109 protein-coding genes and 1 tRNA gene (2 of these 110 cut by a window edge) are annotated in these 112,847 nt (G+C 69.3%); 48 read left to right on the plus strand and 62 right to left on the minus strand.

Annotated elements, in window-relative coordinates; genetic code table 11:
* The 4 genes from ACXJKD_RS07795 to ACXJKD_RS07810 all read right to left on the minus strand — a co-directional run.
* Positions 1-769, minus strand: the 5' portion of a protein-coding gene (locus ACXJKD_RS07795; RefSeq protein WP_457253897.1) for an AAA family ATPase. It extends 122 nt beyond the left edge of the window; 769 of the gene's 891 nt are visible here — the first part of the coding sequence; its start codon is at positions 767-769; its stop codon lies off the left edge, out of view.
* 78 nt (positions 770-847) lie between these two features.
* A complete protein-coding gene (locus ACXJKD_RS07800; protein WP_457253898.1) occupies positions 848-1,417 on the minus strand; it encodes a nucleotidyltransferase family protein in 570 nt (189 codons plus the stop codon).
* Between the two features lie 61 nt (positions 1,418-1,478).
* Positions 1,479-1,751, minus strand: a complete 273-nt coding sequence (locus ACXJKD_RS07805; RefSeq protein ID WP_457253899.1) for a hypothetical protein — start codon at positions 1,749-1,751, stop codon at positions 1,479-1,481.
* Between the two features lie 103 nt (positions 1,752-1,854).
* Entirely contained in the window at positions 1,855-7,380 is a 5,526-nt protein-coding gene (locus tag ACXJKD_RS07810) for an ATP-binding protein (RefSeq protein ID WP_457253900.1), read from the minus strand.
* Between the two features lie 220 nt (positions 7,381-7,600).
* Between ACXJKD_RS07810 and paaA the strand changes: the two genes are divergently transcribed.
* Genes paaA through ACXJKD_RS07845 form a run of 7 tightly spaced genes read left to right on the plus strand, consistent with a single transcriptional unit; the run spans position 7,601 to position 13,716 of the window.
* Positions 7,601-8,599, plus strand: coding sequence for a 1,2-phenylacetyl-CoA epoxidase subunit PaaA (gene paaA, locus ACXJKD_RS07815; RefSeq protein ID WP_457253901.1), 999 nt, complete (start codon positions 7,601-7,603; stop codon positions 8,597-8,599).
* A complete protein-coding gene (gene paaB / locus ACXJKD_RS07820) occupies positions 8,596-8,910 on the plus strand; it encodes a 1,2-phenylacetyl-CoA epoxidase subunit PaaB (protein WP_457253902.1) in 315 nt (104 codons plus the stop codon). Before paaA ends, paaB begins: the two co-directional genes overlap by 4 nt.
* Positions 8,911-8,920: 10 nt before the next feature.
* Positions 8,921-9,928 carry a 1,2-phenylacetyl-CoA epoxidase subunit PaaC gene (paaC, locus tag ACXJKD_RS07825; RefSeq protein ID WP_457253903.1) on the plus strand — a complete coding sequence of 336 codons (1,008 nt, stop codon included), beginning with the start codon at positions 8,921-8,923 and terminating at the stop codon, positions 9,926-9,928.
* Positions 9,929-9,930: 2 nt separating this feature from the next.
* The gene (gene paaD / locus ACXJKD_RS07830) at positions 9,931-10,503 is read left to right on the plus strand and encodes a 1,2-phenylacetyl-CoA epoxidase subunit PaaD (protein WP_457254172.1); all 573 of its coding nucleotides are present in this window, start codon (positions 9,931-9,933) and stop codon (positions 10,501-10,503) included.
* Positions 10,504-11,598, plus strand: coding sequence for a 1,2-phenylacetyl-CoA epoxidase subunit PaaE (gene paaE, locus ACXJKD_RS07835; RefSeq protein ID WP_457253904.1), 1,095 nt, complete (start codon positions 10,504-10,506; stop codon positions 11,596-11,598).
* Positions 11,599-11,624: 26 nt separating this feature from the next.
* The gene (locus ACXJKD_RS07840) at positions 11,625-12,803 is read left to right on the plus strand and encodes a thiolase family protein (RefSeq protein WP_457253905.1); all 1,179 of its coding nucleotides are present in this window, start codon (positions 11,625-11,627) and stop codon (positions 12,801-12,803) included.
* 55 nt (positions 12,804-12,858) lie between these two features.
* Entirely contained in the window at positions 12,859-13,716 is an 858-nt protein-coding gene (locus ACXJKD_RS07845) for a 3-hydroxyacyl-CoA dehydrogenase family protein (RefSeq protein ID WP_457253906.1), read from the plus strand.
* Here the strand turns inward: ACXJKD_RS07845 and ACXJKD_RS07850 are convergent.
* Positions 13,704-14,339 (minus strand): TetR/AcrR family transcriptional regulator, encoded by a 636-nt coding sequence (locus ACXJKD_RS07850; RefSeq protein WP_457253907.1) that lies wholly within the window; start codon positions 14,337-14,339, stop codon positions 13,704-13,706. The two genes, ACXJKD_RS07845 and ACXJKD_RS07850, sit on opposite strands and share 13 nt — an antisense overlap.
* A gap of 87 nt (positions 14,340-14,426) precedes the next feature.
* Here ACXJKD_RS07850 and ACXJKD_RS07855 point away from each other — a divergent pair, with 87 nt between their 5' ends.
* Complete coding sequence (locus ACXJKD_RS07855) at positions 14,427-14,918, plus strand: SRPBCC family protein (protein ID WP_457253908.1); 492 nt, start codon at positions 14,427-14,429, stop codon at positions 14,916-14,918.
* On the opposite strand, the gene ACXJKD_RS07860 is transcribed toward ACXJKD_RS07855, so the two are convergent.
* The 3 genes from ACXJKD_RS07860 to ACXJKD_RS07870 all read right to left on the minus strand — a co-directional run bounded on the left by ACXJKD_RS07860 (position 14,904) and on the right by ACXJKD_RS07870 (position 17,877).
* The gene (locus ACXJKD_RS07860; RefSeq protein WP_457253909.1) at positions 14,904-15,887 is read right to left on the minus strand and encodes an NAD(P)H-binding protein; all 984 of its coding nucleotides are present in this window, start codon (positions 15,885-15,887) and stop codon (positions 14,904-14,906) included. The genes ACXJKD_RS07855 and ACXJKD_RS07860 overlap by 15 nt on opposite strands.
* Before the next feature lie 56 nt (positions 15,888-15,943).
* Entirely contained in the window at positions 15,944-16,357 is a 414-nt protein-coding gene (locus ACXJKD_RS07865) for a hypothetical protein (RefSeq protein WP_457253910.1), read from the minus strand.
* A gap of 179 nt (positions 16,358-16,536) precedes the next feature.
* Positions 16,537-17,877 carry an Ig-like domain-containing protein gene (locus ACXJKD_RS07870; protein ID WP_457253911.1) on the minus strand — a complete coding sequence of 447 codons (1,341 nt, stop codon included), beginning with the start codon at positions 17,875-17,877 and terminating at the stop codon, positions 16,537-16,539.
* Positions 17,878-18,295: 418 nt separating this feature from the next.
* Between ACXJKD_RS07870 and ACXJKD_RS07875 the strand changes: the two genes are divergently transcribed.
* From ACXJKD_RS07875 to ACXJKD_RS07885, 3 genes are read left to right on the plus strand one after another with little or no spacing between them, the layout of a single operon-like run.
* On the plus strand, positions 18,296-18,856 hold the full coding sequence (locus tag ACXJKD_RS07875; RefSeq protein WP_457253912.1) for a hypothetical protein: 561 nt from the start codon (positions 18,296-18,298) through the stop codon (positions 18,854-18,856).
* Complete coding sequence (locus tag ACXJKD_RS07880; protein ID WP_457253913.1) at positions 18,853-20,457, plus strand: sigma-70 family RNA polymerase sigma factor; 1,605 nt, start codon at positions 18,853-18,855, stop codon at positions 20,455-20,457. The genes ACXJKD_RS07875 and ACXJKD_RS07880 overlap by 4 nt, the downstream gene beginning before the upstream one ends.
* Positions 20,458-20,462: 5 nt before the next feature.
* Positions 20,463-20,885 (plus strand): TSUP family transporter, encoded by a 423-nt coding sequence (locus ACXJKD_RS07885; protein ID WP_457253914.1) that lies wholly within the window; start codon positions 20,463-20,465, stop codon positions 20,883-20,885.
* Positions 20,886-20,929: 44 nt separating this feature from the next.
* Here the strand turns inward: ACXJKD_RS07885 and ACXJKD_RS07890 are convergent, their stop codons facing one another.
* Entirely contained in the window at positions 20,930-22,099 is a 1,170-nt protein-coding gene (locus tag ACXJKD_RS07890; protein ID WP_457253915.1) for an alpha/beta hydrolase family protein, read from the minus strand.
* A gap of 24 nt (positions 22,100-22,123) precedes the next feature.
* Here ACXJKD_RS07890 and ACXJKD_RS07895 point away from each other — a divergent pair, with 24 nt between their 5' ends.
* The 4 genes from ACXJKD_RS07895 (at position 22,124) to ACXJKD_RS07910 (ending at position 25,279) form a co-directional block, all read left to right on the plus strand.
* On the plus strand, positions 22,124-23,407 hold the full coding sequence (locus tag ACXJKD_RS07895) for a sugar phosphate isomerase (protein WP_457253916.1): 1,284 nt from the start codon (positions 22,124-22,126) through the stop codon (positions 23,405-23,407).
* 3 nt (positions 23,408-23,410) lie between these two features.
* Positions 23,411-23,818 carry a C-glycoside deglycosidase beta subunit domain-containing protein gene (locus tag ACXJKD_RS07900; RefSeq protein ID WP_457253917.1) on the plus strand — a complete coding sequence of 136 codons (408 nt, stop codon included), beginning with the start codon at positions 23,411-23,413 and terminating at the stop codon, positions 23,816-23,818.
* 113 nt (positions 23,819-23,931) lie between these two features.
* Positions 23,932-24,861 (plus strand): restriction endonuclease subunit R, encoded by a 930-nt coding sequence (locus ACXJKD_RS07905; RefSeq protein WP_457253918.1) that lies wholly within the window; start codon positions 23,932-23,934, stop codon positions 24,859-24,861.
* A 100-nt stretch (positions 24,862-24,961) separates the two neighbouring features.
* A complete protein-coding gene (locus ACXJKD_RS07910; protein ID WP_457253919.1) occupies positions 24,962-25,279 on the plus strand; it encodes a hypothetical protein in 318 nt (105 codons plus the stop codon).
* An 8-nt stretch (positions 25,280-25,287) separates the two neighbouring features.
* On the opposite strand, the gene ACXJKD_RS07915 is transcribed toward ACXJKD_RS07910, so the two are convergent.
* The 6 genes from ACXJKD_RS07915 to ACXJKD_RS07940 all read right to left on the minus strand — a co-directional run bounded on the left by ACXJKD_RS07915 (position 25,288) and on the right by ACXJKD_RS07940 (position 31,390).
* Positions 25,288-26,202 carry a fumarylacetoacetate hydrolase family protein gene (locus tag ACXJKD_RS07915; RefSeq protein ID WP_457253920.1) on the minus strand — a complete coding sequence of 305 codons (915 nt, stop codon included), beginning with the start codon at positions 26,200-26,202 and terminating at the stop codon, positions 25,288-25,290.
* Between the two features lie 3 nt (positions 26,203-26,205).
* Positions 26,206-27,156 (minus strand): VOC family protein, encoded by a 951-nt coding sequence (locus ACXJKD_RS07920; protein WP_457253921.1) that lies wholly within the window; start codon positions 27,154-27,156, stop codon positions 26,206-26,208.
* Positions 27,153-28,253, minus strand: a complete 1,101-nt coding sequence (locus ACXJKD_RS07925; protein ID WP_457253922.1) for a fumarylacetoacetate hydrolase family protein — start codon at positions 28,251-28,253, stop codon at positions 27,153-27,155. Before ACXJKD_RS07925 ends, ACXJKD_RS07920 begins: the two co-directional genes overlap by 4 nt.
* 90 nt (positions 28,254-28,343) lie before the next feature.
* On the minus strand, positions 28,344-29,507 hold the full coding sequence (locus ACXJKD_RS07930) for an FAD-dependent monooxygenase (protein ID WP_457253923.1): 1,164 nt from the start codon (positions 29,505-29,507) through the stop codon (positions 28,344-28,346).
* Positions 29,508-29,602: 95 nt separating this feature from the next.
* The gene (locus tag ACXJKD_RS07935) at positions 29,603-30,445 is read right to left on the minus strand and encodes a carbohydrate ABC transporter permease (protein WP_457253924.1); all 843 of its coding nucleotides are present in this window, start codon (positions 30,443-30,445) and stop codon (positions 29,603-29,605) included.
* Between the two features lie 9 nt (positions 30,446-30,454).
* Positions 30,455-31,390, minus strand: coding sequence for a carbohydrate ABC transporter permease (locus ACXJKD_RS07940; RefSeq protein ID WP_457253925.1), 936 nt, complete (start codon positions 31,388-31,390; stop codon positions 30,455-30,457).
* Positions 31,391-31,655: 265 nt separating this feature from the next.
* Here ACXJKD_RS07940 and ACXJKD_RS07945 point away from each other — a divergent pair, with 265 nt between their 5' ends.
* The 3 genes from ACXJKD_RS07945 to ACXJKD_RS07955 all read left to right on the plus strand — a co-directional run bounded on the left by ACXJKD_RS07945 (position 31,656) and on the right by ACXJKD_RS07955 (position 34,079).
* A complete protein-coding gene (locus tag ACXJKD_RS07945; protein ID WP_457253926.1) occupies positions 31,656-32,642 on the plus strand; it encodes a sugar phosphate isomerase/epimerase family protein in 987 nt (328 codons plus the stop codon).
* Between the two features lie 18 nt (positions 32,643-32,660).
* Positions 32,661-33,047 (plus strand): C-glycoside deglycosidase beta subunit domain-containing protein, encoded by a 387-nt coding sequence (locus ACXJKD_RS07950; protein WP_457253927.1) that lies wholly within the window; start codon positions 32,661-32,663, stop codon positions 33,045-33,047.
* Between the two features lie 126 nt (positions 33,048-33,173).
* The gene (locus ACXJKD_RS07955; RefSeq protein WP_457253928.1) at positions 33,174-34,079 is read left to right on the plus strand and encodes a LysR family transcriptional regulator; all 906 of its coding nucleotides are present in this window, start codon (positions 33,174-33,176) and stop codon (positions 34,077-34,079) included.
* Between the two features lie 67 nt (positions 34,080-34,146).
* Here ACXJKD_RS07955 and ACXJKD_RS07960 read toward each other — a convergent pair whose 3' ends face one another.
* The 17 genes from ACXJKD_RS07960 to ACXJKD_RS08040 form a co-directional block, all read right to left on the minus strand.
* Positions 34,147-35,433 (minus strand): ABC transporter substrate-binding protein, encoded by a 1,287-nt coding sequence (locus ACXJKD_RS07960; protein WP_457253929.1) that lies wholly within the window; start codon positions 35,431-35,433, stop codon positions 34,147-34,149.
* A 209-nt stretch (positions 35,434-35,642) separates the two neighbouring features.
* The gene (locus tag ACXJKD_RS07965; protein WP_457253930.1) at positions 35,643-36,638 is read right to left on the minus strand and encodes a sugar phosphate isomerase/epimerase family protein; all 996 of its coding nucleotides are present in this window, start codon (positions 36,636-36,638) and stop codon (positions 35,643-35,645) included.
* Positions 36,635-37,030, minus strand: a complete 396-nt coding sequence (locus tag ACXJKD_RS07970; RefSeq protein ID WP_457253932.1) for a C-glycoside deglycosidase beta subunit domain-containing protein — start codon at positions 37,028-37,030, stop codon at positions 36,635-36,637. The genes ACXJKD_RS07965 and ACXJKD_RS07970 overlap by 4 nt, the downstream gene beginning before the upstream one ends.
* Before the next feature lie 28 nt (positions 37,031-37,058).
* Positions 37,059-37,832 carry a TIM barrel protein gene (locus tag ACXJKD_RS07975; RefSeq protein ID WP_457253933.1) on the minus strand — a complete coding sequence of 258 codons (774 nt, stop codon included), beginning with the start codon at positions 37,830-37,832 and terminating at the stop codon, positions 37,059-37,061.
* A 74-nt stretch (positions 37,833-37,906) separates the two neighbouring features.
* On the minus strand, positions 37,907-38,896 hold the full coding sequence (locus tag ACXJKD_RS07980; RefSeq protein ID WP_457253934.1) for a sugar phosphate isomerase/epimerase family protein: 990 nt from the start codon (positions 38,894-38,896) through the stop codon (positions 37,907-37,909).
* On the minus strand, positions 38,893-39,744 hold the full coding sequence (locus ACXJKD_RS07985; RefSeq protein ID WP_457253935.1) for a sugar phosphate isomerase/epimerase family protein: 852 nt from the start codon (positions 39,742-39,744) through the stop codon (positions 38,893-38,895). Before ACXJKD_RS07985 ends, ACXJKD_RS07980 begins: the two co-directional genes overlap by 4 nt.
* A 107-nt stretch (positions 39,745-39,851) precedes the next feature.
* Entirely contained in the window at positions 39,852-40,655 is an 804-nt protein-coding gene (locus ACXJKD_RS07990; protein WP_457253936.1) for a TIM barrel protein, read from the minus strand.
* Entirely contained in the window at positions 40,652-41,431 is a 780-nt protein-coding gene (locus ACXJKD_RS07995; RefSeq protein ID WP_457253937.1) for a nuclear transport factor 2 family protein, read from the minus strand. The genes ACXJKD_RS07990 and ACXJKD_RS07995 overlap by 4 nt, the downstream gene beginning before the upstream one ends.
* Positions 41,428-42,975 carry a GMC oxidoreductase gene (locus tag ACXJKD_RS08000; RefSeq protein WP_457253938.1) on the minus strand — a complete coding sequence of 516 codons (1,548 nt, stop codon included), beginning with the start codon at positions 42,973-42,975 and terminating at the stop codon, positions 41,428-41,430. The genes ACXJKD_RS07995 and ACXJKD_RS08000 overlap by 4 nt, the downstream gene beginning before the upstream one ends.
* Positions 42,972-43,169 (minus strand): hypothetical protein, encoded by a 198-nt coding sequence (locus ACXJKD_RS08005; protein WP_457253939.1) that lies wholly within the window; start codon positions 43,167-43,169, stop codon positions 42,972-42,974. Before ACXJKD_RS08005 ends, ACXJKD_RS08000 begins: the two co-directional genes overlap by 4 nt.
* Before the next feature lie 2 nt (positions 43,170-43,171).
* Entirely contained in the window at positions 43,172-44,179 is a 1,008-nt protein-coding gene (locus ACXJKD_RS08010; protein ID WP_457253940.1) for a sugar phosphate isomerase/epimerase family protein, read from the minus strand.
* A 17-nt stretch (positions 44,180-44,196) separates the two neighbouring features.
* Positions 44,197-45,378 (minus strand): Gfo/Idh/MocA family protein, encoded by a 1,182-nt coding sequence (locus ACXJKD_RS08015; RefSeq protein WP_457253941.1) that lies wholly within the window; start codon positions 45,376-45,378, stop codon positions 44,197-44,199.
* Entirely contained in the window at positions 45,375-46,892 is a 1,518-nt protein-coding gene (locus ACXJKD_RS08020) for a GMC family oxidoreductase (RefSeq protein ID WP_457253942.1), read from the minus strand. The genes ACXJKD_RS08015 and ACXJKD_RS08020 overlap by 4 nt, the downstream gene beginning before the upstream one ends.
* A gap of 24 nt (positions 46,893-46,916) precedes the next feature.
* Positions 46,917-47,831, minus strand: a complete 915-nt coding sequence (locus ACXJKD_RS08025) for a redoxin family protein (RefSeq protein ID WP_457253943.1) — start codon at positions 47,829-47,831, stop codon at positions 46,917-46,919.
* 121 nt (positions 47,832-47,952) lie between these two features.
* Positions 47,953-48,594, minus strand: coding sequence for a TetR/AcrR family transcriptional regulator (locus ACXJKD_RS08030; protein WP_457253944.1), 642 nt, complete (start codon positions 48,592-48,594; stop codon positions 47,953-47,955).
* Positions 48,595-48,603: 9 nt separating this feature from the next.
* The gene (locus ACXJKD_RS08035) at positions 48,604-49,713 is read right to left on the minus strand and encodes a sugar phosphate isomerase/epimerase family protein (RefSeq protein WP_457253945.1); all 1,110 of its coding nucleotides are present in this window, start codon (positions 49,711-49,713) and stop codon (positions 48,604-48,606) included.
* Positions 49,706-50,194 (minus strand): C-glycoside deglycosidase beta subunit domain-containing protein, encoded by a 489-nt coding sequence (locus ACXJKD_RS08040; RefSeq protein ID WP_457253946.1) that lies wholly within the window; start codon positions 50,192-50,194, stop codon positions 49,706-49,708. Before ACXJKD_RS08040 ends, ACXJKD_RS08035 begins: the two co-directional genes overlap by 8 nt.
* Before the next feature lie 83 nt (positions 50,195-50,277).
* Between ACXJKD_RS08040 and ACXJKD_RS08045 the strand changes: the two genes are divergently transcribed.
* From ACXJKD_RS08045 to ACXJKD_RS08060, 4 genes are all read left to right on the plus strand, one after another.
* Positions 50,278-51,768 carry an MDR family MFS transporter gene (locus ACXJKD_RS08045; protein ID WP_457253947.1) on the plus strand — a complete coding sequence of 497 codons (1,491 nt, stop codon included), beginning with the start codon at positions 50,278-50,280 and terminating at the stop codon, positions 51,766-51,768.
* Between the two features lie 133 nt (positions 51,769-51,901).
* The gene (gene xylA / locus ACXJKD_RS08050) at positions 51,902-53,080 is read left to right on the plus strand and encodes a xylose isomerase (protein ID WP_457253948.1); all 1,179 of its coding nucleotides are present in this window, start codon (positions 51,902-51,904) and stop codon (positions 53,078-53,080) included.
* Between the two features lie 3 nt (positions 53,081-53,083).
* Complete coding sequence (locus ACXJKD_RS08055; RefSeq protein WP_457253949.1) at positions 53,084-54,568, plus strand: xylulokinase; 1,485 nt, start codon at positions 53,084-53,086, stop codon at positions 54,566-54,568.
* 177 nt (positions 54,569-54,745) lie between these two features.
* A complete protein-coding gene (locus tag ACXJKD_RS08060; RefSeq protein ID WP_457253951.1) occupies positions 54,746-55,993 on the plus strand; it encodes an FAD-binding protein in 1,248 nt (415 codons plus the stop codon).
* Positions 55,994-56,046: 53 nt separating this feature from the next.
* Here the strand turns inward: ACXJKD_RS08060 and ACXJKD_RS08065 are convergent, their stop codons facing one another.
* From ACXJKD_RS08065 to ACXJKD_RS08080, 4 genes are read right to left on the minus strand one after another with little or no spacing between them, the layout of a single operon-like run.
* Complete coding sequence (locus ACXJKD_RS08065) at positions 56,047-56,856, minus strand: SDR family NAD(P)-dependent oxidoreductase (RefSeq protein WP_457253952.1); 810 nt, start codon at positions 56,854-56,856, stop codon at positions 56,047-56,049.
* On the minus strand, positions 56,853-57,830 hold the full coding sequence (locus ACXJKD_RS08070; protein WP_457253953.1) for a cyclase family protein: 978 nt from the start codon (positions 57,828-57,830) through the stop codon (positions 56,853-56,855). Before ACXJKD_RS08070 ends, ACXJKD_RS08065 begins: the two co-directional genes overlap by 4 nt.
* A 36-nt stretch (positions 57,831-57,866) precedes the next feature.
* On the minus strand, positions 57,867-58,646 hold the full coding sequence (locus ACXJKD_RS08075) for an SDR family oxidoreductase (protein ID WP_457253954.1): 780 nt from the start codon (positions 58,644-58,646) through the stop codon (positions 57,867-57,869).
* Positions 58,643-59,680, minus strand: a complete 1,038-nt coding sequence (locus ACXJKD_RS08080; protein ID WP_457253955.1) for a Gfo/Idh/MocA family protein — start codon at positions 59,678-59,680, stop codon at positions 58,643-58,645. The genes ACXJKD_RS08075 and ACXJKD_RS08080 overlap by 4 nt, the downstream gene beginning before the upstream one ends.
* Positions 59,681-59,995: 315 nt before the next feature.
* On the opposite strand from ACXJKD_RS08080, the gene ACXJKD_RS08085 reads away from it, so the two are divergent.
* The 4 genes from ACXJKD_RS08085 to ACXJKD_RS08100 all read left to right on the plus strand — a co-directional run bounded on the left by ACXJKD_RS08085 (position 59,996) and on the right by ACXJKD_RS08100 (position 63,340).
* The gene (locus ACXJKD_RS08085) at positions 59,996-60,991 is read left to right on the plus strand and encodes an NADP-dependent oxidoreductase (protein ID WP_457253956.1); all 996 of its coding nucleotides are present in this window, start codon (positions 59,996-59,998) and stop codon (positions 60,989-60,991) included.
* An 87-nt stretch (positions 60,992-61,078) separates the two neighbouring features.
* Positions 61,079-61,945: an alpha/beta fold hydrolase gene (locus tag ACXJKD_RS08090; RefSeq protein ID WP_457253957.1), complete on the plus strand. Its 867-nt coding sequence runs from the start codon at positions 61,079-61,081 to the stop codon at positions 61,943-61,945.
* A complete protein-coding gene (locus tag ACXJKD_RS08095; RefSeq protein ID WP_457253958.1) occupies positions 61,945-62,679 on the plus strand; it encodes an SDR family oxidoreductase in 735 nt (244 codons plus the stop codon). Before ACXJKD_RS08090 ends, ACXJKD_RS08095 begins: the two co-directional genes overlap by 1 nt.
* Before the next feature lie 58 nt (positions 62,680-62,737).
* Complete coding sequence (locus tag ACXJKD_RS08100) at positions 62,738-63,340, plus strand: TetR/AcrR family transcriptional regulator (RefSeq protein ID WP_457253959.1); 603 nt, start codon at positions 62,738-62,740, stop codon at positions 63,338-63,340.
* Positions 63,341-63,965: 625 nt separating this feature from the next.
* Here ACXJKD_RS08100 and ACXJKD_RS08105 read toward each other — a convergent pair.
* Positions 63,966-65,030: a LacI family DNA-binding transcriptional regulator gene (locus tag ACXJKD_RS08105; RefSeq protein WP_457253960.1), complete on the minus strand. Its 1,065-nt coding sequence runs from the start codon at positions 65,028-65,030 to the stop codon at positions 63,966-63,968.
* 173 nt (positions 65,031-65,203) lie between these two features.
* On the opposite strand from ACXJKD_RS08105, the gene ACXJKD_RS08110 reads away from it, so the two are divergent.
* From ACXJKD_RS08110 to ACXJKD_RS08130, 5 genes are all read left to right on the plus strand, one after another.
* Positions 65,204-66,454: an extracellular solute-binding protein gene (locus ACXJKD_RS08110; protein ID WP_457253961.1), complete on the plus strand. Its 1,251-nt coding sequence runs from the start codon at positions 65,204-65,206 to the stop codon at positions 66,452-66,454.
* Between the two features lie 64 nt (positions 66,455-66,518).
* Complete coding sequence (locus ACXJKD_RS08115) at positions 66,519-67,451, plus strand: carbohydrate ABC transporter permease (RefSeq protein WP_457253962.1); 933 nt, start codon at positions 66,519-66,521, stop codon at positions 67,449-67,451.
* The gene (locus tag ACXJKD_RS08120) at positions 67,451-68,374 is read left to right on the plus strand and encodes a carbohydrate ABC transporter permease (protein WP_457253963.1); all 924 of its coding nucleotides are present in this window, start codon (positions 67,451-67,453) and stop codon (positions 68,372-68,374) included. The genes ACXJKD_RS08115 and ACXJKD_RS08120 overlap by 1 nt, the downstream gene beginning before the upstream one ends.
* Positions 68,371-69,645: a glycoside hydrolase family 32 protein gene (locus tag ACXJKD_RS08125; RefSeq protein ID WP_457253964.1), complete on the plus strand. Its 1,275-nt coding sequence runs from the start codon at positions 68,371-68,373 to the stop codon at positions 69,643-69,645. The genes ACXJKD_RS08120 and ACXJKD_RS08125 overlap by 4 nt, the downstream gene beginning before the upstream one ends.
* 182 nt (positions 69,646-69,827) lie before the next feature.
* Positions 69,828-72,362: a GH32 C-terminal domain-containing protein gene (locus ACXJKD_RS08130; protein WP_457253965.1), complete on the plus strand. Its 2,535-nt coding sequence runs from the start codon at positions 69,828-69,830 to the stop codon at positions 72,360-72,362.
* A gap of 127 nt (positions 72,363-72,489) precedes the next feature.
* On the opposite strand, the gene ACXJKD_RS08135 is transcribed toward ACXJKD_RS08130, so the two are convergent.
* A tRNA-Tyr gene (locus tag ACXJKD_RS08135) sits at positions 72,490-72,570 on the minus strand.
* Positions 72,571-72,671: 101 nt separating this feature from the next.
* Here ACXJKD_RS08135 and ACXJKD_RS08140 point away from each other — a divergent pair.
* Positions 72,672-73,172, plus strand: coding sequence for a YajQ family cyclic di-GMP-binding protein (locus ACXJKD_RS08140; RefSeq protein ID WP_457253966.1), 501 nt, complete (start codon positions 72,672-72,674; stop codon positions 73,170-73,172).
* 117 nt (positions 73,173-73,289) lie between these two features.
* Here ACXJKD_RS08140 and ACXJKD_RS08145 read toward each other — a convergent pair whose 3' ends face one another.
* The 15 genes from ACXJKD_RS08145 to ACXJKD_RS08215 all read right to left on the minus strand — a co-directional run bounded on the left by ACXJKD_RS08145 (position 73,290) and on the right by ACXJKD_RS08215 (position 89,805).
* Entirely contained in the window at positions 73,290-75,458 is a 2,169-nt protein-coding gene (locus ACXJKD_RS08145) for a carboxypeptidase regulatory-like domain-containing protein (RefSeq protein WP_457253967.1), read from the minus strand.
* 226 nt (positions 75,459-75,684) lie between these two features.
* On the minus strand, positions 75,685-76,662 hold the full coding sequence (locus ACXJKD_RS08150; protein WP_457253968.1) for a serine/threonine-protein kinase: 978 nt from the start codon (positions 76,660-76,662) through the stop codon (positions 75,685-75,687).
* A 211-nt stretch (positions 76,663-76,873) separates the two neighbouring features.
* Positions 76,874-79,345, minus strand: coding sequence for an aminopeptidase N (gene pepN, locus ACXJKD_RS08155; RefSeq protein ID WP_457253969.1), 2,472 nt, complete (start codon positions 79,343-79,345; stop codon positions 76,874-76,876).
* 94 nt (positions 79,346-79,439) lie between these two features.
* Positions 79,440-79,643 carry a cold-shock protein gene (locus ACXJKD_RS08160; RefSeq protein ID WP_056924211.1) on the minus strand — a complete coding sequence of 68 codons (204 nt, stop codon included), beginning with the start codon at positions 79,641-79,643 and terminating at the stop codon, positions 79,440-79,442.
* Between the two features lie 229 nt (positions 79,644-79,872).
* Positions 79,873-80,760, minus strand: coding sequence for a zinc metalloprotease HtpX (gene htpX, locus ACXJKD_RS08165; protein WP_457253970.1), 888 nt, complete (start codon positions 80,758-80,760; stop codon positions 79,873-79,875).
* Positions 80,761-80,820: 60 nt separating this feature from the next.
* Positions 80,821-82,326 carry an NADH-quinone oxidoreductase subunit N gene (locus ACXJKD_RS08170; protein ID WP_457253971.1) on the minus strand — a complete coding sequence of 502 codons (1,506 nt, stop codon included), beginning with the start codon at positions 82,324-82,326 and terminating at the stop codon, positions 80,821-80,823.
* Positions 82,323-83,798 (minus strand): complex I subunit 4 family protein, encoded by a 1,476-nt coding sequence (locus tag ACXJKD_RS08175; protein ID WP_457253972.1) that lies wholly within the window; start codon positions 83,796-83,798, stop codon positions 82,323-82,325. The genes ACXJKD_RS08170 and ACXJKD_RS08175 overlap by 4 nt, the downstream gene beginning before the upstream one ends.
* Positions 83,792-85,666 (minus strand): NADH-quinone oxidoreductase subunit 5 family protein, encoded by a 1,875-nt coding sequence (locus tag ACXJKD_RS08180; RefSeq protein WP_457253973.1) that lies wholly within the window; start codon positions 85,664-85,666, stop codon positions 83,792-83,794. Before ACXJKD_RS08180 ends, ACXJKD_RS08175 begins: the two co-directional genes overlap by 7 nt.
* Positions 85,663-86,055, minus strand: coding sequence for an NADH-quinone oxidoreductase subunit NuoK (gene nuoK, locus ACXJKD_RS08185; protein ID WP_457253974.1), 393 nt, complete (start codon positions 86,053-86,055; stop codon positions 85,663-85,665). Before nuoK ends, ACXJKD_RS08180 begins: the two co-directional genes overlap by 4 nt.
* On the minus strand, positions 86,052-86,600 hold the full coding sequence (locus ACXJKD_RS08190; RefSeq protein ID WP_457253975.1) for an NADH-quinone oxidoreductase subunit J family protein: 549 nt from the start codon (positions 86,598-86,600) through the stop codon (positions 86,052-86,054). Before ACXJKD_RS08190 ends, nuoK begins: the two co-directional genes overlap by 4 nt.
* The gene (locus ACXJKD_RS08195; RefSeq protein ID WP_457253976.1) at positions 86,597-87,337 is read right to left on the minus strand and encodes a 4Fe-4S binding protein; all 741 of its coding nucleotides are present in this window, start codon (positions 87,335-87,337) and stop codon (positions 86,597-86,599) included. The genes ACXJKD_RS08190 and ACXJKD_RS08195 overlap by 4 nt, the downstream gene beginning before the upstream one ends.
* Positions 87,334-88,293: an NADH-quinone oxidoreductase subunit NuoH gene (gene nuoH / locus ACXJKD_RS08200; protein ID WP_457253977.1), complete on the minus strand. Its 960-nt coding sequence runs from the start codon at positions 88,291-88,293 to the stop codon at positions 87,334-87,336. The genes ACXJKD_RS08195 and nuoH overlap by 4 nt, the downstream gene beginning before the upstream one ends.
* Entirely contained in the window at positions 88,290-88,820 is a 531-nt protein-coding gene (locus tag ACXJKD_RS08205; protein WP_457253978.1) for an NADH-quinone oxidoreductase subunit C, read from the minus strand. Before ACXJKD_RS08205 ends, nuoH begins: the two co-directional genes overlap by 4 nt.
* Positions 88,817-89,449 carry an NADH-quinone oxidoreductase subunit B gene (locus ACXJKD_RS08210; protein WP_457253979.1) on the minus strand — a complete coding sequence of 211 codons (633 nt, stop codon included), beginning with the start codon at positions 89,447-89,449 and terminating at the stop codon, positions 88,817-88,819. The genes ACXJKD_RS08205 and ACXJKD_RS08210 overlap by 4 nt, the downstream gene beginning before the upstream one ends.
* The gene (locus tag ACXJKD_RS08215) at positions 89,449-89,805 is read right to left on the minus strand and encodes an NADH-quinone oxidoreductase subunit A (RefSeq protein ID WP_457253980.1); all 357 of its coding nucleotides are present in this window, start codon (positions 89,803-89,805) and stop codon (positions 89,449-89,451) included. The genes ACXJKD_RS08210 and ACXJKD_RS08215 overlap by 1 nt, the downstream gene beginning before the upstream one ends.
* Before the next feature lie 71 nt (positions 89,806-89,876).
* Here ACXJKD_RS08215 and ACXJKD_RS08220 point away from each other — a divergent pair, with 71 nt between their 5' ends.
* The 3 genes from ACXJKD_RS08220 to ACXJKD_RS08230 all read left to right on the plus strand — a co-directional run bounded on the left by ACXJKD_RS08220 (position 89,877) and on the right by ACXJKD_RS08230 (position 92,029).
* Positions 89,877-90,524 carry an LON peptidase substrate-binding domain-containing protein gene (locus ACXJKD_RS08220; protein ID WP_457253981.1) on the plus strand — a complete coding sequence of 216 codons (648 nt, stop codon included), beginning with the start codon at positions 89,877-89,879 and terminating at the stop codon, positions 90,522-90,524.
* 78 nt (positions 90,525-90,602) lie between these two features.
* A complete protein-coding gene (locus tag ACXJKD_RS08225) occupies positions 90,603-91,106 on the plus strand; it encodes a DinB family protein (protein ID WP_457253982.1) in 504 nt (167 codons plus the stop codon).
* 2 nt (positions 91,107-91,108) lie between these two features.
* A complete protein-coding gene (locus tag ACXJKD_RS08230; RefSeq protein WP_457253983.1) occupies positions 91,109-92,029 on the plus strand; it encodes a DUF1932 domain-containing protein in 921 nt (306 codons plus the stop codon).
* Here the strand turns inward: ACXJKD_RS08230 and ACXJKD_RS08235 are convergent.
* Positions 92,026-92,583, minus strand: a complete 558-nt coding sequence (locus tag ACXJKD_RS08235) for a GNAT family N-acetyltransferase (RefSeq protein ID WP_457253984.1) — start codon at positions 92,581-92,583, stop codon at positions 92,026-92,028. The two genes, ACXJKD_RS08230 and ACXJKD_RS08235, sit on opposite strands and share 4 nt — an antisense overlap.
* Positions 92,584-92,739: 156 nt before the next feature.
* Positions 92,740-93,723: a glycosyl hydrolase gene (locus ACXJKD_RS08240; RefSeq protein ID WP_457253985.1), complete on the minus strand. Its 984-nt coding sequence runs from the start codon at positions 93,721-93,723 to the stop codon at positions 92,740-92,742.
* 102 nt (positions 93,724-93,825) lie between these two features.
* On the opposite strand from ACXJKD_RS08240, the gene ACXJKD_RS08245 reads away from it, so the two are divergent.
* On the plus strand, positions 93,826-94,242 hold the full coding sequence (locus ACXJKD_RS08245; protein WP_457253986.1) for a cupin domain-containing protein: 417 nt from the start codon (positions 93,826-93,828) through the stop codon (positions 94,240-94,242).
* 46 nt (positions 94,243-94,288) lie between these two features.
* On the opposite strand, the gene ACXJKD_RS08250 is transcribed toward ACXJKD_RS08245, so the two are convergent.
* Entirely contained in the window at positions 94,289-94,597 is a 309-nt protein-coding gene (locus tag ACXJKD_RS08250; RefSeq protein ID WP_457253988.1) for a DUF2087 domain-containing protein, read from the minus strand.
* A gap of 105 nt (positions 94,598-94,702) precedes the next feature.
* Between ACXJKD_RS08250 and ACXJKD_RS08255 the strand changes: the two genes are divergently transcribed.
* Both ACXJKD_RS08255 and ACXJKD_RS08260 read left to right on the plus strand, forming a co-directional pair.
* Positions 94,703-96,130: an HNH endonuclease signature motif containing protein gene (locus tag ACXJKD_RS08255; protein WP_457253989.1), complete on the plus strand. Its 1,428-nt coding sequence runs from the start codon at positions 94,703-94,705 to the stop codon at positions 96,128-96,130.
* A 148-nt stretch (positions 96,131-96,278) separates the two neighbouring features.
* Positions 96,279-96,788, plus strand: a complete 510-nt coding sequence (locus ACXJKD_RS08260) for a putative immunity protein (protein ID WP_457253990.1) — start codon at positions 96,279-96,281, stop codon at positions 96,786-96,788.
* Between the two features lie 9 nt (positions 96,789-96,797).
* Here the strand turns inward: ACXJKD_RS08260 and ACXJKD_RS08265 are convergent, their stop codons facing one another.
* Entirely contained in the window at positions 96,798-97,586 is a 789-nt protein-coding gene (locus tag ACXJKD_RS08265) for a hypothetical protein (RefSeq protein ID WP_457253991.1), read from the minus strand.
* Positions 97,587-97,709: 123 nt separating this feature from the next.
* Here ACXJKD_RS08265 and ACXJKD_RS08270 point away from each other — a divergent pair, with 123 nt between their 5' ends.
* From ACXJKD_RS08270 to rarD, 10 genes are all read left to right on the plus strand, one after another.
* Positions 97,710-98,012 carry an urease subunit gamma gene (locus ACXJKD_RS08270; RefSeq protein ID WP_457253992.1) on the plus strand — a complete coding sequence of 101 codons (303 nt, stop codon included), beginning with the start codon at positions 97,710-97,712 and terminating at the stop codon, positions 98,010-98,012.
* A gap of 14 nt (positions 98,013-98,026) precedes the next feature.
* Positions 98,027-98,380 carry an urease subunit beta gene (gene ureB, locus ACXJKD_RS08275; RefSeq protein WP_457253993.1) on the plus strand — a complete coding sequence of 118 codons (354 nt, stop codon included), beginning with the start codon at positions 98,027-98,029 and terminating at the stop codon, positions 98,378-98,380.
* Positions 98,373-100,082: an urease subunit alpha gene (locus tag ACXJKD_RS08280; protein WP_457253994.1), complete on the plus strand. Its 1,710-nt coding sequence runs from the start codon at positions 98,373-98,375 to the stop codon at positions 100,080-100,082. Before ureB ends, ACXJKD_RS08280 begins: the two co-directional genes overlap by 8 nt.
* A gap of 24 nt (positions 100,083-100,106) precedes the next feature.
* Complete coding sequence (locus ACXJKD_RS08285) at positions 100,107-100,775, plus strand: urease accessory protein UreF (RefSeq protein ID WP_457253995.1); 669 nt, start codon at positions 100,107-100,109, stop codon at positions 100,773-100,775.
* Positions 100,768-101,532 carry an urease accessory protein UreG gene (gene ureG / locus ACXJKD_RS08290; protein WP_457253996.1) on the plus strand — a complete coding sequence of 255 codons (765 nt, stop codon included), beginning with the start codon at positions 100,768-100,770 and terminating at the stop codon, positions 101,530-101,532. The genes ACXJKD_RS08285 and ureG overlap by 8 nt, the downstream gene beginning before the upstream one ends.
* Positions 101,516-102,253, plus strand: a complete 738-nt coding sequence (locus tag ACXJKD_RS08295) for an urease accessory protein UreD (protein ID WP_457253997.1) — start codon at positions 101,516-101,518, stop codon at positions 102,251-102,253. Before ureG ends, ACXJKD_RS08295 begins: the two co-directional genes overlap by 17 nt.
* Positions 102,254-102,320: 67 nt before the next feature.
* Positions 102,321-102,569 carry an SCO4226 family nickel-binding protein gene (locus tag ACXJKD_RS08300; protein WP_056924295.1) on the plus strand — a complete coding sequence of 83 codons (249 nt, stop codon included), beginning with the start codon at positions 102,321-102,323 and terminating at the stop codon, positions 102,567-102,569.
* Between the two features lie 215 nt (positions 102,570-102,784).
* Positions 102,785-104,728, plus strand: coding sequence for a 2-oxoacid:acceptor oxidoreductase subunit alpha (locus ACXJKD_RS08305; protein ID WP_457253998.1), 1,944 nt, complete (start codon positions 102,785-102,787; stop codon positions 104,726-104,728).
* Positions 104,725-105,822: a 2-oxoacid:ferredoxin oxidoreductase subunit beta gene (locus ACXJKD_RS08310; protein WP_457253999.1), complete on the plus strand. Its 1,098-nt coding sequence runs from the start codon at positions 104,725-104,727 to the stop codon at positions 105,820-105,822. Before ACXJKD_RS08305 ends, ACXJKD_RS08310 begins: the two co-directional genes overlap by 4 nt.
* Positions 105,823-105,846: 24 nt before the next feature.
* The gene (gene rarD, locus ACXJKD_RS08315; protein ID WP_457254000.1) at positions 105,847-106,767 is read left to right on the plus strand and encodes an EamA family transporter RarD; all 921 of its coding nucleotides are present in this window, start codon (positions 105,847-105,849) and stop codon (positions 106,765-106,767) included.
* A gap of 58 nt (positions 106,768-106,825) precedes the next feature.
* On the opposite strand, the gene ACXJKD_RS08320 is transcribed toward rarD, so the two are convergent.
* The 5 genes from ACXJKD_RS08320 to ACXJKD_RS08340 all read right to left on the minus strand — a co-directional run.
* Positions 106,826-109,135: a glycoside hydrolase family 31 protein gene (locus ACXJKD_RS08320; protein ID WP_457254001.1), complete on the minus strand. Its 2,310-nt coding sequence runs from the start codon at positions 109,133-109,135 to the stop codon at positions 106,826-106,828.
* The gene (locus ACXJKD_RS08325) at positions 109,132-110,283 is read right to left on the minus strand and encodes a glycoside hydrolase family 15 protein (protein WP_457254002.1); all 1,152 of its coding nucleotides are present in this window, start codon (positions 110,281-110,283) and stop codon (positions 109,132-109,134) included. The genes ACXJKD_RS08320 and ACXJKD_RS08325 overlap by 4 nt, the downstream gene beginning before the upstream one ends.
* A gap of 101 nt (positions 110,284-110,384) precedes the next feature.
* Positions 110,385-111,650: an ABC transporter substrate-binding protein gene (locus ACXJKD_RS08330; RefSeq protein WP_457254003.1), complete on the minus strand. Its 1,266-nt coding sequence runs from the start codon at positions 111,648-111,650 to the stop codon at positions 110,385-110,387.
* A gap of 107 nt (positions 111,651-111,757) precedes the next feature.
* Positions 111,758-112,645 carry a carbohydrate ABC transporter permease gene (locus ACXJKD_RS08335; RefSeq protein ID WP_457254004.1) on the minus strand — a complete coding sequence of 296 codons (888 nt, stop codon included), beginning with the start codon at positions 112,643-112,645 and terminating at the stop codon, positions 111,758-111,760.
* A protein-coding gene (locus tag ACXJKD_RS08340; RefSeq protein WP_457254005.1) for a carbohydrate ABC transporter permease crosses the window boundary here: on the minus strand, positions 112,638-112,847 show its end. It continues 672 nt past the right edge of the window; only the last 210 of its 882 coding nucleotides appear in the window; its start codon lies beyond the right edge, outside the window; it ends in the stop codon at positions 112,638-112,640. The genes ACXJKD_RS08335 and ACXJKD_RS08340 overlap by 8 nt, the downstream gene beginning before the upstream one ends.

Below are 112,847 nucleotides of genomic sequence, written 5' to 3' on the forward strand. Positions count from 1 at the left end.
CGAGCGCGCGGGCCCAGTCGAGCGTCTCGGCTACACCGGGTGGCTTGATGAGGTCGTGCTCGTTGCGCAGGCGTTGCACCGTCGAGACGACTTGGGCAGCAAGGGATTCGGAGACGTGCGGCGCCCTGGACCGGACGATCTGGAGCTCGCGTTCGAGGCTGGGGTGGTCGATCCAGTGGTAGAGGCACCGGCGCTTGAGCGCGTCGTGGAGCTCGCGGGTGCGGTTGGAGGTCAGCACCACGATCGGAGGCGTCGCCGCCGTGACCGTGCCCAGCTCGGGGATGGTCACCTGCCAGGTCGAGAGCACCTCGAGCAGGAACGCCTCGAACTCGTCGTCGGCGCGGTCGATCTCGTCGACGAGCAGGACGACCGGCGACTCGCGCAGCGCCCGCAGCACCGGACGGGCGAGCAGGAAGCGCTGGTCGAACAGCTGGTCCTCCACGTCCGCGAGGTCCCGGCCGTCGGACGCCACCGCCTCCACGGCGCGCAGGTGCAGGATCTGCCGAGGGAAGTCCCAGTCGTAGAGGGCCTGGGTCGCGTCGATGCCCTCGTAGCACTGGAGCCGGATGAGGGGCAGGTCGAGGGCCGCGGCGATGGCTTCGGCGAGCGCGGTCTTGCCGGTGCCGGGCTCCCCTTCGAGCAACAGGGGCCGCTCCAGCCGGAGCGCGAGCCAGGCAACCGTGGCGAGGGCGTCGTCGGCGAGGTAACCCGTGTCGGCAAGCCCCTGCGTCAGTGCCCCCGCGGACGAGAACGTCTCGCGTGGCTCCATGTCCACAGCATCACTCATCGGGACGACTAATTGAAGGGGCAAGATCTCGGTGCGGCGTCGAACGGTTGTCCGTTGCGCTCAGAGGCCCGCGGGGGTGTCGACGTCGCGTCCCGTGGCAAGGTCACCGCACTCGACCACAACATGGTCGTGGGTGGCGAGGTAGTCGCGAGCGCCCCTGTCCCCGGCGGCGACCTCGATGACGCCTTGCCAGTGGTCGCGTCCCATGACGACTGGGTGCCCCGGCACGCCTTGGTATGCCGCGCGCGCCAGCACCGCGGGTCCGGCACCCGCCGCCGTCACCCGCTCCACGACGGCCGCGTCGACGTCGGGCAGGTCGACGAGCAGGATGCACGCGACCTCTGCGTCGGTGGACTGGAGCGCGCCAACACCGGCGCGCAGCGAGGCGCTCTGTCCCTGCGCCCAGTCCGGGGCCTCGACGACGAGGTCGGCTCCCGCCGCCCTCGCCAGCTCCTTGGCCCGCGACGACTCGGCGCCGACCACGACGATGACGGGCGAGCAGCCGCCGTCACGCAGCACCCGCACACCGCGCTCGACGAACGACCCACCGGCAGGGTCGTCGACCAGCGCCTTCGGGGTGCCCATGCGTCGGCCTCCCCCGGCGGCGAGGAGCAGCCCGGCTGGTTTCACCGGGACACCCTCCCACGCGCTGCCCGAGGCTGGGGATGAGGCGGGTCGGGGGACCGTCGGGTCAGGCGGGCGGCTCGGCCCGGTGCGCGTCCTCCACGTAGCGGTGGCCGTTGGACAGCGCCACGGACACGGCATCGAGCCAGCGCGGTGGCTGCTCGCCGATCCCTCTCGCGGCCAGCGCCGCCGTCAGGTCGGCGCGCAGGTCAGCGGGGTCGCGCCCCTCCGCGTCACGCCCGAGGCCGTCGATGACGTCCTGGATGACGGACTGGACGACCCGGTGGCGGTCGACATCGTCGTCGTCCATCTCCGCCAGGTTGCGGTCCTGCTCGCTCATGGTTCCTCCTCCGGTCGGGGTCTCGGTCGCCCTTGTCCTACCCGCACCGCCGTCAGCCATGCACCGCCGTCAGCCTGGCGCCGTCGTCAGCCTGGCGCCGCAGTCAGCTCCGGCGGGCCAGGCCGGCTTCGATGGCCGCGATGATCCTCGGCCGCAGCTCGTGCGGGTCGATCACGGCGTCGACCGAGCCGACGCTGACGGCCCGGTGGATGCTGTGCACGCTGTCGAACTCGGACGCGACCTCACCGAGCTTCTCGCTGCGCACTGCGGTGCGCAGGTCGGCCAGCTCGGTCGCGATCAGCGCCCGCTCGGCACCAGTGGCCTCGCCCAGGCGGGACTCGGCCTCCGTGACCCTCGGGTCGGCAGCGGTGCGCGCGTCGACGTCGCGGGAGAACACGACCGCGGCGGCCGGGGCGCCACCGATCACCGAGGCGAACGACCCCTCGACGGCGAGCACCGTCATCTCGGGGTTGAGGGCCTTGGAGAACACCACGAACGCGCCACCGTGGTAGCGGCTGACGACACAGAAGACGATCGGGCCGTTGAAGTTGACGATGGCCCGGCCGATCTCGGCGCCGTACTCGAGCTGCAGGCTGCGCATCGACTCCGGGGACCCGTCGAAGCCGGACAGGTTGGCCAGCACCACGAGGGGCCGGTTGCCACTGGCGGCGTTGATCGCGCGGGCGGCCTTCTTCGACGACCGCGGGAAGAGGGTGCCGGCCGTGTAGGTGTCCGGGCCGTCGGTGGGCGGGAACCCGCGCCGCGCGACGGTCTTCGACTCGATCCCGAGCAGGCAGACCGGGATGCCGCCGAGATGGGCGTCCTGGACCACCGCGGTCTCGGCGTCGGCCATGCCGGCCCAGCGCTCGAGGGTGGGGTGGTCCTGGTCGGCGACCGCCGCCATGAGGATGCGGATGTCGAACGCCTTCTTGCGGTCGGGGTTCGTGGCGGGCGAGAAGATGTCGCCGACTGTCGTGAACCCCGAGTCAGGGATGACGTGCGGGTATGCCGTGACGTCGCGGTCTGCGGCGTCCGTGGTCGTCGCGCGGCGCGGGCCGGGCTCACCCGGGTGGACGTAGGTGTGGTCGTAGTGCGCCATCAGCACGTCACGCGCGCCGGCGAGGTCGGGTGCCCAGTACTGCGCCTGCCCGTTCGGGCCCATCACGCGGTCGTAGCCCCCGATCCCGAAGTTGTCCTCGGCGGAGACGCCACCGGAGAAGTCCAGCGACTGCTTGCCGGTCAGCACCATCGCGCTGTCCGGTGTCATGACGAGGATTCCCTTGGTGTGCATGAGCATCGTGGCCTCGGCGTTCCAGTAGGGCTGGGCGCCGACGTTGATCCCTGCCACCACGATGTTGATCTCACCGCCGGACTGGGTGAACTCGATGATCCGCTTGAGGGCCTTCGCGACCCAGTCCATGTTCTCGGTGCCCGAGTCCATCGAGATCCGCGCACCGGCGGACAGCGCGAACCACTCGACCGGCACGTGCATCTTCTCGGCCAGGTCGAGGGCGGCGATGATCCGCGTGCACTCGGCCTCGGACACGGCACCGAGGGCCTTGAGCGGGTCGCCGCACAGAAGCACCCGCGTCATGCCCTCGGGGTAGCGCTCGGTGGGCGTCGTGATGAGCCCGGCGATGATCCCGGCCTTGTTGAGGCCGTAGGGACGGTCGACGGGAGCCAGTGTGCCCGTGTCGTCAAGGTCGTACTCGGTCGCGGTGCCACCCGGCCCGGCGATCATGGCCTGCAGCTCGTAGGGGTAGACGACGCCCCGACGCCGGGCCCGGACGACCTTCTGTGCGTAGTCGTCGAGCGGCTTCAGCCGGGTGGTCGGGGGCTCCTCCACCGACGTGACGACGCCGGAGCCGGGCTGGAAGTGGAACCGGGCGGCCAGGGGCGCGATGGCCCCGTCCGGCCCGGCGATCCGGCCCTGCACGAGCACCTCCTCGATGCCCGCGCCCGCGGTGAGCGGTGCGATCTTGGCCTGGAGGGCCGTCAGCTGGTCGAGGTCGGCCTCGATCGGGGGCCAGATGTGCACCCACACGTGGTTCATGTCGAGCCGGGCGCCCGCTGCTCCGCGCGCCGCGCGGGCCCGGCGGATGGCCTCGAGGCAGTTGGCGATGGCCCGCTCCGCGTGCGGCAGGGCGGTGACCCGGCCGCGCTCGTCGCGGACGACGACGAGCTGGCGCACCTGGGCGAGCGCCACGAGGCGCTGGTCCGCCTCGTTGCCGGGTGCGGTGCAGAGGTAGAGCAGCACGTCCTCGGGGGCGTCGAGACGGGTGACCTCGAAGTCGCGCAGCCGCCAGAGGTTGAGCCGCCGCCCGACCATGGGGTGCACACCTCGCACCAGCCGGTCCTCGACCATGCCGCCGGCCCCGTCCGGGCGGAAGGTGAAGTAGGCCACCGGCCGACCGCCGCCCGGGCAGACGGCGATCGCGACGCGACGGAGTCGGTGCGCAAACGGCATGGCGGCGAGCAGCTCGCCGAGCCGCGCCGAGGCGTCTTCGGGCGACGAGGGCTCGTCGGGCCAGGACAGGTAGAGGTCGACGACCCCTTCCGAGCCCTCTGTCGCCTCCTCGAGCTGACCCGAGACCGCCTGCTCGAGCTCACCGCCGGGGACGAGCTCGTCGACCCGGCCGACACTGGTCACGAGGTGCGTCGCGCGCCCGTCGAGCGTGTAGTCGGCCACCGCGAAGGGACGGGCACCGACCGCGAGCTCCCGCAGGCCGGTGAGGTCGTGCTCGCGGTAGTGCCGCTTGATGAGGACGGCGAGCATCGGCTCGCGCTGCGGCACACCGCCCTCGAGGCGTTCGGCGAGGAACTGCACGATCTGCTCGGGGATCGCGGCCAGCGCGTCGATGCGGCGGGCGCGGTCCTCGCCACCCGGCATACCCTCCAGGGCGGTGAGCTCGTCACTCACGCCACCGAGGACGCTCGCGCGGTCGGCGTCGACCAACGGCTGGTCGAACCAGCGGAACCGCACGCTCCGGGCGAGGTCGCCGACGACGGGGAAGCGCAGCTGGGTGGCGACCACGAGGCGGTCGAGGACCTCGCGGGCGGCGGCGTCCAGCGGCGGCTCGGGGCACGGCTCGACCATCCAGCGCTGCAGCAGGGAGGTGGCCAGCGCGACGTCGGGGGCCGAGCGCTGCTGCGACAGGAAGACCCGGAACACCGCCTGCTCGAGCTCCGGGGTGCGGTCGAGGCTGTCGAGGTCGTAGTGGCGCAGGACGTTGGCGAGCTTGCTGCGGAACTGCTCGGGCAGCGCGCCACGGTCGGGGTCGAGGCTCTGGAGGTAGGTGTGGAAGTGCTCGCGGGGGCTGTGCACCCGGTGCTCGACGTGGGCTTCCTCCCCCGCCGGACGGTTGCGGCTCAGCTCGGCGAAGTCGGCGAACACCTCGAGGACATCCACCTCGGCGCGGATCTGCGAGACGCCCTGGGCAGTCAGCTCGTCGCGGGCGGACAGGTAGCTCGTGAGGGTGCTGCCCTCGTCGCGCTGGTCGAGGTCGTAGCCGAGCAGCATCGCCGCGAGCGCGTCGCGAGCGTGGTCGGCCGTGGCGGCCGCTCCGTCACCCGACCGGGCGCCCTCGGGGAGGTCGAGGTCGATCGGCTCGTCGTCGACCCCCTCCGCCGCGGCTTCGTCGGCGTCGCCCACAGGCTCGAGCCGCACCAACGGGGTGCCGGTCTCGACCTGGCTGCCCGCGGAGACCAGCAGCTCCTTGACCCGACCGGCGAAGGGAGCCGGCAGGACGGTCTCCATCTTCATCGACTCGAGCACGAGGACCGGCGCGCCCGCGGCGACCTCCGCGCCGACCGCGACAGGGGTCGCGACGACGAGAGCCGGTGCGGGAGAACGCAGCACACCACCCTCGTCGCGGCTCACGCGGTGGGTCACCCCGTCGACCTCGACGAGCTGGATCGGCCCGTGGGTGGCCGTGATGAGTCGGTGCGTGCGGCCGGCGATGGTGATCCGGCTCGTGTACTCGTCGAGGCGGTCGAGGTCTGCGTCGACGGTCTGTTCGGTCGCCCCTGCGGCGATCAGCACGCGGAACCGGTGCGGCCCGATCCGCCACACCGTGACCTTGTATGCCGTGCCGCGGAGCTTGAGGTCGATGGCGCGACCGGTGCGGTGCTGCACCTGGGGTCGGCCGCCTCGGGAGGTCTCGAGCAGGCGGGTGCGCTCGAGCGCCTCCTCGTCCTCGTAGCCCTCGATGCCTGCCGCGACGAGCGCCACACCCGAGTGGCGGTGGGACACCAGTCGACCCTCGGCGCGGACGCGGTCGATCCAGCCGGTGTCGGCGCTGCCGTCGATGACCTCGGGCTGGTCGAGCAGGTCGAGGATGAAGCTCTTGTTGGTGGCCCCACCCTCGATCACCACGGTCGTCTCGCCCATCGCGCGGCGCAGGCGGGCCAGCGCCTCGTCGCGGTCGCGCCCGACGGCGATGATCTTGGCGATCATCGAGTCGAAGTCGGCGGGGATCGAGTCGCCCTCGCCCACGCCGGTGTCGACCCGGATCCCGGGACCAGACGGCAGGTTGAGGAGGCTGATGCGTCCGGGCGACGGCGCGAAGTCGCGGTCGGGGTCCTCGGCGTTGAGCCGTGCCTCGACGGCGTGCCCCTCCTCGGTGGGCCGCTCCCCCTCGAGGCGACCGCCGCCGGCCACGTGGATCTGCAGCTTGACCAGGTCGGTGTCGGTGGTGACCTCGGTGATGGGGTGCTCGACCTGGAGGCGGGTGTTGACCTCCAGGAACGCGAAGAACTTCTCGCCCGGGTGGTAGAGGAACTCGACGGTGCCGGCACCGGCATACCCGACCGCGACGGCGAGCCGCTCGGCACTGGCCTTGACCTCGGCCACCTGCTCCGGCGCGAGGACGGGTGAGGCGGACTCCTCGATGACCTTCTGGTTGCGCCGCTGGATGGAGCAGTCGCGCACGCCGATGGCCCACGCCGTGCCCTGTCCGTCAGCGATGACCTGCACCTCGACGTGCCGGGCACCGGTCACCAGCCGCTCGAGGAAGACGACACCGGAGCCGAAGGCACGCTGCGCCTCGTCACGGGTGCGCTCGTAGGCGTCGGTGAGGTCGGCGTCGCTGGCGACCATGCGGATGCCGCGGCCACCGCCGCCGGCGGTCGCCTTCAGCATCAGCGGGTAGCCGATGCGCGCCGCCGCGGTCTTGGCGTCCTCGAGGGTGTCGACGCCGCCACCGCTCCACGGCGCCACGGGGACCCCGACCTCCTCGGCGATGATCTTGGACCCGATCTTGTCGCCCAGCTTGCGCATGGCCTCGGGGCTGGGGCCGATGAAGGTGACCCCGATCCGGGCGCAGACCTCGGCGAAGTTCGGGTCCTCGGCGACGAACCCCCAACCGACCCAGGCGGCGTCCGCACCCGTCTCGCGCAGGGCCTTCTCGAGCACGGCGTAGTCGAGGTAGGGACGGTTCGCCGCCGGACCCAGGTTGTACGCGTGGTCGGCCTCGCGGACGAACATGGCCCGCTTCTCGCCCTCGGTGTGCAGCGCGACGGTCTCGATGCGGTGCCCGTCCGCCCCCGCCTGCGCGTTGAGGTCGCGCACCGCATGGATGAGCCGCATGGCGGCCTCGCCGCGATTGACGATGGCGATGCGCGAGAACATCCGGTGGGCCTCCCAGCGACGACGGACAGCGGAACGCTGCCGAGCCTGCCACCGATCACGGGTGACTCGCGAGTAATGCCACCCCCGACTGGCGCCGCAGGCGCTCGTCCGCGACGCGGCATACCGTGGATGGCACCTGCGTGCTTGCCAACATCCGACGGCACCTGCGACACTATTACAGACCGTTCGGTCAGTTAATCACCTCACCGCGGAGGGTTGCATGACGGACACCACCACGGCCCCGCCCGGGACCGACGAGGGCGACCTGCTGGCCGGGTTCGAGGCCACCATCGCCCGCAACGACCGCATCGAACCCCGCGACTGGATGCCCGACGGCTACCGCAAGACGCTGGTGCGCCAGGTCGCCCAGCACGCGCACTCCGAGATCATCGGCATGCAGCCGGAGGGCAACTGGATCGGGCGGGCCCCGTCGCTGCGCCGCAAGGCGATCCTGCTGGCCAAGGTGCAGGACGAAGCCGGCCACGGGCTCTACCTCTACTCCGCGTGCGAGACCCTCGGGGTCAGCCGCGGCCAGCTCACCGAGATGCTCATCGAGGGCCGCCAGAAGTACTCCTCGATCTTCAACTACCCGACCCTCTCCTACACCGACGTCGGCACCATCGGCTGGCTCGTCGACGGAGCGGCGATCTGCAACCAGGTGCCGTTGTGCCGCACCTCGTTCGGGCCCTACGGCCGCGCGATGATCCGCATCTGCAAGGAGGAGTCCTTCCACCAGCGGCAGGGCTACGAGCTGCTGATGACGATGATGCGGGGCACCGACGAGCAGCGCGCGATGGTGCAGGAGTCGGTCAACCGGTTCTGGTGGCCGGCGCTGATGATGTTCGGCCCGCCCGACGACGAGTCCCCGAACTCGGCCCAGTCGATGGCGTGGGGCATCAAGCGCAACACCAACGACGACCTGCGCCAGCGGTTCGTCGACATGTCCGTGCCCCAGGCCGAGGCACTCGGCGTCACGTTCCCCGACCCCGACCTGCGGTGGAACGAGGAGCGCCAGGCGCACGACTTCGGCCAGCCCGACTGGGACGAGTTCATGCAGGTCGTCAAGGGCAACGGTCCGTGCAACACCCAGCGCATCGCGCACCGCCGTGCCGCGCACGAGGACGGCGCGTGGGTGCGCGAGGCCGCGACCGCGTATGCCGCGCAGCAGCTGTCGTTGGAGGCCTCGCCCTCCGACGTCGACGGGAAGGGCACCGCATGAGCGACCAGACATCACCCGATGAGCGGGTGCGCGCCGAGTGGCCGCTCTACGAGGTGTTCGTCCGCGGCAAGCGCGGGCTCAACCACGTGCACGTCGGTTCGCTGCACGCCGCGGATGACGACATGGCGCTGCGCCATGCCCGCGACGTCTACACCCGCCGCAACGAGGGCGTCAGCATCTGGGTGGTGCAGTCCAAGGACATCGCGGCGTCGAGCCCGGACGAGAAGGACCCGATGTTCGCCCCGAGCGGGGACAAGGTCTACCGGCACCCCACGTTCTACGAGATCCCCGACAACGTCCCCCACATGTGAGCTGCTGACCATGCCTGAATCACCGCAGCCCGACGGGCTCGACGCGATCCAGTCGGTCGCCGACGACGTCGCCCACCAGCCGTCGCACCCTGCCCCCGACCCCAACGACGCCCACGGCTCCGTCTATGACGGGCTTCTGGGTGGCGACCCCTCGCACTGGGCCTTCGGCACGGACTTCGAGGACCCGCTGGCCGGCGTCGACACGACGATCCCCGACGGGGTCGACGCGAGCGACCTCGGCACCTACTGCCTGATGCTGGCCGACGACGCCCTGGTGGCGTCGCAACGGCTCTCGGAGTGGACCAGCCGCGCGCCCGACCTCGAGGACGACATCGCGCTGTCCAACATCGCGCTCGACCTCCTCGGCCAGGCCCGGCTGCTGCTCGCCCGAGCCGCGGCGGCCGACCCGTCGCTGGTCCCGGCGCTGCCCGAGGGCTCCCCGGTGCCGCCCGAGGACGCCCTCGCGTTCTTCCGCGGTGACGGCGACTTCCGCAACGTGCGGCTCGTCGAGCTCGACAACGGCGACTTCGCGGTGACCATCGTCAAGCTGCTGCTCTTCTCCAGCGCACGGATCGCGGTCTTCGAGAAGCTCGTCGACAGCCGCGACCACGTGCTCTCCGCCGTGGCCGCCAAGGGCGTCAAGGAGCTGACCTACCACCGCGACTACGCAGGGCGCTGGTTCCTCACCCTGGCTCGTGGCACCGACGAGTCGCGGCGTCGCATCGAGGCCGCCCTGGCGAAGGTCTGGCCGCTCCAGGCCGAGCAGTTCGCGACCCACGAGGTCGAGGCCCGCGTCGCCCGGGCCGGGGTCGGGGTCGACCCCGCGACGGTCGCCGACGCGGTCGCGGTCGTCCTCGCCCAGGTCTTCGCCCTCAGTGGTGTGGAGCAGCCGACGGTCGCACCGATGGCCGCAGTCCAGGGTCGCCAGGGTCGCGACGGCATGCACACCGAGGCGCTCAGCCGGATCCTCGGCGAGCTGCAGGTCGTGGCCCGCGCGCACCCGATGGGTCAGTGGTGACCATGGCCCCGGCGACCCAGACCTCCCGCCGGTGCGAGGTGGACCCGCCGGGTTCGCCCGGCGTGGCCACCTCGCACGGGGAGCTGCGCGAGCGGGCGTGTGCCGTGGCTCGGCGCGTCACCGACCCGGAGATGCCGATGCTCACGCTCGAGGACCTCGGCGTCCTGCGCGAGGTGGCAGTCGGACCGTCGGGGTCCGTCACCGTGACGATCACGCCGACCTACTCCGGCTGCCCCGCCATGGCAACGATGCGCGACGACCTCGTGCGCACCCTCGGCGAGGTAGGCCTGCAGGCCACCGTCCGGGTCAGCCTCAGCCCGGCCTGGTCGAGCGACTGGATCACTGACGCGGGTCGGGCCGCACTGCGCGCGCACGGGCTGTCCGCGCCCGGACCGGCACCACGCCGCGCCGGTCCGGTACCCCTCGCCCTCCATCCGCGGCGTCGCGAGATCGACTGTCCCCGTTGTGGTTCGAGTGATGTCGAGCTCACGTCCGAGTTCGGGGCGACGTCGTGCAAGGCCCTCTACCGCTGCACGAGCTGCCTCGAGCCGTTCGAGCACGTCAAGGAGATCTGAGTGTCAACCGGCTCGCTGCTGCTCCCGAAGACGACCCGGACCGCCCCGGTCTTCCACACGCTCACCGTGCACTCGGTCGAGCAGCTGACTGACGACGCCGTCGCGGTGAGCTTCGACGTCCCGGCCGAGCTCGCCGCGGCATACGACTTCGCTGCGGGACAGTCACTGACGCTCCGGCGGCGCATCGACGGCCAGGAGCACCGCCGCACGTACTCGATCTGCGCCGCGGTCGGTGAGCGACCGCGCATCGGCGTCCGCGAGATCCCGGACGGTCTCTTCTCGCACTGGCTGGTCCACGACGTCACGCCGGGCACGGAGATCGAGGTGCAGACGCCGTCAGGCAGCTTCCGCGCCGATCCCGCGACCGGTGGTCGGCACCTGTGCGTCGCGGCCGGCTCGGGCATCACGCCGATGCTGTCCATCGCCACCACGATGCTCAGCAACCCCGACGCCGAGGTGACGCTGATCTACGGCAACCGCACCACGGGGTCGGTGATGTTCGCCGAGGAGCTGGCCGACCTCAAGAACCGCCACGGGTCGCGCCTGCAGCTGATCCACGTGCTGTCGCGGGAGCCCCGCGACGTAGAGCTCTTCTCCGGACGGATCGACGCCGAGCGACTGCGTCGGCTGCTCGACCTGCTCGTGCCCGTGCAGGACGTCGACGACGTGTGGCTGTGCGGGCCGTTCGCCATGATCGGCGCAGCCCGTGAGGTGCTGGCGGAGGTCGGGGTGGCCGAGGAGCGCATCCACTTCGAGCTCTTCTACGTCGACGAGCCGCCGCCGGAGCTGCACCGCGCCGACGCTGTGGTCGAGGGCGAGACCAGCGACGTCACCGTCGTGCTCGACGGGTCGAGCTCCACCGCCCCCATGCCGCGCGGCCAGTCGATCCTCGACGCAGCGCAGGCGACGCGCACCGACCTGCCGTTCGCCTGCAAGGGCGGGGTCTGCGGCACCTGCCGAGCCCTCGTCCGCGACGGCGAGGTCGACATGCGCCGCAACTACGCGCTCGAGAAGGGTGAGGTCGAGCAGGGCTTCGTCCTCACCTGTCAGTCCTACCCCGTCAGCGACACCGTCACAGTCGACTTCGACGCCTGACCTTCCCCGAGATCGAGGAGACGAACGTGACCGAGGCCTTCATCGTCGACGGTGTCCGCACCCCCATCGGCCGGTATGCCGGTGGGCTGGCTTCGGTGCGCCCCGACGACCTCGCCGCGCTCGTCGTGCGCGAGGTGGTGGCCCGGTCCGGCATCGACCCCGAGCTGGTCGACGAGGTGGTCCTCGGCGCGGCCAACCAGGCCGGCGAGGACAACCGCAACGTCGCCCGGATGGCCCTGCTGCTGGCCGGGCTCCCCCAGTCGGTGCCCGGCTTCACCGTGAACCGGCTCTGCGCCTCAGGCCTGACCGCCATCGCCACCGCTCGCCAGATGATCGCGGCCGGCGACGCCGATGTCGTGATCGCCGGTGGGGTCGAGTCCATGACGCGCGCCCCGTGGGTGACCGAGAAGCCGACCAAGGCGTTCGCCCGACCGGGGGCGACCTTCGACACCTCGATCGGGTGGCGGTTCGCGAACCCACGGTTCGACGCCGACACCACACTGACCATGCCGCAGACCGCGGAACGCGTTGCGCAGCACTGGCACCTGACGCGCGACGAGCTCGACGCCTTCGCCCTGCGCTCGCACGAACGCGCCCTCGACGCGATCAAGAACGGCCGGTTCGAGGCGGAGACGGTCGCCGTGCCGCTGCGGGACGGCGAGTTCGCGGTCGACGAGGGGCCGCGCGCGGACACCAGCCTCGAACGCCTGGCCGCGCTGCGACCCCTGCACGGACCCGACGGGGTCATCACGGCCGGCAACTCCAGCGCCCTCAACGACGGCGCGGCCGCCGTCGTCGTCGCGAGCGAACGGTTCATCGAGGCGCACGGCCTCACCCCGCGGGCCCGGGTCGTCGCGGCCGCCAGCGCCGGCGTGGCCCCGGAGGTCATGGGGATCGGCCCCGTCCCTGCGACGCGCAAGGCCCTGGCCCGGGTCGGGTGGAGCGTCGACGACCTCGACGCCGTGGAGCTCAACGAGGCCTTCGCGTCCCAGTCGATCGCCTGCATCCGCGACCTGGGGCTCGACCCCGACCTCGTCAACGCCGACGGCGGCGCGATCGCCCTCGGCCACCCCCTCGGGTGCTCCGGCACCCGCATCGTCGTGACCCTCCTCGGACGGCTCGAGCGGGCTGGTGCGCACCGCGGTCTCGCGACGATGTGCGTCGGGGTCGGCCAGGGCAGCGCCCTGCTCCTCGAACGCCCTTGACCCGCAACCGTTTCCAGCCATTCACGCTCTTCCGGATTTCCAGAACGGAGCATCCATGACCGACTCCACTGCCCTGCCCGAGCGCGTCCTCGTCTACGGAGGAGGGCGGATGGGCGCCGGCATCGCGCACGCCTTTGTCGCGGCCGGGTCTTCGGTCCGGGTCATCGAGACCGACACATCGTCCGCGCGAGCCGCAGTCGAGCGGGTGGGAAGCAGCCTGCGCAAGGCAGTCGACAAGGGAGCGCTGACCGAGGACCTCGAGGTCGTCCTGCAACGCGTCACGGTGAGCACTGGACCGTACCCTGACTACGGGGACGTCGAGCTGGCCATCGAGGCCGTCCCGGAGGACCTCGAGCTCAAGCAGTCGGTGTTCCAGCGGCTCGAGCAGGCGCTGCCACACGCCGTGCTGGCCACCAACACCAGCTCGCTGTCGATCGACGCCATCGCCTCCGGGCTGAGCGCCCCCGAACGGTTCATCGGTCTGCACTTCTTCAACCCGGTGCCCACCAGCGACCTCGTCGAGATCGTGCTGGGCACGCAGACGTCCGCGGGCCTCGCCGAGGACGCCCGTGGCTGGGTCTCCGCCCTGGGCAAGACCGCCATCGTCGTCAAGGACTCCCCAGGGTTCGCGAGCAGTCGCTTGGGCGTGGCCATCGCCCTGGAGGCGATGCGCATGGTGCAGGAGGGCGTCGCGTCCGCGGCGGACATCGACACCGCGATGACCCTCGGCTACCGCCACCCGGTGGGACCACTGCGCACCACCGACATCGTGGGCCTCGACGTCCGCCTCGCCATCGCGGAGCACCTCGCGCGCGAGCTGGGTCCGCGGTTCGAACCGCCGCAGCTGTTGCGCGACAAGGTGGCCGCCGGCGAGCTGGGTCGCAAGACCGGACGGGGTTTCTACGACTGGTGAGGCCGGTCCAGCGCCAACCCGTCGAAGACGATGGTCGTGATCGCCTCGGAGAGCTGCTCGCCGTCGACCCCACCACCGGCGCGGTGCCACTCGACGAGTGAGTTGACCATGCCGAAGAGCAACCGGCTCACCAGGGCCGGGGGCACGTCGGTGCGCAGCGACCCCTCGTCGATGGCCTCCTTGACGAGCGCGGCGAGCCGCGCGTCGATGTCGCGACGTCGCCGCAGGGCGGCTCGCTCCACCTCGCTGTTGCCGCGCACCCGCAGGAGCAGCGTGACCGCCGGCTGGTGCTCGACCAGCACCTCGACGCTGCGGTGCACCGCCTGCCGCAGCCGTTCGTATGCCGTGTGGCCGGCAGCGTCGTGGCTCGCCTCCTCGATGACGCGGGTGAGCCCGTCGAGGGCCTCGTCGAGGGCCAGCGAGAGCAGGTGGGTCTTGCTCGGCACGTGGTGGTAGATCGCCGACTTGCTGAACCCGAGCTCCCGGGCCAGGTCACCCATGCTCGTGCCGTCGTACCCCTGCTCGTTGAAGAGCTCGATGGCCCTGCGCAGCACGGTCTCCTGGTCGTACCCCGGACGCCCGCGCCGCGGTGAACCCGAGGTCGCAGGTGCTGGTTCGCTCACGTCGGCCAGACTCTCACAGCGATCCCCGGTGGGGCGCTGTCCAGGGGGCGCCGCGCGGGCTGGTCGGCCATGGACGAGACTCGAGCCATGACGATCTTCTCGGCAGCCAAGCGCTCAACCGCCGTGGTGCCGCACCCCCGCGACTCGGTCTGGGATGTCCTGAGTGACGCGACGCTGGTCGGCAAGCTGACCCCGATGGTGCGGTCGATCGAGGACCACGGCAGCACCTGGCTCTGGAAGCTCGCACCGATCGAGGTGCTCGGCAAGAGCATCGGGCTCTCGTTCACCGAGCGCATGGAGTTCACGCCCAAGGAGCGGATCGTCTACACCCACGCGCCGAAGGGTGACGAGCGCGCCGGGGTCGAGGGCATCTACCAGCTGGCCGACAGCGGCGCCGGGACCCGCCTGACGATCGAGCTCGGGGTCGACGTCGACCTGCCGTTCCCGCGGCTCGCCAAGCCCGCGGTCCAGGCCTCGATGCAGGCTGTCATCGCGGCCATGGGAGTCGGGTTCGCGCGCAACCTCGAACGCGAGCTGGCTCGTCGCGAGCGCAGCCAGCAGAGGTCAGGGAGCCACTGATCCGGTCCAGGCTGCGTCGGAGCTGAGCGGGCCGATGACGTCGCGCTCGGAGTCCGGGACCGACGCGTCCGGGACGGCGAGCGCCCGGTCGAGCGCCTCGGCGACCGGCGTGAGGGCATGGCCCGGCGGCATCAGCTGGACCACGAAGTCCTGTCGGCCGCACACCATGTCGTGGTGCAGGCTCTCGACCAGCGACTGCACGGTGGAGGCCGGTGCGCGGGTGAGCGCGGGGGCGAGACGCGACACCAGGGCGGTCGGCAGGCCCGGCACGCTCACCTGCACCCTGCGCAGCCCGGCGCGGTCCGCGTAGAGCCGCAGCAACGCGGCATAGGGCATCCGCTCCCCGCTGCCGAGGTCGAAGTGCCGGCTCACGGCTGGGGCGGTCAGGGCGCCGACCAGCGCGGTGACCACGTCCGTGATGGCGACCGGCTCGACCCGGCTGTCCATCCAGCGGGGCAGCACCTGGACGGGCAGCCGCTCGCTCAGCTGGCGCATGATCTCGAACGAGGTCGACCCGCTGCCCACCACCATCGCCGCGCGCAGGGCCAGGGTCGGGATGCCGGAGTCGGTGAGCACCTGTTCGACCTCGAGCCGCGACCTCAGGTGGGCAGACAGGTCGTCGTCCGGGACGTCAGGGACCAGACCGCCGAGGTAGACGATGCGGCCCAGGCCGGCCCGGACCGCGGCGTGGGCGGCGTTGTAGGCGCCCTCGCGGTCGCTGGTCGCGAAGTCGTCACCACCGAGTCCGTGGACGAGGTAGTAGAGCGCCTCGGCGCCGGTCACGGCCAACCGCGCCGTGGGGCGGTCGAGGACGTCGACCTCGACCACGTCGACCTGCTCGGCCCACCAGAACCGCCCGGCCGACGCCGCTCTGGTGAAGGTGGCCGTCACGTCGTGGCCGGCCGCGAGCAGGGCCGGCACCAGGCGACTTCCGACGTAGCCACCCGCGCCCATGACGACGACTCGCACCAACGACTCCCGGGGTTCGGCCGTGGCCGCTGGCAGCACCCACGAATGGGTCGAACCTACCTCGCGGGTTCGGCGGCCTCCTCGTGGGCCGGGGGCGCCGGGACCTGCGCCGCGGCGGCGGGCGACCACACGACGGACCGCAGGGCGAGCATGCGCGCCTGCGTGACCTTGCCCCGCACGGCAGCCACCTCCTCCGGACCGGCCGGCCCGACCCTCTCGGTGTGCCGCCAGCCCGGGCCGCTGACCGTCACGCTGAGCGTCACCCCGAGAGCCACGGTGTCGGGTGCGCCAGCGCCGGGCAGGGCACGCCGCCAGCCGCGACCCCGAGGCGCGGTCTCCTCCCTGATGGCCCAGGTGACGGCATTCACCGGGGCACTGCCGGCCGGGGTCAGCACGGTGCGATGGCTCGCCGAGATCTCACCGATCGCGAGGACGAGCCGTTCCGTCCCCTGACCTCGAGGTGTGTCCATGGTCGTGCCTTCTTCCGGGGCGGGGCCGGGTCGTCGCCCAGCCGTGGTCGGGGCGCCAACCCGGCGCCTGCCGTCAAGGAGTCCGCGGGCCCGTTCCCATGACGCGCGACCGGGTGGCGCGCCACCCGGTCGCCGGCTCGTCGGTCGCGTCCGACGCGGTCGAGCCGGTCCGCGCCCACCTAGTGCCGTCGACGGCGGCGTGCGAGTCCGGAGAGGACAGCGCCCGACCCGAGCAGCAGGGAGCCGACCGCCACCAGCTCGAGGACATCGATGCCGGTGAACGCGAGCGACGAGTCGTCCGGGGTGACCAGCGCTCCCGCGGCACCGCCCCCACCGGTGGTCACGACGTCGTGGTCGGTGCTGGCGGGCGACGTGATCGTGCCGGACGCCGTGGCCGTTGTGCTCGACGCCGTCGTCGCGGTGGTCGAGGTCGCGGTGGTCGAGCCCGTCGTCGTCGTGGTCGCGGTGGTCGAGCCCGTCGTCGTCGTGGTCGCGGTGGTCGAGCTCGTCGTCGTCGTGGTCGCCGATCCGGTGCCATCGCCTCCGGCGTCGCTGCGGCGGACCTCGTCGTGGACCGGAGTGTCCTGACCGTTCACGCTGACCACGGCCCCGTTGGTGTAGGTCGTGGCCGTGGGGTCCACCACGGTGGCCAGCACCCGGAGCTCGGTGTACTCCCCGGCAGGGACCTGGGACCAGGTGACGGAAACCCCTTGCGGGGTGCAGGAGATCTTCGGCACGTAGGTGCCGTCGTCGCGGGGGTCGGTCACGTCTCCTGCGGCGTCGAGGACGGTGCCGATGGTCACGGCGACGGTGGCGCAGTCGAGAGCCAGACCGGGGCCGGGCGTGTCCGCGATGGTGACGTCACTGCTGTCGGAGGTGGTGGCCGGGGCCCGGACCGCCGACCGGGTCGTGGTCTGGGCAGCGTCGCTCCACCACATGTACTTGCTCGGCACGGTGCGGTCCTCGGTGCAGGGCCCGGCACACGGTCCCACGGTGGGGAGGTCGACCCTGACGACCTCGTCGCCCACCTGGAAGTCCAGGTCGACGGTCTCGTCGGTCGTCTCCGCGACGTACTGGGTCGAGAAGTGACAGCTGCCGTGGACGTCGACGTGGGTGAGCACGTAGTCGGTCAGCGTGAACACGACGTGGCCGCTGGCGTCGGCATGGGCCGAGGCCACGGGGAGCCCGTCCCGCCCGGCGAGGACGAAGTCCGTCGCGCCGAACCACCGCAGCTCCGATGGCAGGTCGAGGCTGAAGGTGTCACCGGGCGCCGAGCCGTCGGGCACGGCCCAGGTGCAGGCGAAGTCCACCGTGTCCCACTGCGCCGTGCCGGTCGCCGTGGTCGTGATGGAGGTGATGGCCCCGTCGATGGTGGCGGCCCGTGCCGTCCGGGCACTCAGCAGGGTCGCACAGGCCAGGACCACAGCGCACGCGGCCAGTGCCGCGAGCCACCTGGTGGCCTGCAGACGTCGTACGAGAGTGGCCCCTCGGGCCTGGTGTCCAGCGTGAAAGTTCGTCATGTCCCACCCCAAAAGCATCGGTCGTCGAATGGCACGCTCGCGCGGCCCCTTTTGATGCGAGACGCGTATCTCCCCGTTGCGTGACGCGGTCGGTCGCGCAATGACACCTGGCGGGGGCCGGCGCCGTTGGCGCGTCACTGTTCGGCGCCGTCGCCGTCTCTGGTTCGGGGACGAGACGAGGGGCCTGTGGGGGCCCTGGCTACAGATCACGGACATCGTCGAGCCCCGCACGCGGCAGGTCTGCGTCACCAAAGGCGTCGCCGTTCGTCCTCCAGTTGAAGCCGCGTCCTCCAGTTGGAGCCGCGTCCTCCAGCTGAAGGCGTGACCGGGGGGCCGGCGCTGGCCGACCTGACCCGTGCGCCCCTCGTCCAGTCGACCACCGTCCAGTCGACCACCGACCGAAGAGGGGGACCTCCGAATGACCTCGACCGGCAGCGACTTTCCCGAACCCAGTGACTGCCCCGAGCCGGATCGGGCCGGCGCGATCGGCCGGTGGCCGTTCGGCCTGGAGGCCGAGGAGGTCGAACGACCTCACGTCGTCGTGACACTCGACACCCGCACCGGTGGAGCGACCTTCTCCGGCCCCTACCGCACGGCCATCGGTGCCCTGTGCGCGGCGGATGTCGAGTACCAGGTGGACCGGGACCAGGGCGGAAGGGGCGAGCGCACCTTCCACGTGGCCACGCTGCACACCCCGGTCGGCTGCGACGACGCCGACCTGCCCTGCGACGAAGGCGACCGGCCCTTCGACGAGGCCGACACGGGCGTCGCCGGGGCTCGTCCCGACGCGCGGCCCCTGGCGCAGGTCCTCTCGGTGCTGGCGACAGTGGCGGAGCGCACCATCCGGCGCCGCCCACGGCTCACGGTCGGCACCGTCGCCGTCACCGCGGCAGCCGCTGCGTCCGGGGTGAGTGACGGCTGGCCGCGGCGTGGGCGCGCGGCGCGCTACCGCCACCTCCTCGGACGCGAGGCCCGGTGAGCGCAGACCCGCTGGCCACCGACCTCGACCTCGTCGAGCAGGCGCGCGATGGGTCGCAGGAAGCCATCGTCGAGCTGTGGGTGCGTCACTACCCGGCCGCCCTCGCGGCAGCGCGCCGGACGTCCCGGCAACCCCGCGACGCGGAGGAGCTCGCCTCCGACGCCTTCTCCAACATGTTGGGCGCCTTCGCCTCCGGTGGGGGCCCCACCGGTTCGGTCCGCGCCTACCTGCTCACCTCCGTGCGCAACCTCGCGGCCACCCGCTCGCGCCGCGCATCCTCCTCCGAGGTCCTCACCGACGACGTCGCCAGCTTCGAGGACGGCTCGCGCGGCCCCGCCGACCCGATGTCCCGGCAGACCGAGATCTCGATGATGCGCCAGGCCTTCGCGGCTCTGCCACGTCGCTGGCAGGTGATCCTCTGGCGCACGGCGGTCGACCGTGACCGCAACATCGAGATCGGTCAGGACCTCGGGATCTCCCCGAACGCCGTCGCTGCCCTCGCCAAGCGGGCCAGGCGAGGGCTGCGGCAGGCCTATCTCCAGACCCACCTGAGCACCAACGGCCTGGAGCCCGGCTGCGAGCCCTTCGTGCGCCGGCTGCCCATGCTCGCCGTCGATGGGTCCGTCGCCGCCGACGACCTGGCCCACCACCTGACGACCTGCGTCACCTGCCCCGGACGACTCGCCGAGCTGCAGCGCGTGGAGCAGCAGCTCGGATCGATGCTGGGGCCAGCGGTGCTGCTGACCGCGCCGGGGTTCCTGACCCATGCGTTGGCGGGTGCGGCCGGCGCCACCGCCGCCGGAGGGGTCGGCGCGGGCGCGGGAGGGGTCGGCGCATCCGCCGCGGGTGCGGGAGGGGTCGGCGCGTCCGCCGCGAGCGGGTCGGGGGCGAGCGCCACCACCTCGTCCCTGGTCGCCAAGCTGAGTGCCGGCAAGGTCGTCGCCACCGCCATGGGCGCCGCTGCGGCGGTGTCGGCTGCCTTGCTGATCCCGCCCGACGACCCGCCACCCAAACCACCCTCGGCTCAGGGGATCTCGACCACGACGCCACCGGCTCCGCCACAGGAGCCCCCGAGCCCGTCCCCGACCGAGACGGCGACACCGACCACGCCCCGCGAGACCGCGGGGACGCGGACCTCCACCCCTCCGCCACCCGCGAAGACCTCCGCGAGCGCGCCGCGACCGTCCGCCTCGTCACCTCGCACCCCCGCACCGTCGTCCACTCCGACGACACCGAGGGCAACGCCGTCGACGACGGTTGCCACGAGGCCACTGCGGGTCTGGATGGGGATCTCGGGCCCCGCCGACGCGACGACGATCGAGGTGGACGCCCACGCGCAGGGCACCACCGGTGCCGTGCGGCTCCTCCTGAGGGTGCCGTCCGGCGTCGTCCTCCGCAGCGCGTCCGGCGACTGGAGCTCGTGCGACCAGGACGGCGACCTGATCTCGTGCACGGCCACGTCGACGTCAGGGCGCTGGGTGGGCACCATCGTCACGGAGTGGGGCGACGACGCGTCCGGCACGGTCACCGCCGAGGTCGACGCGACCTACCGCAACGGAGGTTGGGTCAACGCCTCGGCCTCGGCCACCTGGCCGCCCTAGCGGCAATGCTGTTTGTTCTCGGGCTGCTTCAGCTGATGATCCAGCGCGCCGAACGGGAGATAGCAACCCACGCCTCGTCCGGGTGGGCCAGCCTGTCGACCGGTCTGGCTGCGGGTTTCACGACGATGACCGCGAACGCTGCAGGAACGGTGATGACGCTCTACCTGGTGGCGAGAGGGGTCGACAAGCGACGCTTGTTGGGCACCAACGCCGTGCTCTTCCTCGGGATCACCTGTGCAAGGTGCCGCTCAGCGCCGGTCTTGGCCTGCTTTCCGGGCAACCCTGGTGCGGTCCTCGTGCTTGCTCCGGCGGTTCTGCTCGGCACCTGGGTCGGGCTTCGGACCGCCCGGCGCCTGAGTCAAGCCCACGTTGACCGGGCCGTGCTCGTGGCAACCCTTGTTTCAGCAACCGTGTTGATGGTGGCGTAGCCCCGACTGACGACAAGGCGCGGTCAGCACGATGCGCCCCCTCGTCAGCTCTGCGAGTCACAGTCCAGCGTTTCGAGGGTGTCCTGGATCCAGTCGGCCGTATAGGCGCCGACGTGGGGGAGGTGGTCCAAACCGATGTGCTCCGTCGCGCCTTCATCCGGGGTGAATACACGGAGTGTGCGTGACGCCGCACTGGTGGCCTGGTCGTAGGAGCGATACGCCAGCTCGACGGGGATCTGTCGATCGTTCTCCCCGTGGGTGATCAACAGGTGGCAGCGGATCCGTTCGACCACGCCCTCGAGGGTGACTCCTTCTGCGTAGTCGATGAACGTCGGGATGTCCGAGTGTCCCCAGACCCACAGCACGTGCTCCCAGTAGTGGGGCACGGGGTTCTCCCCTTCGCGCTCCAGCCGGCGCTTCTGTACGCCACCCCAGTTGTGGTTGGCCCCCCAGGCCACGGCGAAGGCCAGGCGGTCCTCGAAGGCTGCGGCCCTCGGAACGTAGTACCCACCCAAGGACCAGCCGACGAGTCCGATTCGGTCCGAGCGCACGTCGGCGCGGGCATCAAGGTAGTCGACGCACGCAGCAGCCCACCCCTCGGTTTCGATGCGCGCCGTGAGGCCTTGGAGGCGCAGCGCTTCCCCTGATCCAGGACAGTCCACCTGGAGTACCGAAATACCTCGGGCAGCCATCTCGGAGGGCCACCCAGAGCAGTACATGTGTTCCTTGGTCGAGTCCAGCCCGTTCCACATGATCACCGTGGGCACCGGTGAACCGTCGGTGCTGGCCTTGGTGAAGTATGCCGGCAGTGTGGTCCCCTCGAACGGCACCTCCACGCGTGTGGTGGCGGGGTCGACCAGCTCGAAGGAGCGCTCCATCACCTCGAGGAGGTGCTTGTAGGTGGGGATGCGATCTGGGGACGAGTTCGACAGCATTCGCTCGGCCTGGCACAGGTATGCCGCCGAGCGGAAGTATTTCTGGCCGGCCGTACGCTCGTGCCCGGCTGCCTCGGCCGCCTTCGCCTGTGACTCGAGCTGGTCGGCCACATCACGCCATGACGCCATGAACTGCTGGGTCCCGACGTCCGCACCCTTATCGGCCAGGTCGCGGATGGGACGGCACGCGCGGTCCACCTCGTCGATCATCCCGCCAGAGTTGAGCGTGGCGACGACGCCGAGGTTCCAGATGTAGTTTCCAGGGAAGTACTCGAACACGGGTGTCCTCGGCTAGGTCGGTCGATGTCTTACGCCGACTCTGCCGGTGCCACGCGGCTGCGCAAACCCTGCATTGCTGATGCCGCGCATCCACGAAGCGACTGGCCCGCAACCCTTCGGTGTTTGGTGCTCACGCGATGGCTCGAACCGGAACCAATTGTTGCTGATGGCCGGCATCGGCGACTGGTGGTTCCCGAGGGGGCGGACCTCGGCTTGGCTGAGGACATGACCGAGATCCTGACCTCCTCCCAGTCAGCCATCAGCAACTCCAACGTGGCCGGCACGGGCATTTCGCTTGGCATCACGCTGTATTCATTGACCTCAGAGTGGGCCGCAGGTCAGTACACGTTTGAGTCTCTCCTCGAGGAGGTCTCACGCAAGGGGCTCGGCCCCGGCGTTGAGTTCAACGCCGCGCAGATGCTGCGCACGTACCCAGATGTCGACGAGGAGTTCGTCACGCTCTGGCACTCCACGATGGAACGCCTTGAGCTCGAACCCAGCGCCATGGGCACCAACCTCGACATGGGACGACGCCCAGACCGCGATATGACGCCGGACGAGGAGTACGACTTCCTGGCCATCCAGCTCAAGAGCGCGCATCGCCTCGGTTTCAACCGCGTGGTGATCCGAAACGCAGGTCGAGAGCTCCTGCGGCGACTGCTCCCCCTCGCTGAGAAGTACGACCAGCGACTGGGGTATGAGCTCCACGCCCCCGCAGGCCCCAACGACCCCAAGATCCTGGCCATCCGAGAGACCTACGAGGAGCTCGGTTCGGACAGGCTCGGCTTCACTGCCGACTTCAGCTCGACCATGCACAGCTTGTCCCCCACCCTGTTCAGGACCCTGCGCACGATGGGTCTCCAGGACGAGCACCTTCAGGCCATGCAGGAGTTCTGGCGGGCGCCGCTTCCGATGCACGAGCGAAACGAGGCCTTCGAGGAGTACCTGCGGTCGCAGGGCGTCGACCCCAAGAGCCTAGGTCCGTTCTCTCGGCTCGCATTCAACATGCACGGCTTGGTGGCACCGGAAGAGTGGCAGGACATCATGCCGATCATCTTCCACGTGCACACCAAGTTCTTCGACATCGACGAACACGGCAATGAGCCCGCGATGGATCTCCCGCGAATCATCAAGCAGTTCGTCGACGGCGGCTTCAAGGGCTACCTCTCGAGCGAATGGGAGGGCCACGCGTTCGCCGACCTCGGCGAGTCGGACCCCATCGACCTGGTCACGAAGCAGCACCACCTGATCCGGCGGTCGATCGAACAGGCCGTCGCCGACCGCAACACCAACGAAACCCCGAGGTGAACCGTGGCCACTCACAACACTCTCTTCCAGCCCAAGGACGTCAGCCTGCGCCCAGGCGGCCTCGCGATCTCGGTACAGCTTCCGTGGTACCGCAGCCTGTGGCTGTCCGCCGTCAAGGACGTCGCCGTTCGAGTCGACGGGCAGGAAGTTCCCCGAGAGGACCTTCAGTTCGTCCTTCGCGACAAGGCCTACCGGGTCGAGGAACTCCCCGATCAGTGGGACACCCTGTGGTTCTTGCAGGACCGCGTCGATGTGGTGATTCCCTGGGAGCCGACAACTGGGCCCTTCTCCCTCGAGCTCACTCTGGAGCTGCGACTCCTCTACATGCAGATTGCGCCCGGTCGCTACGTCCCCAACCGGGTCGTGGTCGAGAAGACGATCGATCCGGCAGCTCTCACGTCGGCGGCCTGAGGAACCCAGTGCCACCTCGTGCGGGCGACTGGGTTCTCTCTGCCAGCTCCTTCAACTGGACCCGGGACATTCTTCGTGCCTCCCAGTCCCCGTTGGACATTGTCGCGGGGGTCGTGGCCCCACACGTCTGCCCGGTCCTGGAGATCGAGGCCGGCCAGTGCTTCCGGTCATTCCCGTCGATGGAGCCGGACGAGGTGCACCGGATGCGGGACTCCGTGGAAGCCGCCGGCGCCCGGATCAGCATCGTGGGGGTCGGTCTCGACGACTGGGTGACGCCGACGCATCGACGCAGCGAGCGCGAACGGGCCGCGTTCCTGACGCCTCAGCTCCGGGCGGCGAAGCAGCTCGGAGCCGTCGGCGTCCGGCTCCCGTTTGGTCAGCCTGACCGCTCGCTCCTCAGCGAGCTGCTCCCCCTCCTGCACGAGCTGGATCTGGTGCTGTACCAGGAGATCCAAGGAACGCAGGGTCCCGGCACGGCCGGCTACGACGAGGCCATGGAGGCCCTCGAGGGGTTGGGCGATCCGCGGCTCAGCATCGTCCTCGATTCCAGCATGGTGACACCGCAGCTACCGGTCAGCTATCTGGAGGCCCTGAGTCAGGCAGGCGTACCTGTCGGGTTGCTCGACCGAGTCACCGCCGACTGGGGGAACCCCGCAACCATGGCCGCGATCCGGAACTGCCTCGACGCGGGACAGGTGCCACCCACCGCGATGGCGCTCTACATGACCATGGTCTTCCGCTTCGGCACCTGGACAGTCGCGGAGCTCGAACCCTTCCTGCCCCACGTCGGCGCTGTCCAGCTGAAGTTCTGGGACCTGGACGACGCCGACGGCAGGGTGACGCGTCCCATTGCCGAGCTCGGCGTCGCCCTGGACCGGCACGGTTTCTCCGGCACGTTGTGCAGTGAGTGGGGTGGGCACGACTGGTGGGACGGACCCGGAGGCGCAACCGAGATGACCCTGAAACACCTGGACMTCGKCGCCGAKGTCCTGGACCTACCCACGCCAGCACCAGGACATCGTCCGCACCAGGAGCGGGTCTGAGATGGGTTGGGAGCTTCGCGAAGACGCACTCGGCGTCGACCCCAGCGGGTTCGCGCTGCGAGTCGGCCTTCCCTGGATGAGGTCTCTTCCGGTGTCCTGTGTGCTGCAGCTCGCCGTGACGATCGCCGCGCAGCCCCTGAGGGTTGAGGACTTGCAGGTTCGCATCGGAGGGCAGGACCAAGACCTGGTCGACCTGACACGCTCGGACCAGTGGTGGTTCCTCCAGGACCGACTCGTGATCACCGGGCCGGTGGAGGTACAGCGCGGGCACGAGTACGACGTCGAGGTCTCGATGGAGCTCCTGCTGCCGTACCTGAGCGCGGGCCCGGGGAAGGCTGCGGTGCTCCCATTCCATCTGCGCAGACGACTCCGGGTGGGCGACGGCACACACCCGGGCACATTCCGCGACGTTTCCTGAAGGGCGTTCTAGGCTGTCTGTGCGACGCTGCCCACGAGGACGCCAAGGCGTTCGACGTCGATACGAACCTCATCGGCGGGCTCAAGCGGAGGCGGGTCCTGGCGGCCGCGGCGGCCCCACAGCTCCGCGAGGCAACCACCACCACCCGTGGTCCCGGAGGCCAAGAGGTCGCCGGGTACGACCAGCGAGTCGCGTGAGGCGTAGGCGACCATCTGGGCGAAGGTCCAGTTCATGTTCGACAGCCGGTCGTGCCCTACCGGTATGCCGTTAACCGTGACGCTGCAGTCGAGGTCCAGGAACCCGTCCACCGTGTGCAGGTCGTCGACCTCATCGGCGGTGACGACCCACGGCCCGATGGAGGTTGCGAAGTCCTTGCCCTTGGCCGGCCCGAGTCCGACCTTCATCTCCCGGGACTGGATGTCGCGCGCAGACCAGTCGTTCATGATCGTGTATCCGAAGATCGACTCATGCGCCTGCTTCTCGTCCAGATCGGTCCCTCCTCGGCCAAGGACGCACGCCACCTCCAGCTCGAAGTCCAAGGCCTTGCACTCCTTCGGCCTGGGGATGGCTGCACCGGGCCCATACAGAGCGTGCGGGTTCGTGAAGTAGAACGTCGGCGCGTCGTACCACGCGTCCGGGACCCCCGATGCGCCGTCGACGCTCTTGCGAACGCCCTCCACGTGGGCCTCGAAGGTGACGAAGTCCCGGATGCTCGGTGGGCGATAGGGGAGCTGCAGGGTCACCGCGTCGAGGCGCACGCCAGCCCCGCGCCGCGCCTCGGCACCGATCGCCAACGCGGGCTCCAGCCCTCCGGCAATGAGGGCGGTCATGGACGCGCCGTCAGGGAGGGGGAACACCATGTCTTCGTCGACGACCGCCCCCACGGTCGCCCCGTGCGGCAGCCGGACACTGGCCAGTTTCATGCGTCAGACCGGCGGGGGGACGAAGACGCCACGGTCGGGATCGTTGAACGACTCTCGGGCGATCAGCTCGCTCATCGGGTCAGCGGTGCCCCACTGGTCCTGGTTCTTCGGGTCTGAGATGTCGTAGACGCTGGGGTGCCACTCATCCGTCTCCAGTCTCTCGAGCTCAGTGGTGTATTCCATGGTGTTGCCACTGGGATCCAGGAAGTAGGAGAACGTGTTGTTCCCGGCGAGGTGGCGACCCGGACCCCAGACCTTCTTGATGCCTGCTCGCATGACACGGCCTGTGCCACGCATGTACTCGTCCAGGCCTCGCATCTCGAAGGAGACATGGTGGACGGAGGTGTGCGGACCGCGAGCGATCGCCAGCGAGTGGTGCCAGTCGTTGCACCGCATGAAGTGCATCATCTCCCCCATGCGGGGACTCGACAGGCTGTCACTGTGCTTGAAGCCGAGATGCGTTTCGTACCAGGACTTGGTGGCTTCGATGTCATTGCTGTTGACGACGAAGTGGGAGAGGCGGACGGGAATGGCCTCGCCTTCCTCGATCGCCCGGTGCTGCCGCGTCTCGACGTCGGTCGAGATCTCGACCGTACGGCCGTCCCCGTCGAAGAAGCGAAACCCGTACCCCGAGCCAGCGGTCTGCAGTTCGCCCGGCTCACCCACCAGCTGGACGCCCCCGGACCCGAGCTTCGCGGCGAGCGCGTCAACGGCCTCACGGGACTCGGCCCCGAACGCCATCAGATCCAGGCGCTTGTCCGTTGAACGGCGAAGCCGCACGACGTACTGCTCGGGCGAGCCTTCGGCAGCCAGGTACGAGAGGTCCCCATCGCTGCCGACCTCGCTGAGGCCCCACGTGTCGCGGTAGAAGGCGCGCTGGGTGTCGTAGTCCGGCACCGCCAGGTCGACGTGGCGGAGGTGGGTGATGCCGAACTCGTTGACGTTTCCGCTCATGGCTGGGGATCCTTCTCGATCGTTGCGGGACGGGGGGTGGCGCTCGCGGGCCGGCGTGGCTTGGACGCCGGCGAAAGGCCGGCGAGATCGGCTGCTCGGGCAGCCTGACGCGGGACTCGGAGGTCTCGGGGGACCCGACGCCGTACGCCTTGGACAGGAGGAACCGACCCGTATCGGCGAACGACACGGTTCTGGATGCTGCCTATGCCTTCAATGGTCATCTCGACGACGTCGCCGATCCTCAATGCGGGCGGTTCGATGTGGCCCGCCCTGGCCCAGGCCTCGGCCAAGGATCCAGAGAAGCAGGTGCCGGACGTCAGCACCTCTCCCGTCTTGACCCAGGACGCTCGAGAAGCGTGGGAGACCAGTTGTTCGAATGTCCAGCTCATGTGCCCGGACACGTCCGCCCCCACCCGCTTTCCGTTGACGCTGACCGACATGGCGAGGTCCAGGAAACCCTCATCGTCTACGTGACGCTCGAGCTCGTCCGCCGTGACCACCCAGGGGCCCACAGTGGTCGCGAAGTCCTTTCCCTTGCTGGGGCCAAAGTTCACCTGCATCTCGGATCTCTGTACGTCCCGAGCCGACCAGTCGTTGACCACGCAGTAGCCCCCGATTGCGCTTCGCGCTCTGTCGGGCGTTTCGTTACGGACGTCGCGGCACACGATGGCGCCGAGCGACAAGCCGAAGTCCAGGAGCTCGGTCCCGGGCGGATATGGGACATCGTCGTATGGCCCAACCACTGAGTGGGGTGCCATGAACTGGAAGACCGGTGCGGCATACCACTCTTCGGGGACCCCAGGTGTTCCCAGGGCGAGCTGCATGCCCTCGACGTGTGACTCGAAGGTCAGGAAGCCTCGCATGGCGGTCGGGTAGACCGGCGGCAGCAGCACGACCTCATCAGGGCGCAACCCGTCAGCCTGGGCGGCCTCATCGGCAGCCGACTCGCGCTCCTCCAGGTCGGCAGCCAACAGGGGAACGAGCTCCACCCCTTCGGGGAACGGATGAAGCCACCACTGTCGACCGTCGCCGACGACGAGCCCGACGCGACGAGTCGTCTCGGCGTCCTCGACATATCTAAACGCAGCAAGTTTCACGGCTTCGGCTCTTCATGTCGTGCCTCGGTTCCACCACGGTGCGGACGGGTTCGGAAGCAGTTTGTCGTTGGGGTTGTGCGCGTTTCATCGTCAAGCAGGGCTGCTGAGCAAGTGGGCGACCTGCGCCATCAGGCCGGGCACATCACCGCGCTCATGGTTCAAGAGCCACTGGGACAGTTGCAGAGACGCCTCCACGATCGTTCTCGCGCGAGGCAGTCGACGCTCGACGAACTGGTTCCAGAGCTCATCCGTGACGGCCTCAGAAGCCAGCAGTAGCTCGGCCAGTACGGCCGCGTCCTCGAGCGCCTGGGCGGCGCCTTGCGCGAGCGTGGGAGGGCACGTGTGCACCGCATCCCCGATGAGGACGACGCGCCCCCGGTTCCAGGGAGCGTCCAGGACATGGGTCTCGAATGCCGTGTAGTTGACCCGAGACGGATCAGTCATTCCGGCGCGGATGTCGTCCCACGGGCCGTGGTACGCCTCGGACAGCCCGCGCATCACCTCAAGGGACTCCTCAGCGGTCAAACCCGAGCGGTCCTGCCAGTCCTCCACCAGGTAGGCGTACAGCGTCCCTTCACCCGTGGGGCAGTAGCCGGCGATGTAGCACGGGCCTCCGTAGACGAGGTCGGTCCGGGTCACTGAGGGGGGTCGCGGAGCAAAGACCCGCCAGATACCCATCCCCGTGCCTCGGGGCTCCAGCTCGATCCCGAGTGCCTTGCGAGTGGCCGACCGGACGCCATCGGCCCCCACGACGACGTCGTACCTTTCGGCTGACCCGTCCGAGAACGTGACGTTCACGCCAGCTCCGTCGTCCACCAGCTCGGTGAAGGTCGCGCCGAAGCGAACGTTGACCCCCACGTCGGTTGCCCTGTCTACCAAGATCTTCGCGAGCTCGGGCCGGTACATGCCGACGGTTGCCGGAAGGTCGGGTCCCCCGGTGCGAACATCCTCTAGCTCCGCGACCAGGGTGCCGTTCGGATCCGGTGCCCGGAGGCCCAGGGTGTCGAACGCGTAGCCGTGCTTGCCGACCTCGTCCCACACGCCGAGTTCGCGCAGCACGCGAAGGGCGTTGCCTTGGAGGGTGATGCCGGACCCGAGAGCGCTGACGTCTGGCTTGACGTCCACCAGGTCGACCGACACGCCCCCCTCCGCAAGGAGGATGGAGACTGCCGTTCCGGCAGCGCCTGCTCCGATGACCAGCACGTTGGAAACGGCAGGCATGTTCTTCTCCTTCGTAAGGGTGTGGGCTCGCAAACCAGCCTCGGGCCGATCAGAACTTGGAGGAAGAGGATGGTTGCGATGCGGGTCATTCGTCCCACTGATCGAGGGTCACTCGCTGGGCGCGTCGATCAGCTCTTGATGCCGCCGCTGAAGCCCTGGATGAACTTCTTCTGGGCGAACACGTAGAAGATCAGGATCGGAACCATGGAGATCAGCACGACGGCGAAGATGAGGTTCCACTGGGAGACCAGTGAGCCGACGAAGTTGTACATGACAACCGGCAGGGTCTGTGCGTCGGACCCGTTGAGGAAGATCAACGGCGTGAAGAAGTCGTTCCACACGATCAGACCAGCCAGGATCGCAACGGTCCCGGTGGCAGGTCCCATCAGGGGGAAGACCACCTTGGTGAAGACCTGGAAGGAAGATGCGCCGTCGAGCATCGCGGATTCCTCATAGTCCCTGGGTAGCTCACGGAAGAACCCGGCATACAGGAAGACCGCAAGCGGGAGCAGAACCCCCCAGTAGATGAGGATCATCCCGATCCGTGAACCAACAAGGCCGACCTGTTGCGCGCCGACGTACAGCGGCAACACCCCGAGCTGGGTCGGCAGGACGATGGCCACCAGGAAGAGGTAGAAGGCTCGCCTGCTCCAGCGGCTCGTACTCCGGATGAGGACGTAGGCAGTGATCGACCCCAGGCCCACCAGGCCGGCGATGCTTCCCGCGGTGATGATCAGGCTGCTGAGAAGTCCCTTGAGAATCTGGCCAGATGCGGTGCTGGAGGGCGACAGCAGAGTTCGGAAGTTCTCCAGCGTCGGAGACTTGGGGGGTGCGATCGCAGCCGAGGTGAGGATCTCCTCGCCGGGCTTCAAGGACGTCGTGACCAGGATCCAGAACGGCATCAGCAACGCCAGGGCAGCCAGCACGACCACGATCTCAAGGAGCAGCGTGCGTTTGGTGTACCGGAACATGTCTGCTGCTCACGCCCTCTCACGAGTGGCGAACTGCTGCAGGACCGAGAACACGAGGATCAGCAGACTGAGCAGGAGCGCAAGTGCAGCCCCGAAGCCGAACTTCCCGAAGGCAAACGTCTGCTTGTAGACCTGGGTTGCCAAGGTCTCCGTCGCCCCGGCAGGCCCGCCGCCGGTGAGGGCCATGACCTGGTCGAAGACACGCAGGCCCTGGATCAGGGTGAGGGTCGTCGCGATGCCGACAGCCGGCCGGATCGTGGGCAGCACGACGTGCCGTAGACGCTGCCAACGGGTGGCACCATCGAGCGCTGCCGCCTCCTCTATCTCGATCGGCACCGTTGCCAGACCGGCCAGGTACACGACCATGACGAACCCGATGTTCTGCCAGATCATCACGGTCAGGATCGCGCCCTTGGCAAGGAGTGGCTCCGCGAGCCATTGGTGCTGCAACGAGGTGAGGCCGATGGACCCGAGCAGCTGGTTGAGAGGGCCGTCGAACGCAAAGATGAACCCCCACACGTACGAGACCGAGATGGGCGCCAGGACGACCGGCATGAAGAGCAGGGTTCGGAGGAGGTAGCGGGTCTTGAGGTTGCGGTTGAGGGCCAGCGCAAAGGCCAGACCGAGCACATTTGAGATGACGAGGAACCCGAAGGCGAAGATCAGCGTGTTGGCCAGCGACGAAAGGAGCTCGGTCCGCTGGAAGATCTCGCGGAAGTTGTCGAGACCGATGAAGTTGAACGACCCGACGCCCGACCAGTCGGTGAAAGCGAAGAACGCCCCGCTGAGGGTGGTGAGGTAGATCGTCGCGATCAGCAGACCCACCCCGGGGGCGGCCCACCACCAGCGGCCGAACGTCAGGCCCTGGTTGCCTTGCCTCTGACGGGTTTGCCTGCGGGACGGCTTGGGCGCCGTCCGTGCAGGGGTGCTGGTGGACATCGTCATGCTCTCGGAACTCCTCGACGGAAGGTCAGCTCGGCGCGGCATCTGCCGGCGCCGCCGTACGGGAATGAAGGTGCGACTCGATTCACTGTGACCCAGCCACTGTGTTCCGGAAAGGCCAGACCTGCGATCTAGCACATCACCACGGCTGATACGAGGACCGGCATCCGCTGCACTGATGCCGTTGATCGGCCGTCCGGCCTTCCCTCCGGTGCCCGGGGGCGGCACAGTCGGGGCGTTCGCAGCCGGTGAAACAAGGAGGAGCTCGATGCCCACCACGATCAAGCGGGGCGTCAGCCTGTACAGCTACCAGGAGGAGTTCTTCCTGAGGCAGATGTCGCTCCAGGACTGCGTGGCTCACGTCGCCGCGGTCGGCGGAACGGGCGTCGAGATCATCCCGGAACAGTCGATCGTCGGTTACCCGCGGCTCAGCCCGGAGTTCCTGGAGCAGTGGCATGGCTGGCTGGAACGCTACCGAGTCGAGACGAGCGCGACCGACCTGTTCCTCGACACCAAGCGCGTCGCCGGCCAGTGGCTCTCACACGAGGAGCAGGTCGCTTCGGTGCGCCAGGACGTCGACATCGCCGTCGCCCTCGGAGCCCCAGTCATCCGCGCGATCATCAACACCCCGCCGGAGGTGATGCGCGACGCGGCCTCGTACGCCGCGGACCATGGGGTCCGGCTCCTGCTCGAGGTTCACGCGCCGTTCCACTATGAGCACCCGTGGATCCTGGAGCACCTCGAGGTGATGCATGCTGAAGGAGGTCAGGCCCTCGGCCTGATGCCGGACATGGGGACGTTCGTCGAGCGGTTCCCCCGAGTCGTCTCTGAGCGCGCGCTCCGCGACGGAGCGCGACCAGACCTCGTCCAGTACATCGTCGACCTCTACGACAACCACGGCGACACCCACGCGTTGATGGACATCGTTCACTACCGGGGCGGCGGTCCGGTGGAGATGGGTCTGGCCCGGCAGGCCACCCACTTCATCTTCCGCGACCCGCGAGAGCTGCTTCCCCACATGCCGCTCATCGGTCACATCCAGGCGAAGTTCTACGAGATGACCGACGACGCCACCGAGTACAGCATCCCCTACGACCGGATCATCCCGGTGCTTGTCGAGGGCGCCTACGACGGCTACCTGTCCAGCGAGTACGAAGGCAACCGCCACATCCAGGATGCCTTTGAGGTCGACAGCCGCGAGCAGGTTCGACGGCAGCACGCGATGTTTGCGCAGCTGCTCGGCGAGAACGACTGACACCAGGAGGTAGGCACCATGTTCGACAAGTACATCATCTGCGAGGACAGCCTTCGCCCCACCAAGACACCCCAGCCGGGTGCCCAGGTCGAGGTTCGCCTCCCCTACTACCGCGGGCTGGGCCTGTCGATGGTTGAGGCGGTGGACGTGAGCGTGGACGGAGAAGCAGTCGACCCCCAGGTCACCACCTTGACTGTCCACGGCCAGACCTACCCGTTCGCCGACCTGGGGGCGGTCCTGGACGACCGCTGGGAGATGGGCGAGCGCGCCACCGTTGCCTTCCCGCTCGACCGGCCTCTCGCGTCCGGAGTTCACGACATCGACGTGGCAATCCGCCTGCGCATCTCGTACATGCCTGTCCCCGGCGGGGGACGTGACCGCAAGCGCCTCACCCTGCAGGACTGAGCCGGCGGGGCGCGTACCGCGCCGGACATGCTCGTCGCCGGTGTTCGGTGCGCACGGCCAGATGCTGCCTGTACCGTGCGACTTGTGAACGTCGACTGCGGCCAAGCAAACTTGGAGTGTTGACCCTTGCCACGCAACGTCGATCTCAACCTGCTCCCGGCCCTGCAGGCCATCCTGGAAGAACAAAGCGTCACCCGGGGAGCGGCCCGGCTGGGTCTCAGCCAGCCGGCCATGAGCGCCAGTCTGGGAAAGCTGCGTCGTCACTTCCGTGACGAACTGCTGACCCGCAACGGCAACGTCTACGAGCTGACCCCTCTGGCTCAGCAGCTGATCGAGCCGACCCACACGGCGATTCGTGCCGTGGGTCGCCTCTTCGCGAACGAAGGCGAGTTCGACCCGGCCACGGCCGATCGCGAGTTCACCGTCGTCATGTCCGACTATGCGACGGAGGCCTTGGCGCCGACCGTCTCCCGCTTGCTGCGTGCGGCCTCGCCTGCTTCCCGGTTGCACATCAACTCGATCACTCCTCAGATCGTCGACACGGCGCCTGACTCCATGCGCACCCGTGACCTGATCGTCATGCCACACGGTTTCCTCACGGGCCTTTCGCATCGTGATCTCTATGAGGATGACTGGGTCTGCATCGTCTCCGCCGACGACGAGTCCGCCTCGAGGCAGTTGACGATGGACGACCTGGCCAACCGCCCCTGGGCGGTCACGTTTCACCAGCGCACCGCCTTCACGACCTCGGTCCAACAGCTCAGGATGCAGGGCGTCGAGCCGAACGTGGAGGTGGTGACGGAGAACTACCTGACTCTCGGCAGTCTCGTGGCCGGCACCAACCGGATCGCCGTGGTGCAGGAACGACTCGGTCGGATCCTGGAGCGCAAGGGCGAGGTACGGGTCCTGCCGCCACCTTTCGCCGCGGACCCGCTCGTGGAGACCATGTGGTGGCACCCGACCTACGACAACGACGCGGCGCACAAGTGGTTCCGCGATCTCTTCATCACTGCCGGCATCGAAATCACCTGAACAGCAACGAGCCGGTGGGACAGGTCACTGTCCCACCGGCTCGGTTGGTTGCTGCCAGCGGTTCGCCTCAGCCCCAGGCCTTGTCGAGGTCCTTCAGGACGTCGTCCACGGACTTCTGTCCCGTGAGCAGGCCGGTCACTCCGGACCCGAGCGCGTCGTAGACCTCGCCGTTGGGCCAGTCGAGCTGCGGGTAGTTGGCGATGTGCTTGGCGTCGAGGATGCTCTTGATCCCGTCGTACTGGGGCAGGACGGCCGACGTGTCGATGTCGCCCACCGGAAGGTCACCAGCAGCCTCTGCGGCTGTCTTGGCCTGGGCGGGCTGCGTCATCCACGCGAGGAAGTCCTTGACCAGCTTGGGGCTCTTCGTCTTGGCGTTTCCGGCGACAGCATCCGGCGTGCCGGCCATCAGGTAGGTGTCGACCCCCGCGCCGGGCATCGGGAGGACCACCAGCTTCACGGCTCCGTGGGTAGAGTCCATGATGTCCTTCGCGGCACCACCGGGGGCAGCAAAGCCAAACACTTTCCCCTGACCCATGCCGTTGGTCAGCGCGTCGAACCCGGCACCAGCAGCACCGTCCTGGAAGCACTTCTGGTCGTACAGCTTCTTGACGGTCTCGAGGGCAGTGCGCCAGCCGTCGCTGGTGGCGAATTTGACCTGGCCGGCCTTTCGCTTGTTGTTCCACTCAGGGTCGACGCCGTAGACCGTCGACGCCGCAACTGCCGTGGTGAAGATGCCGGTGTTGGGCGACATGGCGCCGGCGACGGCGAGCAGCGCCTTGCCCTTGTCACGTGCCTTGCCGCACTGTGCGATCAGGTCGTCCATCGTCGAGGTCCCGGTCAGCACGACGCCGGCCTCCTTGGCGGCCACGTCGTTGTAGATGAGCCCGGCCGGCGCCAGGTAGACCGGGACCGCATACGTCTTGCCATCGAAGACGAAGAGGCTCTTGGCGTTCTCCGGGATGAACTTCGAGTCGATGTTGGCCGAGATGTCCAGGAGCTTGTTGGCCTTCTTCAGCGGCTCGACGGAGGCGGTCTGACCACTGCCGGCGTTGATGAAGAAGACGTCCGGTCCGCTTCCGGCCGTGAGCTGCGTGGTGAGCGTCTGGTTGTACGACGCGAGGTTGATCGGGTTCGTCTTGATCGTGACGCCCTTGTGCGAAGCGACGTACTGCTCCGCGAGGGTCTGGTAGACGCTCTTGGCGTTGGGGTTGGCGATCTGGTACGAGAAGGTGATCGACTGTGGTTCAGCTGCATTGGCGGACGAGCCGTTCGAGGAGCTGCAGCCAGCCACGAAGGCCCCGAGGAGGACCGGGAGCGCGGCGGCGATGACGCGTCGTGAGTTCGGAGGTGTCATGAGGGTCTTCCTGGCTAGCTGTCAGCCGCTTCGATGCGGCCAGACATGTGGGTGGTTGTGGCCACTGTCACAGAACAGGGGCGGCGCTGGGAACTCCGGACTTGCGATCATCCACATCACTGACACTGATGTCGCTATCGATTTCAAAGCGAAGCGAATCGCGTTGTCCTACAAAGGTTTTCAAATCAACACGACATCCGGCGACGCACCTACGAGCCACCCATCATGCGACGACACATGGCGTGGTGCCGGGCGACCATGTCGAAGGCGTCCTGGTCCTCCAGGTCGAGGTACGCGTGCCCCTCCCACTCACTCGACATCGTGATCTCACGGTCAGCTTCGGCGAAGACGTCGAGGATTGCCTGGTAGTCGATCGACGGCGATGTGAGGTCGTCATCCACGTCGTAGAACTTGCCATGGACGTGCCTGACCTGAGGCAGTACCTCCCGCCAGTCCTGAAGGTTCTCTCGCCCGAACATCGTGAAGACGAGCCTCGCCTGCCCCACGGGCAGTTCGGGCTCCCCAAGCCCCTTTGCCTCCTCGGCAAAGGCGCCGTACCGCTGGAATGGCGGCCCCGGGGACTCCCACGCGCGGACCAGGGCGTCGACACCTTCGTCTGACAGACCTGCTCCACGAAGCTTGTCGAGCATGCCTGGCGGGATGGCGCGCATGCACGAGCTGAAGTCGGGCACGAATCCAAGATGCTCCGAGCCGATCCGGTCGTACGCCTCACGCGTGGCCAAGACCTTCGGGGTGTTCGGTCCCTCGGGCGCGTGCACCTCCATGCCCAGATGGACATTCGCCTTGGCAGCGATGGGTTCGAGCCGTTCGAGGACCTGTGGGGTGAGACCTACCTGCGTCCGGACGACGGGGGACCCGAGCTCTCCGGCGAGCTCGATCTGCGGCCGCATGTACTCGACACTCTCGTCGGTGTCCATCCAGGCCGAGCCACGACGCGCCACATCGGCATTCGACGCCAAGGAGGTGGGCCTCAGCTGGTTGCGATCGAGGGCGTCCCTGAGCGCCTTCAGGTCAGCCTTGTCGACCTTGCCGGGAAAGCCACGCAGGCTCTGGAAACCGATCAGCTCCAAGCCTGGACCCAGTCCGCGCCTGCCCACCTCGTCGACCAGCTCCGGCAGGGTGAAGCGCCCCGCCAGCCACTCGTTGGTCATCGAGTAGAGGGTGACTCCGAGAACGATGCTCATTGGACCACGACCTTTCGCCCGACACGGGTTCGCTGCACGAGCGCAGTCTGCGGGCCGATGACGATGTACGGGATACGGGTGGCGAGGGTTATCTCGACGTCGAGCGTCTCGCCGGCGACGCCAGACCGGTTGCCGACCAGGACCTGCAAGGCGTCCTGGACGAACCACTGCTCGTCCACGAGCTCTGCGAGCTCGTCGAGGGTGAGGTCCCGACCGTCATGGCGGATCCTCAGATCCGCCCGGTCGACGTCGTCATCCCCGAGCCGCAGGGTGATGTCCTCGAGACAGGACAACGGGAGGGATCGGTACCACGGGAGATGGACATCGACCTGAACGCCGTCAGGGGTGGCCCGGACGGCATCGGGTCGGAGCACACTGGCTTCGAGCGTCATGCGTACCTCCTTGATGGGGCTGGCGTCGTCACGCGTCTGCAGCGATGGACTTGATGTGCCTGACCGATTCCTCGGAGGGCACGGTCGGGAAGTACTCGAGCCCGATGGGTCCGCCATATCCGGAGCTACGGAGCACGGCCAGCTGCGCCGCCCAGTCGAGACTGCCGCTTCCCGGTTCGCCACGGCCCGGGGAGTCCGCGATCTGCACGTAGTCGATGAGGCCTGCGGCGTTGGCCAGCTCGGTCGCCGGGTCTTCTCCCTCGGTGATCGAGTGGTACATGTCGTAGAGGATCCCGAAGGAGTCGGAACCCACACCGCGAGCGACGATGACGGCGTCCGCCGTTCGGTCCGTGAGCGCGCCCGGGTGGTCGACGCGCGTGTTCACCGGCTCGAGGATCAGCTTCACGCCTGAGTCCTTGGTCCGTTCGACGGCCTGGGAGAAGACCTCGACGAGGCGGGCCAGGTTCTGCACCCGCTTCTGGCCCGGGAACCCCACCCCCGACCCGAGGACGATCCGGGGGCACCCGAGCGCGCGGGCGTGCTCGACTCCCCTGTCCAGCCCTTCGAAGAACGCGTCAAGCGTCTCCCAGGGCAACGCGAAGTTCGTGCGCGGCTCGGCGAGCACCGAGGTGAGGCTGAGGCCGGTCTCGGTCAGCGCCTTGCCGAGCGCATCGACGTCGACGGTGGACGTGCCCCACATCTCCACGGCGTCGAAGCCGGCTGCCGCCGCGGCGCGCACCCGGTCAGGGTGCTCACCCGCTTCGGTGAAGAGCAGTTCGATGTTAGGAGACAGCTGGTACATGGTTGAGCCTTTCGTTGGACGCGCGGACGCGCGACGTGTCAGTGGCGGCACGGCTGGGTATGCCGTCGGGTCGCTCAGGCATCGGCGGCTCGCTTCCCCTCGACCATCGGCCGCAGCTCACGCTGCACGAGGTACCCGGCCAGCAGGGTGCTGGCGGCAGGGTGCGGGCTCTGGTCACTCTCGACCACGACCCAGCCCGAGTACCCGGTGTGGATCAGGGCTCGCGTGACTGCCGCGAAGTCGACCAGACCACCGTCGGCCCCGGGCTCGGCGAACCATCGCGGAACCTCGCGTTCGCCACCTCGCACCCGGACCGTCCAGTGCGCGTGGGGCGCCAGGTACTCCTCGTCCTCGTCGACAGCCAGGGCGTCCTTGAACTGCACGTGGACGACACGCCCCTGGTGCTTCTCGATGACCGCGATGGGATCCAGGCCCGCGACGGTGAGCTCGCCGGTGTCGACGACGAGCCCGACGAGCTCGGCGTCGGTGAGCTCCAGCAGCCTGTCGAGCGCATCTCCCCGACGGAGGGCGGACAGGAAGTCGACGTGCAGCGCCGTCCGTATGCCGTGCCTCGCCGTGGCGGCGCCGACCGCTTCCCAGCAGTGCGCCAGCCGGGTGAGCGCGGCGTCGTCGAGAGGGTCGGTGTCGCCGGCGCCCGGGACGGGCCGCACCAGCAGGATCGATCCGCCGAGCTCGGCCAACGCCTCTGCGAACCACTCCGCTCGTTCGACGATGACGGGAACGTCCGCGTCGACGAGGGGTGACAAAGGGCCGGTCAGGTGCTCCATAGAGCGTTCCTGCGGATCCCAGTACCAGCTGGAGACGGCGTCGATGGCACAGTCGTCCAGGAAGTCCCGGAGACCAGCCACGGACCCGAAGTTGGCAGTGAGCTGCTGGGGGTTGCCCAGCGGTTCCCAGCGCCCGGTGCCGGCGGTGAGCTCGACCCCTTCGAAGCCGGCGATGGAGATGGTCTTGAGAGCGCGCTCGTGCTCCTCGCGGCGGACGAAGTCGTCGAACTGCGGCTTCCACTGGTTGATGGCGTAGGCCCACCTGATCCCACTCATGAGTAGATCCGTTCCAGGACATTGCGTGCGTACCAGCGGGAGACGGCGGTGCTCTCGGAGTAGTCGCCGCCTTGCTTGTTGGCCTTGTCGTGCTCGACCGAGATCCAGCCCTCGTACTCGTTGTCCCTGACTGCAGTCATCATCGACTCGAAGTCCACCAGGCCCTGCGGCGTGCCCATCTCGTAGAACCACTTCGACGTCGTCGGCGCCATGATCTCGGAGTCCGGCCGGTGTCGATGGTCGTCGCCCACCGCAACGTGGTGGGTGTCCTTGAAGTGGAAGCCGCTGACCCGGTGTGCGTGCCTGTTGTAGAGGGCGACCGGGTCGACGCCGGCAATGCAGTGCTGGGCGGTGTCGACGAAGAGGGAGACGTGTTGCGGGTCCGTGTACGAGTAGAAGGTGTCGATGTCCGACTCGCTCTGGATCCCGCAGAAGAACTCGTGGTGGCAGGTGAGGCGCACACCGTGGCTGGCGGTGATCTCGCCGACCTTGTTCCACAGCTCCGCAGTGGTCTTCAGCTTGTCCTCGGTGATCGGCTCCATGTCGTAGTACAGCGTTGCGGGCATGACGATGATGTTGTCGAGCTGGATCTCCGACCAGCGCCCCATCGTGACGCGGAAGTCCTCGAGGATGTGCTCGTGTGTCTCCGCCAGGTGGGGAGCGTAGTTGCGGGTGTCGTAGTCAGCCGCGTGGAAGGTGTTGACGATGCGCTCGAGGCCGTGGTCCTGGACCATCTCCTGGTACTTCGCGGGACCGCCGTAGTCGCCATACATCTGCCAGATGCGGAAGTCGAACGTGTCGATCGCGTCGAAGCCGGTTGCCTTGACCTGCTTGAGGAACGCAGACATGGTCTTTGCCGAATGCCACTGGTCCACCGGTCCGGACGGACCGTTGCTGCGCCAGTGGTCCATGTAGCTCCACTTGATGCGTCGCCCGCCCGCGCCATCCTGTTGCGTCATCGCGCTGGGACCTGTTCGCCTTCGGCTACCTGTCGCAGGTAGCTGAGCGCATCGGCCGTCGACGCGATGGTCGGGTAGCACTCGACTCCGACCGCGCCGGCATACCCGACCTGGTCGAGCAGCGCGAAGGCAGCCGGCCAGTCGATGGCGCCGCTTCCCGGCTCCCCCCTACCGGGGGCATCCGCGATCTGCACGTGGGCGACCACGTCGATGACCTCAGGAAGCACGACGTTCGGGTCCTCGCCTTCGACGACCGAGTGGTAGAGGTCGTAGAGGACACGGGCATGCGGCGAGTCGACCCCACGGACGACGGCCACGGAGTCGGACGTCATGCTGGTCAGCACGCCCGGGTGGTCCATCCGGGTGTTGACGGCCTCCACGAGGAGCGTGACGTCGGCATCGGCCGCGATCTCTGCAGCGCGGGCGACGGCCTCCGTCATGATCCCGATCTGGACGGGTCGCTTGAGGTAGGGAACGGCAGGGCCCGACCCCACGACGACGTGCGGACAATTGAGCCTGACCGCGTCCGCGACAGTGCGTCGGACGTCGTCGAGGAAGCCCTCGTGGGTGTCCTCGAGGACGAGCCGAGTGGTCCGCGGGTCGACGAGCACCGTCCACAGCTGGACCCCGGTCTCGTCCAGGGCAGCCTCCAGGGCGTCGAGGTCCTTGTCGTGGGTCCAGAAGATCTCGGCCTTGGTGAACCCGGCCCGGGATGCAGCCCGCACCCTGGAGGCAAGGTCTTCTCCGGCCTCGTGGAACATGTACTCCAGGTTGACCGAGAGGGAGTCGAGGCGGTTCACCGGAACGTGTCCTCGAACGTGCCGTACGGGCGTGGCGGCTCCGGGTCGAGCTTCTGGGCGGTGTCGTTCGCGTACGGCTCGTACTTCTGCGTCACGATCGGGCCGTCGACCGCGGGGAGGAAGACCGGCTTGCCGTCGTCCCCGAACCAGGCGAGCTGCGAGTCGTGGCTGTGCTGGTTGTCCTTCGCGAAGCTGATCCAGTCGCGGTTGAACGGCGCTCTCGCCACCTCGTAGCAACGGAAGTGCCAGATCCGCCACTCGCCGTCCTGCTTGATGAAGTCGACGCCGTACTTGCACCACACCCAGTGGGCCCAGACTGGCTTACCGTCGACCTCGCCGCCGGAGAACACGTACGGCGGGGCTTCCTTGGCGATCTCGGGGTCCATCAGCCCGGACTCCAGGCCGGCCATGATCCAGATGCCCTTGGCGGTGGTGCCGTCGGAGGAGACCTCGACCACGGGGGTGGTCGTGTAGTGGAACAAGAGCTTGCCGACCGGCCGTGGACGTCCGCGGTGGTAGGCCGTGACCGACTCGTACGTCGAGTACTCCCCGACATTGTTGTAGCGGGACCGGATCCCTTCGGTCCCCGGTTTGGCCCAGAGCTCGTCGATGATCCGCTCGTCCTCGTACGCATTGTGGAAGTGCATGTAGCGGTTGAACACGTTCTCCACCGCACCGCGGTCAGCAGCGCGCACGGCTTCGAGCTCGGCGCCCCCCACTCGGGCCTCCAGCTCCGTCAGGCGCTGGAGCAGGGTGGTGTCGTCAATGGTGGTCATCGTGCCTCTTCCCTCTGTGCTGGGGTTTGGGTGCTTGCGAGCCGATCGGCCAGGGCGTCGGCTCCGCGCACGGCGAGCGCGACGCTGGTCAGCGTCGGGTTGCAGGAGTTCGCGGTCGGAATCAGGCCGTTGCCCGCCAGGACGAGCCCGGGCACGCCCCAGACCCGCGAATCGGGGTCACAAACGCTGGTGCCGTCGTCGTGCGCCCCCATGCGAACCGTGCCCATGTAGTGCAGGGAGCTTCCTGGTGGCATCACGACGGGCATCCCGTCGATGAAGGTTCCCAAGGCGCCTGCCGCGCGGGCGAGGAACTCCCGCGCGTGGTCGAGTTCCGCCTCTTCGCGTTGAGTGACCTCGTAGGCGATCCTGATACCCGGCAGCTGGAACTCGTCGGGCTCATCGTCGACGAACAGAAGTCGGTCCTCTGCCCGCGGCCATTTCCGGACCCCCCAGCCCATGCCGACATAGCCTCCTGAGTTGCCGGTGAACGGGCTGTCCGGCGGGAGCGGAATGGGGCAGACCGGGCTGTAGATGAGTTGTGCGTGGAAGGGGTGGAGCTCCTGGTCAAAGCGAATCCCCACCACCACTCGAACCGGGTCCACCGGAACAGCAGTTTCACCGACCGGCGGGAGCAGCCCTTCCTTGACGGCCACGACACCGAAGATGAGCGGGTGCTCGGTCAGGTACCGACCGAGGGCCTCGGGCCTGATCCCCGACGCCCACAGCAACTGAGGGGTGCGCAGCGCGTCGGCGGCAACGACGACCTCGTCGGCCCGTTCCTCGGATTCCGCTCCGGTGGCGAGGTCGCGCAGGATGGCGCCCACGACCGCACCGTCCTCAACAACGAGGCGTACGGCAAGGGTCCCTGTCCGGAGTTCGAAGCGATCCCTTTTCGCACCTGGTGTTGCGAGCTCCCCCAGCACCACATCCGTGCCAGACCAGCGCATCGAACCGTCGGCGCGAGGGTCGCCGGCAACGGGCAGCGGTTGGACGAGCAGACCGTCGTCGGCGAACTCGCCCGTGACCAGGTCCAGGAGTGCTGTGGCCTGCGGCGCACCGCTGAAGGCCTCGTGGGTGGTGTGCAGGAGACGCTCCGCCTCGTCGAGCAGGCCGTCCAGCTCCCCTTCGAGGAAGTCGATGCGCTCGGTGCCTACCGGCCGTGGGGTTGCGCACGTCCAGTGGGCCCCTTGACCTCCCACACACGTCGCAGCCGCAGCAGCCGGCATACCTGCGCTGCCTCCAGCCGCGCGACCAACCAGGTGTGTCCCCTGCCGAGCGGTGACCGTGCCCTCCATTCCGCCCGTCGGGATACCGGCCATCCCCGCGCGACCGGATGCAGGCCCTTGCGAAGCAAGCTTGGCTGCCGTCTGCTCCGCCTTGTCCGCAATGTTGCGCACGTTCATGCCGAGGGGCTCGGTCAGGGCCGGACCGGCCTCGACCATCAACACCGAGACCGACTCGTTTCGCTCCAGCAGACGACGGGCGTACACCGCTCCCGTCGGTCCCGATCCGATGACGATGACCTTGCGCTGGCCGCTGCTCATGCGGGAATCTCCCCCGCGCCCGCCAGCCAGTGGCGGAGCTCCTTGCGATCACGGCGGATGGAGCTGACGATGTTGCCGATGACGACTCCGAGCGCGGCAGGTCCCGCGGACGGGCCGGCGTTGACGAGCAGCGAGGTGAGCTGGCGCTCGTCGAACTCTGCGGTCAGGACTGCCTGCCGGATGGTGGAGATCATGGTCACTCCCCCGACGAGAAGGCTGCGTCGAACGAGGCTGAGGGCGCGTCGAAGGCGAGTCGGCGCACAAATTCCAGCGCCTCGGGAGCACCGACGAGGCGATCCATCCCTGCGTCCTCCCACTCGACGGAGATGGGTCCGTCGTAGCCGATGGTGTTGAGCATCCGGAAGCACTGCTCCCACGGCACGTCACCGTGACCCGTGGACACGAAGTCCCAGCCGCGACGGGGGTCTGCCCAAGGGAGGTGGGACCCGAGACGTCCGTTGCGGCCGTTGCCCACCAGGCGCTTGGCGTCCTTGCAGTCGACGTGGTAGATCCGGTCCTTGAAGTCCCACAGGAAGCCCACCGGGTCGAGGTCCTGCCAGACGAAGTGGCTCGGGTCCCAGTTGAGACCGAATGCCTCACGGTGGCCGATGGCCTCGAGGGTGCGGACCGTCGTCCAGTAGTCGTAGGCGATCTCCGAGGGGTGCACCTCGTGCGCAAACCGGACCCCACACTCGTCGAAGACGTCGAGGATCGGGTTCCACCGGTCGGCGAAGTCCTGGTAGCCGGCGTCCACCATCTCGGCCGACGCGGGCGGGAACATCGCGACGTACTTCCAGATCGCCGAACCGGTGAACCCGATGACAGTGGAGACCCCCAGCCGCTGAGCCGCGCGGGCCGTCATCTTCATCTCCTCGGCAGCGCGCTGTCGCACACCCTCGGCGTCACCATCGCCCCAGACCCGGGACGAGAGAATGCCCTGGTGCCGGGCGTCGATCGGGTCGTCGCACACGGCTTGCCCTGTGAGGTGGTTGGAGATCGCAAACACCTTGAGGTTGTACTTGGCCAGGAGGTCGAGCTTGGCCTGGACGTAGTCGTCGTCGTCTGCGGCCCTCCAAGGGTCGAGGTGGTCCCCCCAGCAGGCGATCTCGAGGCCGTCGTAGCCCCATTCGGAGGCTAGGCGCGCGACCTCTTCGAAGGGCAGGTCGGCCCACTGGCCGGTGAAGAGGGTGACGGGGCGAGGCATGGTGGTTCCTTCCGATCTCAGGCGGGGACGGTCTGCCAGGTCCGCGAGGCGGAGCTGGTCTCGACGGCGTCGAGGACACGCTGCACTTGGAGGCCCTCGTCGAACGAGGGTGTGGGGTCACTCCCTGCGGCGATGGCGGACACCAGGTCGACGACCTGGTGGCTGAAGCCGTGCTCATAGCCGAGGCCGTGCCCCGGTGGCCACCAGGCCGCGAGGTAGGGATGGTCCGGCTCGGTGGCGAGGATCCGGCGGAAGCCGGCGGTGTCGGACGGCTCGCCCGCATCGAAGAACTCCAGGACGTTCATGTCCTCGAAGTCGAAGGCGAGACTTCCCTTGGACCCGTTGACCTCGATCCGCAGGGCGTTCTTGCGCCCGTAGGCGAAGCGGGTGGCTTCGAACACGCCCATGGCGCCGTTGGAGAACGTGGCCAGGAAGCTCGCTGCGTCGTCGACGGTCACCGGTCCGCGCTCCGTCGATGCGGTGCCGGACAGTCCGGCGTGCTCGCTCGCGACCGGGCGCTCGGCCACGAAGGTTCGAAGGTTTCCCGAGACCTCGACGACCGTGTCGCCGGTCAGGTACTGCGCCAGGTCGAGCGCGTGAGCGCCGATGTCACCAAGCGCTCCGGAACCGGCCTTCTCCTTGTCCAGTCGCCAGGACAACGGGGCCTCCGGGTCGGCGATCCAGTCCTGCAGGTACTGGGCTCGCACGTGACGAACCTCGCCGATGCGTCCCTGCTCGACGAGCCGCTTGGCCAGGGCGATCGCCGGCACCCGGCGGTAGGTGAAGCCGACCATGGACCGCACTCCGCGCTCGCGAGCCTCGCGCGCCGAGACGGCCATCCGCTCGGCCTCGTCGACGGAGTTGGCCATCGGCTTCTCGCACAGCACGTGCTTGCCGGCCCGCAGCGCGGCGATGGCGATCTCCGCGTGGGTGTCGCCCGGCGTGCAGATGTCGACCAGATCGATGTCGTCGCGGTCAAGGACGCGTCGCCAGTCGGTCTCGGTCGACGACCAGCCCATCCTCTCGGCGGCCGCGCTGAGCCGGCCCTCGTCGCGACCGACGAGCACGGTCATCTCAGGGGCGAGGGGGAGATCGAACACACGGGGGGCCGTTCGCCACGCCTGGGAATGGGCAGCGCCCATGAAGGCGTATCCCACCATGGCCACGCGCAGTGCTGGCCGATCCTGGTTGTCGGTCATTGCAGTTGGCCTTCCTGCTTCGGGTAGGTCGTCGCGATGTCGCGTGCGCCGGCCACGGCCAGGGCAACGGACGTCAGCGTCGGGTTGCATGCGGTGGACGTGGGGATGACACCGTTGCCGGCGACCCTCAGACCCTCGACACCCCAGACTCTCGACAATGAGTCGCACACCGAGGTGCCGTCATCGGCCAAGCCCATCCGCACGGTGCCCTGGTAGTGGAGGGACGCCCCCGCCGGCAGGGTGATCGGTTCGGCGTCGAGAGGGTCGCCAAGGGCCGCCGCCGCTCGCTTGACCGTCTCGCGCGCACGGTCCAGAGCCGCGCGGTCGCCGTCCGTCAGCGTGTAGTGGACCCTGATCGCCGGCATCCCGTACGCGTCGGTCCGGTCGTCGTCGAACTCGAGGCGATCGGTCTCCTGGAGCTCCTTGGCACAGAACCAGCCGAGGCCGACGATACTGCCCGGCTCCACAGCGTCATCGGTGGCCAGGGGCACCGGCGACGCGTCCAGCTGCATGACCTGGCCGTGGAAGGGTTCAGCGTCGGTGAACGGAACCCAGCTCACCCCGCTCTGGCGGGCGATCGAGGGCTTCCCGGGCTCCGCGCCCTGCTCACCCCGACCCGCGCCGACGTCACGCAGCCGTGCCGCGAAGATGACCTGGGACTGGTCGTTCAGGTAGCGACCCAGCGCGCGGGGGCGGATTCCCGACGCCCACAGGAGCTGTGGGGTTCGGACCGCATCAGCGGCCACGACGACCTGACCGGCCGCCACGTAGTGTTCGGCATCGTCCTGGAGGTCGCGGACCACGACACCTGACACGAAACCGTCCTCCAGCCGAAGCACACGAACCTGCGCTTCGGGGAAGAGGCTGTGTCGCGGGTTGGACCGCGTGGCGTCGCCGTAGACAACGTCGGATCCCGACCAGGTCACCCGGCCGTCACCGTGGGTCTGCACCGCCAATGGCATGGGCTGGACCTTGCGACCCGTCGGGCGCGAATCGTCGAAGACGCTGCCAAGCCGTGCTCGCACTTCGTTGGCGAAGGGAGCGCCGTCGAAGGCGTGGGCGGACACTCCGAGGAGGCGCTCTGCTTCATCGAGGAGCTCGTCGAGGTTGTCGATGAACCCGATGACCTCACTGTCGCCGGGCCTCGGGCACGCTGCGGTCCAGTGCGCCCCCATCCCCCCGACATTGCTCGACATCGCCAACGAAGGTATGCCGTGCTCGCCCGGCTGTTGGAAGCCGTCGGGAAGCAGATAGGTGCCGGCTCGACGAAGCCGCCGGTCCTCGGCGTCCGGGTCGACCAGGCCTTCTGAGCGACGCTGCGCGGCCGTCCTTTCCTCGGCGTCGACGATGTTCTTGACATGGAGCCCGGGCGTGTCCGCCAGAAGGGGTCCCACTTCGAAGGTGACGAGATCGAGGTCCGGACGCAGTTCGCTCAGGACGCGCGCGTAGGCCGCACCGGACGGCCCGCTTCCGACGATGGCGATGTCGACGCGTGAGGGGAAGTTCCGCGACATTGAGGACTCCTCGGGGATGTGGTCTCAGGCGCCAGCGTTGCCGCTGGAGGCCTTGCGGAAGTCGCGCCAGCCGGGCAGGTCCCACGGTCGGGCGAGCGCTTCGCGAAGCTGTGCGACGAGGTCGTCCTTGGCCGGGAGCGGGGAGACGCGGCCATCTGATCGCTGGTAGGTCCGGCAGGCGAGGGCCGACGGAGCATCGACGGCGAACAGATCGGTGCCGCCCACCTGGAACGTGGGAGACCCGGGAAAGGATCGGCTGGTTGCCTGTTCGGGAGAGGTGACCTGGACCCGCTCCAGGCGGACGTCGGTGCGACCGATCTCGGCGAGGCACTCGGTCAGGAGGATCTCGGCGGCGCCGTGACTGGGACAGCCGTCGTACCAGAGCAGGTCGACGCGCCACTTGACCGAGCAGCCCGCCGGCGAGGTGGAGGGTCGCTGGACAGGCTCGCTGGCCAGCACGTTCTCGAGGGCATCCCGCACGAACTGGGCATTCTGGGTCGGGTCATCGTGGTCTGCGTCGGGCGCGCCGTGGTAGCGGATGAGCCCATCGCTGTCGACGACGAACACCTCGGGCGTTGCCGTGGCGCCGAAGGAAGCCGTGACCGACTGCTGCACGTCCTTGAGGTAGACGCCGGTGACCTCGCCGGCCTCGATGCGGTGGCGCATACCCTCGATGGAGTCCTTGGGCTGGAGCTGGTCGTCGTTGCTCACGACCTGGACGACCTGAACTCCGCGGGTCCCGTAGTCGGCACCGACCTGCTGGATGCGGTCGTGCCACGCGAGGGCGTAGGGACACCCGTTCGAGGTGAAGACGACAACGGTGGCCACGTTGGCGGAGTACTTCGTGCTGACCGTGGTGCCATCGACGTCCGGGAGGGTGATGTCCGGAGCATCGTCTCCGACCGTCCTGCGGCGAACGTTCGTGGTCGTGTCGGGCACCGTGTCTCCTCTCGACGTCCCACCGCTGTGGCGGGCGCTGCGGAGAGTCTTCATCGTGCGGAACTAAAACAACAGTTCTAGTTCATGATGCCGTGCATCGTCATCAGCGATGCCCGGCAGGTCAGACCGGTGCGAGATATGCGGCGACCATCTCGACGAGCACTGCGAGCAGTTCGTCCCAGGGCTGGTCCATCGCAGCCTCAGGGTCGCTCCCCAGGCCCAGCTGGCGGGCGAGGACGCTGTAGACCACCGTGCAGGACCACGTGACCGCGGCCTGTGGATCCGGGCGAGTGATGCCACCATCGGCCGACAGGAGGGTGCTGGCGAAGGCCGACACCATCTCTTCGTGCGCCCTCTTGCCGCCCGCGGCGATCACTGGGTCCCGGTGGGCGAGCCGCATGAACGGAGCCAGCTCCTCGGCATGCCGGCGCAACAGCTCCGCGAGGGCACGCACGGCGCGCCCCACCAGATCCACCAGGGACTCGTGGGGCGCGACCTCCAGACTCAGTGCCTGACGGGTCTCGATCGCCAGACGATCCATGAGGCGCACATGCGCAACACGGATGAGATCCTCCTTGCTGGCGACCCGCGCGTAGATGGACCCGGTTGAGACCCCTGAGCGCGCTGCCACCTCGGCGACCGTGATGGCACCTGAGCGTCGCTCGACCATCAGGGACATGGCGGCCTCGACCGCGCGGTCGAAGGACTGACGGCTGCGCTCTTGCTTCGGCTGCTTGACCAGCTCGCTGCTCGGGGGCGTCATGCGCAGAGCCTACGAAACGGCCCGGCGCACCGACCCATGGTGAGCCGCCAGTTGCTGACGAGCCTCCGCGGCCGACGTGATCATGCGCGACCCCGCGAGCTCGGCCGCCGATCGCTGGACAGCCTGCTCACCCGCCACGATCGGGAACGCGTCGTCCCAGTAGTTCCAGTGCCATCCTTCGTACTCCGTCGAGACGGCGCCCTTGTACCCGGCGTTGACGAGGAGCGTGATGAGGTCACGGACGGGAACGGACGGCTCCTCACCGTTCTCGTCGATGCCGAAGAACTTGCCGTGGACGTGACGGATCCAGGGCAGGATCTCGTGCCACGAGTCCACCCTGGCCGGTCCGAACAGACCGGTCCCGTTGATCGCAAGGTCGACGCCGAGCTCCGGCCGGCCGTGACGTGCCGCCAGCCCGATGAAGGAACCGAACCGCTCACCGTGCTCGGCGTCGGTGTTCGGCGGACCCTGTCGGTAGTAGTCGCGCCACAGCGAGACCGCGGCCGAGATGAGGTCCTCGCTCGCACCACGTCGCCGGTATGCCTCGATCGCAGACGGCGCGAAGTCGGAGACGGTGGAACCCCAGTCGGCCACGAAGCCAAGCAGGGGCGACCCCAGCTTCTCGTACCGATCGCGAAGGGCCAGGACCAGCTCGTGCTGCCCGTGGTGGTGAGCGTGGACCTCGATCGCCAGCGTCACCCCGTACCGCTCGGCGATGGGGAGCAGCGCCTCCATCGAGTCCGGTGTCAAAGAGATCTGGACGCGCGCCAACGGGAAACCGAGCTTCGCCGCGGACTCGATCTGGCGACGCATGTACTCCACCAGCTCGGCGTCCGTCATCAGGCGGTCGCGCCGGATGCCGACGTCCGTGTTGATGGCCAGGGAGGTCTGGACCAGCCCAGCATCACTCACCACGCCACGGAACCACTCGGCATACTCGTCGGTCACGTCCGGGAAGCCGCGGAAAGCCGAGAAGCCGATGATCTCCAAGCCGGGCCCGTACCCGTCGGCGGACACCCGGCGGATGAGGCCTTCGAGATCGTACTGCCGCGCGTGGAACGCGCGCGTGAAGCTGTAGAGGGTCACGCCCTGGATCGGGGTGCCGAGGCCGTCAGACATGTGCAGCAACCTCCATGGTCTTGCGGCCGTGCTCCTCGATGAGCAGCACGCCGTGGGCGGTCACGATGTAGGGGATGTAGAGGTGGAGGTCGACCTCGACTTCGTGCGTCTGGCCGTCTTCGACTGCGAGGTCCCCCGACAGGACGGCGGAGTCGGTGGTGAACCACCACTCATCGACCGTGTCCGCGAGTTGGTCCAGTCGGAATTCCCTACCATTCATGTTCCACAGCAGGCTGTCCTTGGGTGCGACGTGGCCGTCAATGCGCAGCTCGACGTCAGCGATGCATGACGCGGGCAACGCCCGGTACCAAGGGATGCGAACCTCAACGGAGGCGCGCCGTCCTTCCGCCCTGAGGGTCCCCTCCTCCAGAATCCGGTCGGCGATCATCAACACTCCCTTGCTAGGTCGTCCGTTCCAAGACAGCGTCATTGAAGCGGTGATCTGACGATCGACGAAGGCGTGAATGCCGATGCGAGACATCACCAGAAGCGATGCCCACCTTCAACTATTCGAAGGACGTGAGGCCGGCTTCCGCCCGCCGAGGTCGGATACGATGAAGACGGATGCCGGGGTGGCAATCGCACGGCTGCGACCGCCCGTCGGGCCCGTCATTGGCGGGCTACGCGCACATCGCCGCGTCCTACTCAGGCAGGACTGCCCCCGTGCCCAGTGCCACTCTGTTTGCTCCCGCATACCCATCCACGCGACACCGCCGTCTCCAAGCTGCGCTCCTTGTCGTCACGTTGCTCACGGCCATGGACCAGACGATCGTCGCGACCGCACTGCCCGCCATAGTTCGCGATGTCGGCGGCCGCTCCGCGATGGGTTGGGTCTTTGCCAGCTACACGCTGGCGATGACCATCTCCATGCCCGTCTATGGGCGTCTGGGCGACCTGCGTGGCCGCCGATCGGTCTTCCTCCTGTGCCTTGCCGGATTCGTCATCTCATCCGTCGCCTGCGGGCTCGCAAGCACCATGCTGCAGCTCGTTGCACTCCGCGCGATTCAAGGGCTGGCCGGGGGTGGCGTCCTCGTCCTTTCCCAGGCCGTTGTCGCGGACGCTGTGCCAGCTCGTCACCGCGGCCAGTTCATGGCCCCGGTGGGACTCGTATTCGCGACCGCCAGCGTGGTGGCTCCCCTTGTCGGAGGCGTCCTCACCGACACCGTGGGATGGCGGTGGGTGTTCTGGGTGAACCTGCCCCTTGGGGTCATGGCGCTTGCGATGGCGTTCAAGTCCGTCCCCCGGACCGAGTCCCCAAGCCCCAGTGGAAAGCTGGACGTTCCAGGGGCCATCGTCTACGCGGTCGCCGTGACAGCGCTCGTCTCCCTGACCGGCACGGTCGGACAGGGCGGCCCTTGGGGGAAGCCTGCTGCTGGCGCGGCCCTTCTGGTTGTGACGGTGTTGGCGACCGGCGTCTTCGTGAGGCGGATGCTCCGTCACGTGGACCCGCTCATTCCCGTGGGCGTGTTGAAGGATCGCACGATCACCGTCAGCACATGGTTGGGCTTGACGATCGGGGTCGCCGTCTTTGCGCTCGTCGGCTACCTCCCGACCATCGTCCAGACTGTCCTGGCCGTCCCTGCCACAGCTTCCGGAGCCCTCCTCTTGGCACTCATCGTCGGAATGATGGCCTCGATCTTCGGGACGTCCGCCTTGATCTCTCGGACCGGGAAGTATCGGCGACTGCCCGTCCTTGGGTGCGCGGTCGGTGCGGGCGCGATGACTGCACTGTCGGGTCTGGACGCGTCCTGGAGCGTGCTGCACACCGCTGCGTGGGTGTCCGTGCTTGGCATGGGCACCGGCTGCTACATGCAGCTCGTCACCACGATGGCGCAGGACGCGGCGCCCAGAGAGCACGTGGGATCCGCAACGTCCACCGTCTCACTCGGGCGTGAACTCGGAGTCACCATCGGGGCCGCCTCGATAGGGGGTGCGCTTGCCACTCAGTCCGATGAGGGCGGGCTGTTCCTCGCGCTTGCGGGAGTCCTCGCCCTTGGCGCGGTGGTGTCGCTCTTTCTGCCGCACCGTGAGTTCGTCACCGAGCCCTCACCCTGATCCCGGCATCGCTCGCGCCGATGGTCTCCATCACGAACTAGAACTGTCATTCCGATTTGGGATGGGCGATGCTGGCAACCGCTCGCGACACCCGTTTGCGACGCGACAGTCCCCTTCCGGAAGTGAGTGCACCGTGGATCGTCAGCCTCAGCCTGAAGACAGATTCTCGTTCGGTCTCTGGACCGTCGGCTGGACCGGCGCCGACCCCTTCGGAACGGCCAGCCGCCCCGCGCTGGACCCGTGGGAGTATGCCGAGAAGCTCGCCGAGATCGGCGCCTGGGGCATCACCTTCCACGACAACGACGTCTTTGCCTTCGACGCCGACGACGCAACCAAACAGGACCGCCTTGGCCGATTGAAGGCCGCCACGGATGCCTCCGGGTTGGTCATCGAGATGGTCACCACCAACACCTTCTCGCACCCGGTCTTCAAGGATGGCGGACTGACGTCAAACGACCGGTCGGTCCGGCGGTTCGGGCTGCGCAAGGTTCTCGGCGCCGTTGACATCGCCGCCGAGATGGGTGCCACGACCTTCGTCATGTGGGGCGGCCGCGAGGGCGCCGAGTACGACGGATCCAAGGACCTGTACTCGGCCTTGGACCGTTACAAGGAGGGTCTGGACACCGTTGCGGCATACATCAAGGACAAGGACTACGACCTGCGAATCGCGCTCGAACCCAAGCCGAACGAGCCCCGTGGAGACATCTTCCTGCCTACGGTCGGGCACGCTCTGGCGCTGATCGCGGAACTCGAGCATGGTGACATCGTGGGCGTGAACCCGGAGACGGGTCACGAGCAGATGGCCAACCTCAACTACACGCACCAGCTCGCCCAGGCGCTCTGGAGCGACAAGCTGTTCCACATCGACCTGAACGGTCAGCGCGGCCTGAAGTACGACCAGGATCTCGTCTTCGGGCACGGCGATCTGTTGTCCGCCTTCTTTACCGTTGACCTGCTTGAGAACGGCTTCGTCGGCAGGCCAGACGCCCCGCGCTTTGATGGGCCAAGACACTTCGACTACAAGCCGTCTCGCACCGAGCACCTCACCGGAGTGTGGGAGTCCGCCAAGGCGTGCATGTCCACCTACCTGCACCTGGCCGAGAAGGCGAAGTCATTTCGCGCGGACCCACGGGTCACGGAGGCGCTCGAGTACTCCGGTGTCACGTCACTGGCCACGCCTACCCTCGACCCGAACGAGTCGGTCACCGACTTCCTCGCCGGGGATGACGGCTTCGACGTGGAGGAGGCAGCGGAGCGCGACTACGGCTTCGTCCGGCTCAACCAGCTCGCCATCGAGCACCTGGTTGGCTGACGGGTGACCCTCGTCGCGGGCATTGACTCATCAACCCAGTCGTGCAAAGTCGTGATCCGGGACGCCGAGTCTGGGCAGCTGGAGCGCCGCGGTAGCGCCCAACATCCTCCAGGCACGGAGGTCGACCCTGAGGCCTGGTGGGAGGCCCTCAAGACCGCGATCGAGACTGCCGGCGGCCTGTCGGACGTCGCTGCGATCTCCGTCGCAGGTCAGCAACACGGCATGGTGTGTCTGGACGCGCAGGGTCACGTGATCCGTCCCGCTCTGTTGTGGAACGACACACGCTCTGCGTCGGCCGCCTCGGACCTGATTCGCGAGCTCGGCGAGGGTGAGGAGACCCTCGGTGCCACGAGATGGGCAGAGGCCGTCGGAACAGTCCCGGTCGCTTCGCTCACCGTGACCAAGCTGCGGTGGCTCGCCGACCACGAGCCCGACAACGCCGCCGCAACAGCCGCCGTAGCCCTTCCGCACGACTGGCTGACCTGGCGGCTCACCGGCGCCGAGTCCCTCGACACCCTGGTAACCGACCGCTCCGACGCCTCCGGCACCGGCTATTTCGACGCCGTCTCAGGGACCTACCGGCGGGACCTACTGGCTTTGGCCCTTCGTCGCGACGAGTCGGCGTTAGCCACCATCCGACTTCCGCGCGTCCTGGGACCCCACGACCCAGCGGGCCAAGGATCAGCGGACCTGGGGCTCTCACATCTGGTCGTAGGCCCCGGATGCGGCGACAACGCCGGCGCTGCACTGGGTCTGGGCTTGGGGGCCGGGGACACGCTGGTATCGCTCGGCACCTCGGGCGTCGTCGCCTCGGTCTCAGACACCCCGACAGCCGACCGGACCGGAACCGTTGCGGGGTTCGCGGACGCGACGGGCCGGTTCCTCCCCCTCGCCTGCACCCTCAACGGCGCCCGGGTCCTCGATGCAACCGCGCAGCTGCTCGGCGTCGACCACGAGGCCCTTGCGCAGCTTGCGCTCGGCGCACCTCCGGGGTCAGGAGGACTCGTCCTCGTTCCCTACCTCGAGGGCGAGAGGACACCGAACCTGCCCTTGGCCACCGGTGAACTGCATGGAGTCACTCTGGAGGGTCTGACTGCCGCCAACCTGTCTCTGGCCTCCTTCGAGGGCCTCGCGGGGCTCCTCGGAGCCGCGATGGCCGGGATGCGGGATCAGGGCGTCACCATCAATACCGTGACACTCGTCGGCGGTGGCGCACGGTCAGAGGCATTCCGCGTCGTCGGGTCAAGGACCTGGGGGCTACCGGTGATCGTGCCGGATGTCGGAGAGGACGTCGCCGACGGAGCCGCCCGCCAAGCGGCATGGGTCTTGCTGGGCAGCCCCGAGCCACCGTCATGGCACTTCCGCACGACGACCGAGTACACACCTGAGGCCCAGCCCGACGTGCAAGCCGCCTACGACAGGGCCGCTGGTCGAGTTGCACGAGCGAGCGTGGCGACCGTCGTTCACCTGGCCGGCGATCCCGCGTAAGCCCCCCCACGCCACCGCCACGCCACCGCCACGCCACCGCCACGCCACCGCCACGCCACCGCCACGCCACCGCCACGCCACCGCCACGCCACCGCCACGCCACCGCCACGCCACCGCCACGCCACCGCCACGCCACCGTACGAACGTCACCGCGAGTTTGAAGGAAGAAGGTCTGTTGTGGCGTCCGCCATCGGCACCAATTGGGCTGGCAACTACTCCTACACCGCCGTCGCATTGGCGAGGCCATCAAGTGTCGACGAGTTGCAAGAACTTGTCGCGGGGTCACCACGAATACGAGCGCTCGGCTCTCGTCACTCGTTTACCGACCTCACCGACACCGTCGGGATCCTCGTGGACCTGGCAGGGCTGCCGCACGACATCCGGATCGACGAGGAGTCGTGGTCGGTCTCTGTCTCGGCAGGAACGCGCTACGGCGACCTGGCGACGGCACTGGAGGCCAGCGGACACGCCTTGGCCAACATGGCATCCCTTCCCCACATCTCTGTCGGCGGGGCCGTGGCAACCGGGACGCACGGCTCCGGCGACCGGAACCAGTCTCTCGCCGGGGCCGTACGTGCCCTCGAGATTCTCGGAGCGAACGGCTGCGTGCGGCGCCTCGACCGGGCCGACCCCGACTTCAACGGATCCGTCGTGGCCTTGGGGGCGCTTGGCATTGTCACGCGCCTGGTCCTGGACATCGAGCCCAGCTACCTCGTCCATCAAGCCGTGCGGCTCGGTCTGAGCTGGTCAACCATCGAAGACCGTTTCGAAGACCTCACAGGGGCCGGGTACAGCGTCAGCATCTTCACCTACTTTGGTGACGAGACCGAGAACCAACTGTGGGTCAAGGCCCGGGGCGAACAGTTGACAGCCTCAGAACCCTTTGGCACGACCGCCGCACAAGCTCTCACCCACATGCTCCCTGGAGGCGCAACCGAAGCGCTCACGGACCAAGGGGGCGTCGCAGGTCCGTGGCTGCACCGACTGCCACACTTCCGCCTCGACTTCACCCCAAGCCGAGGTGACGAGCTCCAAAGTGAGTACTTTCTGCCGCGAGAGCATGCGCTTCCCGGGCTCGCCGCCCTGCGCCGCCTCTCCCCCAATTTCCGACACCTCCTGCAGGTGGCCGAGGTGCGCACCGTCGCCTCGGATTCCCTGTGGCTGAGTGGCGCCTACGAACGCGAGACTGTCGCCTTCCACTTCACCTGGGTGAAGGACGAGCCAGCCGTCCGTGCTGCCCTCCGAGAGATCGAAGCCGCCCTGGTACCTCTGGATGCTCGGCCGCACTGGGGGAAGCTCTTCGAGCTCGACCGGTCCCATGTGTCTGCGGCCTTCCCACGGTCTGAGAACTTCAGCAGGCTGATGAACCAAACCGATCCGGACCGGAAGTTCGGCAACCGTTTCATCCACCGCTACCTCCGCTGAATCCCGTTGGAGGAGAAGTCGAGATCGCTATCAGTCGCCCACCTTCGCCAAGCTCACATACTTGCTGCGGGTGGGGCCGAGGTCCACTGACCCGGTAGCACGGCCGACCAGCCCCCGTCGACCACGAGGTTCGCCCCCGTGACGTAGGACGCCTCATCGGAGGCGAGGAACAGCGCACACTGCACTACCTCCCGAGGGCTTCCGACTCGGCCCAGTGGGATGTGCCGGGCGATGTCCCGCATGGGATGGCCGGGCGCGAGCAGGTCCGCTTGCGTGGCTGGAGTGGCGACCATGCCGGGGCTCACGCAGTTCACTCGTATGCCGTGCGGAGCACCTTCGGCGGCGAGCTGCTTGGTCAGAGCCACGATGCCACCCTTGGTGACGGTGTGGGCCACCCGGGTATTCGTCATTGACCCACTGATCCCGGCGGTGGAACCGACGAGCACGATCGCCCCTGAGGGCGAGACCTTGAGGTGTTTCCACGCGGTTCTGATCGGCAGGAACGCCACATCCAGCTCGTGAGCCAGCACGAAGTGCCACTCCTCGATAGTGACCTGCTCGACGGGGCTGAAGCGCGTTGCTCCCGCGTTGGCATACACGACGTCGATACCGCCATATCGCTCCGCGGCTTCGTCCACGCACGCGCGCACGCTCGCCTCGTCGGTGAGGTCCACAGGGTGCGTGCTGGTCATCACTCCTCCAGTGGCGCGGACCAGCTCGACAGTCTCAGCCGCGGCGTCTGCCTGGAGGTCGCAGCCCACCACGATGGCGCCCTCGGCCGCGAAGAGCAGCGCTGCTTCGCGGCCCTGACCACCAGCCGTGCCCGTGATCAGGGCGACCTTGCCCTCCAGTCGCCGTGTCACTTGACCGCGACTGGATTCACCGGTGCGCCAACGGCACCCGTGAACGGGATGGGCGCTGCCGTGAGCCAGAACTCGTAGACCCCGTCCGTGACGCAGTCCTCGCTGAGAGCCTCGAGATCCCACATCTCACCGAGGAAAAGCCCGATGTGTGGGATCGCCACCTGGTGCAGCGGCTGGAACGCGTCGTCGAACTCGTTGGGCCGCACCTCCAGGCCCCAGGTGTCCGTGGCGATGGCCGCGATTTCGGACCGGTGTAGCCAGTCGAGCGTGGTGAAAGACAGACCCGGCGAGTCCCCCCCGGCGTAGTCCTTCCAACCTTCGCGTCTGGCGCGCGTGAGCCGTCCCGTGCGGACCACGACGACGTCTCCACGACCGACGATGGAGCTGGGCCCCTGCGCGACGATCGTGGCCTCGAGGTGCTGCTCGGTGATCGCGAACCCGTCGGGCAGCTCACCGTCGGTCCCGAACTGACGAGCGACGTCGAGGAGCACCCCGCGCCCGGCGACGACGTCCGCCACCGTCTCGATGCCCGTGACGCTGTCGCCGAGGCTTGTCACCACCTGGTCGGCCGGACGCCCGTTCCAGGCCTTGCCGTGGTCGAAGATGTGGCCCAACCCATCCCATTGGGTCGAGCACTGGAGCGGCATCGTCACCACATCGTCCGCACCGCCAAGACCGTGGGGGAAACCCTGTACGCCCGCCACAGCGTCGGAACCAGTGTCGAGCATGACGTGGATCGGGTTGGTCCGCCTGCGCCACCCCTTCTGTGGCCCGTCCATGTCGAAGGACTGCGACAGCGAGAAGCTTCGACCGGTGACGACGAGGGCGGCGGCCGAGCGTCGCTTCTCCTGGCTCAGGAAGTTCATGGTGCCGCGAACGTCGTCGGGCCCCCACCGCCCCCAGTTCGAGACCCGCTTCGCTGCTGCCGCGATCGCGCCTGCAGGGTCGGTCGCGTCAAGCTCGTCAGGCGTCATGGTTGTGTCCATTCGTAGTGCGGTGGTGGCGCGGGCCTAGGTTCCCGCGCGCATGGGCGGGAGGTACTGGGGCCGCAGGATGTCGGAGACTGCCTTTGCCCCGCCGTGGGAGCTGGTGCCACCGTCCACGGGGATCTCGGCTCCGCTCACGTACGAGGCGGCGTCGCCGAGCAGGAACGTCACGACGCTCGCGATCTCGTTGCTGGCCCCCGCTCGGCCCAGTGGCGCGGCGTCGACAGAGGCGGCTCGGAACTCCGCCGGCGCCGACGCCGTCATCGGGGTGTCGATGAATCCGGGGTGGACGATGTTGACGCGGATTCCCAGCGGACCGAGTTCCAGGCACGCCGCATGGGTCAGCCCGCGGAGCGCCCACTTGCTGGCCGTGTACGCGACGGCGTAGTGGCCCTGGAGTGCGGCGAGCGAGCCGATGTTGACGATCGACGCGCCGGGACGCATGAGGGGAACGAGAGTCTTGATCCCGAGCAGCGGGCCAACGACATTGACGTCCTGTACCTCGACGAAGTCATCCCGTGTGGCGTCACCGACTCGCGCACGCCAGGTCGTCCCTGCGCAGTTCACCAGGCCGTGGATCGTCTGACCGGTGTCTGAGAGCTCTGCGGCCAAGGTGTCCCATTGCGACTCGTCGCGAACGTCGAGCGCGCGCACGCCATCCGTTGAGCGCTGGTCGACTGCGATGACGGTCGCGCCGGCGGCTGTTGCGCCCGCCGCCACGGCTGCGCCGATCCCAGAGGCCGCTCCGGTGACGACCACGGTGCGGCCCGAGAGGGAGAGCTGTGCCCATGGCGTCGGCGTCATGACCCGTGTCGGCCCAACGCGCCGAGCTGACCACCCTCGCTGGCGCGCTCACTCACCACCCGAAGTTGGGCTCGAACCCTCTCCAGGATTCGAAGAACTTCAACCGTGTGGGAGACCGGATGGATGGGATGCTCGAGGTCGCCCCGGAGGATGGCCTCGGATGCGGCGCGGAACATCGGGACGTAGCCGGCACCCTCCTGTTCGAAGGTGAGTTCCTCCACTGTCGGTGGGGCCGGAGGCTGTCCCGTCACCACGCGAAGGGAGCGTGGAGCGAAGAGCGGCTCGCCCAGGGTGATGCTTCCTCGCGTTCCGCCGATCCAACCGCCCGGGGGAATGAAGGTGGTGAGCGAGTTCGTCAGCTGTGCAAGCGCACCAGAGGTGTACATCAAGGTGTACGCCTCTTGTTCGTCGACACCGTCGTCGCGGATCTCTCCCACCGCGATCACCTGGTCCGGGGTTCCCAGGACAGCGTGCGCGACGGCGATCGTGTACACGCCCAGGTCGTACAGGGCGCCCCCGCCGAGCTCCGCGACCCAGTACCTGGCCGGGCCATCCGGGGGGACTGGGAATCCGGCACCGGCTTGAATCAGTCGCGGTACCCCGATCTTGCCCGACCGCAAGAGTTCGGTCACGGCTCGAAACGCCGGGGTGAACTTCATCCACATGGCCTCCATGAGAAATGCGCCGTTCTCGCGCGAGAGACGTTGCAGCTCCTCGGCTTCAGCGGAGGTCATCGTCAGGGGCTTTTCACACACCACGTGCGTACCCGTCCGCAAGGCGCGTGCGGCGTAGTCGAAGTGCAGCCCGTGTGGGATGCCGATGTACACCGCATCCACCTGCCCGGATGCGCAGAACTCGTCGAAGTCGGTGGACGCGAACGGGATCGCGTGCTCGGAGGCGAAACTCTCGGCCCGGTCCTTGTCACGCGAGCAGATGCCGACAAGCTCGACGTTGTCGCACAGCTGCAGATCRCCAACCGTTCGCCGCGCTATCCCGCCAGTCCCGACGATGCCCCAACGCACCCTCGCGCTCATCCTGCTCACTTCCTTCGTGTTTGCACTCAGGGCACAGTGGCCCGCGCAAACTTGAGTGACGGTTCATCCGCCTCGCGACAACAACATTGAATCCCTGATCGTCCGGCGAACGAACGCCTGAATGCCAATGCGAGGCATCACCCAGACCGATGCGTAGTCACCCACGACCGCGCCCACCCCTCGACTGCTCAGTTCGCCATGGGTGCGCCATTCCCAGTCACCGCGGCTGCCCTCGGGGGGTCACTTGACAGATTGTCTGAGTAGACTCATTATTGAGTGACCTCATAATGAGGCAGGGTAGGAAGGACAAGCGACATGCGAGCGTTCGTTGTGAAGCAGTACAAGGGACCGTTGGAGGAAGCGGACGTTCCCGAGCCGGTGGTCGGAGAGCAGGACGTGCTCGTCCAGGTCCAGGCTGCCGGGCTCAACCTGCTCGACGAGAAGATCCGGACTGGCGAGTTCAAGCAGATCCTCCGGTACGAGCTGCCGCAGATCCTCGGCAACGACGTCGCGGGAACGGTGATCGGCGTCGGCGCGATGGTGCACGGATTCAAGCTTGGCGACAAGGTCTACGCCCGGCCCGCCAAGGATCGCATCGGAACGTTCGCAGAGCGTATCGCGATTGCCGAAGCCGACCTGGCGCTCAAGCCCGCGTCCGTCAGCCTCGAGGAAGCGGCCTCCCTGCCGCTAGTGGCGTTGACCGCATGGCAGGCGCTCGTCGAACGGGGCAACCTCCAGCCGGGTCAACGGGTTCTCATCCACGGGGGCGCCGGCGGAGTCGGAACGATCGCAATCCAACTCGCCAAGCACCTCGGCGCCATGGTCGCCACCACGTCCAGCAGGAGCGACGCCGACTTCCTGTGCGCACTCGGGGCGGATGTGGTCATCGACTACCGCAGCCAGGACTTCGAACAGCTCCTTGACGGGTACGACCTCGTGCTGGACACCGTCGGTGGAGAGACTCTGCAGAAGTCGCTGCATGTGTTGCGACCAGGGGGCAAAGTGATCGGGATCGCCGGGCCGCCAGACTCGGCGTTCGCCCGCGAGCTCGGCGCGAACCCGCTCCTCCGGCTTGTGATGACCGCCCTCAGCAGCGGCGTACGCCGCCAAGCCCGCCACCTCGGCGTGACGTACGAGTTCCTGTTCATGCGCGCCAGCGGTGACCAGCTCCGCCAGATCACAGACCTGGTGGACGCCGGCGCGGTGCGCCCCGTCGTCGGCCGGGTCTTCGACTTCGACCACACCGTGCAGGCGGTGCAGTCCCTCGGGAAGGGCCGCATCCGCGGCAAGGCCCTCATCAGCCACGCCTGACAAACCCTGCGCGCACCACGAACAACCCCCAACCAGCAACCCCCAACCAGAAACCCGCATCCACAAACCAGAAAGCACGAGAACATCATGAGCACGAACCCGCAAGGACAGGACAACGTCATCACGGCCTACAAGGACGCGCCGACCCAAACCGTCCACGCCGGCGGCGTGACCTACGCCTACCGCGAGCTGGGCCCGAAAGGCGGGACCCCCGTCGTCTTCTTCGTCCACCTCGCTGCGAACCTCGACAACTGGGACCCCCGGATCGTCGACCCCATCGCCGCCGAGCACCATGTGATCACCTTCGACAACCGCGGCGTCGGAGCATCCAGCGGCGCCGTTCCCGACAGCATCGAGGCGATGGCCGACGACGCGGTGACCTTCATCGAGGCTCTCGGCTTCGACCAGGTCGACATCTTCTCCTTCTCCCTCGGGGGCATGGTTGCCCAAGCACTCGTGGTCAAGCACCCCGGGCTGGTCCGCAAACTCGTCCTCACCGGCACCGGTCCTGCTGGCGGCAAGGACATGGACAAGGTTGCCGGCGTCACCTACTACGACATCCTGCGGGCGACCCTGACCCGGTCGGACCCCAAGGAGTTCCTCTTCTTCAACCGCAACGCCACAGGCAAGGCTGCTGCCCTCGCGTTCGTGGAGCGCCTCAAGGAGCGGGCCGCGGACCGCGACGCGCCGGTGTCGGTGAGGGCGCTCCAAACACAGCTCAAGGCGATCAAGAAGTGGGGACGCTCGATCCCCGGCGACCTGTCGAGGATCACCCAGCCGACCCTGATCGCCAACGGCGACAACGACCGGATGGTGCCTTCGGTGCTCTCCGAAGACCTGCACCGCCGCATCAAGGGGTCCGAGCTGGTCATCTACCCCGACTCCGGCCACGGCGGCATCTTCCAGTTCCACGACGCGTTCGCTCCGGCCGCCGTCGACTTCCTCGCCCGCTGATGCCTTCCCTCAAAGGTGGAGTGGTCCTGGTCACGGGGGCCAACGGCGGCATCGGAACCCACTTCGTCCACCAAGCTCTCGCGCGCGGCGCGGCCAAGGTCTACGCCACCGCCCGTACTCCTCGCACGTGGGGCGACGAGCGCATCGTCCCCCTCATCCTCGACATCACCGACGCCGCGTCCATCGAGGCGGCCGTGGCCGCCGCGCCAGACGTGACAGCGCTCATCAACAACGCCGGCGCCAACCCGCCAAGCGCCAGCCTGCTACAGGTGACCGAGGCGGACATCCGGGCAAACATGGAAACCAACTTCTTCGGACCCGTCCTCCTCGCCCGTGCCTTCGCGCCTACGCTCGCCGCACAGACCCAGTCCGTTCTCGTGGACGTGCACTCGGTGGCCAGCTGGTACGCGTTCGGCGGCATCTACAGCGCCGCGAAGGCCGCGCTCTGGTCAGCGACCAACTCACTGCGGCTCGAGCTCGCACCCGAGGGCGTCCACGTGACGGGTGTGCACATGGGCTACGTCGAGACCCGCATGGCCGCGCACGCGGATGGCCCCAAGATGCAACCGGCGGAACTCGTGACCAAGGTCTACGACGGTGTCGAGGCCGGCGACTACGAGGTCATCGCCGATGACCTGACCGTCCACGTCAAGGCGGCTCTCAGCGGTCCGGTCGAGGCCCTCTATCCGGAGCTCCGAGACACCAGGGCTCCCTTCTACGCCGTGGAAGAATGAGCGCCGAGCATCCGAGCCCACACAGCAGGAACCCACACCGCAGAGAAGGGCGGCAGTCATGCCACTCACCTCCCCACCAGTCGGACGGCGCGAGCGGAACAAACAGCAGAAGCTCGACCGCATCACCGCCGCCGCCCGAGAGCTCTTCGCAGAGCGCGGCGTGGACGAGGTCACCGCACAGGAGATCGCCGACAAGGCCGACATCGGTGCGGGCACGTTGTTCCTCTACGCCAAGAACAAGGGCGAGCTCCTCCTCCTCGTGCAGAACTCCTCCTACGCTGACGCCCTCGCCCGGGGCAGGACCGCCGCCGAGAGCATCCCCGACGTCCTCGACGCGGTGATGGCAGTGGTCCGACCCGTCGTGGAATGCAACCGCAAGCAGGTCGACAACGGGCGGACGTACCTGCGCGAGATCGTTTTCGGCGACCCCGAAGAGCCCCACCACCGCGACGCGCTCACCCTGACGGTGCAGACCGAAAAGGCGATCGCCGACGTACTGGCGCGAGACGAGCGCATCCCCTCCCGCGACGTCGCGAAACTCGCCCACATCGTCTCCGCGATCATGTTCGTCAGCATGGCTGCGACGATCAACATCGCAAACCCGGTCGCCGACGTCGTCCAGGAGATAAGAGACCACGTCCGAGTTCTCCTACCCGGGTGACCTAACCGCCGCTCTGCGACAGGGTCGCTTCAGGTCGCGTACTACGGCCCAGGAGCGGGTCCGGTCACCCGCCCCGACTTCGCCGCCGGGAGTGTTGGGTTCAGTCCGCAGCCGCGGTACGCGCCACGTGGCCCATCGGAAGCGGGACGGTGCGAGACTCCACCGCGATTGCATACCCCCACCCGACGGGTCCGTGCAGGTCACCGGCTCAGGAGTCCGACTTCACGGCGTTCGGCACCTACATTCCCAGCGCATTTCCCGCGGGACAGAACCGGCGCAGCGTTTCCGCAGGTCACCGGCCTGACGATGTACCCGCAAATCTTCCTGCCCCAGATACCCCTAGCGGGTATGGACAGAGAGCCCCTGACCTGCGTTTCCGCAGGTCAGGGCCTCTCGTGCACTGGGTGGCAGGTGAAGGATTCGAACCTTCGAAGCTTTCGCGATGGATTTGCAGACCGACGTATGCCGCCCGCTCACCGGCGGCTCCTTGGCGCACCAACGCATTTCGCCGCGATTTCCCCACAGACACTGACGCCAGACGTCGTCTTTCGAGCACACCGGGACCGCCCGACGCCCCGATCGGCGCGTGTAGCACTCCGCCAGTAGTGACGCAGGGCCACGATATTCACGCCGGGAGTCGGGCAGCTCCGACAGCGGTCACGGAGGCGCGGCGCACGAGAGGGCACTCCAGTCGGGCGACCTCACCGGTGCCGTTGGGCTGCCAGGAGGCGGACGAGGTGTCGTGGCCGAGCAACGTTTGGATTGCCAGCTTTCCCATCTCGGCATGAGGCAGCCGCATCGTCGTCAGGGGCGGATCGAGTTCTGAGGCGATGAACTCTTGGTCGTCGAAGCCGATCACTGAGATGTCGTGGGGGATCGAAAGCCCTCGCTGTCGCGCGGCGCGGTAGAAGCCCATCGCGACCTGGTCGTTGAAGCAGAACACCCCGGTCGGGCGCACATCGTCAGGGAGGTCGAGCAGTTCGCCGCCGCGCACGCCGCCGCTGACCCTCGGCAAGACACCAAGGCGCAGACGCGGGTCCGGTCTGATTCCGGCCTCTTCGAGAGCTTGCCGGTAGCCGTCGTAGCGAAGGCCGGACGCAACCAGCCCGGTGTCACCCTCGAGGTAGGCAATTCGCCTGTGTCCGTGCGCAAGAAGCTCCCGTGTCGCGTCGTACGCAGCGGACGTCTCGGAGGGAACGATCGAGCGAAAGGATCCGCTGGTTGCGCGGCAGTTGAGGAAGATCGTCGTCTCGGGAAGTCCCGGGAGGGGTTCGACCTCCTGGTGGAACATGTGTGCGACCACCAGTGAGGACACCTGATGTTGCAGCAAGGAGTCGAGCGCGCGTTCCATGTCGGCGTCGTTGGGTGAGCGACCGATGTTCACGGTGATGAGCAGATAGCCGCTGCGCGCAGCCTCGGTCTGCGCGGCCGCCAACATCGCCACAGCGAACGGGGTGGTGGTCACCTCATCGGACAGAAAACCGATCGCCTGGCTGCTTCGTTGTCGCAGCCCTCGGGCCATCTCGTTGGGCCGGTAGCCGAGCTCGTCGGCCGCCTTCTGCACGCGCTCTCGTGTTCCTTCCGGGACTCGGACACCGTCTCGCTTCCCATTGAGCACCACCGAAACCGTCGTGATCGAGACGCCGGCGCGCACGGCAACGTCCTTCAAGGTGGGGCGAGAGGGCGGCACAGGATTCTCCTCAGCAACGTCGGAAACTGGGCCCAGGTTGGGTATTGACAGTGAAGAAACGTTGTATCACTATTGCGGAAACGTTTCTTCACTCACCGCGACAGTACCTCACCCCAGGGAGAACCACCGTGAATCGAGACATGCGACGCAGGGTTGTGAGTGCTGGCGCGCTCTTGGCAACCACTGCTCTGATGATGACGGGCTGCGCGAAGGCCACCACCAACGCCAGCGGCGGAGACGGGGGCACCCTGACCCTGTGGACCCACGCGGGTGGCGCCCCCAAGGAGATCGCGCTCCTCAAGACGGCCATCGCCGACTACAACTCGAGCCAGCAGAAGTACAAGGTCGAGCTCAAGTCGTTCCCGCAAGAGGCGTACAACGGCGCAGTCACTGCTGCCGCCACGTCGAAGAAGCTCCCCTGCATCCTCGACATCGACGCGCCGAACGTGCCGGCGTGGGCGAAGGCCGGCTTCCTGGCCCCGCTCGACCTGCCGGCGGACCTGGTCGCCAAGAACCTCGACAGCACCAAGGGCATCTACAACGACAAGCTCTACTCGATCGGCTACTTCGAGGCGGCACTGGCGATCTTCGCCCACAAGGACGCCCTGGTTCAGGCTGGCGTGCGCATCCCCACCGTGAAGCAGCCGTGGACCGCCGCTGAGTTCGCCGACGCATTGCCGAAGATCAAGGCGACCGGCAAGTTCAAGACCACGTTCGACCTCGGTACCGGTGACTCGGGAACCGAGTGGTGGACCTACGGCTATTCGCCCTTCCTGCAGAGCTTCGGCGGCGACCTCATCGATCGCTCCAGCTACAAGACCGCGCAGGGCGCGATCAACGGCGACGCTGCCAAGAAGTGGGCCGCGTGGTTCCGCGGTCTGGTGGACCAGGGCTACACCCCTGCCAAGTCCGGGGTCGATGCGTTTGCCGACTTCTCCAACGGCAAGTCGGCGATGGTGTGGACCGGTATCTGGAACTCCACGGGTCTCGACAAGGTCAAGGACGGCGTCGCGCTGCCGCCCCCGGACTTCGGCAAGGGGCCCAAGATCGGCGGCGGTTCCTGGCAGTGGGGCGTGAGCTCCAACTGCGCGAACAAGGCCGCTGCCATGGACTACCTCGCGTACTCGCTCAAGCCGAAGTACCTCTCGAAGATCGTGACCGACTCCGGCAACGTCCCGGCAACGGACGAGGCGGCCCAGCTGTCGCCAGGGTGGCAGGAAGGAGGCCCGAAGCGCTTCTTCCTCGACGAGTCTGCGGCCTTCGCCGAGCTTCGTCCCCCGACGCCGGGCTACCCGTTCCTGACCACGACCTTCGCCAAGGCGGCGCAGGACATCATCGCTGGTGGTAACGCCAACGCCATCCTCGACAAGGCGGCTGCCGACATCGACGCCGACCTGAAGGCGAACGACTACTACGGCAACTGACCTCGATGGGACGGGCGGCAACCACAGCTGCCCGCCCCATCGGCCCCCTCACCCTGGAGTTCTGATGACCACCACAGTCGCCCCGCGCACCACGTCACGTACGAGGACCCGGCCACCATCCAAGGCGCACACGCACTCCTGGGTCGGATTAAGCTTCACTGTCCCGGCCATCGTCATGCTGCTCGTGTTCTTCTTCGTGCCGCTGATCCTGTGCTTCGTGCTCGCCTTCACCAACGCCCGGCTCATCTCCGGTGAGCCCACCAGGATCACGGGGCTGGACAACTTCCAACGACTCTTCTCCGACCCTCTGTTCTGGAAGTCACTGCGCAACACGGCCTACTTCGCGGTGGTCGTCGTGCCGCTGCAGTCCGCCCTGGCACTGCTGCTCGCGATCCTGGTGAACGGTCAAGGACGGGCCAAGAACTTCTTCCGCACCCTGTACTTCGTGCCTGTGGTGACATCGATCGTCGTCGTGTCGATCCTGTGGCGCTTCATGTACGCGAGCGACGGCCTCATCAACAGCATGCTGCAGCTGGTGACATTCAACGCGCTGCAGGGCACCGACTGGCTGAGCAACACCTCGACCGCCATGCCGGCGGTCATCCTGATGTCGATCTGGCAGGCCGTCGGATTCCACATGGTGATCTGGCTTGCCGGCCTACAGACCATCCCGATGGACCTGTACGAAGCGGCCTCGCTCGACGGTGCCGGCCGGTGGGACCAGTTCCGCTTCGTCACCTGGCCGGGCCTCAAGAACACCCGCACGTTCATTCTCGTCACCATCACCATTGCTGCGCTCAGCCTCTTCGCCCAGGTCCAGGTCATGACCAGCGGTGGCCCGCTCGACTCGACCTCGACCGTCGTCTACCAAGCTGTCCGCGCCGGCTACACGCAGCAGGCCACCGGCTACGCATCCGCGATCTCGCTGGTCTTCTTCGCACTGGTGTTGACCGTCTCGCTCATCCAACAGTTCGTCACCCGAGACAAGGACGCCTGATGACCACGCTTACTCACAGGGCCGCCTCCCGCCGAGCCTCGAAGCCGCCCCGCAAGATCACCCGAGGCACGGTCGGCCTGAACCTCGCTCGCCTCGTTCTCGGACTGTTCTTCGCATTCCCGATCGTCTTCATGCTGGTGTCCTCGCTCAAGCCGGACGAGCAGATCTTCGGCGATCTCGGCTCCCTCAAGGCGTTCCTCCCCGTCGGACACCTGTCTCTCGACAACTACCGCACGACCCTGGACACGGTCCCGGCCGTTCGGTTCCTGCTGAACTCGATCGTGGTCTCGGGAGTGACGGTTGCCCTCGGGTTGTTCATCAACAGCCTGGCTGCCTTCGGCTTGTCGCGGCTGCAGTGGAAGGGCCGCAAGATCGTGCTCGCCCTGGTGCTCGCAACCCTGGTCGTGCCGTTCGAGACCTTCGCGCTGCCCCTGCTTTGGTGGGTCAACCACCTGCCCTGGCTCACGCACGACGGCTTCACCCTGCTGTGGACCGAGGGCTGGCTGGATACCTACCGAGTGCAGATCCTGCCATTCGTTGCCAACGCGTTCTCGATCTACCTCTTCTACTCCTACTTCCAGAGCATCCCCAAGGAGCTCGACGAGGCAGCCATCGTTGACGGGGCCGGATGGTTCCGCATCTACCGCAGCATCATCATGCCGCTCTCCGGACCCGCTATCGCCACGGTCTCGATCCTGACGTTCCTCCCCGCCTGGAACTCCTACCTGTGGCCCCTCATGGTGGTGCAGACCGAGGAACTGCGGCCCGTCATGCTCGGTGTCAGCTACTTCTTCCAGCTCAACGTCGAGTGGGGCCCGATGATGGCCTACTCCAGCATGATCACGATCCCCGTCCTCGCGCTCTTCCTGGCCTTCCAGCGAAACTTCATCGGCAGCATTGCCGCGAGCGGCGTGAAGGGATGACCTCGACAGCGCCCCGGGCGACCGAAACCCGGCCGATCGTCCACTTCACCCCACCGGCGGGGTGGATGAACGACCCCCACGGGATCTACTGGCTCGACGGTGTCTACCACCTGTACTTCCAGCATGTGCCGGACGCGGTGGAGTGGCAGACCGGGATTTCCTGGGGGCATGCCACCAGTAAGGATCTCGTCCACTGGCGCCCAGCGGCCCCAGTCCTTGCACCCGGCGAGGGCGACGAGGGCATCTGGTCAGGCAGCGCCGTGATCGATGACGACGGCCGGCCGGTGCTCTTCTACACCTCGGCCGGCGGCGAGGACGTGGACCTCGGAAGGATCCGCTCCGCGCGGCTGTCACAGGCCGGCGATCAGTGGGTCAAGGGTCCGGTCCTGGTTGAGGCTGTGGACACAGCGACGCGCGTGTTTCGGGACCCGACAGTGTTCCGCGACGGCGACCACTGGACCATGGTCGTTGGCAGCGGCCGGTCCGACGGCACCGCGTGTGCCGAGGTGTTCTCGTCCTCGGACCTCGAGAGCTGGACGCCCGTCGGGATCCTGGCTTCGCGAAGCACCCGTTCACAGCACCCCTGGACGGGCGCTGCATGGGAGTGCCCGCAGGTGATCAGCGGCGCCAGTGATGCACCCGACTTGCTCGTGGTGTCGATCTGGGACGACCACACGCCGCACGACGTGGCAGCGGCGACCGGGACCTACGCCGACGGCCGGTTCGCCGCGCGTCACTGGCGTTTGCTCTCGGCCGGTGCTGGGCACTTCGCGGCCTCGGCGTTCACGGACACCGAGGGACGGTCCTGCTTGATCTTCTGGATACGAGGCATCACCGACCCCGGTCGGTGGGCCGGTGCCTTGAGCCTGCCGTACGTCGTCACGACAGACGGCGACGACGTCCGTCTGGAGCCGCACCCTGCGGTCGCGGCGGCGCGCCTCCCCCCTGACGCCGGCCACGTCGGCGCCGGCCGAGCCATCGACGTGGAATGGCGGCCCCGCCAGGAGGACAGGCTGCAACTGGTCACGCCCGAAGGCGAGGTGCAGGCATCGGTCCACGTCGAAGGGTGGACTGTCACGGTCGCCGTTCGCGACGCCGCCTCGGTCACGGTCAGCCACCACAGCGAGTGCCTGCGGATCATTGCCGACGCCCAGGTCCTCGAGGTCGTCGCCGACGGCGGCCTGGTCGGATTGCCCCTTCCGGCCTCCGAGACTGGACTCCAGCCGCACACTGGCGATCCGGGCCGCGTCGCCTGGTGGCACCTCAGTTGACTTCCCCACGAAGCCCGGCATCGCGGTGGCAAGTTTGCCGAAATGCGGTCCATCCGACTCGGCCTGATATAGGCCCCTGACGCATCTGCATGCGTCCCACGATGCGACACCACCTTCTTGACCTACTCGACGGTCACCGTCACTATCGCTAATGACAACGTTGTCATACCGGAGGTTCGTCCATGTCTGTCAGCACTCGTTCCCCTTTGCGCCGGCCGCTCGCCGTCGTCCTGCTGGTCCTCGCGGTCCTTGCCGCACTCGGCGTGGCGCCCGCGGCGGCGGACACACCGCAACACCGCCCCGCCTACCACTTCAGCCCCTCGAAGAACTGGATCAACGACCCCAATGGGCTCGTCTTCTCCAAGGGCGTCTACCACCTCTTCTTCCAGCACAACCCGCTCGGCAACGTCTGGGGCAACATGTCCTGGGGGCACGCGACGAGCACCGACCTCGTCCACTGGAAAGAGCAACCGGTCGCCATCCCGTTCGACGCCAACGAGGGAGTGTTCTCCGGCTCGGTCGTCATCGACAAGACCAACAGTTCCGGCTTCGGCACGGTGACGGACCCCCCACTCGTGGCGATGTACACCAGCGCCTACACGGCCGCCAGTGGCCGCGATGGCATCCAGGCACAGTCATTGGCGTACTCGACCGACGACGGTCAGACGTGGACCAAGTACTCGGGCAACCCGGTCATCGACATCGGATCGCGCGAGTTCCGCGACCCCAAGGTCTTCTGGTACGAGGCCGCCAGGGAGTGGCGGATGGTGTCGGTGATCGCCGACGAGCACAAGGTCCTGATCTGGCGCTCTGCCGACCTCAAGCACTGGACGCGGCTCTCCGAGTTCGGCCCCCGCGACGCCATCGGCGGCGCGTGGGAGTGCCCGGACCTCTTCCCGCTGGCAGTCGACGGCGACCCGGGGAACGTCAAGTGGGTCATGATCGTCAGCCTCAACCCCGGCGGGGTCGCGGGCGGCTCGGGCACCCAGTACTTCGTCGGTGACTTCGACGGTACGACCTTCACGCCGGACGGGCCCGCGAGCTACCAGCCTCCCACCGGGACGCTGCTGCAGGGATTCGAGAACGGGTATGCCGGGTGGACCCCGACCGGGACCGCCTTCGGGTCTGAGCCGGTATCCGGTTCGCTGCCGGGCCAGCAGCCCGTCACCGGTTACGTGGGCGAGCACCTCGTCAACAGCTTCATCGACTTCGACGGCGCCCAGGGCGAGCTGACCTCCCCGGCGTTCACCATCGACCAGAGGTACCTCAACTTCCTCATCGGCGGTGGCCACCACGACGCGGTCGCCGGCGCGACCCAGGGCGACCCTGGCGGTGAGGTCTTCACCGACTTCGAGGACCTCGACCCGGTGACGCACCTGCCCGCCGGGTGGAGTGCTACAGGGGACTTCGTCGGCTACGGCGCGACCAGCTCGGGACTGCCCTACCACCAGGGTGACAAGGTGCTCGACACGTGCGTCGTGCCCGACAAGTGCGACCTCGCCGTGGGCACCTTCGTGTCGCCCGAGTTCACCGTGACCAAGGGTTACGTCAACCTCCTCATCGCAGGCGGCACGCACCCGGTCGGGACGAGTGGCCCGACCGTCGTCGAGCTCGTCTCGGGCGGAGCGGTCGTCGGGTCGGTGACCGGAAACAACTCCGGTGAGATGGACTGGCGCCACATCGACGCCCGGGCAGTGGTGGGCAAGCAGGCCCGGATCGTGATCCGGGACGACCACAGTGGCGGCGACTGGGGACACCTCATGGTGGACGACATCCGGTTGTCCGACTCGGCAGCCGGCCCGCGCGACACCCAGACCACCGTCAACCTCGTCGTCGGCGGCGAGGTCGTGCGGTCCAGCACGGGATCGGACAGCGAGGCCCTCGACTGGGCCTCGTGGGACCTCAATGACCTGCAGGGCAGGACCGCGCAGATCACGGTGGTCGACCACAGCTCCGGTGGGTGGGGCCACATCCTCGCCGACCAGTTCATGCTCGCATCGGCACCGGCCAAGAGCGGGACCGAGCGTGCCAGCTGGGTCGACTTCGGACGCGACAACTACGCCGGCGTCACCTTCAACGGGCTGCCCGACAACCAGCGCACCACCATCAGCTGGATGAACAACTGGCAGTATGCCGGCGACGTGCCCACCGACCCGTGGCGGGGCCAGATGACGATGCCCCGCAGGCTGTCCCTGGTCACGACCGAGGCGGGACCGCGCCTCCGCCAGACCCCGGTCCCCGGAATCGATGCGGTCACCGTGAACAGTGACAAGCAGCAGGCCAAGGAGCGTTCGGTCGCGGCCGGGGTGACGCCGACCGGGCTCGCCGCGACCGTGGCACGGGTCGAGGTCCGCGTCGCCCTGGGCTCGGCGTCCGAGGCCGGCGTCGTGCTGAGGCGCAGCGCCGACGGCGCCGTGGGCACCAGGATCGGGGTCCGTCGCGACGGCACGCTGGTCGTCGACCGGACCCGCAGCGGCAACGTCGCGTTCAACCCCCTCTTCCCGAGCATCGAGGAGGCGCCCGTGACGGTGCGCGACGGTGAGGTGACCTTCACGGCATACCTCGACCGCAGCTCAGTCGAGGTGCTGGCCGAGAGCGGTCAGGTCTCTGTCACCGACCTCATCTACCCGCCGACGGCGGCGACGGGTGTCGCCGCCTACGCGGTGGGCGGGACTGCCAAGACGGTCGACATCAAGGTGACACCCATCCGTCCCTGACCGGGCCGAAGGCGGCCGGTGCAGCTCCAGGAGCTGCACCGGCCAGTTACAGCCGGACATCGTCGGGGGCAAGGCAAAGGGCCCCTAGCCAGCATTCCGCTGGTCAGGGGCCCTCCTGTGCACTGGGTGGCAGGTGAAGGATTCGAACCTTCGAAGCTTTCGCGATGGATTTACAGTCCACTCCCATTGGCCGCTCGGGCAACCTGCCTTGGTGCGCGTGGAAGGATAGCAAGGACAACCACGAATGCCGAAACCGGTATCCACCCCACCGGGTGACTGCCGGCTGACGCCCAGGAAGGACACGCCACCATGGCCGACAGCTCGTTCGACATCGTCAGCAAGATCGACCACCAGGAGGTCGCCAACGCCCTCAACAGCGCAGCGCGCGAGGTGGCCACCCGCTACGACTTCAAGAACGTCGGCGCGTCCATCGAGGCCAGCGGCGAGGACAAGGTCGTCATCAAGGCGAACACGGAGGAGCGTGCCAACGCCGTCCTCGACGTGTTCCAGACCTGGCTGGTCAAGCGCAAGGTCTCGCTCAAGCACCTCGACGTGCCGGAGCGCGGCCCGCAGCTGTCCGGCAAGGAGTACCGCCTCGAGGTCGGGCTGCAGGAAGGCATCTCGCAGGAGAACGCCAAGAAGGTCGGCAAGATCATCCGTGACGAGGGCCCCAAGTCGGTGAAGTCGCAGATCCAGGGTGACGAGCTGCGCGTGACCAGCAAGTCGCGCGACGACCTCCAGGCCGTGCAGGCGCTCCTGAAGAGCAAGGACGACTTCGACTTCGCGATCCAGTTCACCAACTACCGCTGACCCGACCGGAGCCCGGCGGGGCACACAGGGCCCACAAACACGGAAGACACGCCAGACACATAGGTATGCCGCCGTCCCCGGCCGGGGACGGCGGCATACCTCGCTCTCGGGGGCCGGTCAGGGCAGTTGGATGGTGATCTCGCGGTGTTCGCCCACGGCGAGGTGCACGCGGCTGGCGTCGCCCTGGTCGGTGGCCGAGTCGTACCAGTAGACCCGGCCCTCACCCTCGTCGGTGTACTCCGTGAGCTTGAGGGTGAAGTCGCCGGTCGGCAGGGCCGAGGTCCGGAACGTGTTGTCCCCGTAGACGTCGAAGTCACCGATCGGGCTGCCGTCGCTGGCGAACACCTGCCCCACGAGGTAGGTCGTCACTGGGTTGCCGGCTGCGTCCACGACCGACCCGCTGATCCCCGAGGCCGGGGCCATCTGGGCGTCGAACCGGGTCGTCTTCAGCGACTTGACCTTGAACGTCGTGGCGGTCGCCGCGGTCGTCGCGTCGCCGGACCACTCCGGGGCCAGCTCGCCCCAGTAGTCGTTCAGGTAGACGAACGCCTTGTACGTGCCGGCGGGGACGCCGTGGACGGTGTACCTGCCCTGCTCGTCGGTCCGGGCCGTCCAGCGACCCTCACCCGGGCCGGCCCGGCCGGGGAAGCCGCCCCCGACCCTGACCCAGGCATCGGCGACCGGTTGGCCGTCGGGCCCGGTGACCACGCCGGAGACCGTGCCCCCGACCGCCACGTGGACGGCGCGCACCGAGTTCGTCGCGCCGGCCGTCACCGAGATCAGGTCTGCGGTGGCCTGCGAGGTGGCCTTGTAGGCCCAGGTCTCGGTGTACATCCGCGGGTCGGTGTAGACGTCGATCGAGATGGCGAACTGGCCGGCCGGCAGCCCGCGGACCGTCCAGCGGCCGTCCGCCCCGCTGCACTCGGAGACCGAGCCCTGGACGTACCCGCCGGCATGGCCGAGGTAGGCGTTCGGGCAGGCACCCGCGATGGGCGCGCCCGACTTGGCGTCCACGGCCAGTCCGGTGATGACGGCAGCCGTGGCCAGCGACGCGTTGACGGTCGTCGGCGCACTCCGCGCCACCGAGAACTGCGCAGCGGCCCCGATGGTGGACGTGTTGCCACTGAACTCACCGACGTAGCGGCCCTGCGGGTCGGTGAACTCGGCGATGTAGCGACCTGCCTCCGAGACGTCGATGGAGTAGGTGCCGTCTGCCCCGGTGCATCCCTGGCCGACCGACTGCCTGTCGTCGAGGTTGTCGGTGGGGATGAGCACGTCGACGCAGGCACCCTCGATCGGTGCGCCGGTCGCGTCGCTGGTCAGCGTGCCCTGCACCGTTGCGGCAGCGAGGAACTGGTCATCCGCCTGGAGGGTTTCGCCGGCCCCCAGGACGAAGTGGTGGGCCGTCTCTACGTTGACCTGTCCGAAGGCGTACTGCCTGGTGGGCCAGGACTCGAAGCCCACGACGTACTCCCCCGGCGCGACCAGGGCGGTCCAGTGACCGGTCTCGTCGGTGTTGGCGAAGGTGACGACCCGGGGGCTCTCACCGGTCGTCTCGATCGAGACGCTCGCCCACTCGGCCGGCTGGCCGTCGGCGCGGGTGAGCGTGCCCTGGAGGTGCCCACCCAGGGCGAGGGAGACGTCGAGGGTGCCGGGTGCGGTCACCAGCGCGGCGTCCTCGAAGCTCTGGGCGTCCTGGGCCCACTCGCCCACGTGCGCGTCGTCGTAGACCGATGCCTCGACCTTGTAGCCGGCGCCGTCGACCAGTCGCCCGACGCTCCAGGTGCCGTCCTCAGCTGCGCAGGCCGAGTCGACGAACGTCTGGTCCTGCGTGTAGACGCTGACACACCCCTGCAACGGCTCACCCGTGTCGTCCGCCGTGAGCCTGCCGGTGAGGGTCGCGTCGCCGATCTCCCGCGCGTAGTCGAGCGCGAAGTCGAGGTGACCGGGCGCGTTGACGACTCCCGCGTCCTCGAAGGTGGCGCCGCCGCCACTCCACTGTCCCTTGTAGAGCGAGTCGAACGCGGAGGCCTCGACCTTGTAGTCGACCCCCGTCTCGACCCCCTCGGCCGTCCACTGCCCGGCGTCGTCGGTGCAGCCCGAGGCGACGTAGACGTACCCGAGGTCGTAGACGCTCACGCAGCCCTGCACCGGCTCGCCGGTGGCGGCCGCGGTGAGGGTGCCCGTGATGGTCGATGGTTCTGCCTGTGCATTTGCGGCAAGGACCCCGGTGGCCAGCGCAGCCGCCAGCACGATCCCCCCGACCCGCCCGATAGCTGCGCGCATGTGCCGCCTGCCTTCTGCCCGGTGTGATTGATGAACCGGGCGGAACGTAGCAGGGGTGCGAGGGCACTCGGGGCAATCCTGACCCACTCCTTACCCGCCGCCGCAAGACCTGCCGGGAGTTCTGCCGGTTTGCGCCCGCAACGGGCCGCACGGACGGGTATGCCGCCGTCCCCCAGTCGGGGACGGCGGCATACCTGTCTGCGGTGGTCGCCGAGAAGGCGGTGCGTCAGGCGCTGCCGGGCTGAACCGCGTCCGTCCCGGTCTCCATCGCCATCGTCGGCCCACCCAGGTCGGGGAAGCGGATGACCGAACCGTCGGTGTCGGGTGAGTCGTCGTCGACCCAGCTGTCGAGGGCACTGGCCAGACCCAGCGCGAGTCCGGCCATCTCGTGCTCGCCGATGCCCACGCGGGCCGCGACCTCGCGGGCGTTCGCGGGGCGGTGCGCGGAGTCCTTCGAGAGGCAGTCCGTGATGAGGGCGGCCAGGTCCTCGGGGACGCCGTCAGGCAACGGCGGCGGCGCTTCGGTGAGGTGGCTCAGGGCCGTCGCGATCGGGGTGCCCCGGTCGAACGGCTTGCGACCCGAGAGCATCTCGTGCGCGACGACACCCAGCGAGTAGAGGTCGCTCGCGCCGGTCGCCACCTCGCCCATGGCTTGTTCCGGGCTGATGTAGTCGGGGGTGCCCAGCATCTCGCCCGCTCGCGTGTGACCGGCGGCGTCGAGGGCGCGGGCGATCCCGAAGTCGGTGAGCTTCACCAGGCCATCGGGCCGGACGAGGATGTTGGCCGGCTTGATGTCACGGTGGATCACGCGGGCCTCGTGCGCGACCCCCAGGGCCAGGGCGGCCTGCCCGACCAGCGAGCGCACCTCCGCCGGGTCCAGTGGCCCGCGGCGCTTGAGCAGGAGGGACAAGGGCTCGCCCTTGACCAGCTCCATCACGAGGTAGGCCAGGCCGTCGTCCTCGCCGTAGTCGAACACCGTGGCGATGTTCGTGTGCAGCAGGGCGGCCGAGTGCACCGCCTCGTCGCGGAACCGAAGGGCGAAGAGCTCCTCGTGGCCGGTGTCGGGCCGCATCACCTTGATGGCCACCGAGCGCTGCAGCACCTCGTCGGTGCCGGCCCAGACGTCGGCCATCCCTCCCGACGCGATCCGCGCTCCGAGCACGTAGCGCTCGCCGAGGAGCATGCCTTCAGTCAGTCGATTCATCGGGGGATATCCACCCAGACCTCCGTAGACGGAGCTGAACGTCAACTGACATCCCGGGGGCCTCGCCGCTGGCAACGATACCCCCAAAACGGTCGCAGACGAGCCGGAGGACCTCTCCGTCTGTCCTGCTGACCCGGCCGGACTGGCCTTCTGACCTGCACGGACGTGCTCGAACGAGCGCGGGGCCGGGTCGGGTGCGGAGCGCTGGGCCTCAGCCGAAGGTGGCTCGCGAGCGCAGCGCCTCGCGCAGCTGGGACTCCGCGTCGACCATGGACCGGCGCACCCCGGCGGTGAGCCCGCCGCCGCCGAGCGCGGCCTCGCTGCGCTCGACCGTCGCCGCCTCGACCACCCGACCGGGGTAGGCCATGGTCGCGACGCGGGCGATGGCGTCCTCACCCACCCACTGGCTCATGGCCGGCACGTCCGCGAAGTAGCGCTCGGCGTACGGGCGCACGACGTCGAGGTCCTCGGCCAGCCAGAATCCCTGGGCCAGGGCGTTGAGCTCGTAGTTGGAGCGGGACCGGTTGGCGGTGAGCTCCGTCCAGGCCCACGCCTTCGCGTCGGCACCGGGCATCGCGGCCCGCGCCATGAGGGCGTTGAGCCGGCCCTGGAGCGTGTCGTCGTGGGACCGGCGACCCTCCACGAAGTCCTCGTCGACCAGTCCGCGCGCGGCCAGGTTGCGCACCGCGATCCAGCCGAAGTCCGAGTCCTCCTCGAGGCCGGCCGGGCGGTCCTTGGCCGCGGCCCACGCCCGCAGGAGCGTCTCGTCGCCCGAGGAGCGGGCGACCGTCCTGGCCGCGACGAGGGCACGGGTCGAGCCGGGCCGGGCAGCGGCGAGGACCTGCTCGGCCGACGCGGCCACGACCCGCTCGGCCCACTCGTGCTCGGCCGGCGGCAGGAAGGTCGGGATGATCCGGCCCAGCAACGACATCGAGGTGCGACTCAGAATCGAGTCGTTGTCCTCCACCGGCCAGGCCTCACCGAAGGTCCGGACCAGCACCCTCGGGTCCACCGTGCCGAGGCAGGCGCCGTCGATCAGCGCGATCCACACCACGGCCCGCGCCTGCACGTCGGGGACGCTGGCCAACGAGGTCGGGACGGCCGCGACCGACTCGGGGTCGAGGCTCACGGTCGCCCAGGTGAGGTCGGCCGCGTTCGGCACGACGAGGTCGGCGGCCGGGGCGTCCCGCAGCGCCTCGACGACCGTGCGGTCCTGCGTGATCGTCACCGGCACCCGGAACACCTCGTCGCCGCCGGTGAACCCGGCGACGTCCATCGTGTGCGGCCGGTCGGCCGGGTACCTGGTCGGCACGGTGCGCTCCACCGCACCCTCGCCGCGGTCGACGGAGATCACGTCCACCCCGGCGGTCAGCAGCCAGGCCCTGCTCCAGTCGGTCAGCGACTGACCGCTCGCGCTCTCCATGAAGCCCATGAAGTCAGCGAGCGTGCCGTTGCCGTAGGAGTGCCGGCGCAGGTAGTCGCCGACCCCGGCGATGAAGGCGTCGTCACCGATGTGCGCGATCAGCTGGCGCAAGGTGGCGGCTCCCTTGGCGTAGGAGATGCCGTCGAAGTCCTGGAGCGCCGCCTGGGCGTCGGGCGCCGCCGACCCGGCCACGGGGTGCGTCGAAGGGGTGCGCTCCGCGGCATACCCCCACGCCTTGCGGGCCACGGTCGAGTCGACCCACGCGTCGGTGAACTCGGTCGCCGCGACGCAGGTGCGGTGGGCCATGTACTCGGCGAAGGACTCGTTGAGCCACAGGTCGTCCCACCACTGCATCGTGACCAGGTCGCCGAACCACATGTGCGCCATCTCGTGGGCGATCGTGTTGGTGCGGGAGAGCACCTCGTCGCGGGCAGCGGCACCCCGGAAGACCATGGTGTCGCGGAAGGTCACGCAGCCGGGGTTCTCCATCGCGCCGGCGTTGAACTCGGGCACGAACACCTGGTGGTACTCCCCGAACGGGTACCGGATCCCGAAGAGCGAGTGGTAGTAGTCGAAGCACGCGCGGGTCACCTCGAGCATCTGGCCGGCCTCGCGCTCGAGGTGGGTCCGCAGCGACGCGCGCGCATGGATGCCGAGGGGTATGCCGTCGTGCTCGTCGAGCACGGACGCGTAGGGACCGGCGCAGACGGTGACGAAGTAGGTGGCCAGGGGCCGGGTCCGGGCGAGCTCCCAGCGACCGGGCGAGACCCGGGTGGCCGCGCCGTTGCCGAGGACGAGCCAGTCCTCGGGGGCTGCGACGGTCACCGTGTAGGGCGCCTTGAGGTCGGGCTGGTCGAAGCACGCGTAGACCCGTGGGGCCGCGTCGAGGAACAGGTGGCCGTAGACGTAGTGCTCGCCGTCTGCCGGGTCGACCGCGCGGTGCAGACCCTGCCCGTCGCGGCTGTAGGCCATCGTCGCCTCGACCTCGAGGACGTTCTGGGCCTCGAGCCCGACCAGCTCCACCCGGCCGTCCGCGAGGGCGGTGGCGTCGAGCGCTCGACCGTTGAGGACGACGGAGGCCAGCTCGACCGGCAGGACGTCGACGAACGTGGTGGCACCGGGCTCCGTGCACGCGAAGGAGATCCTCGAACGGGAGCCGAAGGTCTCCTCGCCCTGGTTGAGGTCGAGGTCCACCTCCACGCTCGTCACGGTCAGGAGCTCGGAACGACGATGTGCTTCGGACCGGGTGAGGGAAGGCATGGGACCGATTCAACCAGCCGATGCTGGGGGAAGGCCGAAGCCCCCGGCCGAGACGGCCGGGGGCTTCGATCTGAAGTTCAGAGGGTGGGGCAGGTCAGATGACCGTGACCTTCTCCGCCTGGGGACCCTTCGGGCCCTGCGTGATGTCGAACTCGACGCGCTGCGCCTCGTCGAGCGAGCGGTAGCCGCCGGACTCGATCGCGGAGTAGTGCACGAAGACGTCGGCGCCGCCGCCGTCCTGCTCGATGAAGCCGAAGCCCTTCTCAGCGTTGAACCACTTCACTGTTCCCTGTGCCATGGGATAACTCTTTTCCTAATTGGCCGATGTGGCCGCGGATGCGGACCACCAGCTGCGAAATCACCACGACACGGAATACACCGCTTACGGAAAAGGCCCGCACACTGGCGGGCCCACTCACACGAGGAACTGCAACTGCGCCAACTGTAACGTGAATCCGCCAGACTTTCATTCCCGGGCCCCGGTGAGTTGCCCGCAGAGGTCTCACCGGACCCGAAATCGCCTCGGATCAGCGCTGGCGGAAGCCGAAGGCCTGCTGCTCGAGACGGGCGATCCGCTCGGTCATCGGGGGGTGCGTCGAGAAGAACCGCGACACGTCCTGCGGCCGGAACGGGTTGGCGATCATCATGTGGCTGGAGTTCTGGATGGCCGGCGTCGGCTGCAGGGGCGCCTGGGCCACCCCGACCTCGAGCTTGCGCAGAGCCGATGCGAGCGCCAGCGGGTCGCCGGTGAGCTTGGCGCCGTCCTCGTCCGCGTCGTACTCGCGGGTGCGGCTGATCGCCATCTGGATCATCATCGCGGCGAACGGCGCGAGGAGCGCCATCGCCAGCATCGCGATCGGGTTGGGGCGGTCCTCGTCGTTCCCGCCACCGCCGAAGATGCCCGCGAACATGAGCATCTGGGCCACCGACGTGATCACGCCGGCCACTGCCGCGGCCACCGAACCGGTGAGGATGTCGCGGTTGTAGACATGCATCAGCTCGTGGCCGAGGACCCCGCGCAGCTCACGCTCGTCGAGCAGCCCGAGGATGCCCTCGGTGCAGCAGACGGCGGCGTTCTCCGGGTTGCGGCCGGTCGCGAACGCGTTGGGCGCGGCCGTGGGGCTGATGAAGAGCTTGGGCATCGGCTTGCCGGCGGCCGTCGAGAGCTCGCGGACGATGCGGTGCATCGCCGGGGCCTGCGCCTCGCTGACGGGGTAGGCGTGCATCGCCTTGATGGCGAGCTTGTCGGAGTTCCAGTAGCCGTAGGCGGTCATGCCGACGCCGAAGAGGGCGAAGAGCCAGATGAACGCCGAGCTGCCCGTCGAGGCCGAGATGACCCCACCGATGGCGAGCAGGAGGGCGAAGATTCCGCCGAAGAGGGCTGCGGTCTTGAGCCCGTTGAAATGGTTGTGCATGTCTGCCTCAACGCTCCCTTCCGTGCTGGCGTTCCCCGCGAGCCGGCCCTGCCGCGCGGCTCAGCCGAGCAGCCCGAGCAGCAGCTGCGGCATGAGACTGGTGGCCACGAGGGCCGCCCCGCCGAGCACGAGCGCGGCCAGCGCCGATCGGGGGATCCGGCGGATGACGGCGCGGGCCGGCCCCTCGTCGGGGTCCCGGAGCAGCACGGCGAACCACCGCAGGTAGACCGCCACCCCGATCACGGCGTTGAGCACCGCCACCCCCACGAGCAGCCACTGGCCCGCGCCGACGACCGGACGCAGCGCCACGACCTTGGCGACCAGGCCGATGACCCCCGGCGGCAGCCCGGCGAGCGACAGGAGTGCCAGGCCCAGCGCGCCTCCGAGCAGCGGATGGGCACGCAACAGGCCGGTGTATGCCGCGAGCGTGCGGCCCTGGTCGACGACGCCCCGGCGCCGTGGCGTGGCCGTGACCACGTGCACCACCGTGAACGCGACCAGCGTCGCGACGACGTAGGCGAGCAGGTATCCGCCCGAGGCCGCGGCGGAGTCGTCGTCGAGTGCGGAGAGCGGCAGGACCACCCACCCGGCCTGGGCGACGGTGGACCACGCGAGGAGCCGCACCGGGTCGTCCTGCACCAGCGCCAGGACGTTGCCGAGCGTCATCGACACGGCAGCCAGGATGCCGATGCCGACGAGGACCGGGGCGCCTGCCCCGATGAGCGGCTGGACCACCACGAGCAGGGCGGCGAGCGCGGCCACCTTGGAGGTCGCGGCGAGGAAGGCGGCGACCGGTTCGGTGGCGCCGGCATACGCCTGCGGCGTCCAGAGGTGGAACGGGACGAGGCTGAGCTTGAACCCCAGCCCGGCGAGCAGGAGCAGTGCGCCGAGCAGGAGCACGACCCGGCGCTCCGGGTCGGCGAGGGCGTCCTGCACCCCGCCGGGGGCGAAGACCGCCTCGCCGGTGGACAGCAGCCACAGGGCCGCACCCAGCACGACCATCGCGAACGACACGAGCGAGGTGGTCAGGAGGGCGAGGGCGCCCCGGCCGGCCGGCCCGTCGCCGCGGAGGGCGACCAGCGCGATGGCGGGCAGGGTCGCGAGCTCGAGGCAGACCAGCCACGACCCGAGGTCGTGGGCAGCCGCGACCCCCGCGGCCCCCGCCGTCGCGGCGAGCACGAGCGACACGATGACTGCGGGACCGCCGCGCAGGTGGTCGCGAGGGTCGGCCCCGGGCCAGCTCAACAGCAGGACGACCAGTGCCGATGCGAGGGCGCCGAGCTGCAGGGCGCTCGCGAGCGGACCGGCTTCGTAGAGGCACGCCCCGTCGGGGGCCGGGAGGCAGAGCGTGCGCAGCGGGTCGTCGGCCGACCGCAGCGCCCCGGGCACCGCGAGGGCGACACCGGCCGCCAGCGCGAGCAGTCCGACCGCGGCGTGCAGCCGGACCAGCCGCGGGGCGAGGACGTCGACGACGAGGACGAGCACGGCGCCCAGCGCCGGGACCGCGACGGGGCCCAGGGCCAGCCAGTCGAAGCTCACCAGGCTGGTGGCGCCGGGCGCGGTCATGGCGCGGCTCCGATGAGGGTGGTCACCGTGTCGTCGGTGAGCGCGAGCAGGGGCCCGGGGGCGATGCCGAGCAGCAGGACGGCCAGGACGAGCACGGCGATGACGTCCCACTCGCTGTCGCGGCTGTCCTCGATCCGGGGTTCGGTGCGTTCGCCCGCCCAGACCGTCCGCAGGACCCGCAGCGCGTACGCAGCGGCCAGCACTGTGCCGAGCGCGCCGACGACGGCCAGGGCGCGGAAGAGGCCCTCGGGACGGTCAGCGGCTGGTGACCACGCGGCATACACACTGAGGAACTCACCCCAGAAGCCGGCCAGACCGGGCAGCCCCAGTGACGCGGCGAGGCCGACGACGAGGGCGAACCCCAGGCGCGGGGTGACCTCGCGGAGCGCGGCCCGCGCGGTCGCCAGGTCGGCACTCCCCCAGCGCTCCTTGAGCCCACCCACGACGACGAACAGGAGCGCGGAGACCACTCCGTGGGCGACGTTCGCGAACAACGCCGCCTGCAGGCCGGTGCGGGTGCCGCTGGACAGCCCGAGGACGACGAAGCCCATGTGGGCCACGGACGAGTAGGCGATCAGCCGTTTGAGGTCGCGCTCGACGAGGCAGGCCAGGCCTCCCCAGATGATGCCGACCGCGCCGAGCACCGCGAGCACAGGTGCGACCTTCGCGAAGCCCTCTGGCAGGGAGGCCAGCGGCAGCCGGACGAGGCCGTAGGTGCCCATCTTGAGGAGCACGGCAGCCAACAGCACCGAGCCCGCGGTGGGTGCGGTGGTGTGGGCGGGTGGGAGCCAGGTGTGCACCGGGAAGACCGGCACCTTGACGGCCAGCCCGGCGACGAGCAGCGCAGCGATCAGGGTCTGGGTGCCGACGGGTATGCCGCGCCCACCGCCCTGGGCGAGGACGTCGAGGTCGGACGTGCCTGCCTTGGCGACGAGGGCGAGGATACCGACGAGCATGAGGGTCGAGCCGAACGCGGTGTAGAGGACGAACCGCCCCCCGGCATCGGCGCGCGCGGCCGGGTCGTGGGGGTCGCCGAAGCGGGTGATGAGCACCCACATGGGCACGAGCACCAGCTCGAACGCGACGAAGAAGAGCACCGCGTCGCGCGCGTAGAAGGTGGCCAGGGCACCGAACTCGACCAGCAGCAGGCAGGCGTGGAAGGCGGCCGTGGTGCCACCCTGCGGGGGCCGGTCGAGGGTGTGCAGGACCACCCCGACACCGAGGATCGCGGTGAGCAGCAGGAGGGGCGCGCTGATCCCGTCGACGGCCAGCTGCCAGCGCAGGCCCAGCGACGGCACCCAGGCCCGGTCGACGGTGGGGCGGGTGATCACGGCGAAGAGGACGCCGGCGAGGGTCACCACGCTGGCCGCGCTGGCGAGCAGGTTGGCGGTGCGGTGGGAGACGCCGCGGCCCGCGGTGAGCAGCCAGACGGCGACGGCGGCGGGGACCACGAGGCTGGCGAGGATCACCACAGCGCCACCCCTGCGAGCGCAACCGCCACGACTCCGGCCACGACCCAGGCCAGGCCTGACGCGGCCACCTCGCGCCGGTGGGCCCGCTGGCCGCCGGCTCCTCCGAACCGGGTCGCCGCCGCCGCACCGCGGACGTAGGCGTCGACGACCTCCCGGTCGAGGAACACGACGAGGTGGGCCAGGGCGAGCACGGGTCGCGCGACCAGGGCGACGTAAAGGCGGTCGACCCCGAGCCCCGCGTCGAAGGACGGGATCCGCGCGCCGACGACGCGGATCGCGGGATCCTTGCCGGCAGCCACCGACCGCACGGCCAGGCCCGCCCCGACGATGAGCAGGACGCTCAGCAGGGCGACGAGCCAGCCGATGTGGCCACCGGGGTCGAGCAACGGAGTCACCACGACGAGGCCGCCGACCACCGTGAGGACGGCCAGGACCGTGACGGCCGTGCGGACCCCGACGGTCGCGGTGTCGGCGTCGTGGCGCTCGATGTCTGCGGCGCGCAGGTCGTCGAGGACGATCCACGCGCGCATGCAGTAGGCCGCGGTGAGGACGACGGTCAGCAGCCCGGCCAGCAACACGACCCAGGCGCGGGCCTGGCCGTCGCCGATGCCTGCCTCTGCTGCGGAGAGCACGTGCTCCTTGGAGACGAACCCGACCAGCGGCGGGACGCCCGCGAGCGACAGCAGTCCGACGAACATGGCCGGCCGGATGAACAGGTGGCCACGCACCCCGCCGCGCATCGTCGTCGCGGCGGTGCCGCCGACGGTCACGCTGAGCCAGCCGATCGCGAGGAACAGCAACGCCTTGAAGAACGCGTGGGAGTAGAGGTGGAGGACACCCGCGCCGGGCCCTTCGTCGGCCGGAGCCACCGCGAGCGCAGACAGCATGAGGGCGACCTGGCTCAGGGTCGAGTAGGCGAGCAGCCGCTTGAGGTCGCTCTGACCGAAGGCCAGCACGGCGGCATACACCATGGTCACGGCGGTGCTCAGCGCGAGCAGCCAGCGCGCGCCGTCGGCAGCGGCGAGCACGTCGAAGAGCTGGGCGAGCACGAAGGTGCCGGCCGCGACCATCGTCGCGGCGTGGATCAGCGCGGACGCGGGCGTCGGGCCTTCCATGGCGTCAGGGAGCCAGTCGTGGAACGGCACCATGCCCGACTTGCCGAGGATGCCGATGACGAGCAGCACCATGGCCGCGTTCAGGAGGGTGCTGCTGGGGCCGATGCAGAGCCCGGCGTCGTTGCAGCCGGCGCCGGCCCAGGACTGCACCACCCGTCGGTATGCCGTGGAGCCGGCTCCCGCGGCGAGGATCACCACCCCGAGGACGAAGCCGACGTCCGCGAGCCGGGTGACGAGGAAGGCCTTGAGCGCGGCGCGGCGGGCGGTCTCCTTGCGGCTCCAGTGGCCGATCAGGAGGTAGGAGCACCAGCCCATCACCTCCCAGCCGACGAGGGTGAGGACGAGGTCGGCGGACTGGACCACGAGGAGCATGGCGGCGGTGAAGAGCGAGACGGTGGCGGCGAAGATGCCGTAGCGGTCGTCGTCGCGCAGGTACCAGCCGGCGAAGACCTGCACCGCCCAGCCGACGACGGCGACCACCAGGGCGATGGTGGCGGTGGCCGTGGTCGCCTGCAGCTGCAACGGGATGCGCAGCTCCCCAGCCGCGAGGGCGGGAATCGACGAGACCGTGCCCGCGCCTGACGAGCCGTGGACTGCCACGACCTCTGCCACGGCGAAGACCACGGCGAGGACGGACGCGGCGACGGCCAGTACGCGGGCCGCGCGGGCTTCTGACCGACGGGCCACCAGCAACCCGAGGAGGGCTGCGACCGTGGGGACGAGGACGACGAGGCGGGTGGCCGTGCCGCTCACGACCGCCCCCCTTCCACGTCGCTGCTGAGCGGCACTGTGCTGCTGACCGGCACTGTGCTGCTGACCGGCACTGTGCTGCTGACCGGCTCGCTGCTGAGCCGCTCGCTGAGGTCGACGTCGCCGCGCAGCCGGAAGACGGCCAGCACGACGGCCAGCGCGACCACGACCTCGGCGGCGGCGATGGTGATGACGAAGAGCGTGAGGACGTTGCCCGCCGCCCAGCGGTCGCCTCCGGCCGCACCCACCGAGACGAGCAGGAGGTTGCCGGCGTTGAGGACCAGCTCGACGCCGATGAGCACGAGCACGGCGTTGCGCCGGGCGAGCACGCCGTAGGTGCCGAGTCCGGCGAGGACGGCGGCGAGCAGGTAGGGACCGGCGAGGTGGATCATGCGGCGCCGTCCTCGGCGGTCACGGCCTCGGCGGGCCGGGCGGCGACCGGCGGACGGGTCATGCGCGACACCGCCATCGCCGCCACCAGCGCGACGAGCAGGAGGACGGACAGGACCTCGAACGGCCAGACCCAGGTGCCGAACAGCTGCTCGGCGAGCGCGGTGGTGGAGGTGTCCCGACGCTGGACGGCCGGGCCCGCCAGAGGCAGCAGCGCGGCGGCGAGCAACGCCGTCACACCCGCCCCGAGGACGCCGGCGAGGACGCGGTGCAGCCGGCCGGTGCTGATGTCGGGGTTCGCGCCGATCGGGGCGCGCGTGAGCATAAGGGCGAAGAGGACGAGCACGACGATCGCGCCGACGTAGACGAGCAGCTGCACGAGGGCGACGAACTCCGCCCCGAGCACCAGGTAGCAGCCGGCGACCGCGCCGAGGCAGACCACCAGCCACAGCGCTGCGTGCACCACGTGGCGGGTCGTCACGGCGAGCAGCCCACTGGCCGCGGTGACGACGCCGACCGCGGCGAAGGCCACGTCGAGTGCCGTCATTCCCCGGGCTCCGACTTCTCTTCCTCCGCGGCCGTGGCCGGTGCGTCCGTGGCCGGGGTCTCCGCGGCCGGGGTCTCCGCGGCCGGCGTCTCCGCAGCCGGGGTCCCGGCGGCCGGCGTCTCCGACGTCGGGGCGGCGGCCGGCTGTGGCTCCTGGTCGGACGGGGTCGCACGGGTCGGTGCCGGGCGGGTCGGGGTGGTGCGGACCAGCCGACCGGGCCGGGTGGTCGCGCCGATCTCGGCGGGCTCGGCGGAGTGCTCGTCGAGCGCGGAGGGCGGCGGCACGGTGGGCATCCACTGGCCGAGCCGGTCCTTCTCGTGCAGGAGGTCGCGGATGTCGAGCTCGGAGTACTCGAACTCCGGGCTCCAGTGCAGCGCGTCGAACGGGCAGACCTCGATGCAGATGCCGCAGTACATGCAGAGGCTGAAGTCGATCGCGAAGCGGTCGAGGACGTTGCGCTGCCGCTCGCGCCCACCCGGGGTGGTGGCCGGGATCGTCTCCTTGTGGGAGTCGATGTAGATGCACCAGTCGGGGCACTCACGGGCGCAGAGCATGCAGGACGTGCAGTTCTCCTCCAGGAGCGCGATCACCCCACGGCTGCGCGGCGGCAGGTGTGGCTGGGCGTCGGGGTACTCCGCGGTGTGGGTCGGCTTGGCCATGGTCCGCGCCGTGGTGGCCAGCCCCTTGAGGATCCCGGGTATGCCGATCGATCCCGGCTTCTTCGGCTGCTCGCTCATGCGCTCACCACCACCCAGACCCCGGTCAGGGCCAGCTGGGCCAGCGCGAGGGGCACGAGGACGAGCCAGGCCAGTCGTTGCAGCTGGTCCTCGCGCAGCCGCGGCCAGGCCACCCGCAGCCAGATCACGACGACGGCGATGCAGAAGCCCTTGAGCAGGGTCCACAGCCAGCCGAGCTGGTCTCTGGCGAGGCCGTGCCAGCCGCCGAGGTAGAGGACGGCGAAGAGCAGGGACATGACGACGATCCCGGCGTACTCGCTCAGGAGGAAGAACGCGAACCGCAGCCCGGTGTACTCGGTGTAGGCGCCGAACACGATCTCTGAGTCGGCGACCGGCATGTCGAACGGCGGTCGTTGGAGCTCGGCCACCGCGGACACCAGGAACACGATCGCCCCCGGTAGCTGGAGGACCAGCCACCACGGCGACCACGCTGCGACGATGCCGGACAGGGAGAGGGAGCCTGCGGCGAGGCAGACGCTCGCGACCGCGAGCACCATCGGCAGCTCGTAGGAGAGCAGCTGGGCCGCGGCGCGCATGGCGCCCAGCAGCGAGTACTTGTTGGCGCTCGCCCACCCGGCCATCAGGGTGCCGAGGATGCCGACCGCGGTCACCGCGAGGACGAAGACCGCCGATGCCGGCAGGTCGGCCGCGACGACGTCCGGCGAGAGCGGGATGGCGGCCATCGCGACGAGGTAGGGCACGAGCGCGACCGCCGGGGCGAACCGGAAGACCCGCTGGTCGGCTGCCGCCGGGGTGATGTCCTCCTTCTGCACGAACTTGACCCCGTCGGCGACGAGCTGCGCCCACCCGTGGAACCCACCGGCATACATGGGACCCAGGCGTCCTTGCATGTGGGCCATCACCTTGTGCTCGGTCTGGCCCACGAGCAGCGGGAGGACGAGGAAGGCCGCCAGCACGCCGACGGCGCGCAGCGTCACCTCGACGGCGTCGTTCACCGCGGCCCCCACTCGGGGTCTGGCACACCCGGCGCGGAGACGCGGCGCCGACCGGTGGGCTTGGCGTGCTCGGACTCGCCCGGCTCCTTGGCGCCCGGCCACGGCTTGGAGGCGCGCGCCGCGAGGACGAACGACTTGCGCAGCGGCGTGCCCTCGAACCCGTCGGGCAGGAGCAGCGGGCGCAGGCCGAGGCCGGTGCCGTCGTCGAAGCCATCGAAGTCGAGACCGAACATCTCGTGGGTCTCGCGCTCGTGCCAGGCCACGCCTCGGAACACTGCGGTCAGGCTGGCGAGGCTGGCGCCGGCCGGGACGCGTGTGCGAAAGAGCTTGCGGCGCAAGGCAGTCGGCGTGGAGCCGTCCATGAGGTGGCACACGACGTCGAGCCCCGGAGCCTGCTCGTCGTCGAGCTGGTCGACCGCGGTCAGCCAGTCGAAGAAGGTGTAGCCCTCACCCCGAGCAGCGGAGATCGTCTCCACCCAGTCGGCGGGCTCGACCTCGGCGCGGGTCAGCGCGCTGGGGTCGCTCACGGGGTGTCCTTGACCGGCGGCTGCACGAGCGGGCGGTTGACCTCGCCCGCCGACGCGATCCGGTGGCCGGCGTACTTCGCGCGAATCCCCTTGGTGCTCAACGTCTCGGCGGCGATCTTCTCCTGGAGCTTGAGGATGCCCTGGAGGAGTGACTCGGGACGCGGCGGGCATCCCGGCACGTAGACGTCGACGGGGATGATGGTGTCGACGCCCTTGGTGACGGAGTAGGAGTCCCAGTAGGGGCCACCCGAGTTCGAGCAGGCGCCGAAGGAGATCACGTACTTGGGCTCGGGCATCTGGTCGTAGAGCCGCCGCACCGCCGGCGCCATCTTGTCGGTGACCGTGCCGGACACGACCATCAGGTCAGCCTGGCGGGGGCCGGGCGCGAACGGGATGACGCCGAGCCGGATGAAGTCGTGGCGCGCCATAGACGCCGCGATGAACTCGATCGCGCAGCAGGCGAGCCCGAAGTTGAAGACCCACAGCGAGTAGCGGCGGCCCCAGTTGAGGACGACGCGGATCGGGTGGGGAGCCAGGTCCGTGGCGGGCCCGACCCTGGGCATCGGCAGTGGCGTGGGTCGGCTCGTCGGCTGGGTCGTCGGCTGGGTCGTCGGCTGGGTCGTCGTCATCAGAGCCACCTCAGCAGACCGCGGCGTGCGGCGTGCACCAGTCCGACCAGCAGGATGCCCACGAAGACCGCGATCTCGACCAGCGACGCTGCACCCAGGTTGCTCCGGACGACGAGCGCCCAGGGGAACAGGTAGACCGCGTCGACGGCGAAGATGACGTAGAGGAACGCGTAGACGAAGTAGCGGACCTGCGTCTGCGCCCAGTCGCGTCCGACGGGGTCGACGCCGGACTCGTAGGTCGTCAGCTTGGCGCGGGTCGGTGCCCTCGGGGCGAGCAGCGCCCGGGCGCCCATCGCGGCCACGAAGAGCAGCAGGCCGACTGCGACCACCGCGGCGATGACGACGTAGGGCGACACGGTTGGCAGCCTAGTGGGACTGCACCGCGCAGGGGTGTTGCGCCGACGGGGGGACACCTAGCGTGAGGGGCATGGCCCAGCTCCCGCTGTTCCCGCTCGGCACCGTGCTCGTGCCGGGCGCGACGCTGCCGCTGCAGCTCTTCGAGCCGCGCTACCTCGAGCTGCTCAGCGACCTCGTCACCGCGATGGACGTCCCCGAGTTCGGCGTCGTCGCGATCCGGCAGGGCCACGAGGTCGGTCCTGACGCCGTCCGGGACCTGCACGAGGTCGGCTGCGTGGCTCGGGTGCTGCAGGCCGCCCCGGTCGGTGACGGTCGCTACCTGATGGTCTCCACGGGGGTGCGCCGGTTCCGGCTGGACGCGCTGGTGGCCGGCGCCGGCACGGCATACCTGACCGGGGAGGTGACCCTCCTCGAGGAGCGCACCGGCGACGCCGAAGCGGTGGCAGACCTGGCCGACCGCCTGCGCGGCGCCCTGCACGACTACGCCACCACCCTCGGGGCCGAGGAGCCGCAGTGGCCGACCGATGCCGACGAGCTCTCGTATGCCGTGGGCACGGCCGTGGGCCTCGACCTCGGCGACCGACAGCGGCTGCTCGCCGCTGCCGACACCGAGACCCGGCTGCGGCTCGGGGTCACGCTGGTGCGGCGGGAGCGACAGCTGGCCGCCACGCTGGGCGTGGTGCCGCCGACCCCCGAGCACGGGTTCAACCCCAACTGAGCCGCTGGCCCGCCCGACGATCGGGTCGCGCCGGACAATCCGGTGGCGCTGGGCCGGTCGGTGCGACAGGGTCGGCCCATGACGCGCACCGACACCCCCGAGGCCTGGGACGAGCGCACGACGCTCCTCACCATGCTCCAGTACACGCGAGACACGGCAGCCGAGAAGTGCCGCGACCTCGCCGACGAGCACGTGGGTGCGGCGCCCCTGCCGGGGTCGCCGCTGATGAGCCTGGGCGGGGTGCTCAACCACCTGCGCTGGGTCGAGCACTCGTGGATCGAGAACCGGTTCGTCGGGGGTCCCGACCTCGGCCCGTGGACCGACGAAGAGCCCGACCGCGAGTTCAGCCTCGGCGCCACGGCTCCCCTGGCGCAGACCTTGGCGGAGTACGTCGAGCAGGCCGGGCGCACCGACGCCATCATCGCCGGGCTGGACCTCGACGACCGGTCGGCGACTCCGTTCCGGTCCGGTGAGCACCCGACGCTGCGCTGGGTGATCCTCCACCTGATCGAGGAGAACTCACGCCACAACGGGCACCTCGACATCCTGCGCGAGCTCGCCGACGGCAAGACCGGCGACTGAACGTGCCCGGCAGGTCCGAGCCCGGGGGCGGCGCGCCCACGCTCACGATCGGGGTCGTGTCGCCCGGCGCCATGGGCTCGGCCCTCGCTCGCAGGTGGCAGGCGGGCGGGGTGCGCGTGCTGGTGACGCTGGCTGGACGCAGCGAACGCACGCGGAGCCTGGCCGAGGGGCTGGAGCTCGTCGCCGACCTCGACGCAGTGGTGGGCGGCAGCGACGTGGTCGTCAGCGTGGTGCCGCCCGGCGGTGCCGTGGCGACCATGGGCGCCATCCTCGACGCCTGCCGCCGCACCGGGGCGAGACCGCTCGTGGCCGACCTCAATGCGGTCTCGCCCGCGACGGTCCGCGAGCTGGCAGCCCTGGCCCGGGCGCAGGCCCTCGACTTCGTCGACGGGGCCATCAGCGGCGGACCCCCGACCCCCGGGGGCGACACGACGCTCTACCTGTCCGGCGACGCGGCGGCCGCCCTGGCGGACCTCGCGACGGACGGGCTACGAACGCGGGTGGTGGGCGGTGAACCCGGGGCGGCCTCAGCCGTGAAGATGTGCACCGCCTCGGTCTACAAGGGCACCACCGCCCTGTGGGCCCAGGCGCTTCAGACGGCGCAGGCCCACGGCGTGCTGGACGTCGTGCTGGCCGACCTGGCCGAGGAGTTCCCCGGCGCGGCCGCCACAGCCGGTCGCCGCATCGCGGTGGCGGCGAGCAAGAGCGCGCGGTTCGTCGACGAGATGGAGCAGATCGCGCAGACCCAGGGCGCGGCCGGCGCCAGTCCCGAGCTGTTCACCGCCATGGCTGCGGTCTACGCCCGGTTGGCCAGGACCCCGCTCGCGGCCCTGACGCCCGAGCAGGCGCGCGACCTCACCGACCTCGAGGACGTGCTGGGTCGGTTGGTGACCGCCCCTCGCCAGCCCCAGCCCCAGCCCTAGCCACGGCCCTCGAGGCGCTCGAGGCGCTCGAAGGCCGGCGAGTAGCGGAATGCCCCGGTGCGGCCGTCTCCCCAGGCGCCAAGGGTCCGGAGCAGGAAGTACGCCGGACCCCAGTCCTGCGGTGGGGTGATGCCGTGGTCGACGGCCGGCCGGAAGCCGAACCGCGGGTAGTACGTGGCGTGCCCGAGCAGCACGACCCCGCGCAGGCCCACGGCATCCGCGGCCGCGAGCGTGGCGTGCATCAGGGCCGATCCGACCCCCGCACCCTGCCGCTCAGGCAGCACCCCGAGCGGACCCAGTGCCGCAAGGGGTGCAGGGCGGTCGTCGAGGAGCGCCCGGCTCATCGCGACGTGGCCGACCACAACTCCGTCCTCCACCGCGACGAGGCACAGCGGTGTCAGCAGGTCACCGTCGGTCCGGAGCTCGTCGACGAGGTTGGCCTCGAGTGCACCATCGGTGGCGGGCGCGTCCTGCGTGGCCGGCCTGGCGAACGCACGGCGGTGCAGCTCACGGATCTCGTCGGCGTCGGACGGCTGCTCCTGGCGGATGAACATGCTGGCGACCCTAGACAGGAGGCGGTGCGCGTCGCCTGCCCATTTCCCGCGCCACGCGCGTGAGGTATGCCGCGTGGCCGGCTCAGCCACGCGGCATACCTCCTGCGTCTCAGGCGACGCGGAGCGCGACGCCGTGGGCGACGTCAGCCAGCGACGTCAGCGGGCGACGAGGTAGCCGTCGGCGTCGAGGGTCACGGGGATGGGGTCGATGATCTCGAAGCCGTCGAGGCCCTGGGGTTCGAGGTTGCGGAAGCCGACGAGCACCCACGACCCGTCACGCTGCTGCACGAGCGGCGCGGCGAAGAGGTGCGGCTCGCTGGTGAAGGGCCGGGCGGCGTCGATGTCCCACGGACCCAGGGGTCCCGCTCCGGGCACCGACCACGTGCAGTACTCACCGGTGCGGGCGATGCGCTCGGCCGTCATCTCCTGCGGGTGGCAGGTGAAGACGAGGACCCAGCGACCGTCGATCTCCTTGTTCTGCAGCACTTCGAGCTGTCCGAACCCGGCGCCCGGTGCACACAGCGGCGGGCCGAGCGTCCAGGTCTCGAGGTCGGGGCTCGTGGCGTGCGCGACCACGCCGTCGTCGTTGCGTGCCGCGTCGCGGGCGCGGGCGCTCACGAACATGTGCCAGCCGTCGCCGCTCGGGTCGCGGAAGACGAGGGGGTCGCGCCAGGTCTCGCTGGACCCTTCGAGGTCCGGGCCCTCGGTGGGGGCCGGGGTGTTCTGGAGGTTCTTGTACCAGCGCCCGTCCACGCCGACGACCGGCTCCGGGCCGCCGCGCTCCCAGTGCTGCAGGTCGGCGGAGTAGGCCTCGCCCACGCGCTGGTCGTAGACGTGGTGGCCGCGGTTGGAGACGGCGGTGTAGTACATCCGCCACCGCTCGCCGTCGCGGACGACCGACCCCGTCCAGATCGCCAGGTCGTCGAACCGGGCACTGCCACTGCGGTCGGGCCCGAGGCACTCGCCGAGGTAGGTCCAGTCGACGAGGTCAGGCGAGGTGGCGTGGCCCACCGTCGCGGCGGTGTGCCGCTTGCCCGGGTCGCCGAGCGCCCGCGGCGCCTGGAGGAAGAACAGGTGGTAGAGGTCGCCGTCGTCGGCCACCCAGGAGTCCCAGACCCAGAGGTCATCCAGCCTCAGCATGAGCAGAGTCTGGCAGCAGGTAGGGCTGCTCACCTGCCGAACCGCATCGTGGAACGGGTCGCCTTGGCGCCGACGTCGCCCTGCGTCGGGGACACTGCAGGAATGAAGCCTGCACTCGCGGAAGCCCTCGACCTCGAGCCGCACCCGGAGGGTGGCTGGTACCGGCAGACGTGGGTGTCGCCGGCCACCGTCGAGCTCCCCGACGGTCGCACCCGCTCGGCGGCGACGTTGATCTACTTCCTGCTCCCGGCCGGCGAGGCGTCCGCCTGGCACCGGGTTGACTCGGACGAGATCTGGCTGGCCCACACGGGCGTCGTCACCCTCGAGCTCGGGGGCTCGGACTCGCGTCCCGCCGCCTCCGAGGACTGTGCACGCCGCTCGGTCGGGGACACCGGCGAAGCTCAGGTGCTCGTGCCCGCCGGGCACTGGCAGCGCACCGTGGTCACCGACCAGGACGCGTTGGTGAGCTGCCTCGTGTCACCGGGGTTCGACTTCGAGGACTTCGAGCTGGCGACCTAGGAGCCGGGCAGAGCTGGCGACCTAGGAGCCGGGCAGAGCTGGCGACCTAGGCGCCGGGCGTGCCCAGCGTGCCGCCGGCGCGCCAGAAGCGGCCGTCGCGGCGCTCGAGGAAGCCCTCTTCGACGAGGTAGCGGCGCAGGGCGGCGACGTCGTCGTGCCAGACGCGGAGGCTGGTGTTGACCTGGGTCTCGTCGTAGGTCTCCCCGATCTCGAACGACTGGGCCATCTCGTTGAGGACGACGAGGCGCTTGCGGACGCGGGTCGGGATGGCCGAGAGCGTGCCGTCGGGCCGGACGAAGGCACGCAGCACGGCCTCCCGGTCGGCGAGGGCGTCGTCAAGAGCGGGGCGATCCATGTCTCGAACGTAGCTCGTCATTCTGTTTCGTCCCAATGCTTTTCGCGGACTGTGCCTGTGGACGACGCACCTTCGGCTGTCAGTGCCTGACTCTACGATGGACACATGTTCGACGACGTGGAGACCGTGCGGCGAGCCGACCCGGCTGACCTCGTCGGTGCCGTCTTCGCGCTGACCGACGAGGCGATTGCGGACCTGTCAGCCGAGCAGGCCGAGGCCCTGGTCGTCGCGACGCAGCGGGTGGTCAGTGCCGCGACAGCGCGGCAGCGCTCGGCGATGGAGACGGTGGCCCGGCGTTGCGACGAGCGCATCGACTGCGAGGCGGCCGACGCGGCTCAGGCCGGCACCCGGCGCCCTCGGCTTTCCGGCCAGGCCCTCGCTGCGGGGTCGCTCGCCGCCCTCCTGCACGTCTCACCCCGCACCATGTCCACCCGCATCGACCACGCCCGTCGGGTCGTGTGCGCCCTGCCGCAGGTCCAGGCGCTGGCGTGGTCGGGCGACCTCGAGCCCTACCGCGTGGATGCCGTGGTCGCGGAGTCGGCGGCTGCGCCCTGGGCACGGCTGCACGAGTTCGAGGCCCGCGTCCTCGACGGCGGCGTCACCGAGATGAGCTGCGCCGCACTTCGACGGCGCGCCCGTCGGGCGGCCGACCGGTGCGCACCGGACGACGCCGACCTCCTCGCCCAGCTGGCCCGGACTCGCGCTGACGTCTCGGTGCGGCCCGGCGAGTGCACCGGCATGACCCGGCTCGTGGCCGACCTGCCGACACCCGTGGCGATGCGCGTCTGGGGTGCCGTGGACGGGCTCGCCGCCGAGTACGCCCGCTCCCAGCCCGGGCTTCGGATGGGAGCAGCGAGGGCCGATGCGCTGGCCGACCTCATCGCGGCCAACGCGACGATCAGCACGACGATCGAGCTCGTGGCGCCGATTGACACCGGCCACCACACCCGGCCGGCCCTCGGGGTCTCAGCCACGTGCCTCGACGAGCCCTCGGAGTCAGCATCGTCCGAGCCAGGCGGTGGATACGTCGACCTCGGCGGCTGCGAAGAGCTCGACGACGGCGTCCTCCACGACCACGGTGGCGACCTGTGGTTCGTGTCCGCGCACACCGAGGTGCCGCTGCTCGGCTCGCTGCTCCCCGCCGACGTCGTCGCCCTCCTGTCCGACCCCGACGTCACCGTCCGGCTCGCCCGCAGCGACTCGGTCACCGGCGCGACCCGCTGGCAGGACCCGCGCACCTACCGGCCCGGCGCCGCCACCGCGCGAGCCGTCCGCTCCCGGGACGGCACCTGCCGGTTCCCCGGCTGCGGCACCGCCGCCCGACGCTGCCAGCTCGACCACGTGGTCCGACATCCCGACGGGCCGACCACCGTCACCAACCTGCAGACCCTGTGCGCCACCCACCACGGGTTCAAGCACCACGCCGGCTGGCAGGTCACCATGGACGAGCTCGGCATCTGCACCTGGACCGCCCCCGACGGCCGCACCCACACCACCCGACCCCTGGACCGCCACGGCTTCCGAGCCGCCTGACCGAGCCAGTTCCCCGAGACGGGTGGGAGACCGGTGCCCGACGGATCGGTCCGGAGCCGAGCACTCGGGCGGTCACTCCACAGCCATCTCCTCCAGCATCGACCGGCCAGGCCGTGGTGGGAAGGTCGAGGGCTGGCAGGCTGGTCGGGTGATCCTCCCCGAAGTCCGTGACCCGCGCTTGGTCACGGTGCGCCGTGGCGGGACGCTCACGGATGCCGACCACCACCTCCTGGCCCTGTGGGCAGCGGCGTGTGCCGAGCACGTCCTGCCGCTCTTCGAGCGGGACGAGCCATCGGATGGTCGCCCACGAGCGGCGATCGACGCGGCGCGTGGCTGGGCCCGCAGCGCGCTGACGATGATGGGCGCGAGGTCCCGAGGCGGACAGGCGATGGGTGCGGCGCGACCGCTGCGGGGGCCAGCCCGGTTCGCCGCCTATGCCGCCGGCCAGGCGGCGTGCGTCGGACACGTGGCTGAACACGACCTCGGGGCAGCGGCCTACGCGATCAAGGCCGCTCAGGCAGCGAGCCCGCACGATCCCGAAGCCAGACGACGTGAGCGCGACTGGCAGCGCGACCAGCTTCCCGAGGAGATCCGAGTGCTCGTGCTCGAGGACCAGGCGCGCCGCAGCGCCATCTGCTGGTCCACCTTCGACGACTGACGAGCAACCTCAGCGAGGTGTCGCAAGGGCGCGGAGGAGGCCCAGGAGGAGGTCCGCGACGCGGGCGGGTTCGGCGAGGTGGGCGAGGTGGTGGCCGGCCTCGCGACGCACCACCCAGCCGAGCCCTTCGGCGCGGGCGAGCTCCTCGGCATACGTGTCACCGAAGCCGAGGTATGCCGCGGGCCGCGCCTCCCAGCCCGACGGCACCGGAAGCGGCGTCGTGAAGTAGTCGGGGGGAAGGCGGGGGGCCTCGCGGGTCACGCGGTCGAGCCAGTCGTCGTTCGGGAAGAGGGCCGCGACCTCCGCGCGGTCCCACCACGACGGCCAGGGCGGGAGCACACCATCCGTCAGCGGAAGTGTCTCGATGAACTCCGCGAAGGACGCGGGAGCCAGCCTGGTCTCGGCCACGCCGGGAGCGGGCAGCGCAGCGTCCAGGTAGACGACGGGTAGGTCGCGCGCGCTGGCGAGGGTCGGCGCGTAGTACCCGGCGTTGCTGTGCGCGACGAGCAGGGTGGCCTCATGGTGGTCGGTCACCGCTCCGAAGGCGTGGAGCACGCCGCCCGGCATGACCTCACCGGCAGGCACCGACGCGACCACGGTCGGCAGCCCGCGGTCCCTGAGGAGCCCGGCCAGGGGCAGGTAGCTGGCCGGCCCGAGCAGCGGACTGGGCAGGATGACGACGCGCGGGGAGACGGCGCCCCCCGTGGGGCTGGCACCGGACGTGGGGCTGGCACCGGACGTGGGGTTGGCACCGGACGTGGGGGCGCTGCGCGACGTGGGGGTGCTGCGCGACGACATCCTTGGACGCTAGCGCTGGCGGCGAGGAAATCCGCACGAAACACTGCCTTGGTCTACTGGCCCTGCCCGACCGCACCGAACCACCACCGAGAGGCCGGGCACCGTCACGCCAAGGAGGCCGCGATGCACCTGTCCCCTGCTGACACCGAGAAGCTCCTGCTGTCGGTGGCCGGCATGGTCGCCCGCGACCGCCTGTCGCGCGGCGTCCGGCTCAACCACCCCGAGTCGATCGCCCTCCTCTCGACCTGGGTCATCGAGCGCGCCAGGGAAGGCGCCCTCGTGGCCGACTTGATGGAGCAGGGGCGCACCGTGCTCACCCGCGACGACGTCATGGACGGAGTGCCCGAGATGATCGCGGACATCCAGGTCGAGGCGACCTTCCCCGACGGCCGCAAGCTGGTCACCCTCCACCACCCCATCGCCTGAGAGGACGGAACCCGTTGAGCAGCAACACCTCCGGCCCCGGCGCGATCAGGGTCAGGCCCGGCACCGTCACCATCAACGCCGACCGCACCGACGCCGAACGGCTCACCCTCGTCATCGTGAACACCGGCGACCGTCCGGTGCAGATCGGCTCCCACCTGCACCTGCCCGACAGCAACGCAGCCCTCGACTTCGACCGCACGGCCGCCCACGGCTTCCGGCTCGACCTCCCCAGCGGCACGTCGGTGCGGTTCGAGCCAGGGGTCAGCCGGGAGGTCGACGCCGTCGCGTTCCGCGGACGTCGCAGGGTCCCCGGCCTCCAGCTGCCGGCCACGACCGGCCGCCCGACCGAGGGTCAGCTCGATGGCTGACCTCGACCGCGAGCGCTACGCCGCGATCTACGGCCCGACGACCGGTGACCAGGTCCGGCTCGGTGACACCGACCTCTGGATCGAGGTCGAGGACGACCTGACCTTCGGAGGCGAGGAGGCCGTCTTCGGAGGGGGCAAGTCGATCCGCGAGTCGATGGCCCAGGGCACCCGCAGCAGTGCGGACGGGGCCCTCGACACCGTGGTCACGAACGCGGTCGTGCTCGACCACTGGGGCATCGTGCGCGCCGACGTCGGCATCCGTGCCGGCCGGATCGTCGCCCTCGGCCGCAGCGGCAACCCCGACATCGCCGACGGCGTGCACCCCGACCTGGAGATCGGGCCGGGCACCGACGTCATCTCCGGCGAGGGCCGCATCCTCACCGCCGGCGGGGTCGACCTGCACGTGCACTTCCTCTCCACCAGCCAGGTCCACGAGGCCCTGGCGGCGGGGCTGACCACCTTGGGCGGCGGAGGCACCGGTCCGTCCGAGGGGTCCAAGGCGACCACCGTCACCCCCGGCCCCTGGCACCTCCAGTCCGTGCTCCGCGGCCTCGACCACCTCCCGGTCAACCTCCTGCTCATGGGCAAGGGCAACACCGTCAGCGGCGCAGGGTTGCGCGAGCAGGCGCTCGCCGGCGCGGCGGCATACAAGGTCCACGAGGACTGGGGCAGCACCCCGGCGGCGATCGACGCGGCCCTGCGTGCGGCCGACGAGTTCGGCCTGCAGGTGGCGCTGCACAGCGACAGCCTCAACGAGGCGGGGTTCGTCGACTCGACGCTCCGGGCGATCGCGGGGCGCAGCATCCACGCCTTCCACACCGAGGGTGCCGGCGGCGGTCACGCCCCCGACATCATCACCATCGCCGGTCACCCCAACGTGCTCCCCGGCTCGACGAACCCGACCCTCCCCCACACCGTCAACACGGTCGCCGAGCACCTCGACATGCTGATGGTCTGCCACCACCTCAACCCTGCGGTCCCCGAGGACCTGGCCTTCGCCGAGAGCCGGATCCGCGCGACCACCATCGCGGCCGAGGACATCCTCCACGACCTCGGCGCCCTCTCCATGACGAGCAGCGACGCGCAGGCGATGGGTCGCATCGGCGAGGTGGTCACCCGCACCTGGCAGGTCGCCCACGTGATGAAGGACCGGCTCGGCACCCTGGGCGGCGGCCTCCCCGCCGACAACGAGCGGGCCCGCCGCTACGTGGCGAAGTACACGATCAACCCCGCCATCGCGCACGGCATCGACCACGAGATCGGGTCTGTCGAACCGGGCAAGCTCGCCGACCTCGTGCTGTGGGACCCCAAGCTCTTCGGGTGGCGCCCCGACGTCGTGATCAAGGCGGGCGCGATCGTGTATGCCGCGCTCGGAGACCCGAACGCGTCGATCCCCACACCGCAGCCGGTGCTCATGCGCCCGGCGCTCGTGGGCGAGGGCGGGGCGGGCGCCGACCACGCGCTGACGTTCGTGGCGCCCGCGGCCCTCGACGACGGCCTCGCCGACCGGCTCGGCCTGCGCCGCGAGCTGGCCGCAGTCCGGCCGACCCGGGCTGTGACCAAGGCCGACATGGTGAACAACGACGCCCTGCCGACGATCGAGGTCGACCCCGAGTCGTTCGCGATCACCATCGACGGCGAGCGCGTCGAACCGGCCCCGGCCACCGAACTCCCACTCGCCCAACGCTATTCGCTGTTCTGAGCGAGACTGGGACCACCAACCGCCATGCTCCCCCACCCCGAGTTCGCAGCCATGCTGCTGGCCGACGGCCGACTGCCCGTCGGCGGCCACACCCAGTCCTCCGGCCTCGAGCCAGCCCTCCTCGGCGGCCTCGAGCCGCGCGACGTGCCCGCCCTGGTGGCCACCCGGCTGCGGACCGTCGTGCTGGTCGACGCGGCGACGGCGGTGGTCGCCCGACACCGCACCCTCGCCGGACTGCCCCTCGACGACCTCCAGCTGGCCTGGGCCGCCCGGACCCCCAGCGAGGTCGTGCGTGCCGCGTCCATCGCGGTGGGGCGGGGGCAACGCCGACTGGCCCAGCGGCTGTGGCCCGGCAGCGCCGCCGCCTCCGCCCTCGCGCCCCTTCCCGCTCCCGCCCGGCCCGTGGCGGTCGGCGCGATGGCCGCCGCGGCCGGTCTCGACGGTGCGCGCACCGCCCGTCTCGTCGCGTACGACGACGTCCAGTCCCTCTGCGCCGCAGCCCTCAAGCTCTGCCCGCTCGACCCGGTCGAGACCACCGAGTGGCTGCTGCACGCCGGTCCCGCGATCGAGCAGGTCGTGGCCACCGTCGCGCACCTGACCGAGCCGGACGGCATCCCTGCGCCGTCCGCGCCGCTGCTGGAGCAGTGGCAGCACGCCCACCCCACCCACGCACGGAGGCTGTTCAGTGCCTGAAACCGCCATTCCAGACACCACCACGCCTGACGCCACCCGCCCCGACGCCACCCGCGCGTTCCGGCTCGGCGTCGCCGGCCCGGTCGGCACCGGCAAGTCCTCGCTCATCGCCATGGTCTGTCGCGAGCTCGGCGACGAGCTGCGACTCGGGGTGGTGACCAACGACATCTACACCGACGAGGACGCCCGGATGCTGCGCGCCGCCGGCGTCCTCGACCCCGAGCGGATCCGGGCCGTGGAGACGGGCGCCTGCCCGCACACCGCGATCCGCGACGACGTGACCGCCAACCTGCTCGCCGTCGAGGACCTCGAGGCCGACTTCGCACCCCTCGACCTGGTGCTGGTGGAGTCGGGCGGCGACAACCTCACCGCGACCTTCTCGCCCGCCTTGGTCGACGCCCAGGTCTTCGTCCTCGACGTGGCCGGCGGCGGCGACGTGGTGCGCAAGGGCGGCCCCGGCATCTCCCGCGCCGACCTCCTGGTCGTCAACAAGACCGACCTCGCGCCCCACGTCGGCGTCGACGCCGACCTCATGCAGGTGCAGGGTCGGGAGGCCCGCGACGGCCGGCCCGTCATCGGCCTGTCGCGCACCGACCCCGCCTCGGTCGCCGAGCTGCGCGCCTGGGTGCTGACGATGCTCGGCGCCCACCGCAGCGGCCACCACGTGCCCGTCGACCCCGGCCCGATGGCCCCCCACACTCACGCTGAAGACGGCACCCACAGTCATGGCGGCGGTGCGGGTGCCCACGCACACTGAGGTCCGCACGGCCCGGGTCGAGCTCTGGGCCCGGGGCGACAGCAGCCGACTCGTGCTGGCCGCCGGCCTGGTCACCCCCCGAGTGGTCCGACAGGAGGGGTCGGGCGCCGAGGTCGCCCTCCTCGCCACGACCGCCACGCTCCTCGGTGGGGACACCCTCCGGCTGGCGGTCGAGGTGGGTCCCGGGATGCGCCTCGACCTGCGCGACGTCGCGGGCACCGTGGCCTACCACGGTCGGGGACTCGGCTGCGTGGTCGACGCCTCGCTGCGGGTGCACGAGGGCGCGACCCTCACCTGGGCCGGCGAACCGCTCGTCGTCGCCGATGGCTCCGCCGTCACCCGCCACCTGCGCGCGGACGTCAGCGAGGGCGGACGCCTGCTGCTCCGCGACCGGGTCGCCCTCGGCCGCAGCGGCCAGGACGGCGGCCGGCTCGACTGCCACACGACCCTGAGGTATGCCGGTCGGCCGGCCCTCGTGGAGCACCTCGAGGTGCGGGCCGGGCTGGGACCGGGCGCCCTCGGGACGGCGCGGGTCGTCGACACCCTCACCGCGCTCGGGTGGCGGCCGGACGCCGTCGCCGGCCACGCGGCATACCGGCTGCACGAACCGGGCAGCGTCGCCCGCGAGCTGCTCGACGAGGCGCACACCTCCGGCCTGCCAGCGGTGTGGGCCGACTGGCACGCCGAGCTCCCAGCCCACCGGGGGCTCCCACCAATTTGACGGAGCCTCCGCCCGGCCGCTCGGGCGTAGTTTGGCAGGACAACCAACCTGAGAAAGGGGCGCCACCATGGGTCAGTTCATGGATGTCCACACCAACATGCCCGGGGTCACCGCCGAGGCGCTGCTCGAGGCACACCGGGCCGACCTCGCCATCCAGGACGAGGAGTCAGTGGACTTCAAGCAGGCTTGGGCCGACCCGGTGAGCGGTCACGTCTTCTGCCTCTCCGAGGGACCGGACAAGGACGCCATCCAGCGCATCCATGAGCGCGCCGGCCACCCCTACGACGAGATCCACGAGATCACCGTCACGGCCTGACCCGCCACGCACCACTCGCGGGCCGGCCCGCCGCCGCTCGCGCACCGCCCGCTCGACCTGTCAGGGCTCAATCCGCCGCGCCCATTAACGACATGCCCGACTGTCCGAAATGCGGGTTGCCCGCATGCCCCGGCGGCAGCCGTCCTACCATGGAAGAACGCCCGCAGGAGGCGAGCGGCGCGCAGACAGCAGATGAACAGGTGGCGGAACACGCAGTGACGCAGACACAGTCGAGCGGCAAGAGCGTCCAACGCCTCGATCGGGTCGTGATCCGGTTCGCCGGCGACTCGGGCGACGGCATGCAGCTGACCGGAGACCGGTTCACGTCGGAGACCGCCGCACTCGGCAACGACCTCTCGACCCTGCCCAACTTCCCCGCCGAGATCCGGGCGCCCCAGGGCACCCTCCCCGGCGTCTCCAGCTTCCAGCTGCACTTCGCCGACCACGACGTCCTGACCCCGGGTGACGCACCGGACGTGCTGGTCGCGATGAACCCCGCGGCCCTCAAGGCCAACCTGCGCGACCTGCCGCGCGGCGCGACGATCATCGCCAACACCGACGAGTTCTCGAAGCGCAACCTCGCCAAGGTCGGCTACGACGCCAACCCCCTCGACGACGGCAGCCTCGAGTCCTGGCACGTCCACCCCGTCGCGCTCACCTCGATCACCGTCGAGGCCCTCGCTGCCTTCGACACCTTGTCCCGCAAGGACAAGGAGCGCGCCAAGAACATGTTCGCGCTCGGGCTGCTGTCGTGGATGTACCACCGCCCGACCACCGGCACCGAGTCGTTCCTGGAGAAGAAGTTCGGCTCCAAGCCCGACATCCTCGCCGCGAACCTCACGGCACTGAGGGCCGGTCTCCACTACGGCGAGACCACCGAGGACTTCGCCGTCTCCTACGAGATCGCGCCCGCCAAGATGGCCCCGGGCACCTACCGCAACATCACCGGCAACGCCGCGCTCGCCCTCGGGCTGGTCACGGCGTCGCACCGAGCCGGCATCCCGCTCGTGCTCGGCTCCTACCCGATCACCCCCGCGTCCGACATCCTGCACACCCTCTCGGGCCTCAAGCGCTACGGCGTGACGACCCTGCAGGCCGAGGACGAGATCGCCGGCATCGGCGCCGCCCTCGGGGCGTCGTTCGGCGGCGCCATCGGGGTGACCACGACCTCCGGCCCCGGCGTCGCGCTCAAGTCCGAGACGATCGGTCTCGGCGTCTCGCTCGAGCTCCCGCTGGTCATCGTCGACGTGCAGCGCGGCGGCCCTTCGACGGGTCTGCCCACCAAGACCGAGCAGTCCGACCTGCTCCAGGCGATGTTCGGGCGCAACGGCGAGTCCCCGGTGCCGATCGTGGCCCCGCAGTCCCCCGCCGACTGCTTCGACGCCGCGCTGGAGGCGGTGCGGATCGCCACGACCTATCGCACCCCGGTGTTCCTGCTCTCCGACGGCTACCTCGCCAACGGCTCCGAGCCGTGGTCGATCCCGTCGGTGTCCGAGCTGCCCGACCTGACCGTCGAGTTCGCGACCGAGCCCAACGACACCGACGACAAGGGCGAGCCGGTCTTCCACCCGTACCTGCGCGACGAGACCACCTTGGCCCGACCGTGGGCGATCCCCGGCACGCCCGGCCTCGAGCACCGGATCGGCGGCATCGAGAAGGCCAACGTCACCGGCAACATCTCCTACGACCCCGACAACCACGACCTGATGACCCGTCTGCGGGCCGCCAAGGTCGAGCGGATCGCCGACACCATCGGTGACCTCGAGGTCGACGACCCGAGCGGGGAGGCCACCGTGCTGGTCCTCGGCTGGGGGTCGACCTACGGGCCGATCGCCGCCGCGGCGCGCAGCGTCCGCAACACCGGCGCCAAGGTGGCCAGGGCCCACCTGCGCCACCTCAACCCGTTCCCCGCCAACACCGGCGAGGTCCTGCGGCGCTACGACCGGGTGCTCGTCCCCGAGATGAACATGGGCCAGCTCGCGATGCTGCTGCGCGCCAAGTTCCTCGTCGACGTCCACTCCTTCACCCAGGTGCGTGGGCTGCCGTTCACCACGGTCGAGCTCGCCGACGCCATCGTGTCGCTCGCCTCCGGCGACGACGCCCTGGCTCCTGACAGCAAGGCCACCGACGCCGTGGCCGCCAAGGGAGGACGAGCATGACCACCAACCTGGGTATGCCGGGCAGCGCCCCTCCCAGCGGCACCGCGGGGGTCCCGCACCTCGCAGAAGACGCCCCGAAGCAGACCAAGAAGGAGTTCACCTCCGACCAGGAGGTGCGCTGGTGCCCCGGGTGTGGCGACTACGCCATCCTCGCCGCCGTGCAGGGCTTCCTGCCCGAGCTCGGCCTCAAGCGCGAGAACACGGTGTTCGTATCCGGGATCGGCTGCTCGTCGCGGTTCCCCTACTACCTCGACACCTACGGCATGCACTCGATCCACGGGCGCGCGCCGGCCATCGCCACCGGCCTGGCCACCAGCCGCCCCGACCTGTCGGTCTGGGTCGTGACCGGTGACGGCGACGCGCTGTCGATCGGCGGCAACCACCTCATCCACGCCCTGCGCCGCAACGTGAACCTCACGATCCTGTTGTTCAACAACCAGATCTACGGCCTCACCAAGGGGCAGTACTCGCCGACGTCGGAGGTCGGCAAGGTCACCAAGTCGACCCCGATGGGCTCGGTCGACCACCCGTTCAACCCGGTGTCCCTTGCCCTCGGTGCCGAGGCGACCTTCGTGGCCCGGACGACCGACACCGACCGCAAGCACCTCACCGAGATCCTGCGCGCCGCCGCTGAGCACCGCGGCACCTCCCTGGTCGAGATCTACCAGAACTGCCCGATCTTCAACGACGGCGCGTTCGACCTCATCAAGGACCGCACGCAGCAGGAGGCGCGGATCGTCAACCTCGCCGACGGCGAGCCCGTGGCCGTCGGGCCCGAGGACGACCGGCAGGTGCTCGTCCGCAGTGCGGGCGGCACCATGGAGTTCGTCCCGCGGGCCGAGTCCGAGGGTCGTGACGTGGTCGTCCACGACGCCGGCGCTGCGGACCCCACCCAGGCCTTCGCGCTGTCAAGGCTGGACTCGCCCCAGATGACGCACGTGCCGATGGGCATCTTCCGCAGCGTCTCCCGGCCGACCTACGACGACATGGTCCGGGCCCAGGTGGACGCCGCCATCGACACCGCTGGTGGCCGCCCCACCGACGCCGACCTCGACGCGCTGATCCACGGTCGCGACACGTGGACCGTGGCGTGACCCACGACCCGTCCACCGCCTGAGGTGCCGGCGGACGAAGGGCGGCGCGGCGCGGCATACGGGTTCATCGCCTATGCGAACTGGGGGGCCTTCCCGCTCTACTTCGCGGCGCTCAAGCCGGCCGGCGCGTGGGAGATCCTCGCGCACCGCATCCTGTGGACCCTCCTGCTGTGCGCCCTCGTGCTGCTGGTGCGGCGCGACCTCGCCTGGGTGCGGCAGCTGTGGCAGCGCCCGCGACTGGGACTCGGCGTCACCGCCGCCGCGCTGCTCATCGCCGCGAACTGGGTGATCTACGTGGCCGCGGTGCTCGGCGGTCGCACCACCGAGGCGGCCCTCGGTTACTTCCTCAACCCCATCGTCACGGTCGCGCTCGGTGTGGTCGTGCTGCGCGAGCGGCTGCGCCCGCTGCAGTGGGTCGCGGTGGGCATCGGCGCCCTCGCCGGCGTCTACCTGAGCGTGGCCGCGGGGTCGGTGCCCGTCGTGGCGCTGAGCCTGGCCATGTCGTTCGGCCTCTACGGCCTCGTCAAGAAGAAGGTCGGCGCGTCGCTGGAGGCGATGCACTCGCTGACCGCCGAGACCGCCGTGCTCGCGCCGATCGCCGTCGTCATGCTCGCGGTGCTGACCAGCCGGGGCGACACCACCTTCACCACCGAGGGCGAGTGGCACACGACGCTGCTCGTCGCCGCCGGGGTGGCGACCGCGACCCCGCTGCTCCTCTTCGCCGCGGCGGCGCGGCGGGTGCCGCTCGTCACGATCGGCCTGCTGCAGTTCATCACCCCGGTGCTCCAGCTCCTGTGTGGCGTGCTGCTGCTCGACGAGCACCTGTCGCGCAGCCGGTGGGTCGGCTTCGGCATCGTGTGGGTGGCGTTGGTGGTGCTCAGCGTCGACTCGATCAGGAACCTGCCGCGCAGGGGCCGACCGGACCCCGAGCCCGTCCTCCCCTGACCGAGCGCGCGCGTCGTCGCCCCGTGCTCCTGACCCGTCGCTCACGCCATCCGGCGCCTCACCCCTCGAAGATCACTGACAGCCCGCTGGACCACGCCTCCGCCAGCGCATAGACGGGGACGATGTCGAGGGGGACGGGCCGGACGACCTCGCCGCTGCTCACCGCGTCGCCGGTCCAGACGTCGACCCAGCTTCCCTCGGGCAGGTAGGTCGCCCAGCTGTCCGGGCCGGCCTCGGTCACCGGGTTGACCAGCAGGTCGGCGCCGAGCATCCACTGTCGCGGGTGCTGCCAGACCCGGGGGTCTGCCGGGTGGTCGAAGAACAACGGACGCATGAGCGGTCGGTCCGTGTCGACCGTGATGGCTGCCTGCGCTGCCAAGTAGGCCACCAGTCGCTCCCGCAGGTGGGCGAACCGGCGGAACACCGGCACGACTCGGTCGTCGTGCGTCTGCTCGCCCACGTGCCAGGGCGTGCGGTCGCGGAGCGGGAGCTGGTGGTGGTTGAACTCGGAGTGGTACTGCATGATCGGCATGAAGGTGGACGCGCCCGCCGCCCGCAGATAGAGCTCGGCGTCGGGGACTGGTCCGGAGAACCCCGCGAGGTCCCAGCCCCAGTAGACGATCCCGCACGACGCGGCAGTCAGGCCGGCCGTGATCGAGTTTCCGAACGCCTCCCAGGTCGAGTCCTCGTCCCCGGCCCAGAAGACGCCGTGCGCCTGCGACCCCGTGAAGCCGCTGCGGGAGAAGGTCACCGGCGCCTTGCCGTGCTTGCGCAGGAGGTCGCCGAACGCCTTGGCGTAGTGCACCGGATAGAGGTTGTTGCCCTCGTCGCCCCGGCGCCCGTCGGCATACTCCAGGTCGTGGCCCCACGCGTGCTCGCCGCCGTCGGTCTTGAACCCGTCGACCCCGAGCCCCTCCACGAGGTAGTCGCGCTTTGCGGTCCACCAGTCACGGGTGCGCTGGGTTGACAGGTCTGGCATCAGCGCCTGGGGAAACCACCAGCCACGGTTGAGGTATGCCGTCCCGTCGGCCTCCCGGACCGCGTGCCCGCCGTCGACCATCGCCGATCCCTCGGCGAGCACCTGGTCGTGCAGCCCGGCCTCCGACCGAGCCGTCTTGAGCAGGGGGATCTGCCAGAACAAGACCTTGATGTCGCGGTCGTGCAGCGCGTCCACCATGGCCTTGGGATCGGGCCAAGCGCCCTCGGCGGGATAGGTGAAGTCCGTTGCGGCGAAAGGGGTTCCGTCAGCCCGGACGTCGTAGGTCGCGTCGCGGGGGATCATGATTCCCTCCTCGTCGCTCCAGGCCTCGATCACCACGGCGCCGACGGGGATGTCGAGCTCGCGGTGGGTCTCCATCCGGGCCAGCACGAGGTCCTGGGTGTTCCACTCGTTGCCCGAGGCCCAGAGCCGGAAGACCCAGTCCGGGAGCTCCTCGGCCCTGCCAGCTTCGTCCAGGAAGGCGGACAGCACCTCGATCGGCGAACCGTCATAGATGCCCAGGTTGACCTGTGCCACGCGGCCACCACCCACCTCGAGCTCGACCCGGAGCTGGTCAGGCGCGCTGGCGCCGACGTCGTACCAGGACCGACGTGACGTGCGGAGGTGAAAGCCCCACGCCGAACCGTCCGCCCCGACGATGTGGGCAAACGGCATCGGCAGGTAGGTGCGTCCGTGGGTCCCCTGGGACTTGTACTGCTCGAAGACGACGGCGTCGAGGCGACGCCCCAGCTGGTCGAGGTGGTCGAACCTCTCGCCGAACCCCACGACGTGGTCTCCCGGTGCGAGCGACAAGGCGAACCTGGCCCGCTGCAGGCCGGTGGCCGTGACCAACCACTCGACCGAGTCCTCGACCAGCCGGCGGCCACCACCGGAGAGGGTCGCCTCGAGCCCGTCGGGGACGGTGGCGGTCCAGCGGGCCGGTCGGACCTCGAACCAGTCGGTCGTGGCCCCAAGGCCGTCCCCCGTCCCGGTCGGTAAGTCGCCCCTCGTGGTCGGGTCGTCGCCCGTCGTGGCGGTGAAGCGGTAGCTGTACCCCGCTTCGTCGTCGACCGACGGGCTCTGCACGGCCCACCCGCCGTCGCCGCCGAGAGAGGCAGCCTGGGCCTCCGCGAGGTGGCCCTCGCCGCCCGCCAGCGCCGCGGCTGAGGCGGCGTCGGCCCGTCGGGGGGACAACGGCAGCCGGACGACCTCCCCGGTCGTGTCGCGCCACTCGCAGGTGACGCTGACGACGCTCGGGTGCGCGACCACCCCGAGCAGCACGCTCTGGCCAGCCTCGGGCTGGACCGGGATCCGCTGGTCGAGGGAGGTGGCGTAAGGGTGCTCGATCCCGTGGGGCCGGTGGGTGAGCAGGGTCGTGGAGGAGGTCACGTGTCCAGTCCTTCGAGCAGGCCGAGCTCGTCGGCGAGGATGAGGTACATGCCGTGCGACCACAGCAGTGGGGTGGCGACCGGCCCCCAGCGGTCGAGCCACTCCTGGCGCGAGCCGGGGTGTCGCAGGTGGTTCGGCACCTGTTCGGGGAGGTCGCCCTCGTCGGTGGCCTGGTCCACGATCCATCGCAGGTGGCGCCAGGCACCGTCCACGTCACCTGCGGACGCCTTGTTCCAACCCAGCAGGGCACTGAGCAGCAGCCACTGGCCGCCGCCGTAGAAGACGTCGGCCCGGAACCGGTGGACGCCACCGTCGAGGTCCAGGTCAGACCCGACCGAGGCGAGCGTCGCGGCAGCCATGGGGTCGTCGACCCCGACCAGCCCGAAGGGAACGATGCAGGCCGGCAGCGAGCCGTCGACCGCGTCAGAGCCGAGCCACTTCGACAGGCGTCCGTCGACCACGCCCTCGTCGAGGACCAGAGCCCGCGCCCGCGCGGCCGTGGCGCGGGCCGCCCGGTCGCGTTGGGGGTCAAGGACTCCAGAGCCGGCAATGGCCACCAGTCCGCCGTGGATCGCCCCCAGGGTCGAGGTGTGCCGGTGCTCGACGTGCTCCTCCCACCAGTCGTAGCAGGGCAGGTCCCAGAACTCGGTGGTGAAGTCGAGGGCGACCTCGATGCCCGGCAGCCACCGCCCCAGGTCACGGCCATGACGCTCCGCATGGGTGACGACCGACCACAGCCACATCCCGTAGCCATCGGTCTGGAAGTCCCACCAGGGATCCGAGCCGTCCTCGCCGGTGAAGGTGAATCGGGTGGGGAGCATCCGGTTCAGCGGGATCGCTGCACCTGCCGCCTTGAGCGCGAGCAGGTCGTCCACCTGGCCGCGACGCGCAGCGAGCACACGGCATACCCAGTCATGGAAGCCATCAGCGGACCTGACGTCGCCATAGCGCGAGATCCCCTCTGCCGTAAAAGATCCGTCGCGCAACCAGGCATAGCCACGGTACGCAGAGAAGGTAGGCGAGGCTGGGTAGGCACCGTCTGGATCCTGGTGGGAGGTGATGACCTCGTGGCTACGGCGGGCCAGCTCGCGGAGCCGGTCCAGCTCGTCGGGCGTGGCGGGGGTGGAGGCGTCGTTGAGGACAGTCATGGGTCTCTCATGTCGAAGAGCTGCCGGGGCCCGGTGCGGTTCCGGTTGGGGTTCCGGTGAGGTCCCGGTGGGGGTCCGGGCCCCGGCAGCGGCGGAAGTGCCTACTTCAGCAGGGCGTCAACGGCCTTCTGGGCAGCGGCCAGCGCCGCGGACACGTCCTTGCGTCCCGCCGCCGCGGCCGTGAGCTCCTTGTTGACCGCGTCCTGCATCTCCTGCTGCCGCTCGATGACGGGCGGGAGCGCGGTGGCCTCGAGCGAGTCGAAGACCGCCTTGCGGTTGGCCGGCTTGCCTGCGTCGAGGTAGCTCGACAGCTTGGCCTGGTCTGCGACTGGCGGCAGCTCCCAGCTGGTGGCCAGACGCGCGGAGACCATGTCGTCGGAGGACGTCAGGAAGGTCACCCACTTCTGGGCCGCGGCCTGGCTCTTGCTCTTCGCGGAGACGACCGCCCCGTTGGTGAACATCGCGGAGGCCTTGGTGGTGTTGCCCGGCTCGACGGCGATGTCCCAGTCGAACTTGGCGTCCGCCATGCCCGAGAACATCCAGATCCCGCTGTGCCACATCGCGAGCTTGCCGTCCTTGAACAGCTTGGAGTCGAAGTCGGGCGTGCCTGCGCCCTGCGCCTCGGTAGGCATCGTGGTGCCCGACTTGGAGACCAAGAAGGTCGCGGCCTGCTTGCCCGCGTCCGAGTTGAAGGTCGCGGACTTCTTGTCGGCGGAGAGGAACTCGCCACCGGACTGGGCCAGCGCCTTGTAGAACTCGAAGAAGGACACTGGCTGGTAGTCACCCCAGACCTTCTTCGACTTGTTGGTCAGCTTCTTGGCTGCGGCCTGCTCGTCGGCCCAGGTCCACGACGGCGTCGGCTCCGCGACTCCTGCAGCCTTGAACAGGTCCTTGTTGTAGAACAACACGACGTTGGAGAACGACTCGGGCAGTCCGTACTGCTTGCCGTCAGCGCTGAACGCGTCGAGCAGGGACTTCTTGTAGGCCGCTCCGTCGACTCCCTTGAGCTCGGCGAGCGAGCCATTGGAGGAGTAGGTGACGAAGTTCTCGTAGTTGAGCTCGAACGCGTCACCCGCGGTTCCGCCTGCCACCGCCGTCTGCAGCTTGGTGAAGTAGTCGTCGTACGGCGTGGTCTCGATCTGCACGGTGATGTCGGGGTTGGCCTTCTCGAAGGCCGCCTTGATCGCGTCGAGGTCCTTCTCGTGACCGCCGTTGGCCGAGAAGTTCATGTAGCGGATCGTGGTCTTGCCACCGGACGACACGGCGTCGACCGACTTCGTGGCTGACCCCTGGGCGCAGGCGCCCAGCGCCAGCACCAAGCCAGCGGCGATGACAGGCGCCACGGTGCGCCTGGCGATGTTCCTCATGGTGTTCCTTTCGGGCCTGCCGCGTTCCGGGTGGCGCGCGGTCGGGACTGCAGTGTCGGACTGTCTTTCGAACGTGTCTGTCGAACGTGTCTGTCGGACGGTGGGGGCTACTTGATGCCGGTGTGCGCGACTCCGGCGATGATGTGCCGCTGGGCCAGGAGGTAGACCACGGCGATGGGCAGGATCGAGAAGACCGAGCCGGCCATCACGACGTCCCACTGCGTGGTGAACTGGCCCTGGAGGGTGGCCAGGCCGAGCGGCAGCGTCATGAACTCGGGCGAGCGGATGACGACCAATGGCCACAGGAAGCTGTTCCAGCTGCCCATGAAGGCGAACACCGCCACGGTCGCCAGGGCTGGCCGGATCAGCGGCAGGATGATCGTGAGGAAGATCCGCAGGTGGCCGGCCCCGTCGATGGTGGCGGCCTCGTCCAGCTCACGCGGCACCGACTCCACCGCCTGCCGCAGCAGGAACACCCCGAACGCCGAGGCGATCGACGGCGCGAGCAGCGCCATGTAGGTGTCCTGCAGGTTGAGCGTCTTCATCTCGATGAAGAGGGGCACGACCAGCACCTGCATGGGCACCATCAAGGTGGCGAGGTAGAGCGCGAAGACAACTCCCTTGCCCCGGAACTTCAGCCGGGCGAACCCGTAGGCCGCCATCGAGCCGGTCACCAGCTGCAGCAGGGTCGACACCACGGCCACCCACAGCGAGTTGGCGACGATCCGCCACATCGGCAGGGTCTCCAACAGCGTGCGGTATGCCGCGAGGGTCGGGTTCTTGACGAACAGCGTGGGCCCACCCGCCAGGCTTCCCTCCGGTGTGATGGAGGTGACCACGGTCCACAGGAACGGGAACAGCATGACGACCGCTCCGGCCAGCACCGCGGCATACCGGAGCACGGTCCACGTCGACAGCGGTCGGCGCGGACGGGACGACAGCGCCACCGGGGTGACCGGCGCGGGCGGAGCCAACGGGGCACGGGTGTCAGGCATAGTTCACCCACCGACGCTGGCCGCGGATCTGGACCACGGTGATGAGCAGGATGACCGCGAACAGGATCCACGAGAGGGCACTCGCCTCGCCGGCTCGACCGTAACGGAAGGTGAGGTCGTAGACCTGTCCGACGACGACCTGGCTCGACCCGGACGGACCACCGCCGGTCATGACGTAGACCTGGTCGAAGACCTGGAAGCC

The sequence above is a fragment of the Pedococcus sp. P5_B7 genome (genome assembly GCF_054049895.1).

Excerpts from the sequence above, each read along its gene's own strand:
- ACXJKD_RS07805 (WP_457253899.1), bottom strand. The coding sequence starts at position 1,751 with ATGAGCGAGCAGGACCGCAACCTGGCGGAGATGGACGACGACGATGTC.
- ACXJKD_RS07810 (WP_457253900.1), bottom strand. The coding sequence starts at position 7,380 with ATGTTCTCGCGCATCGCCATCGTCAATCGCGGCGAGGCCGCCATGCGG.
- paaA (WP_457253901.1), top strand. The coding sequence starts at position 7,601 with ATGACGGACACCACCACGGCCCCGCCCGGGACCGACGAGGGCGACCTG.
- paaB (WP_457253902.1), top strand. The coding sequence starts at position 8,596 with ATGAGCGACCAGACATCACCCGATGAGCGGGTGCGCGCCGAGTGGCCG.
- paaC (WP_457253903.1), top strand. The coding sequence starts at position 8,921 with ATGCCTGAATCACCGCAGCCCGACGGGCTCGACGCGATCCAGTCGGTC.
- paaD (WP_457254172.1), top strand. The coding sequence starts at position 9,931 with ATGGCCCCGGCGACCCAGACCTCCCGCCGGTGCGAGGTGGACCCGCCG.
- ACXJKD_RS07845 (WP_457253906.1), top strand. The coding sequence starts at position 12,859 with ATGACCGACTCCACTGCCCTGCCCGAGCGCGTCCTCGTCTACGGAGGA.
- ACXJKD_RS07855 (WP_457253908.1), top strand. The coding sequence starts at position 14,427 with ATGACGATCTTCTCGGCAGCCAAGCGCTCAACCGCCGTGGTGCCGCAC.
- ACXJKD_RS07865 (WP_457253910.1), bottom strand. The coding sequence starts at position 16,357 with ATGGACACACCTCGAGGTCAGGGGACGGAACGGCTCGTCCTCGCGATC.
- ACXJKD_RS07870 (WP_457253911.1), bottom strand. The coding sequence starts at position 17,877 with ATGACGAACTTTCACGCTGGACACCAGGCCCGAGGGGCCACTCTCGTA.
- ACXJKD_RS07875 (WP_457253912.1), top strand. The coding sequence starts at position 18,296 with ATGACCTCGACCGGCAGCGACTTTCCCGAACCCAGTGACTGCCCCGAG.
- ACXJKD_RS07885 (WP_457253914.1), top strand. The coding sequence starts at position 20,463 with ATGCTGTTTGTTCTCGGGCTGCTTCAGCTGATGATCCAGCGCGCCGAA.
- ACXJKD_RS07895 (WP_457253916.1), top strand. The coding sequence starts at position 22,124 with ATGTCTTACGCCGACTCTGCCGGTGCCACGCGGCTGCGCAAACCCTGC.
- ACXJKD_RS07915 (WP_457253920.1), bottom strand. The coding sequence starts at position 26,202 with ATGAAACTGGCCAGTGTCCGGCTGCCGCACGGGGCGACCGTGGGGGCG.
- ACXJKD_RS07920 (WP_457253921.1), bottom strand. The coding sequence starts at position 27,156 with ATGAGCGGAAACGTCAACGAGTTCGGCATCACCCACCTCCGCCACGTC.
- ACXJKD_RS07935 (WP_457253924.1), bottom strand. The coding sequence starts at position 30,445 with ATGTTCCGGTACACCAAACGCACGCTGCTCCTTGAGATCGTGGTCGTG.
- ACXJKD_RS07940 (WP_457253925.1), bottom strand. The coding sequence starts at position 31,390 with ATGACGATGTCCACCAGCACCCCTGCACGGACGGCGCCCAAGCCGTCC.
- ACXJKD_RS07945 (WP_457253926.1), top strand. The coding sequence starts at position 31,656 with ATGCCCACCACGATCAAGCGGGGCGTCAGCCTGTACAGCTACCAGGAG.
- ACXJKD_RS07950 (WP_457253927.1), top strand. The coding sequence starts at position 32,661 with ATGTTCGACAAGTACATCATCTGCGAGGACAGCCTTCGCCCCACCAAG.
- ACXJKD_RS07960 (WP_457253929.1), bottom strand. The coding sequence starts at position 35,433 with ATGACACCTCCGAACTCACGACGCGTCATCGCCGCCGCGCTCCCGGTC.
- ACXJKD_RS07965 (WP_457253930.1), bottom strand. The coding sequence starts at position 36,638 with ATGAGCATCGTTCTCGGAGTCACCCTCTACTCGATGACCAACGAGTGG.
- ACXJKD_RS07970 (WP_457253932.1), bottom strand. The coding sequence starts at position 37,030 with ATGACGCTCGAAGCCAGTGTGCTCCGACCCGATGCCGTCCGGGCCACC.
- ACXJKD_RS07975 (WP_457253933.1), bottom strand. The coding sequence starts at position 37,832 with ATGTACCAGCTGTCTCCTAACATCGAACTGCTCTTCACCGAAGCGGGT.
- ACXJKD_RS07980 (WP_457253934.1), bottom strand. The coding sequence starts at position 38,896 with ATGAGTGGGATCAGGTGGGCCTACGCCATCAACCAGTGGAAGCCGCAG.
- ACXJKD_RS07985 (WP_457253935.1), bottom strand. The coding sequence starts at position 39,744 with ATGTCTGCGTTCCTCAAGCAGGTCAAGGCAACCGGCTTCGACGCGATC.
- ACXJKD_RS07995 (WP_457253937.1), bottom strand. The coding sequence starts at position 41,431 with ATGACCACCATTGACGACACCACCCTGCTCCAGCGCCTGACGGAGCTG.
- ACXJKD_RS08000 (WP_457253938.1), bottom strand. The coding sequence starts at position 42,975 with ATGAGCAGCGGCCAGCGCAAGGTCATCGTCATCGGATCGGGACCGACG.
- ACXJKD_RS08005 (WP_457253939.1), bottom strand. The coding sequence starts at position 43,169 with ATGATCTCCACCATCCGGCAGGCAGTCCTGACCGCAGAGTTCGACGAG.
- ACXJKD_RS08010 (WP_457253940.1), bottom strand. The coding sequence starts at position 44,179 with ATGCCTCGCCCCGTCACCCTCTTCACCGGCCAGTGGGCCGACCTGCCC.
- ACXJKD_RS08015 (WP_457253941.1), bottom strand. The coding sequence starts at position 45,378 with ATGACCGACAACCAGGATCGGCCAGCACTGCGCGTGGCCATGGTGGGA.
- ACXJKD_RS08020 (WP_457253942.1), bottom strand. The coding sequence starts at position 46,892 with ATGTCGCGGAACTTCCCCTCACGCGTCGACATCGCCATCGTCGGAAGC.
- ACXJKD_RS08030 (WP_457253944.1), bottom strand. The coding sequence starts at position 48,594 with ATGACGCCCCCGAGCAGCGAGCTGGTCAAGCAGCCGAAGCAAGAGCGC.
- ACXJKD_RS08035 (WP_457253945.1), bottom strand. The coding sequence starts at position 49,713 with ATGTCTGACGGCCTCGGCACCCCGATCCAGGGCGTGACCCTCTACAGC.
- ACXJKD_RS08040 (WP_457253946.1), bottom strand. The coding sequence starts at position 50,194 with ATGTCTCGCATCGGCATTCACGCCTTCGTCGATCGTCAGATCACCGCT.
- ACXJKD_RS08045 (WP_457253947.1), top strand. The coding sequence starts at position 50,278 with ATGCCGGGGTGGCAATCGCACGGCTGCGACCGCCCGTCGGGCCCGTCA.
- ACXJKD_RS08070 (WP_457253953.1), bottom strand. The coding sequence starts at position 57,830 with ATGACGCCTGACGAGCTTGACGCGACCGACCCTGCAGGCGCGATCGCG.
- ACXJKD_RS08075 (WP_457253954.1), bottom strand. The coding sequence starts at position 58,646 with ATGACGCCGACGCCATGGGCACAGCTCTCCCTCTCGGGCCGCACCGTG.
- ACXJKD_RS08085 (WP_457253956.1), top strand. The coding sequence starts at position 59,996 with ATGCGAGCGTTCGTTGTGAAGCAGTACAAGGGACCGTTGGAGGAAGCG.
- ACXJKD_RS08090 (WP_457253957.1), top strand. The coding sequence starts at position 61,079 with ATGAGCACGAACCCGCAAGGACAGGACAACGTCATCACGGCCTACAAG.
- ACXJKD_RS08095 (WP_457253958.1), top strand. The coding sequence starts at position 61,945 with ATGCCTTCCCTCAAAGGTGGAGTGGTCCTGGTCACGGGGGCCAACGGC.
- ACXJKD_RS08100 (WP_457253959.1), top strand. The coding sequence starts at position 62,738 with ATGCCACTCACCTCCCCACCAGTCGGACGGCGCGAGCGGAACAAACAG.
- ACXJKD_RS08115 (WP_457253962.1), top strand. The coding sequence starts at position 66,519 with ATGACCACCACAGTCGCCCCGCGCACCACGTCACGTACGAGGACCCGG.
- ACXJKD_RS08120 (WP_457253963.1), top strand. The coding sequence starts at position 67,451 with ATGACCACGCTTACTCACAGGGCCGCCTCCCGCCGAGCCTCGAAGCCG.
- ACXJKD_RS08125 (WP_457253964.1), top strand. The coding sequence starts at position 68,371 with ATGACCTCGACAGCGCCCCGGGCGACCGAAACCCGGCCGATCGTCCAC.
- ACXJKD_RS08130 (WP_457253965.1), top strand. The coding sequence starts at position 69,828 with ATGTCTGTCAGCACTCGTTCCCCTTTGCGCCGGCCGCTCGCCGTCGTC.
- ACXJKD_RS08140 (WP_457253966.1), top strand. The coding sequence starts at position 72,672 with ATGGCCGACAGCTCGTTCGACATCGTCAGCAAGATCGACCACCAGGAG.
- ACXJKD_RS08145 (WP_457253967.1), bottom strand. The coding sequence starts at position 75,458 with ATGCGCGCAGCTATCGGGCGGGTCGGGGGGATCGTGCTGGCGGCTGCG.
- ACXJKD_RS08150 (WP_457253968.1), bottom strand. The coding sequence starts at position 76,662 with ATGAATCGACTGACTGAAGGCATGCTCCTCGGCGAGCGCTACGTGCTC.
- pepN (WP_457253969.1), bottom strand. The coding sequence starts at position 79,345 with ATGCCTTCCCTCACCCGGTCCGAAGCACATCGTCGTTCCGAGCTCCTG.
- ACXJKD_RS08160 (WP_056924211.1), bottom strand. The coding sequence starts at position 79,643 with ATGGCACAGGGAACAGTGAAGTGGTTCAACGCTGAGAAGGGCTTCGGC.
- htpX (WP_457253970.1), bottom strand. The coding sequence starts at position 80,760 with ATGCACAACCATTTCAACGGGCTCAAGACCGCAGCCCTCTTCGGCGGA.
- ACXJKD_RS08170 (WP_457253971.1), bottom strand. The coding sequence starts at position 82,326 with ATGACCGCGCCCGGCGCCACCAGCCTGGTGAGCTTCGACTGGCTGGCC.
- nuoK (WP_457253974.1), bottom strand. The coding sequence starts at position 86,055 with ATGATCCACCTCGCCGGTCCCTACCTGCTCGCCGCCGTCCTCGCCGGA.
- ACXJKD_RS08190 (WP_457253975.1), bottom strand. The coding sequence starts at position 86,600 with ATGACGGCACTCGACGTGGCCTTCGCCGCGGTCGGCGTCGTCACCGCG.
- ACXJKD_RS08195 (WP_457253976.1), bottom strand. The coding sequence starts at position 87,337 with ATGAGCGAGCAGCCGAAGAAGCCGGGATCGATCGGCATACCCGGGATC.
- ACXJKD_RS08210 (WP_457253979.1), bottom strand. The coding sequence starts at position 89,449 with ATGACGACGACCCAGCCGACGACCCAGCCGACGACCCAGCCGACGAGC.
- ACXJKD_RS08220 (WP_457253981.1), top strand. The coding sequence starts at position 89,877 with ATGGCCCAGCTCCCGCTGTTCCCGCTCGGCACCGTGCTCGTGCCGGGC.
- ACXJKD_RS08225 (WP_457253982.1), top strand. The coding sequence starts at position 90,603 with ATGACGCGCACCGACACCCCCGAGGCCTGGGACGAGCGCACGACGCTC.
- ACXJKD_RS08235 (WP_457253984.1), bottom strand. The coding sequence starts at position 92,583 with ATGTTCATCCGCCAGGAGCAGCCGTCCGACGCCGACGAGATCCGTGAG.
- ACXJKD_RS08240 (WP_457253985.1), bottom strand. The coding sequence starts at position 93,723 with ATGCTGAGGCTGGATGACCTCTGGGTCTGGGACTCCTGGGTGGCCGAC.
- ACXJKD_RS08245 (WP_457253986.1), top strand. The coding sequence starts at position 93,826 with ATGAAGCCTGCACTCGCGGAAGCCCTCGACCTCGAGCCGCACCCGGAG.
- ACXJKD_RS08250 (WP_457253988.1), bottom strand. The coding sequence starts at position 94,597 with ATGGATCGCCCCGCTCTTGACGACGCCCTCGCCGACCGGGAGGCCGTG.
- ACXJKD_RS08255 (WP_457253989.1), top strand. The coding sequence starts at position 94,703 with ATGTTCGACGACGTGGAGACCGTGCGGCGAGCCGACCCGGCTGACCTC.
- ACXJKD_RS08265 (WP_457253991.1), bottom strand. The coding sequence starts at position 97,586 with ATGTCGTCGCGCAGCACCCCCACGTCGCGCAGCGCCCCCACGTCCGGT.
- ACXJKD_RS08270 (WP_457253992.1), top strand. The coding sequence starts at position 97,710 with ATGCACCTGTCCCCTGCTGACACCGAGAAGCTCCTGCTGTCGGTGGCC.
- ACXJKD_RS08280 (WP_457253994.1), top strand. The coding sequence starts at position 98,373 with ATGGCTGACCTCGACCGCGAGCGCTACGCCGCGATCTACGGCCCGACG.
- ACXJKD_RS08285 (WP_457253995.1), top strand. The coding sequence starts at position 100,107 with ATGCTCCCCCACCCCGAGTTCGCAGCCATGCTGCTGGCCGACGGCCGA.
- ACXJKD_RS08300 (WP_056924295.1), top strand. The coding sequence starts at position 102,321 with ATGGGTCAGTTCATGGATGTCCACACCAACATGCCCGGGGTCACCGCC.
- ACXJKD_RS08310 (WP_457253999.1), top strand. The coding sequence starts at position 104,725 with ATGACCACCAACCTGGGTATGCCGGGCAGCGCCCCTCCCAGCGGCACC.
- ACXJKD_RS08325 (WP_457254002.1), bottom strand. The coding sequence starts at position 110,283 with ATGACTGTCCTCAACGACGCCTCCACCCCCGCCACGCCCGACGAGCTG.
- ACXJKD_RS08330 (WP_457254003.1), bottom strand. The coding sequence starts at position 111,650 with ATGAGGAACATCGCCAGGCGCACCGTGGCGCCTGTCATCGCCGCTGGC.
- ACXJKD_RS08335 (WP_457254004.1), bottom strand. The coding sequence starts at position 112,645 with ATGCCTGACACCCGTGCCCCGTTGGCTCCGCCCGCGCCGGTCACCCCG.